The 115,343-nt window shown below is 33.3% G+C and carries 94 protein-coding genes and 2 tRNA genes (2 of these 96 running past the window's edge); 28 read left to right on the top strand and 68 right to left on the bottom strand.

The genetic code is table 11. The features are described 5' to 3' along the window. Positions 1-1,950 carry the 3' portion of a T9SS type B sorting domain-containing protein gene (locus tag QMG60_RS07940; protein ID WP_281867414.1) on the top strand. The gene continues 246 nt to the left of window position 1, outside the view, so 1,950 of the gene's 2,196 nt are visible here — the last part of the coding sequence; the start codon falls outside the window, past its left edge; the stop codon is at positions 1,948-1,950. A 111-nt stretch (positions 1,951-2,061) separates the two neighbouring features. Here QMG60_RS07940 and folK read toward each other — a convergent pair whose 3' ends face one another. After that, positions 2,062-3,195 (bottom strand): 2-amino-4-hydroxy-6-hydroxymethyldihydropteridine diphosphokinase, encoded by a 1,134-nt coding sequence (gene folK / locus QMG60_RS07935; protein ID WP_057117340.1) that lies wholly within the window; start codon positions 3,193-3,195, stop codon positions 2,062-2,064. 138 nt (positions 3,196-3,333) lie between these two features. Here folK and sppA point away from each other — a divergent pair, with 138 nt between their 5' ends. The 3 genes from sppA to QMG60_RS07920 all read left to right on the top strand — a co-directional run bounded on the left by sppA (position 3,334) and on the right by QMG60_RS07920 (position 8,819). Next, complete coding sequence (sppA, locus tag QMG60_RS07930; RefSeq protein ID WP_281867413.1) at positions 3,334-5,091, top strand: signal peptide peptidase SppA; 1,758 nt, start codon at positions 3,334-3,336, stop codon at positions 5,089-5,091. A 1-nt stretch (position 5,092) separates the two neighbouring features. Next, the gene (locus QMG60_RS07925) at positions 5,093-6,043 is read left to right on the top strand and encodes an alpha/beta fold hydrolase (RefSeq protein ID WP_281867412.1); all 951 of its coding nucleotides are present in this window, start codon (positions 5,093-5,095) and stop codon (positions 6,041-6,043) included. Positions 6,044-6,218: 175 nt separating this feature from the next. After that, positions 6,219-8,819: an AsmA-like C-terminal region-containing protein gene (locus tag QMG60_RS07920; protein ID WP_281867411.1), complete on the top strand. Its 2,601-nt coding sequence runs from the start codon at positions 6,219-6,221 to the stop codon at positions 8,817-8,819. A 45-nt stretch (positions 8,820-8,864) separates the two neighbouring features. On the opposite strand, the gene QMG60_RS07915 is transcribed toward QMG60_RS07920, so the two are convergent. Together QMG60_RS07915 and QMG60_RS07910 are read right to left on the bottom strand one after the other, a co-directional pair. Further along, positions 8,865-9,947 (bottom strand): glycosyltransferase family 9 protein, encoded by a 1,083-nt coding sequence (locus QMG60_RS07915; protein ID WP_057117347.1) that lies wholly within the window; start codon positions 9,945-9,947, stop codon positions 8,865-8,867. A 258-nt stretch (positions 9,948-10,205) separates the two neighbouring features. Beyond that, positions 10,206-11,000, bottom strand: coding sequence for a DUF2797 domain-containing protein (locus tag QMG60_RS07910; protein WP_281867410.1), 795 nt, complete (start codon positions 10,998-11,000; stop codon positions 10,206-10,208). A 241-nt stretch (positions 11,001-11,241) separates the two neighbouring features. On the opposite strand from QMG60_RS07910, the gene QMG60_RS07905 reads away from it, so the two are divergent. Both QMG60_RS07905 and QMG60_RS07900 read left to right on the top strand, forming a co-directional pair. After that, a complete protein-coding gene (locus QMG60_RS07905; protein WP_281867409.1) occupies positions 11,242-12,765 on the top strand; it encodes a GH3 auxin-responsive promoter family protein in 1,524 nt (507 codons plus the stop codon). Positions 12,766-12,791: 26 nt separating this feature from the next. Further along, a complete protein-coding gene (locus QMG60_RS07900) occupies positions 12,792-13,031 on the top strand; it encodes a hypothetical protein (RefSeq protein WP_057117353.1) in 240 nt (79 codons plus the stop codon). 83 nt (positions 13,032-13,114) lie between these two features. On the opposite strand, the gene serB is transcribed toward QMG60_RS07900, so the two are convergent. The 7 genes from serB to QMG60_RS07865 form a co-directional block, all read right to left on the bottom strand. Further along, positions 13,115-14,344: a phosphoserine phosphatase SerB gene (serB, locus tag QMG60_RS07895; RefSeq protein WP_134139388.1), complete on the bottom strand. Its 1,230-nt coding sequence runs from the start codon at positions 14,342-14,344 to the stop codon at positions 13,115-13,117. Between the two features lie 158 nt (positions 14,345-14,502). Continuing rightward, positions 14,503-14,937, bottom strand: a complete 435-nt coding sequence (locus tag QMG60_RS07890; protein WP_281867408.1) for a VOC family protein — start codon at positions 14,935-14,937, stop codon at positions 14,503-14,505. 122 nt (positions 14,938-15,059) lie between these two features. Next, the gene (locus tag QMG60_RS07885; RefSeq protein ID WP_057117672.1) at positions 15,060-15,497 is read right to left on the bottom strand and encodes an SRPBCC domain-containing protein; all 438 of its coding nucleotides are present in this window, start codon (positions 15,495-15,497) and stop codon (positions 15,060-15,062) included. 1 nt (position 15,498) lies between these two features. Continuing rightward, entirely contained in the window at positions 15,499-15,909 is a 411-nt protein-coding gene (locus QMG60_RS07880) for a VOC family protein (protein ID WP_281867407.1), read from the bottom strand. 126 nt (positions 15,910-16,035) lie between these two features. Beyond that, positions 16,036-16,440, bottom strand: coding sequence for an SRPBCC family protein (locus QMG60_RS07875; RefSeq protein WP_281867406.1), 405 nt, complete (start codon positions 16,438-16,440; stop codon positions 16,036-16,038). 22 nt (positions 16,441-16,462) lie between these two features. After that, positions 16,463-16,873 (bottom strand): SRPBCC domain-containing protein, encoded by a 411-nt coding sequence (locus QMG60_RS07870; protein WP_281867405.1) that lies wholly within the window; start codon positions 16,871-16,873, stop codon positions 16,463-16,465. Positions 16,874-16,875: 2 nt separating this feature from the next. Continuing rightward, positions 16,876-17,283 carry a VOC family protein gene (locus tag QMG60_RS07865; protein ID WP_281867404.1) on the bottom strand — a complete coding sequence of 136 codons (408 nt, stop codon included), beginning with the start codon at positions 17,281-17,283 and terminating at the stop codon, positions 16,876-16,878. 140 nt (positions 17,284-17,423) lie between these two features. On the opposite strand from QMG60_RS07865, the gene QMG60_RS07860 reads away from it, so the two are divergent. Beyond that, on the top strand, positions 17,424-18,389 hold the full coding sequence (locus tag QMG60_RS07860; RefSeq protein WP_057117365.1) for a helix-turn-helix domain-containing protein: 966 nt from the start codon (positions 17,424-17,426) through the stop codon (positions 18,387-18,389). 269 nt (positions 18,390-18,658) lie between these two features. Here QMG60_RS07860 and clpX read toward each other — a convergent pair whose 3' ends face one another. The 6 genes from clpX to QMG60_RS07830 all read right to left on the bottom strand — a co-directional run bounded on the left by clpX (position 18,659) and on the right by QMG60_RS07830 (position 24,314). After that, positions 18,659-19,891, bottom strand: coding sequence for an ATP-dependent Clp protease ATP-binding subunit ClpX (gene clpX, locus QMG60_RS07855; RefSeq protein ID WP_057117367.1), 1,233 nt, complete (start codon positions 19,889-19,891; stop codon positions 18,659-18,661). Between the two features lie 166 nt (positions 19,892-20,057). Continuing rightward, the gene (gene clpP / locus QMG60_RS07850) at positions 20,058-20,732 is read right to left on the bottom strand and encodes an ATP-dependent Clp endopeptidase proteolytic subunit ClpP (protein ID WP_057117369.1); all 675 of its coding nucleotides are present in this window, start codon (positions 20,730-20,732) and stop codon (positions 20,058-20,060) included. A 244-nt stretch (positions 20,733-20,976) separates the two neighbouring features. Next, positions 20,977-22,299 (bottom strand): trigger factor, encoded by a 1,323-nt coding sequence (locus tag QMG60_RS07845; RefSeq protein ID WP_057117371.1) that lies wholly within the window; start codon positions 22,297-22,299, stop codon positions 20,977-20,979. Positions 22,300-22,413: 114 nt separating this feature from the next. Further along, the gene (locus QMG60_RS07840; protein ID WP_057117373.1) at positions 22,414-22,758 is read right to left on the bottom strand and encodes a phage holin family protein; all 345 of its coding nucleotides are present in this window, start codon (positions 22,756-22,758) and stop codon (positions 22,414-22,416) included. Positions 22,759-22,811: 53 nt separating this feature from the next. Continuing rightward, positions 22,812-23,576 (bottom strand): alpha/beta fold hydrolase, encoded by a 765-nt coding sequence (locus QMG60_RS07835; protein ID WP_281867403.1) that lies wholly within the window; start codon positions 23,574-23,576, stop codon positions 22,812-22,814. A 24-nt stretch (positions 23,577-23,600) separates the two neighbouring features. Next, entirely contained in the window at positions 23,601-24,314 is a 714-nt protein-coding gene (locus tag QMG60_RS07830; RefSeq protein WP_281867402.1) for a pyridoxine 5'-phosphate synthase, read from the bottom strand. A gap of 115 nt (positions 24,315-24,429) precedes the next feature. Between QMG60_RS07830 and QMG60_RS07825 the strand changes: the two genes are divergently transcribed. The 8 genes from QMG60_RS07825 (at position 24,430) to murI (ending at position 32,884) form a co-directional block, all read left to right on the top strand. After that, positions 24,430-25,089, top strand: coding sequence for a CBS domain-containing protein (locus tag QMG60_RS07825; protein WP_057117382.1), 660 nt, complete (start codon positions 24,430-24,432; stop codon positions 25,087-25,089). Positions 25,090-25,187: 98 nt separating this feature from the next. Next, the gene (locus QMG60_RS07820) at positions 25,188-26,072 is read left to right on the top strand and encodes an NAD kinase (protein ID WP_057117384.1); all 885 of its coding nucleotides are present in this window, start codon (positions 25,188-25,190) and stop codon (positions 26,070-26,072) included. A 173-nt stretch (positions 26,073-26,245) separates the two neighbouring features. Beyond that, the gene (locus QMG60_RS07815; RefSeq protein WP_281867401.1) at positions 26,246-26,935 is read left to right on the top strand and encodes a DUF6089 family protein; all 690 of its coding nucleotides are present in this window, start codon (positions 26,246-26,248) and stop codon (positions 26,933-26,935) included. Positions 26,936-26,939: 4 nt separating this feature from the next. Next, a complete protein-coding gene (locus QMG60_RS07810; RefSeq protein WP_057117673.1) occupies positions 26,940-27,680 on the top strand; it encodes an isoprenyl transferase in 741 nt (246 codons plus the stop codon). Continuing rightward, positions 27,613-30,360: a POTRA domain-containing protein gene (locus tag QMG60_RS07805; protein ID WP_281867400.1), complete on the top strand. Its 2,748-nt coding sequence runs from the start codon at positions 27,613-27,615 to the stop codon at positions 30,358-30,360. Before QMG60_RS07810 ends, QMG60_RS07805 begins: the two co-directional genes overlap by 68 nt. Positions 30,361-30,402: 42 nt before the next feature. Next, positions 30,403-31,440: an OmpH family outer membrane protein gene (locus tag QMG60_RS07800; RefSeq protein ID WP_281867399.1), complete on the top strand. Its 1,038-nt coding sequence runs from the start codon at positions 30,403-30,405 to the stop codon at positions 31,438-31,440. A 15-nt stretch (positions 31,441-31,455) separates the two neighbouring features. Further along, the gene (locus tag QMG60_RS07795) at positions 31,456-31,959 is read left to right on the top strand and encodes an OmpH family outer membrane protein (protein ID WP_170830271.1); all 504 of its coding nucleotides are present in this window, start codon (positions 31,456-31,458) and stop codon (positions 31,957-31,959) included. A gap of 148 nt (positions 31,960-32,107) precedes the next feature. Continuing rightward, positions 32,108-32,884, top strand: a complete 777-nt coding sequence (gene murI / locus QMG60_RS07790) for a glutamate racemase (RefSeq protein ID WP_281867398.1) — start codon at positions 32,108-32,110, stop codon at positions 32,882-32,884. Between the two features lie 4 nt (positions 32,885-32,888). On the opposite strand, the gene QMG60_RS07785 is transcribed toward murI, so the two are convergent. Beyond that, complete coding sequence (locus tag QMG60_RS07785) at positions 32,889-34,124, bottom strand: aromatic hydrocarbon degradation protein (protein ID WP_281867397.1); 1,236 nt, start codon at positions 34,122-34,124, stop codon at positions 32,889-32,891. Beyond that, positions 34,125-35,450, bottom strand: coding sequence for a DUF4270 family protein (locus tag QMG60_RS07780; protein WP_057117396.1), 1,326 nt, complete (start codon positions 35,448-35,450; stop codon positions 34,125-34,127). A gap of 282 nt (positions 35,451-35,732) precedes the next feature. Here QMG60_RS07780 and QMG60_RS07775 point away from each other — a divergent pair, with 282 nt between their 5' ends. The 6 genes from QMG60_RS07775 to QMG60_RS07750 all read left to right on the top strand — a co-directional run bounded on the left by QMG60_RS07775 (position 35,733) and on the right by QMG60_RS07750 (position 40,524). Then, a complete protein-coding gene (locus QMG60_RS07775) occupies positions 35,733-36,524 on the top strand; it encodes a DUF6268 family outer membrane beta-barrel protein (RefSeq protein ID WP_281867396.1) in 792 nt (263 codons plus the stop codon). 15 nt (positions 36,525-36,539) lie between these two features. Then, positions 36,540-37,547 carry a kelch repeat-containing protein gene (locus tag QMG60_RS07770; protein ID WP_281867395.1) on the top strand — a complete coding sequence of 336 codons (1,008 nt, stop codon included), beginning with the start codon at positions 36,540-36,542 and terminating at the stop codon, positions 37,545-37,547. Then, positions 37,531-37,866 (top strand): DUF4907 domain-containing protein, encoded by a 336-nt coding sequence (locus QMG60_RS07765; protein ID WP_281867394.1) that lies wholly within the window; start codon positions 37,531-37,533, stop codon positions 37,864-37,866. Before QMG60_RS07770 ends, QMG60_RS07765 begins: the two co-directional genes overlap by 17 nt. 1 nt (position 37,867) lies before the next feature. Further along, positions 37,868-38,980, top strand: coding sequence for a sensor histidine kinase (locus QMG60_RS07760; RefSeq protein WP_281867393.1), 1,113 nt, complete (start codon positions 37,868-37,870; stop codon positions 38,978-38,980). Positions 38,981-38,990: 10 nt separating this feature from the next. Further along, the gene (locus QMG60_RS07755) at positions 38,991-39,701 is read left to right on the top strand and encodes an intradiol ring-cleavage dioxygenase (protein WP_281867392.1); all 711 of its coding nucleotides are present in this window, start codon (positions 38,991-38,993) and stop codon (positions 39,699-39,701) included. 106 nt (positions 39,702-39,807) lie between these two features. Then, the gene (locus tag QMG60_RS07750) at positions 39,808-40,524 is read left to right on the top strand and encodes a LytTR family DNA-binding domain-containing protein (protein WP_134139375.1); all 717 of its coding nucleotides are present in this window, start codon (positions 39,808-39,810) and stop codon (positions 40,522-40,524) included. Between the two features lie 87 nt (positions 40,525-40,611). Here the strand turns inward: QMG60_RS07750 and QMG60_RS07745 are convergent, their stop codons facing one another. Both QMG60_RS07745 and QMG60_RS07740 read right to left on the bottom strand, forming a co-directional pair. Next, positions 40,612-41,130, bottom strand: a complete 519-nt coding sequence (locus QMG60_RS07745; RefSeq protein WP_281867391.1) for a gamma carbonic anhydrase family protein — start codon at positions 41,128-41,130, stop codon at positions 40,612-40,614. 12 nt (positions 41,131-41,142) lie between these two features. Beyond that, a complete protein-coding gene (locus tag QMG60_RS07740; RefSeq protein WP_057117411.1) occupies positions 41,143-42,132 on the bottom strand; it encodes a type IX secretion system membrane protein PorP/SprF in 990 nt (329 codons plus the stop codon). Positions 42,133-42,275: 143 nt separating this feature from the next. Between QMG60_RS07740 and QMG60_RS07735 the strand changes: the two genes are divergently transcribed. Together QMG60_RS07735 and QMG60_RS07730 are read left to right on the top strand one after the other, a co-directional pair. Then, on the top strand, positions 42,276-43,175 hold the full coding sequence (locus QMG60_RS07735; protein ID WP_057117414.1) for a NifU N-terminal domain-containing protein: 900 nt from the start codon (positions 42,276-42,278) through the stop codon (positions 43,173-43,175). Positions 43,176-43,265: 90 nt separating this feature from the next. After that, the gene (locus QMG60_RS07730; RefSeq protein WP_134139374.1) at positions 43,266-44,081 is read left to right on the top strand and encodes a mechanosensitive ion channel domain-containing protein; all 816 of its coding nucleotides are present in this window, start codon (positions 43,266-43,268) and stop codon (positions 44,079-44,081) included. Between the two features lie 3 nt (positions 44,082-44,084). Here the strand turns inward: QMG60_RS07730 and tsaB are convergent, their stop codons facing one another. The 7 genes from tsaB to QMG60_RS07695 all read right to left on the bottom strand — a co-directional run bounded on the left by tsaB (position 44,085) and on the right by QMG60_RS07695 (position 51,923). Next, positions 44,085-44,759 carry a tRNA (adenosine(37)-N6)-threonylcarbamoyltransferase complex dimerization subunit type 1 TsaB gene (tsaB, locus tag QMG60_RS07725; protein ID WP_281867390.1) on the bottom strand — a complete coding sequence of 225 codons (675 nt, stop codon included), beginning with the start codon at positions 44,757-44,759 and terminating at the stop codon, positions 44,085-44,087. Positions 44,760-44,795: 36 nt separating this feature from the next. Then, positions 44,796-46,088, bottom strand: coding sequence for an efflux RND transporter periplasmic adaptor subunit (locus QMG60_RS07720; protein ID WP_281867389.1), 1,293 nt, complete (start codon positions 46,086-46,088; stop codon positions 44,796-44,798). 6 nt (positions 46,089-46,094) lie between these two features. Then, positions 46,095-47,477, bottom strand: coding sequence for a TolC family protein (locus QMG60_RS07715; RefSeq protein ID WP_134139371.1), 1,383 nt, complete (start codon positions 47,475-47,477; stop codon positions 46,095-46,097). An 86-nt stretch (positions 47,478-47,563) separates the two neighbouring features. Continuing rightward, complete coding sequence (locus tag QMG60_RS07710; RefSeq protein ID WP_281867388.1) at positions 47,564-48,679, bottom strand: efflux RND transporter periplasmic adaptor subunit; 1,116 nt, start codon at positions 48,677-48,679, stop codon at positions 47,564-47,566. 37 nt (positions 48,680-48,716) lie between these two features. After that, complete coding sequence (locus QMG60_RS07705) at positions 48,717-49,982, bottom strand: ABC transporter permease (protein ID WP_057117424.1); 1,266 nt, start codon at positions 49,980-49,982, stop codon at positions 48,717-48,719. A 2-nt stretch (positions 49,983-49,984) separates the two neighbouring features. Further along, complete coding sequence (locus tag QMG60_RS07700; protein WP_057117425.1) at positions 49,985-51,229, bottom strand: ABC transporter permease; 1,245 nt, start codon at positions 51,227-51,229, stop codon at positions 49,985-49,987. Next, on the bottom strand, positions 51,222-51,923 hold the full coding sequence (locus tag QMG60_RS07695) for an ABC transporter ATP-binding protein (protein ID WP_057117426.1): 702 nt from the start codon (positions 51,921-51,923) through the stop codon (positions 51,222-51,224). Before QMG60_RS07695 ends, QMG60_RS07700 begins: the two co-directional genes overlap by 8 nt. A 176-nt stretch (positions 51,924-52,099) precedes the next feature. Between QMG60_RS07695 and QMG60_RS07690 the strand changes: the two genes are divergently transcribed. Beyond that, entirely contained in the window at positions 52,100-53,506 is a 1,407-nt protein-coding gene (locus QMG60_RS07690) for a DUF4403 family protein (RefSeq protein WP_281867387.1), read from the top strand. Between the two features lie 16 nt (positions 53,507-53,522). On the opposite strand, the gene QMG60_RS07685 is transcribed toward QMG60_RS07690, so the two are convergent. From QMG60_RS07685 to QMG60_RS07540, 30 genes are all read right to left on the bottom strand, one after another. Beyond that, positions 53,523-53,786, bottom strand: a complete 264-nt coding sequence (locus tag QMG60_RS07685; protein ID WP_281867386.1) for a hypothetical protein — start codon at positions 53,784-53,786, stop codon at positions 53,523-53,525. Beyond that, entirely contained in the window at positions 53,776-54,360 is a 585-nt protein-coding gene (locus QMG60_RS07680) for a DUF420 domain-containing protein (protein WP_057117429.1), read from the bottom strand. Before QMG60_RS07680 ends, QMG60_RS07685 begins: the two co-directional genes overlap by 11 nt. A gap of 2 nt (positions 54,361-54,362) precedes the next feature. Next, a complete protein-coding gene (locus QMG60_RS07675) occupies positions 54,363-55,049 on the bottom strand; it encodes an SCO family protein (RefSeq protein ID WP_057117430.1) in 687 nt (228 codons plus the stop codon). 12 nt (positions 55,050-55,061) lie between these two features. After that, positions 55,062-55,703, bottom strand: a complete 642-nt coding sequence (locus tag QMG60_RS07670; protein ID WP_057117431.1) for a hypothetical protein — start codon at positions 55,701-55,703, stop codon at positions 55,062-55,064. 78 nt (positions 55,704-55,781) lie between these two features. Continuing rightward, positions 55,782-56,132 carry a cytochrome C oxidase subunit IV family protein gene (locus QMG60_RS07665; protein ID WP_057117432.1) on the bottom strand — a complete coding sequence of 117 codons (351 nt, stop codon included), beginning with the start codon at positions 56,130-56,132 and terminating at the stop codon, positions 55,782-55,784. 19 nt (positions 56,133-56,151) lie between these two features. Next, positions 56,152-57,138: a cytochrome c oxidase subunit 3 gene (locus QMG60_RS07660; RefSeq protein ID WP_057117433.1), complete on the bottom strand. Its 987-nt coding sequence runs from the start codon at positions 57,136-57,138 to the stop codon at positions 56,152-56,154. A gap of 42 nt (positions 57,139-57,180) precedes the next feature. Beyond that, positions 57,181-57,768 carry a cytochrome c oxidase subunit 3 gene (locus tag QMG60_RS07655; RefSeq protein WP_057117434.1) on the bottom strand — a complete coding sequence of 196 codons (588 nt, stop codon included), beginning with the start codon at positions 57,766-57,768 and terminating at the stop codon, positions 57,181-57,183. Positions 57,769-57,770: 2 nt separating this feature from the next. Next, on the bottom strand, positions 57,771-58,673 hold the full coding sequence (gene cyoE, locus QMG60_RS07650) for a heme o synthase (RefSeq protein ID WP_281867385.1): 903 nt from the start codon (positions 58,671-58,673) through the stop codon (positions 57,771-57,773). 156 nt (positions 58,674-58,829) lie between these two features. Further along, positions 58,830-60,950: an energy transducer TonB gene (locus QMG60_RS07645; protein ID WP_281867384.1), complete on the bottom strand. Its 2,121-nt coding sequence runs from the start codon at positions 60,948-60,950 to the stop codon at positions 58,830-58,832. Positions 60,951-60,969: 19 nt separating this feature from the next. Then, entirely contained in the window at positions 60,970-61,713 is a 744-nt protein-coding gene (gene deoC / locus QMG60_RS07640; RefSeq protein ID WP_281867928.1) for a deoxyribose-phosphate aldolase, read from the bottom strand. A 115-nt stretch (positions 61,714-61,828) separates the two neighbouring features. Then, positions 61,829-62,212 carry a VanZ family protein gene (locus QMG60_RS07635; RefSeq protein ID WP_057117437.1) on the bottom strand — a complete coding sequence of 128 codons (384 nt, stop codon included), beginning with the start codon at positions 62,210-62,212 and terminating at the stop codon, positions 61,829-61,831. After that, a complete protein-coding gene (gene gcvH, locus QMG60_RS07630; protein WP_057117438.1) occupies positions 62,205-62,585 on the bottom strand; it encodes a glycine cleavage system protein GcvH in 381 nt (126 codons plus the stop codon). Before gcvH ends, QMG60_RS07635 begins: the two co-directional genes overlap by 8 nt. 85 nt (positions 62,586-62,670) lie before the next feature. Further along, positions 62,671-69,936, bottom strand: a complete 7,266-nt coding sequence (gene sprA / locus QMG60_RS07625; RefSeq protein ID WP_281867383.1) for a cell surface protein SprA — start codon at positions 69,934-69,936, stop codon at positions 62,671-62,673. 24 nt (positions 69,937-69,960) lie between these two features. Beyond that, a complete protein-coding gene (gene ruvA, locus QMG60_RS07620; RefSeq protein WP_057117440.1) occupies positions 69,961-70,542 on the bottom strand; it encodes a Holliday junction branch migration protein RuvA in 582 nt (193 codons plus the stop codon). A 78-nt stretch (positions 70,543-70,620) separates the two neighbouring features. Continuing rightward, positions 70,621-72,912, bottom strand: a complete 2,292-nt coding sequence (locus tag QMG60_RS07615) for an NADP-dependent malic enzyme (RefSeq protein ID WP_057117441.1) — start codon at positions 72,910-72,912, stop codon at positions 70,621-70,623. Positions 72,913-73,067: 155 nt separating this feature from the next. Then, the gene (locus tag QMG60_RS07610) at positions 73,068-73,493 is read right to left on the bottom strand and encodes a CBS domain-containing protein (protein ID WP_057117442.1); all 426 of its coding nucleotides are present in this window, start codon (positions 73,491-73,493) and stop codon (positions 73,068-73,070) included. 937 nt (positions 73,494-74,430) lie between these two features. Further along, a complete protein-coding gene (locus QMG60_RS07605) occupies positions 74,431-76,440 on the bottom strand; it encodes an OmpA family protein (RefSeq protein ID WP_281867382.1) in 2,010 nt (669 codons plus the stop codon). A gap of 8 nt (positions 76,441-76,448) precedes the next feature. Beyond that, on the bottom strand, positions 76,449-77,360 hold the full coding sequence (locus QMG60_RS07600; RefSeq protein ID WP_057117444.1) for a type IX secretion system membrane protein PorP/SprF: 912 nt from the start codon (positions 77,358-77,360) through the stop codon (positions 76,449-76,451). Between the two features lie 48 nt (positions 77,361-77,408). Further along, positions 77,409-85,637, bottom strand: coding sequence for a gliding motility-associated C-terminal domain-containing protein (locus QMG60_RS07595; protein WP_281867381.1), 8,229 nt, complete (start codon positions 85,635-85,637; stop codon positions 77,409-77,411). Positions 85,638-86,136: 499 nt separating this feature from the next. Continuing rightward, on the bottom strand, positions 86,137-87,060 hold the full coding sequence (queG, locus tag QMG60_RS07590; protein WP_281867380.1) for a tRNA epoxyqueuosine(34) reductase QueG: 924 nt from the start codon (positions 87,058-87,060) through the stop codon (positions 86,137-86,139). Further along, the gene (locus QMG60_RS07585; RefSeq protein ID WP_281867379.1) at positions 87,060-88,406 is read right to left on the bottom strand and encodes a cytochrome P450; all 1,347 of its coding nucleotides are present in this window, start codon (positions 88,404-88,406) and stop codon (positions 87,060-87,062) included. The genes queG and QMG60_RS07585 overlap by 1 nt, the downstream gene beginning before the upstream one ends. A gap of 11 nt (positions 88,407-88,417) precedes the next feature. Further along, positions 88,418-89,440 (bottom strand): Holliday junction branch migration DNA helicase RuvB, encoded by a 1,023-nt coding sequence (ruvB, locus tag QMG60_RS07580; protein ID WP_134139356.1) that lies wholly within the window; start codon positions 89,438-89,440, stop codon positions 88,418-88,420. 112 nt (positions 89,441-89,552) lie between these two features. Beyond that, positions 89,553-91,355: a cbb3-type cytochrome c oxidase subunit I gene (locus tag QMG60_RS07575; RefSeq protein WP_281867378.1), complete on the bottom strand. Its 1,803-nt coding sequence runs from the start codon at positions 91,353-91,355 to the stop codon at positions 89,553-89,555. Between the two features lie 30 nt (positions 91,356-91,385). Beyond that, positions 91,386-92,579, bottom strand: coding sequence for a cytochrome c oxidase subunit II (locus QMG60_RS07570; protein WP_281867377.1), 1,194 nt, complete (start codon positions 92,577-92,579; stop codon positions 91,386-91,388). A gap of 19 nt (positions 92,580-92,598) precedes the next feature. Beyond that, positions 92,599-93,993, bottom strand: coding sequence for a quinol:cytochrome C oxidoreductase (locus tag QMG60_RS07565; protein ID WP_281867376.1), 1,395 nt, complete (start codon positions 93,991-93,993; stop codon positions 92,599-92,601). Positions 93,994-94,020: 27 nt separating this feature from the next. Next, positions 94,021-94,566 carry a cytochrome c gene (locus QMG60_RS07560; RefSeq protein ID WP_057117453.1) on the bottom strand — a complete coding sequence of 182 codons (546 nt, stop codon included), beginning with the start codon at positions 94,564-94,566 and terminating at the stop codon, positions 94,021-94,023. A gap of 8 nt (positions 94,567-94,574) precedes the next feature. Next, a complete protein-coding gene (locus tag QMG60_RS07555; RefSeq protein ID WP_057117454.1) occupies positions 94,575-95,099 on the bottom strand; it encodes a DUF3341 domain-containing protein in 525 nt (174 codons plus the stop codon). Next, positions 95,092-96,492 (bottom strand): NrfD/PsrC family molybdoenzyme membrane anchor subunit, encoded by a 1,401-nt coding sequence (nrfD, locus tag QMG60_RS07550; protein WP_012023712.1) that lies wholly within the window; start codon positions 96,490-96,492, stop codon positions 95,092-95,094. The genes QMG60_RS07555 and nrfD overlap by 8 nt, the downstream gene beginning before the upstream one ends. Before the next feature lie 34 nt (positions 96,493-96,526). After that, entirely contained in the window at positions 96,527-99,586 is a 3,060-nt protein-coding gene (locus QMG60_RS07545; protein WP_281867375.1) for a TAT-variant-translocated molybdopterin oxidoreductase, read from the bottom strand. A 32-nt stretch (positions 99,587-99,618) separates the two neighbouring features. Beyond that, on the bottom strand, positions 99,619-100,950 hold the full coding sequence (locus QMG60_RS07540; protein ID WP_134139352.1) for a c-type cytochrome: 1,332 nt from the start codon (positions 100,948-100,950) through the stop codon (positions 99,619-99,621). 220 nt (positions 100,951-101,170) lie between these two features. On the opposite strand from QMG60_RS07540, the gene QMG60_RS07535 reads away from it, so the two are divergent. Then, positions 101,171-101,560: an SPOR domain-containing protein gene (locus tag QMG60_RS07535; RefSeq protein ID WP_057117457.1), complete on the top strand. Its 390-nt coding sequence runs from the start codon at positions 101,171-101,173 to the stop codon at positions 101,558-101,560. Between the two features lie 192 nt (positions 101,561-101,752). On the opposite strand, the gene QMG60_RS07530 is transcribed toward QMG60_RS07535, so the two are convergent. The 4 genes from QMG60_RS07530 to rimP all read right to left on the bottom strand — a co-directional run bounded on the left by QMG60_RS07530 (position 101,753) and on the right by rimP (position 107,066). Then, positions 101,753-102,262, bottom strand: coding sequence for a DUF4920 domain-containing protein (locus tag QMG60_RS07530; RefSeq protein ID WP_281867374.1), 510 nt, complete (start codon positions 102,260-102,262; stop codon positions 101,753-101,755). 132 nt (positions 102,263-102,394) lie between these two features. Then, positions 102,395-105,271 carry a translation initiation factor IF-2 gene (gene infB / locus QMG60_RS07525; RefSeq protein ID WP_057117459.1) on the bottom strand — a complete coding sequence of 959 codons (2,877 nt, stop codon included), beginning with the start codon at positions 105,269-105,271 and terminating at the stop codon, positions 102,395-102,397. Between the two features lie 57 nt (positions 105,272-105,328). Next, positions 105,329-106,582, bottom strand: coding sequence for a transcription termination factor NusA (gene nusA, locus QMG60_RS07520; RefSeq protein WP_057117460.1), 1,254 nt, complete (start codon positions 106,580-106,582; stop codon positions 105,329-105,331). 19 nt (positions 106,583-106,601) lie between these two features. Then, positions 106,602-107,066: a ribosome assembly cofactor RimP gene (gene rimP / locus QMG60_RS07515; RefSeq protein ID WP_057117677.1), complete on the bottom strand. Its 465-nt coding sequence runs from the start codon at positions 107,064-107,066 to the stop codon at positions 106,602-106,604. 174 nt (positions 107,067-107,240) lie between these two features. Here rimP and QMG60_RS07510 point away from each other — a divergent pair, with 174 nt between their 5' ends. Beyond that, the gene (locus QMG60_RS07510) at positions 107,241-108,065 is read left to right on the top strand and encodes a universal stress protein (RefSeq protein WP_134139349.1); all 825 of its coding nucleotides are present in this window, start codon (positions 107,241-107,243) and stop codon (positions 108,063-108,065) included. Positions 108,066-108,160: 95 nt separating this feature from the next. Here the strand turns inward: QMG60_RS07510 and QMG60_RS07505 are convergent, their stop codons facing one another. From QMG60_RS07505 to QMG60_RS07495, 3 genes are all read right to left on the bottom strand, one after another. Continuing rightward, positions 108,161-108,343 (bottom strand): hypothetical protein, encoded by a 183-nt coding sequence (locus QMG60_RS07505; protein ID WP_281867373.1) that lies wholly within the window; start codon positions 108,341-108,343, stop codon positions 108,161-108,163. Positions 108,344-108,571: 228 nt separating this feature from the next. Continuing rightward, a tRNA-Gln gene (locus tag QMG60_RS07500) sits at positions 108,572-108,642 on the bottom strand. A 108-nt stretch (positions 108,643-108,750) separates the two neighbouring features. Next, positions 108,751-108,821: transfer RNA gene (locus QMG60_RS07495), tRNA-Gln, on the bottom strand. Between the two features lie 245 nt (positions 108,822-109,066). On the opposite strand from QMG60_RS07495, the gene QMG60_RS07490 reads away from it, so the two are divergent. Both QMG60_RS07490 and QMG60_RS07485 read left to right on the top strand, forming a co-directional pair. Next, complete coding sequence (locus QMG60_RS07490) at positions 109,067-112,348, top strand: DUF2723 domain-containing protein (RefSeq protein WP_281867372.1); 3,282 nt, start codon at positions 109,067-109,069, stop codon at positions 112,346-112,348. Positions 112,349-112,446: 98 nt separating this feature from the next. Further along, complete coding sequence (locus QMG60_RS07485; RefSeq protein WP_057117464.1) at positions 112,447-113,088, top strand: polysaccharide deacetylase family protein; 642 nt, start codon at positions 112,447-112,449, stop codon at positions 113,086-113,088. A gap of 21 nt (positions 113,089-113,109) precedes the next feature. On the opposite strand, the gene QMG60_RS07480 is transcribed toward QMG60_RS07485, so the two are convergent. The 4 genes from QMG60_RS07480 to QMG60_RS07465 form a co-directional block, all read right to left on the bottom strand. Continuing rightward, positions 113,110-113,412, bottom strand: a complete 303-nt coding sequence (locus QMG60_RS07480; protein ID WP_008466807.1) for a thioredoxin family protein — start codon at positions 113,410-113,412, stop codon at positions 113,110-113,112. A gap of 74 nt (positions 113,413-113,486) precedes the next feature. After that, the gene (locus tag QMG60_RS07475; RefSeq protein WP_281867371.1) at positions 113,487-114,722 is read right to left on the bottom strand and encodes a metallophosphoesterase; all 1,236 of its coding nucleotides are present in this window, start codon (positions 114,720-114,722) and stop codon (positions 113,487-113,489) included. 162 nt (positions 114,723-114,884) lie between these two features. Next, a complete protein-coding gene (locus QMG60_RS07470) occupies positions 114,885-115,076 on the bottom strand; it encodes a hypothetical protein (RefSeq protein WP_281867370.1) in 192 nt (63 codons plus the stop codon). 102 nt (positions 115,077-115,178) lie between these two features. Then, positions 115,179-115,343, bottom strand: the 3' portion of a protein-coding gene (locus QMG60_RS07465) for a HAMP domain-containing sensor histidine kinase (RefSeq protein WP_281867369.1). It continues 1,164 nt past the right edge of the window; the window shows 165 of its 1,329 coding nt (coding positions 1,165-1,329); its start codon lies beyond the right edge, outside the window; its stop codon occupies positions 115,179-115,181.

The following is a 115,343-nucleotide window of genomic DNA, read 5'->3' as shown; positions in this document are numbered from 1 at the left end:
ATCAATCATGATCCAGCAGAAAACGGAACACAGGTACTTTATATACAGATTTCATCAGGATATTCCAGCGGACTTGATCGCTTAGAATTAGCTAATCCTGCATCACATCCAAATATTATAACGAGCTGGGACACAACTTCAGGAAAATTACAATTATCTGGATTAACCTCTTCCACTATAATTCCGTATGCTGATTTTGTTGCTGCAGTAAAAGATGTTGTATTCACCAATTCGTCTGCAACGGCATCTGGAACAAGAACTTTTTCTATTACAATCGGTCAAGCTAATTATCTTCCTTCTACAGAACATTACTATTTATTTATTCCAAATGTAGGCGTTACATGGACAAACGCAAGAGATTTAGCCGCTGCCAGTACATATTACGGTCTTCAAGGATATTTAGCTACAGTTTTATCTGCCGATGAGGCTAAATTAATTGGCGAACAGGCTTCTGGAACTGGATGGATTGGCGGAAGCGATGCGGAAACAGAAGGTGTCTGGAAATGGGTTACCGGCCCTGAAGCTGGAACTATTTTTTGGAACGGAAATGCAAACGGTTCGACTCCAAATTTTGCTTTCTGGAATACGAGAGAACCTAATCAGCAGGGAGATGAAGATTATGCACATATTACACAGCCAGGAGTTGGAATAAGAGGCTCTTGGAACGATTTATCAAACACAGGATCATTGACTCCCGGCGATAATTATCAGCCAAAAGGATATGTTGTAGAATACGGCGGAATGCCAGGCGAAGCTCCACTGGAAATTGCAGCAAGTACAAAAATTACAATTCCCGTTGCAACGCCAGCAGCAAATCCGGGTCCAGTTTGTGATTCGGGAACTTTTACATTTACTGCAACGGCATCAAGTGGAGCGACTATTGGATGGTATGATGCCGCTACGGGAGGAAATTTATTAGGAACCGGAACTTCTTACACCACTCCCTCAATAAGTACAACTACAACTTATTATGTTGATGCGGGCTGCGAATCGAATAGAAAATCTGTAACTGCTACAGTAAATGCCACTCCAGCAACCCCAATTGCCGAACAAAATACATATACTAATTGCGGACCTGGATCTGTAACTATTAAAGCAACTTCAAATATTGGAAGCATCAACTGGTTTACAGCTTCTACAGGAGGAAATAGTGTTTTTTCGGGAAATAATTTCGTAACTCCTGTAATTTCTTCCAACACGACTTATTATGCTGAGTCTTCTAATAACGGCTGTATTAACTCCACCCGAATTCCTGTAGACATTGTAATTTATGCACCGCCTGCAGTAACTGATGAAACTTTACCTCTGTGCCAGCTTCAAACTATAACACTAGACGCGGGGATTTCTGGAATGAATTATCAATGGTCAAATGGAGCAACAACTCAAACTACTACCATTAATTCTGGAGGAACTTATACTGTTGATGTTACTAGTCCAGCTCCTGAGAATTGCACAAGCAGAAAAACTATAGTGGTTGAAGAGCATAAAGTTCCACAAATTGATCGTATCGATGTTGAAGGAACAAGAGCGATTATCTATCCTGTTAAAGCCGAAAATTATTTTGAATATTCTCTGGATGGAATTAATTATCAAGATTCCACCATTTTTTATAATGTTCCTGGCGGGCTTCAAACGGCTTATGCGCGAGAAAAGAGCGGATGCGGACAAGTTACCAAACAATTTGTAGTTCTTGTTTTTCCTCCATTTTTCACTCCAAACAACGACACTTTCAATGATGTATGGGAGGTAACTGGAATGGAAAATTATCCGCAGGCAGAAGTCACTATTTTTGACCGATACGGAAAATTAGTTGCACAATTAAGCAGATCAAAAATGGGCTGGGACGGCAATTTAAACCAAATTCCGCTTCCTGCTTCTGATTATTGGTACGCTTTAAAAATTGATGATACTAAGCCGATTTTAAGAGGGCATTTTACTTTAAAAAGATGATTTAATTAGATAATGTGTCAATTTGAGAATTAGAAAATGTGCCAATTTGAAAATTAGATAATTTAAAAACACAAAAGAATTATCTAATTGACTAATTATCTAATTACCACATTAGCGTAACTTCTTCTTGATTTCATCTAAGATAAAAACGTAGTCTTCGTGTTTTTTTACAAAATCACGATCTGAAACGTCGATTATTAAAACATTCAAGTCGGTTTGCGATTTTATGTATTCTAAGTATCCGTTGTTGATTTTATCTAAATAGGATGCTTCGATGTTCTGTTCGTAATTACGGCCGCGTTTCTTGATATTTTGAAGCAGACGTTCTGTATTCTGATATAAATAAACGTACAGATCTGGTTTCGGCATTTCTTTGTAAATGATATCGAACAAATTTCTGTACAAACGATATTCATCTTCTGCAAGCGTAATTTTAGCAAATATCAGCGATTTAAAAATATGATAATCAGCTACAATAAAATCTTTGAACAAATCAAACTGCGCCAAATCATCTGATAACTGTTGATAACGATCAGCCAAAAAAGACATTTCTAAAGGAAAAGCATATCTATTTTGATCTTTGTAAAACTTTGGAAGAAACGGATTATCTGCGAATCTTTCTAAAACGGTTTTAGCATTAAAATCTTCTGCAATCTTATGCACCAAAGTTGTTTTTCCTGCACCAATATTTCCTTCAAAAGAAATATAATTAAATTGATTTAAAGGAATTTCATCGAGCGGGTTTTTCAAATCCTGAACAATAGTACAAACACTTTCGTCTGGAGTAACAGCAATTAGTTCTGTTATAGTTTTCTGCAAAATAGGATGTTTCCAATTTAGCTTCAAATCCTGCATCGGAAGCAAAACAAAATTCCTATTTTGCATCAGCGGATGCGGAATTTTTAGTTTCTCTGAATCAATAATTTCATTATCATAAACAATTAAATCAACATCAATAATTCTGGATTGATAACCTTTTTGATTCAAGCGAATTCTTCCCAGCTCTTTTTCGACCTTCAAAACTTGATTTAGTATTTTTTGAGCAGAAGAATTGGTATGCAAAAGAAGTGCACAATTATAAAATGCATCACTCTCAAAACCCCATGCAGGAGTTTCGTAAAGTTTTGAAACCTGAATGACAGTACCTACTTTTTGATGGATTAAATCAATACATTTTTGGATGTTTTCTAGTCTGCTGCCTTGGTTGCTGCCTATCGATAAAACGACTTGATGCTGTAATTTCATAATTAATGCAAATTAACTAAAACTATTTTAGAATTAACCAATATATTTGTGAAACGACGTCTTAGATTTTATCATAATTTTAGATGTCTAATTTGTAACATTTTGCCCTTTTTCTCTACTTATTAAAAAAATATACATATGAAGTTTTTAGGAAATGTACTTGCTACCGTAATTGGTATTTTTGTATTTATTATGCTCTTCTTTTTTGGAGTAATTTTTATTGTCACACTTTTTGGCGGAGACGACAAGGTTTCTGTTAAATCTGATTCGGTTATTGAATTTAATTTAAAGGAAATCAAAGATGACTATGCTGGGAAGTATAAAGATCCTTGGGTAACTGCTTTTTCTGATAAAAAAGGTATTGGTTTAACTGATGTGATTAATGCAATCGAAGCGGCTAAAACAGATGATAATATTAAAGGAATCTCTATTTTAAATGACGAATCTTCGTTGGGTCTTGCTCAATACAAAGATTTAAGAAATGCTCTTGAAAGTTTTAAAAAATCAGGAAAATTTGTTTGGGCTTATGCCAATACATATTCGCAGAAAGAATATTATTTAACTTCTGTAGCTAATACAATATATATAAATCCAGTTGGTGATTTAGATTTTAAAGGACTTTCTTCTGAAGTAATGTTCTTCAAAGATTTTCAAGAAAAATCAGGAATTCACATGGAAGTGATCCGTCATGGAAAATATAAAAGTGCTGTTGAACCTTTTTTACAAAATAGTATGAGTGATGCCAACAGAGAACAGATTACTGCGCTTTTAAACTCAATTTGGGCTACTGTTTCTGCCGATATTTCAAAAAGTAGAAATATTCCGCTGCCAAAATTAAATGAAATTGCCAACGGACTTTTAGCAAGAACTCCTGAAATGGCAAAGCAGCAACATTTGGTAGACGTAATTGCTTATGAAGATGTGTATCACGATGCCATTAGAAAAGCATTGAAAGTAGATAAAGATGAAGATTACAATAAAATTTCGATTTTAGATTATACTCAAAATAATGCTACAACTGCCCTAGCTAATAATGCAACTGATCAAATTGCAATTATTTATGCTCAAGGTGAAATTGGAAGCGGCGAAGGAGATGTAAATACTATTGGAGAAGGTTCGATGCGTCGTTCTTTGCAGGAAGCAAGAAAAAATGACGACGTAAAAGCGATCGTTCTTAGAATTGACAGCCCAGGAGGAAGCGCCCTGACTTCTGATTTAATCTGGAGAGAAATTGAGGTTACTAAAAAAGTAAAACCAGTCGTGGTTTCTATGGGGAATTATGCTGCTTCTGGCGGCTATTACATTGCCTGCAACGCCAATAAAATATTTGCAGAAAACAATACAATTACAGGATCAATTGGTGTTTTTGGAGTACTTCCAAACTTCAGTCCTTTGGCTAATAAATTAGGAATCAATTCAGAACAAGTAAAAACTCATGAAAACGCAGCAAATTACAGTCCGTTTTTGCCAGTTGATGAGAAGTTCAAGGCTTTTACCTTAGAAGGAGTCGAAAAAATTTACAACACTTTTGTAACGCGTGTAGCGAACGGACGTAAGATGTCTTTCGATCAAGTTGATGCTATTGCGCAAGGCCGAGTGTGGTCAGGAACAGAAGCTTTAAAATTAGGTTTAGTAGATAAAATTGGAGGATTGAATGCTGCAATTGCCGAAGCTGCTAAGATTGCCAAAATAAAAAAATACAGCACTCAGAATTATCCTGAATACGAAAAGACTTTTAACGATTTACTTTCTACTATGCCTTTTGCTAAATCGAAAGAAGCTTTCATTAAAGAAGAAATTGGAGAAGAAAATTATCTTCTTATCGAACAGGTAAAGAAATTTCAAAAACAAAAAGGAATACAAGCATTAATGCCTTACGGAATCAATATTTATTAATATGAATAAGATAATCCTTTTTTTAACGGTTTTGTTTTGGAGCGTTTTAAATGCGCAGAACAAAAAAGAAATTACTTTTAAAGAAACTCCAGCAGTCTTAAAAATAAATACCAATCAAATTTTTGGTACGCTGACTACGCCAGATCTAACAAAAAAATATCCAGTCGCTTTGATTATTGCAGGATCTGGACCAACAGATCGAAATGGGAACAATGCAATGATGAAGAACAATTCTTTAAAAATGCTTGCAGAGGCGCTGGCTAAAAATGGAATTGCATCTTTAAGATTTGATAAAAGAGGAATTGGCGAAAGCAAAGCAGCCGGCGGATTATCTGAAAGCAGCTTGGTTTTCGAAAATTATATAGACGACGCTAAAAGCTGGATTAATTATTTAAAACAAGATAAACGTTTCTCTAAAATAGTAGTAATTGGGCATAGCGAAGGATCATTAATAGGAATGATTGCGTGCGCCAAAGCAGATAAGTTTGTTTCGATTGCGGGTGCAGGTGATTCTGCAGATAAAATTATCAAAACGCAGATTGGTTCAAGATCTATGAAACAGCTTAACGATATGACTTTTCCTATAATCGACAGTTTAAAAAACGGATTTACAGTAAAAAAAGTTGATCCGATGGTGGTTTCACTTTTCCGACCAAGTATTCAGCCTTATCTCATTTCTTGGTTCAAATACAATCCTCAGACAGAAATAAAGAAAGTTACTATTCCAATTTTAATTCTGCAAGGAGACAATGACATCCAAGTTACTGTGAAAGATGCCGAAAATTTATCTGAAGCCAATAAGAATGCTGAAATGGTTATAATTGACAAAATGAATCACGTTTTAAAAATCATTGACGGCGATAAAGACGCCAATTTAGCGAGTTATAATAATGAAACACTTCCTATATCTGAAACGCTGGTCGATAAGATTGTTTCATTTATTCAGAAATAATGAAATAAAGAATATTAAAAATCCGTTTGAACTAATTTCAATCGGATTTTTTTTATTTAACAAACAAAAGTAAAATTCTTACATTTTTAAGAAAACTTTATCTCCGCACTCTGCTAAAAAAAACTATTTTTGCAGGAGTCGATTTTTAAGATGTTAAACCCTCAAATCTATTTATATGCTAAAGAAAGTTTTAAAAATAAGTGCCATAGTCATTGTGGTATTTGTTGCCGCATTATTTGCCATTCCGTATTTCTTTAAAGATCAAATTAAAGCCAAAATTGCCGAGGCCATTAACGAAAGTGTTGATGCCAAAGTAAGTTTTAAAGATGCTGATTTAAGTTTATTCAAAAATTTCCCAAACGCAACAGTCGGAATTGAGAAACTTGTGATTATTAACAAAGCTCCTTTTGAAGGCGATACATTAGTTTCTTTAGGCGAGTTAAATTTAAAAATGAGTATCAAAGAACTTTTCAAAGGAAAAGAAGAACCGTTAAGCATTCAGGGAATTAGTTCTACAAACGGATTAGTAAATATAATCTTCAATAAAGATGGTGTTGGAAACTTTGATATCGCATTAAAAGATAAAAAAGAAGACAAAAAAAGTGAAGAAAGCAAACCGCTTTCTTTAAAAATTCAAAATTATAAAATCGAGAATTTCACTTTTAGATATATCGATCAAGGTTCAAAAATCAAGATGGTTATTGACAGTTTGAATCATGAAGGAACTGGAAATTTTACCAATTCAAAATTAGATTTGGATACAAAAACTACTGCAAAAGTTTCATTGGACATGGATAAAATGAATTACATGAAAAATGTCAAACTTACTTTAGACGCAGTTCTTGGAATTGATTTAGAAAAAAGCAAATATACTTTTAAAGAGAATAAAGCTTTAATCAATCAATTACCTTTGGAATTTGACGGATTCATTCAAATGGCTGAAAATAAACAGATTTACGATTTGAAATTTAAAACACCTACTTCATCATTTACCAACTTCTTAGGGTTAATCCCTTCAGCTTATGCTTCGAGTTTAGACGGCGTAAAAACTACTGGAGATTTTACCGTAAATGGTTTTGCAAAAGGTGAATTAACAGAAACAACGGTTCCTAAATTTAATATTGAAATCGCATCTAATAATGCTTCTTTCCAATATCCAAACCTTCCAAAATCAGTTCAAAATATTGTAATTGATACTAAAATCATTAACGAAACTGGAATTCTAAACGATACTTATGTGAATTTAGACAAGTTATCTTTCAGAATTGATCAGGATGTTTTTAACGCTAAAGCAAATATTAAAAACATAACCGTAAATCCGATTGTTGATGCGGCTTTAAAGGGAACAATCAATTTGGCGAACCTTTCGAAAGCATATCCAATTAAAATGGATAAACCTTTGGCTGGAATTTTAAAAGCTGACGTTACAACTAATTTTGACATGGCTTCTGTTGAAAAAAGCCAGTATCAAAACATAAAAAATGCTGGAACAATGAGTTTATCTGGATTTAAATATACAGATGAAAACAATAAATCTATGAACATCAGTACGGCATTGGTAGAATTCAATCCGAGCAAAATTAACTTAAAACAGTTTAATGCGACAACTGGAAAAAGTGATATTGCTATCAACGGAGTGTTGGAGAATTTCTACGGTTTTATGTTTAAAAAACAAGAACTTAGAGGAAACTTCAACATGAGCTCGAATCAATTGGCTGTTGATGATTTTATGACTTCTGGCGAACCTGCAAAAACAGAGACTAAAACTCCGGCAAAACCAGCTGAAGCAATGAAGATTCCTGCTTTTTTAAATTGTACTTTAAATGCAAAAGCTACAACTGTTTTATACGACAATTTAAAACTAAAAGATGTTTCTGGAAAGTTACTTATCAAAGATGAAAAAGCAACTTTAGAAAACTTTAAAACTTCTATTTTTGGCGGAACAATTGGTCTTAATGGTGCTGTTTCTACAAAAGAAAAGGTTCCAACTTTTGATATGAATTTAGGATTTAATCAAGTTGATATTGCACAGACTTTTACGCAATTGGACATGATGAAAAAAATTGCCCCAATAGCTGGAATTATTAATGGAAAATTAAATTCGACTATTAAACTGAATGGAAATTTAGATGCGAAAGAATTAACGCCAGATTTAAAATCGATTTCAGGAGACTTAATCGGTCAATTGCTTTCGACTACCGTAAATGCTAAAAACTCAACTTTACTTAATGCCTTAAGTTCAAATGTTAAGTTTATTGATTTAAACAAAGTTAATTTAAATGATATTAAAGCAGCTCTGACTTTTGAAAACGGAAGAGTAAACGTAAAACCATTTGATATTAAATATCAAGATATTAAAGCTACAGTTGGAGGAACTCACGGTTTTGACCAAACTATGAATTACACCATTAAGTTTGATGTTCCTGCTAAATATTTAGGAACAGAAGCCAACAATTTAATTGCAAAATTGTCTCCTGCAGATGCCGCAAAACTGGATAATATTCCAATTAATGCTTCTTTGACTGGAAACTTTTCGAATCCTAAAATCAGTACAGATATGAAAACTGCCGTAAGTAGTTTGACTACCCAACTGGTTAATCAGCAGAAAGATAAATTGACTCAAAAAGGAACTTCGGCTCTTACTGATTTAATCAACAAAAACACAAAAGCTAAAGATACAACGCAGGCTGCAAAAACAGAAAAAGAACAGAAAACACAAGAGGTTACCAAAAAAGCAAGTGATTTGCTGAATGGTCTTTTCAAAAAGAAAAACTAATCTCAGTATACTAATAAAAAGGCCAATCAAATGATTGGCCTTTTTTTATACTGCTTTAGGATATACTTTTAATTTCCCGTTATCTAAAATTGAATTGATAATTTGGAAATATTCTAAAGGCATACATTTTCTAGTATCCACTCCTACACTTCCACTATCATAAGGGGCGTATTTTTTTAATTCTGAAACTGAGAACAATCCAACAGTTGGAGTTTGAGCAGCACTTGCTAAATGCATAATACCGCTGTCTGCACCAATAAACAAATCTACATTTGCCAATACAGATCCCATTTCGCGAATATCTTTACTATAATAAGTTGGCGCTTGGAACCCAATTTGCGAAACATTTTCAACTGGCAATATTTCAATAATATTATAATTGCTGTATTCTTCTTTAAGTTTAGAATAAAAGTTTTCCCACCATTCTCCTGAATAGCATTTAGCTCCCGTTGCATAAGTAAAGATACAGATTGTTCGTTTTGACGGATCTGGAGTTATAAGATCTAAAATTTTCTTTCCGTTATCAAGTTCTGCATCAGTAAGTTTAAGATCCAAAGATGCTACTATTTTATTGCTTTTAGGCAATCCTAATTTTGTTAAATAAGTCCTGAAATTATAAACCGGGTATTTAGCAATATGGTCATAATCCGTTTTTGACTCTGTTAATTCACCGTCTAAATCTCCATAAAATTTATACTTTGCTCTTGAAAATCGTACAGCCAATCTGCCAGAAGAAGAATTTTGATCGACATTTATAGCCATATCATAAGGTTCGCTCTTAATAGAAATCCAAACCTTCATATACTCAACTAAACTTTTAAAAGGTTTTTTGGGTAAATGAATTGTTTTGTTAACTGCCTGATAATTTTCAAAAACAATTGGTGCTAATGTACCTTTTACAAACAAATCAATTTTACAATTCGGGAAAGTTTCTGCTACTTCTTGAACCAGCGGCGTAATTAATAAAAGATTGCCCAGTCTGCCATTTGGTCTGCAAATTAAAACGCGTTTAATTTCAGCTTTATCAACCAAAACAATATCACGTTCCGTTTTTGGTTTTCCAATGTTTTTAGTCAGACCACGCATCACGCCTCTTCTAAAATTGTTTATTTTGCTTAAAGTACTCATTTATTATTTATAATTAAAGAATTAAATAATTTCGATTTAATTTTAAAAAAAAGCCTTAGATAGAACAAACTTCAAATCTAGGCTTTTTTTTGTTTCTAAAATTAATTTCTTTGAATAAGTAATTATTACAAAATTGTAATCAAATTTATCAAAATTCACATCACCTATTCTTAAAAATTCTAAAAATACAATGATTATGATAATTGATGAAAATTATTATACGGGTGCTGAATAAGGATAGACAAACAGGAAATAATGCTAGACGTCTATACTTACAACATAGCCTTCGGAACCACGAACATTAAAAACAGTTCCGTTTTCAAAAATTAAATATTGTCCTTTTATTCCAACTAATTTTCCTTGAAACGAAGGCATTTTATCCAGATTTAAGCTATTTACTTTTGCAGGATAAATCAAAACAGGATATTGTAAATCGTACAAATCATCTTTTTGAGAATAAAAATAATCTTTAACCTCAGCTGGAATTAAACTTTCAATTTTCACTTTTTCTGCAATTAAATCAAAAGTTTCGGTAGAATTTTGAAGCATTTTTCTCCAATTGGTTTTGTCCGTGTAATGGTTTTTTAAAGCAACCTCTGTAATTCCTGCTAGATATCTATTTGGAACCTCAACAACTGCAATTGCCTGAGATGCACCTTGATCGATCCAACGAGTTGGGACTTGAGTTTTACGAGTTACTCCTACCTTTATTTCGCAAGCAGCGGCTAAATACACGATATGCGGCTGTAATTGTGCTTTTGATTCATAATCTAAATCACGGTCTGCAATTCCTAAATGTGCTGTACTTAATTCTGGTCTCATAATCCAGTCACCAACTGCCGGACTAGAATAAAAACAGTCGTAACAAAAACCTTGACGGTAAATTTTCTTCTTTTTACTGCAATTTAAACACTGGTAGCCCAAAAAGCTAATTTCGATTTCTTTATCCAATAATTGATTAACATTTAGAAAACTGTCTTCGAAGACCAAATAATATTGAATTGGACTTCCAAGTTCGGTTTGCATTTTTGTCAGGACACCTTGATATTGCATTCGTATTTTTATTTATATTGCTATTTTGGAATTATCAAAAGAATTGGACATTTTAGTGTTAAAATTCGACCTACTAATTAGAATCTTTGCTAGAAATCGGGTTGTTTTTTACAAAAAAATACTATTTTTGATATGAAGACAAAGTTACTATTTGTCTCTCGATATTCAAATTTTAAGTTTTTTGTTTTTACATCACCTGTAAAATTTAAAACCTAAAATCAGTAATCTAAAAAACAAATTCATGCCTCTATCTATAATCAATTCGTTTGCATCATGGGTCCTTAAACAACGGATTCACCAAATAGAACTTTTTTTAAAATACCCAAATGAAGTTCAAGAAGAACTATTGCACAACTTATTGACGGCATCTGAAAATACTGTTATTGGAAAACAATATGAATTTTCGACAATAAAATCTTATCAAACTTTTGCAGAAAGAGTTCCTATTGCAAGTTATGAGGAATTACAGCCTTTAATTGAACGTACACGTCAGGGTGAACAAGGCGTTTTCTGGGAAACTCCAATTAAATGGTTTGCCAAATCGAGCGGTACTACAAACGCAAAAAGTAAATTTATTCCTGTAAGTAATGAAGCACTAGAAGATTGCCACTACAAAGGCAGTAAAGATCTTTTATGCCTGTATTTGAATAACAATGAAGATTCTGAACTTTTTTTAGGAAAAAGTCTTCGCTTAGGCGGAAGTTCTCAGATTTACGAAAACAACAACACCTTCTTTGGCGATTTGTCTGCAATTTTAATTGAGAACATGCCAATTTGGGCTGAATTCAGCAGTACACCAAGCAGTAAAACTTCGTTAATGAGTGAATGGGAAACAAAAATCGCTGCAATTATTAATGAAACCAAAAATGAAAATGTTACCAGTTTTGCGGGAGTTCCTTCCTGGATGTTGGTTTTAATGAATAAGGTTTTAGAAAATACTGGTAAACAAAGTTTATTAGAGCTTTGGCCAAATCTTGAAGTTTATTTTCACGGCGGAGTGAGTTTCTCTCCCTATAAAGAACAATACAAAAAATTGCTACCTAGCAAAGATTTTAGATATTACGAAATTTACAATGCCTCTGAAGGCTTTTTTGCGATTCAGGATTTGAACAATTCGAGTGATTTATTATTGATGCTTGATTACGGGATTTTCTATGAATTTATTCCGATGGACACTTTTGGAACTTCGAATCAAAAAGTAATTCGTTTGGTCGATGTCGAATTGAATAAAAACTATGCTATTGTAATTACTACAAATTCTGGTTTGTGGCGTTACTTAATTGGCGATACAGTTCGTTTTACATCATTAAATCCATATCGTATAAGAGTTACTGGAAGAACGAAACATCATATTAATGTTTTTGGTGAAGAATTAATGGTTGAAAATACCGATCAAGCCATTGCAAAAGCCTGCCAGATTACACAAACCGAAGTGATTGATTATACTGTTGCTCCTATTTTTATGCAGGACAAAGAAAAAGGCGCACACGAATGGATGATTGAATTTAAGAAAAGACCTGCTGATGTTGGCCTTTTCCAAAAAGTCCTAGACGAAACTTTACAAACTTTAAATTCAGATTACGAAGCTAAACGCTACAATAATATGACTTTAAACCCTTTAGTAATTAATGTAGCTCGTGAAAATCTATTTTATGATTGGCTGAAGGAAAGAGACAAATTAGGCGGACAGCATAAAATTCCAAGACTTTCGAACCAAAGAGATTATTTGGAGCAGTTGAAGGAGATGCAGTCTATTAAAGTTTAATTTTCCAATTAAAATCTTCAACTAAAATGAAAAAGAATTTTAACGAAATGACTAGTGAAGAATTAGTCAAAACACAAAAATCTTTAAAAACAGTAACTTACCTATTTGGTGTAGTATTACTTTTTTTGTTTGGACTTAACATTTTTCTTGTAGCGAATAAAGGTTTTAGCGCTTCAAACGTTATTCCGATTGCATTGCTTCCTATTTTTATTTTGAATATGAATACTTTAAAAGAAATTAAAAAAGAGTTAGAAGCTCGAAAGTAATTTTTCTTTATTGTCAGGCTGAGCGGAGTCGAAGCCATTTTCTATATAAAATCTTGCAACTTCGCTCAGAGTAACAATTCGAATTACATCATATCAATATATCTGTCGTGGTAACCTAAAAGATATAAAACTCCATCAAGACCTAAACTTGAAATTGAAGTTGAAGCGCTTTCTTTTACTTTTGGTTTGGCGTGGAAAGCAATTCCCAGACCCGCTAAATTTAGCATTGGTAAATCGTTTGCTCCGTCTCCAACTGCGATGGTTTGATTAATGTGAATTCCTTCTTTCTCAGCAATTGCTTTTAAGAATTCTGCTTTTTTCTGACCGTCTACAATATCACCTATATATTTACCCGTAAGTTTTCCGTCTTTTATTTCTAACTGATTGGCGTGAACATAATCTATTCCTAATTCTTTTTGCAGGTATTCTCCGAAATAGGTGAATCCCCCAGAAAGTATTGCAGTTTTATAACCGTAATATTTTAAGGCTTTCATCAAACGATGTGCTCCTTGTGTTATTGGTAAATTAATGGCAACATTTTGCAGCACTTCTTCGCTTAAACCCTCAAGTAAAGCCATACGCTGCTTGAAACTTTCGTTAAAATCAATCTCTCCATTCATAGCCGATTCTGTAATAGCTCTTACTTGATCTCCTACTCCATTAAGTTCTGCAAGCTCGTCGATTACTTCTGTTTGAATAAGCGTTGAGTCCATATCGAAGCATACTAAACGGCGGTTTCTTCTATAGATATTATCTTCTTGAAAAGAAATGTCAACATTAAGTGTTCTGGAAATTTCCATAAAACTTGCCGTCATAATAATTTTGTTTACGATTTCGCCTGTTACAGACAATTGAATACAAGAACGCGGATACTCTTCTTTTTCAACAATAGAAGTTCTTCCTGTTAATCGAATGATAGAATCGATATTCAGGTTTTGATCTGACATTATTTTGGTCACTGCTGCCAATTGTGAAGCGGCCAGTTTTTCGCCCAAAATATTGATGATATATCGCTGTTTAGATTGTGATTTTACCCACTTTTCGTAATCTTCAATAGAAATCGGAATAAATTTCACTTTAATTTCTAGTTCATAGGCTTTAAACAAAAGATCTTTTAAAACTGGCGCAGAAGAAGACCCTGCTTCAATCTCGAATAAAATTCCAAGTGACAGCGTATCATGAATATCAGCTTGTCCAATATCTAAAATATTAGCATCGTACGCAGCCAATACAGCTGTTAAACCTGCTGTAACTCCAATTTTATCGTGCCCTGAAACTTTTAATAAAATTATCTCTTTATCTTCTATCGCCATTTTTCCTATTATTGATTTTGAAGCGACAAAAATCGACAATCTATGCTTTATAAAAAAGAATAATCTTTGTTTTTTTGAAAAGAAAAAGCACATTTTCATGTGCTTTTTGGAGTAATTTAACAATTATGTTCCGCTATTAAAATAACATAACTTTTTAATTATTTATTCGGCTGATTTTCATCAAAATTTACCATCCAGTTCACACCGAATTTATCTTTGAACATTCCAAAATATGCACCCCAGAAGGTTTTGTTCATAGGCATTTCTACTTTTCCTCCTGCCGAAAGTCCGTTAAAAATTCTATCTGCTTCTTCTGTGCTTTCTACATTAATCGAAATGGAGAAATTATCACCAAAACCAACATCCCCATATCTTGGATGACTGTCACTTCCCATTAAAATCGTATTCCCAATTGGGAGTGAAACGTGCATAATTCTATTTAGAGCTTCCTCAGAGAGTTGCTCGCCTTCTTCTGCTGGTGCGTCTTTATATTTTCCGATGTACGGAAATTCGCCGCCGAAAACTGATTTATAAAATAGAAATGCTTCTTCGCAAGTTCCATTAAACATTAAATAAGGATTTATTGCTGCCATGATGTTTTTTTATTAATTGTTGATTGTTGATTGTTAATTATAAATTGTTAATGTCTTTTTTACTAATCTTTTAGTTATAGATACACTCTTTACTCTTTACTCTTTAATCTTTTCTCTCTTACTTATTCCTCAGACAATTCTTTAATTCGATCCAATGCTTTTGGAAAAGTACCTTTAAAATAGTCTATATGCTTTTCGGTTACATCAACTTCTACCTCAAGATCAACTGCATCTCCGTTTTGAGTTAATCTATAGGTTTCCATTGAACCGCTCCATTCATTTGTTTCTTCATTGAGAGGTAATTCCTTAAAATCTTTCAGTTCTCCCAAATGCTTAAAAGCCATATATTCATTTGGGATTTTTTTCTCGATTATACTATTCATTCCTCCACCATCAGGCCCAAGAAAGTGTATTTTTCCACCTTCGTTCCAATCACTTACTGCATACGACCCTTCATAAAAAACTCCGGTCCATTTTCTGTAAGTTTCGTCTTCCCATAAGACTTTCCAAATCTTTTCTTTAGAAGCCTTGATACTGATATTAAATTTTAATTTTTCCATCTTAATTTGGTAATTTACTAAAGTCCATAAATAAAACATTCCAACGATGACCATCTAAATCGGCAAAACCACAGCCGTACATCCAACCTTGACTTTCTGCAGGAGGAGCAAAAACAGTTCCGCCAGCTTCTTTTACTTTTTCTGCTAATTCATCAACTTCTTCTCTGCTTTCAGCATCAATCGAAATCAATACTTCCGAGCTCGATTTAGTATCGGTAATACTGTTTTGAGAAAAGCTGGAAAAAAGCATTTCTTCAAAAAGCATTACAACAAAATGTCCTTCACCTACAACCATGCACGTCGAACTTGGCGTATCATGCTGTTCATTAAACGAAAAACCAATTTTCCAGAAAAAATCTTTCGCTTTTGCTACATCCTTTACAGGAAGATTCAACCATATTTGTTTTGTCATTTTTTTGTTTTTTTTGGTTAGATATTGTGATAGTAAGTAATGTGTAAGCCTCTGAAGTTCTGAACCTTTGAACCTTTTAGCCTTTAAGCCTTTGAATCTTTGAGCCTTTGAACCTAAAGAAAAAAATTATTTTTTTTCTACGTAATTTTTAAAATTATCCAAAATTGCCTGCCAGCCTGCGCGCCGCATTTCTTCTGGATTTTGCGTTTCTGGATCAAAACTTTCAACAATTTCGACTCCGTCTGCCGTTTCTGCAAACTTAATTTCAACCTTTCTTCCATCTGCCATAACATATTCGAGTGCACTTTTTGGTTTAACCAAAGTAAATTCACCTTCAAAATCGAAACTCATGCTTCCATCTTTTGCTGCCATAGTCGATTTAAATTTTCCTCCTTCTCTTAAATCAGATTCTGCATACGGTGTGTGCCAGTCTGGAGATGCAAAACTCCAATTCTTAACATGTTCTGGCGTATTCCATAAATCCCAAACTTTGTCTAAAGATGCATTAACGGTATTTTTGATTGTTATCATGATTTTTATTTTATAAATTGATTTATCGTTTAAAATTCTCCACGTAGCTTTTAAAATTTTGAATGATAGCCGTACAAAATTTTTCTTCCATATCTGCAGATTCGATTGTTGTCGGCTCAAATGTTTCAGTAATTTTTACTTGATTGTCTTGAATTTCAAAATGAACACTTGCCGTTCTATTATCATAAAGCTTATATTCTATTAATGAAAATTTATCAATTTTCGTGTATATACCTTCAAAATCAAAACCATCACTGCCGTCCTTTAGAGCCATAGTAAATTTAAATTTACTTCCTTCTGTTACATTATTTTCTACAAAAGGCGTATGCCAATCTGGAGAAGCATTATTCCAATTCATAATATGCTCAGGCAATGTCCACAGCTCCCAAACTTTTTCTATCGGCGCGTTAATTATAGCTTCTACTGAAATCATAATTAATTATTTGGTATCTGGCTTTCGTCCATAAAGAACACTTCCCAGTGATGCCCATCTAGATCCAGAAAAGTTCTTTGGTACATCCACTCATAATCATGCTCTTTATTGTAATCAGTTCCGCCGGCTTTAACTGCTTTTTCCATTATTTCATTCACTCTTTCGCGTGTTTCAACAGAAATAGAAATAAGGACTTCGCTGGTTGTAGCGGTATCACAAATTTGCTTATTGGTAAATGTTTTATAAAAGTCCTCAACCAAAAGCATCACATTTATATTTTCACCAACAATTAAACAAGTTCCCTTTTCATTTGTAAACCTAGAATCGAATGAAAAGCCTAAATCCTTAAAAAAGGATACTGAACGATTTAAATCTTTTACAGCAAGATTTAAGAATATCTTTGTTTTCATCTTTATAAAATTACGAATTAATTAAAACAAATGTAAAATTTTAAGATTAGTTAAAAATGCCAATAAAAGTCATTTTTAGGGGCATTTAAGACAAAATGATTATTTTTGTTTGAAGTTACATTTCAAAAACAATAAAAACCATGAGCAAGAAATTAGGATTAATCGTACCTCACGACTACAAATTATTAAGTATTGCAGCGATATTAGAAGTATTTGAAACTACTAACAAACTCAGTTCAGGAAACGAAAAACCATTTGAAATCATGATTTTTCAATCGAAAGAACAAAATGATGAGGGAAATTTGTTTGGATATGTATCTAACGTAATTGAAACGTCTAATATTATTTTGGATCTGATTTTAATTCCCGCTTTTACAACTGACAATATGAGTGAAATGATTAAGAAGAATAAAAATTTCATTCCTTGGCTGCAAAAACAACATCAAGCTGGAGCCGAATTGGCCAGTTTTTGTACTGGAGCATTTTTGTTTGCGGCTTCTGGTTTGTTAAACGAAAAACTGGCTACCACACATGTTGACGCCTGCAGTGCTTTTACAAAAGCTTTTCCAATGGTGAAATTAAAACCCGAAGAAACTCTAACTGCTGATGGAAGTTTGTATACCAGCGGCGGCTCTACCTCAACTTTTCATTTATTAATTCTTTTAGTTCAAAAATTCTGCGGCAACGAAATGGCTGTCAATATTGCTAAAATCTTTTCTATCGATTTAAACAGATATAAACAAAGTTATTTCAGCACTTTTAGACCCAATCATTTGCACAATGATACTTTGGTGGCGATGTTGCAGCAAAAAATTGAAAGCCAATATCATACAATAGAAAAACTGGAAGAAATTACCAAAGACATTCCAACAAGTGCCAGAAACATGACACGTCGCTTTAAGCAGGTAACCGGAATTCCGCCAATAGAATATCTTCAGAATATAAGAGTCGAAAGTTCAAAAAAATACTTAGAGCAAACTCAGCTTTCCATTTCAGAAATCATCGAAAAAACAGGTTACAATGACCCAAAAGCTTTTAGAAAAGTGTTCTATAAAATGGTCGGTATGAAACCAATTGAATATAGAGAGAAATTTAGGGTGCAGTAGTTTTTTTTTAGCAGCAGAAAATTTTGTTTTCAAAAGAACTTTAGGTCCTGCTCTACACTATATCTTTTGCTCTGAACCCCAGAGCAAAAGGATGCCGTTTCGATCAGGGCTAAAATTCAACTTTTTGTTTTCAGAAGAAAAAAATCTTTAAAATTTATTCCATACAACAAACAAAAAGTTTTTGAAAATCATAAAAAAACCTGCTCATTGAGCAGGTTAAAAAAAAACTTTGTCAAAGTTTAAAACTTTGACAAAGTGATATTCAAGATTTAAGAAGCAATTTCCATGCGCTTCAATAAATTTTTACTTAATGTATGTTCTGCATATTCTTTGTCAATTGTCAGACTAGTGTCATCTGAAGTTGGCAATTCGTACATAGCATCAGTTAGGATAGCTTCACATAAAGAACGAAGCCCACGTGCACCTAATTTATATTCTAATGCTTTATCCACAATAAAATCTAAAGCCTCGTTTGTAATAGTAAACTCAACATCATCCATCAAGAATAATTTTTGATATTGTTTTATTAATGCATTTTTAGGCTGTGTCAAAATAGCACGAAGTGTTTCTTTATCCAAAGGATCCATATGTGTTAAAACTGGCAGACGACCAATAATCTCTGGAATTAATCCAAAATCTTTAATGTCTTTTGGAATAATGTATTGCAGTAAATTGTCTTTATCAATATTGTCTACATTTTTAGAAGTGGAATAACCAACTGCCTGACGGTTTAAACGTTTAGAAATAATACGTTCTACTCCATCAAAAGCTCCTCCTGCAATAAACAATATATTTTGAGTATTTACCTCAACAAATTTTTGGTCTGGGTGTTTACGACCTCCTTTTGGCGGTACGTTTACAACAGTTCCTTCTAATAATTTTAATAATGCTTGTTGAACTCCCTCACCAGAAACGTCACGTGTTATTGATGGATTATCGCTCTTACGGGCAATTTTATCAATTTCATCAATAAAAACAATTCCTCTTTCTGCTTTAGCTACATCATAATCAGCAGCTTGAAGTAAACGGGTTAAGATACTTTCAACATCTTCTCCAACATAACCAGCTTCTGTTAATACTGTTGCATCAACAATAGCCAAAGGAACATCTAACATTTTTGCAATTGTTTTTGCAACTAATGTTTTTCCAGTTCCGGTTTGACCCACCATAATGATGTTACTTTTTTCAATCTCTACTTCGTCGTCTAATTGCTGCTGCATTAAACGCTTGTAGTGATTGTAAACCGCAACTGACATTACTTTTTTAGTTTGATCCTGACCAATAACATATTGATCTAAGAAAGCCCTAATTTCTTTTGGCTTCTTTAAAATTAAATCTCCAACAAGTTTTGCGCTTCCACTAGACTTTAATTCTTCTAATACAATTCCGTGTGCCTGCTCAATACACTTATCACAAATATGTGCATTGATTCCAGCAATCAATAAATTAGTTTCTGGCTTCTTTCTTCCACAAAACGAACATTCTAATACTACTTTAGCCATTCTTTTTTAGTTACTAAGCTGCAAAGTTACTAAGTTTCTGAGACTTTCAACGAAAACCTCAAAAACTTAGTAACTTCTTAACTTTTATTTTTTGTTTCAAGTTTTATTTTGTTTCAAGTTTCAAGTTAACCATAGCAGCTTGAAACCAGAAACTTGAAACTAAGTTTTATCCTCTTCTCAAAACTTCATCAATCATTCCGTACTCTTTTGCTTCGTCAGCTTTCATCCAGTAATCACGCTCACTGTCTTTATGCACTTTATCAAAAGTTTGTCCTGAATGTTGTGAAATAATATGATATAATTCATCTTTTAATTTCAACATCTCACGTAAGTTGATTTCCATATCTGTCGCAACACCTTGTGCTCCTCCAGACGGCTGGTGAATCATAACGCGTGAATGTGGCAGAGCCGAACGTTTTCCTGCAGCTCCTGCACATAATAAAACTGCTCCCATAGAAGCTGCCATTCCTGTACAAATTGTAGCTACATCTGGTTTAATGTACTGCATTGTGTCATAGATTCCAAGACCTGCATAAACACTTCCTCCAGGAGAGTTTAAGTAAATTTGAATATCTTTTGAAGCATCGGCACTTTCTAAAAATAATAATTGAGCCTGAACAATGTTAGCAATCTGGTCATCGATACCAGTTCCTAAAAAAATAATTCTGTCCATCATTAATCTTGAAAATACATCTAATTGAGAAACATTCAACTGACGTTCTTCAATAATATATGGAGTCATATTAGTTGGAGTCATCGCCGCAACGATTTTATCGTAATACATTGCATTTACTCCTTGGTGCTTTGTAGCAAATTTTTTGAATTCTTTACCGTAGTTCATATGTATTTTGTTCTAAGTTTTACGTTTATTTGGTGTATACATTTTTATTCCCTGCAAAGGTCATACCCTTTTATAAAGAATGTCATTATGTCTTCTTTTTTTTAAGTTTCAAATGGTATGAGATGTTATCCCGAAGCTTCGGGACTAAGTTTTTTTTAAAATCTGGAATATCACATACAGCCGAAACAAAAAAAGCGTCAAAAGAAAAATCTCTTGACGCTCAAATATAATTATTTTTCAGAAATTATTCTCCGTAAGAAGCAGCAATAAATTCTTCGTAAGTAACTTCTTTTGTTGTTGGATTTGCTTTCTCTTTGAATAAATCTAACAATTTAGCAGCTACAACTTGCTCAGAAAGTCTTTTCACTTCTTCTTGGTTAGATAAAACTCTAGCCACGATTCCTTGAACTTCTTCTTCAGTTGGGTTAGTTTGTCCAAATTGAGCCATTTGTTGTCTGATTGCGTTTGATGTAAACTCTTTCAAATCTTCAAATGTAATTTGGATATTACTTTGAGCCATTGCTTTTCCTTCGATTAATTGGAAACGTAAACCTTTTTCAGATCTTGCGTATTCAACTTCAGCCTCTTCTGCAGAAAGTTTTTTCTCTCCAACAGTTTGCAACCATTTTTTAAGGAATTCTGCTGGTAAATCAAATTTTGTGTTTTCGATCAAGAAATCTTGAACGTCTAACAATAATTTTTGATCTGCTTGCTGCGCGAATTGAGCTTCAGCATCTTCTTTGATTTTAGCTTTTAAATCTTCTAAAGAAGCTACTTTTCCTTCCCCAAAAAGTTTATCAAATAATTCTTGGTTTAATTCTGCCAATTCTGATCCGTTGATAGCTTCGATTGTAAAGTTTACTTCGATATCTAAACCATGAACATCATCATGAGATACTTTTAAGTAATCCATTAATTGGTGATCGTCTTCGAATAAACCTTTTGTGCTTACTGTAACAACATCTCCAACTTTTTTACCGATGAATTTATCTCCAGCCTCCTTGTTGAAAGTAGATACAGAAATTGTAGTTGTATTGTTGATTCCTTTTTCTTCGTTTGTGAAAGTTCCAGTTAAATCTGAATCAGCTTCAACTTTATCTTGAGGAATTGCTTTACCGAATTGTTTTTGAATACGCTCTACTTGTCCGTCGATTAATTTATCGTCAGCAGTAACAATATATTTTACGATATTATTTTTAGCTTCTAAATCAATTTCGAAGTTAGGCACTAAACCAATTTCGAATTCAAAAGTTAATTCTTCAGCATCCCAGTCAAGGTTTTCGTTTACTTTTGGAAGAGGAGTTCCTAAAAGATTTAATCTTTCAGATTGAATATAACGCTCTAAAGCTAAATCAACTACTTTTTTAACTTCTTCTTGTTTAATACCTTTTCCGTATTGTTTTTCAACAAGATCTTTAGGAACTTGTCCTTTTCTAAATCCTTTTACTTGCGCCAAAGGCAATTTTTCGTTGATTCTTTTTGCCACTTGACCTTTATAATCCATATGAACCACGTTCATTACAATTGTCTCGTTAACAGCGTCTATTGCTACTCTTTTAATATCCATCTTCTTCTTTAATTTACATAATAAAATTGGGTTGCAAAATTATAAAATTTTTGCAACCCAACCAAGTTTTTAATCTATTGTATTTGAAGCAGTTTTAATCTGCTCGATTTGTTTTTATTTATCGTCTCCTAATATTTTATAGGTAATAGATTGCAGAATAGACAAAATAACACTAAAAATCAATGCTGTCCAGAAGGAATCGACTGCAAAGCCTCCAACAATATTAGTACACAGCAAAATAATTATAGCATTGATTACCAGCAAAAACAAACCTAAAGTCACAAATGTAACTGGTAAAGTCAAAATGACTAAAATTGGTTTTATAAAAACATTCAGTAATCCCAACACTACTGCAACAATTACAGCTGTCCCAAAACTTGCAACGTGTACACCAGTCAAAAGATTAGACAACAATAAAACTAAGGCAGCGGTAACAAGGAGTCTAAGTAATAATTTCATAGTTATTCAGGTTTAAAATTTATTTAAAAGTAATAATTTTTTATCAAAAGAGATTATTCTTTCAAAAACTCCGTTGTCAATTCAAAAAACATTTTAGGATTTTCAGCATGAAGCCAATGTCCTGCGTTTGGAATAGTTTCTAATTTTAAATTTGGAAAATGCAAACGAATCGAATCCATATCAGTATCTTGAATATAACCTGAATTTCCTCCGCGAATAAACAATGTCGGTTTATCAAAAACCAAATTATCTGGAAGCGGTTTTCCAATTGCATCTAGGTTATTATTAAAAGCTTCCAAATTAAATCGGAAAGCCAATTGTCCAGGTTCTTTCCAATATAAATTTTTTAGTAGAAACTGTCGTGTTCCAAAATCAGTAATATATTGTGATAAAGTTGCCTCTACATCATTTCGGCTTGGTTTTACAGAAAAATCTATTGCATTTAATCCTGCCAAAATATCCTGATGATGCTGTTTATAAAATTTCGGACCTATATCTGCTACAATTAATTTGTCTACAATTTCTGGATGTGTTGTCGAAAAAAGCATCGCAACCTTTCCACCCATTGAATGCCCCAGAATATCAATTCTGCTTAAATTATTGGCTTGACAATATTCATATACATCTTGAACCATTGCGTCGTAACTCCATTCATCTGAATGAAAACTGCGTCCGTGGTTTCTTAAATCCAAAATATGAACTTGAAATCCAGCTTCTACATATTGTCCCGCCAAAGTTTTCCAATTATCAGACATTCCTAGAAACCCGTGCATGATAATAAATGGTTTTCCTTCGCCTTCTATTTTTGAGTAAAGCATATTTATATTTTTTATTCTGAAGAATTATTTCAATTTATTCAAATACATATTCACTACATTATCCAAACCAAGATAAAGTGCTTCTGAAATCAAAGCGTGACCTATAGAAACTTCTAATAAGCCTGGAATATTTTCTTTAAAAAATTTGATATTATCTAAACTCAAATCATGTCCAGCGTTGATTCCTAAACCTAATTCGTTTGCCAATTCGGCAGCTTTAGCGTATGGTTCAATTCCTTTTTCGTTTCCTAAACTATATTGGTGTGCAAAAGATTCTGTATACAATTCAATTCTGTCGGTACCTGTTTTTTTAGCGCCTTCAATCATTTCCAGAATCGGATCAACAAAAATCGAAGTTCTAATTCCGTTTCTCTGAAACTCTCCAATAACCTCTGTTAAATATTCTTGATTTTTGATGGTATCCCAGCCTGCAGATGATGTTATTGCTCCAATTGCATCTGGAACTAAGGTTACCTGATCCGGTTTGCATTCTAAAACCAAATCAATAAAATTATGCTGTGGATTTCCTTCAATATTATATTCTGTAGTAACAACTGCTTTTAAATCGCGTGCATCCTGATAACGAATATGACGCTCATCTGGACGTGGATGAATCGTGATTCCCTGTCCTCCAAAACGCTGAATATCTACAGCAACTTTTAATAAATCAGGAACATTTCCGCCTCTTGCATTTCGAAGCGTTGCAATTTTATTGATATTTACACTTAACTTTGTCATATAAATAGATAATTAATTCTAGTAACACTATATTTGTTACGACAAAAATACAAAGTAAAACGCAGCAGTTTTCGGTATTTTTTGATTATTTTGCATCAAATATCTTCAATGATTTATGACAGAAATTACAAACTATATCACAAATGATTTCAGAGCGATTGATAGTCAGGAAACGATAGCCTCGATCCAGGACTTTTTTATCGATGTAAATTTTTCTCATTTTCCCATTTTAGAAGATGGGGTTTTTATTGGAAGCATCTCTTCTGAGGATGTAGAAACATTTGACACCGATAAAAAAGCAATTGACTACAAATATACTTTAGAACGTTTTTTTGCCAGAAAATCGATGATCTGGCTAGATGTTCTGGAAGTTTTTGCTAAAAACCATACCAATATTCTTCCAATTCTTGATGAAAATAATGCTTATATAGGTTATTATGAAATGGAAGATATAATGAAGTTTTTTCAGGAAACTCCATTTTTAAAAGAGCCAGGAGCGATTATTATTGTTCAAAAAGGTCTTTTAGATTATTCTATGAGCGAAGTAATGCAGATTGTAGAAAGCAATAATGGTAAGGTTTTAGGTTCTTTTGTATCTGAAGCTGATCTGGAAAATGTTCAAATTACAGTAAAAATTGGTTTAGGAGCGATAAATGAAATTATTCAGACCTATAGAAGATATGGCTATGAGATTATTTCAGAACATCAGGAAGACACCTATATTAATAGCTTGAAAGAACGTTCTGATTATTTAGACAAATACCTTAATATATAAATTATTAATGTGGCAATGAGAAAATTAGTTAATTAGATAATTTTCACAGCTGCAAATTATCTGATTGACACATTGACAAATTACCTAATTTAACTCGAATGAAAATAGCCATTTACGGACAATATTATCAAAATAGTACTGAACCTATTATAAAAGACATTTTCTCTTTTTTCAATTCCAACAATGTTGAAATGGTAATTGAAGAAAATTTTCTGAAAATGCTTTATGAAAAGCAGCTGATAAAAAAAGAATATAAAACTTTTTCGCCAAGCACTGCTTTAGATAATAGTTTTGAAATGCTGATTAGTATTGGCGGTGATGGAACAATTTTGAGAGCAGCTGCTTTTGTTCGAAATTCAGGCGTTCCTTTATTAGGTATAAATGCAGGAAGATTAGGATTTCTTGCTAAAGTTCAAAAAGAAAATATTGATAGTTTGTTACAGTTCGTTATTGATCAAAATTACACCACTTCTGAAAGAACTCTATTAGGATTAACTTCTGAGCCAAAGAATGATGCCTTCGAAGAACTTAATTTTGCAATGAATGAAGTTACAGTGAGTAGAAAAGATACTACTTCGATGATAACTGTTGAAACTTATTTGAATAACGAATATTTAAATTCTTATTGGGCAGATGGATTAATCATCTCTACTCCTACCGGCTCTACTGGATATTCTTTAAGCTGCGGCGGTCCCATCTTAACACCAGATGTAAAAAGCTTGGTAATAACACCTATTGCGCCTCATAATTTAACTGCCAGACCACTTGTTATTCCAGATGACACAGAAATCACACTGCGGGTAACAGGAAGAGAAGACCAATATTTGGTTTCTTTAGATTCGAGAATTTCTTCAGTGAAAAATGAATCAATTTTAAAAATAAAAAAAACAGATTATAAAATAAAAATGGTTGAAATACCAGGCGAAACGTTCTTAAAAACCTTAAGAAATAAATTGCTCTGGGGAGAAGATAAAAGAAATTAAACTCTTTTCTGATTCTTCACTATACGATAATACCACATTTTCTCGTTCTGCATGTAGTGAATCATCATTAAATGACTCAAAATCATAATGTAAATTGAAAAAGGAGCACATTTAACCAAAGGAACTTTGATTCGTATTGATAATTATTATATTTGCACGCAATTTTGAATTAAATGAAGAAAATTTTTAATTTATTGTTATGTTTTTTCCCCTTTATTACACTTAATGCTCAAATCAATGAGATAGGTGTTTTTTTTGGCGGAAGTAACTTTGTAGGTGACGTTGGAAAAACAACTTATATCGCCCCAGAAAAACCAGCTTTTGGTGTTCTTTATAAATGGAACAGAAGCCCAAGGCATTCCTGGAGATTTTCATATACACAATCAAGTGTAATTGGAAATGACTTCAAATCTGAAGAAACAGGTAGAAATCAAAGAGGATATCGTTTTGAAAACAATATTAAAGAACTTTCTGCAGGACTTGAGTTTAATTTTTTCGATTTTAATCTTCATGATTATCATACAAAGATTACTCCTTATGTATTTACAGGTCTAAATTTCTTTATCTTCGACAACTTATATCGATATAATACAAGCCCAAACACAATTTATTCTGATAATTCAAACTCTTTTGCTATACCTATTATATTAGGTGTAAAATCGAACATAACGCCGCATCTTGTTTTAGGAGTTGAAGCTGGAGCACGTTATACTTTTACAGACAACATTGACGGAAGCAATCCTAAAACAAACAATCCAAATATTTTAAAGTTTGGAAATTTAAATAATAATGACTGGTATGTTTTTTCAGGTATCACCTTAACGTATACCTTTGGACAAAAACCTTGCTATTGCGCAGAATAATAAAATGAATTTAATAGAATCAATAGATCACACAAACTTACCTAAACACCTTGCCATTATTATGGACGGTAACGGACGCTGGGCAAAACAACAAGGTTTCATGCGCGCGTTTGGACATGAAAATGGTACAAAATCAGTAAAAGAAATAATCAAGACCTCAGCTAAGCTGGGAATTGAATATTTAACTCTATACGCCTTCTCAACTGAAAACTGGAACCGACCAAAACTTGAGGTTCAAGCTTTGATGAAAATATTGATCAATTCATTAAAAAAAGAGCTCGTTACGCTTCAAGAAAACAATATTAGACTCAATGCAATTGGAAATCTTGACAAATTACCAAAAACAGCCCAAAAAGAACTTTTGGATGTTATAGAAAAGACAAAAAACAATTCTCGATTAACACTTACTCTTGCCTTAAGCTACGGATCTAGAGAGGAGCTTGTAAATGCTGTAAAGGCAATTAGTGATAAAGTTAAAAATAATATAATTTCAATAGACACTATTGACGATTCAATTATAAATGAGCATCTTTACACGCAAAATTTACCAGACGTAGATTTATTAATACGAACAAGTGGAGAACATAGAATAAGTAATTTTTTGCTGTGGCAGATCGCTTACGCAGAATTGTATTTTACTAATGTCTTGTGGCCAGACTTTAAAGACCAAGATTTATATGAGGCTATTATTAGTTATCAAAAAAGAGAACGTAGATTTGGAAAGACCAGTGAACAAATTAAATAATTTTTTAGTGTTGCAAAAAAAAATACAAATAGTCCTTACCCTATTACTTTTGGGTAGTTTTTCACAAATTAAAGCACAAGAAAGAGTTCCTTTTGATCAAGGAAAAAAATATATTCTGGCCAAAGTTTCCGTTGTTGGTAAAATAAGCTTCAATGAACAGACTGTAGTAACATTTTCAGGCCTTCAAAAAGGACAGGAAATTACTGTACCTGGAGAAGAAATTAGTAGTGCAATTAAAAAATTAGGTAAACTAGGCCTTTTTGATGAAATTGCTTTCTACGTCAATAAAGTAGAAAATGATAGTATTTATCTAGATTTAAATATTATTGAACTTCCTAAATTAAACGAAGTTAAATTCGTTGGAGTTAAGAAAAGTAAAGTAGAAGGTTTAATTAAGGACAATAACTTGACAAAAAACAAAATTGTCAACGAAAACTTAATTACTACAACTAAAAACTATATTGAAAACAAATACAAAAAAGAAGGTTATTATAATACAAAAGTTACTATAACAAATACTCCAGACACTATTAACGGACATCAGGTTAATATGCTTGTCAGGATAGATAAAGGAGATAAAGTAAAAATCAGCAGTATTGATTTCATTGGAAACAAACAGCTTACAAGCAATCAATTGCGTGCTGCAATGAAAGATACGAAACAGAAAAACTTCATTCGTGTTTTTAAAGCTTCTAAATTTATTCCAGAAAAATATAAAACTGACTTAGAAAAAGTAATTGCTTCTTATAAGGAGAAAGGATACCGTGATGCACGTATCATTTACGATTCTGTTAAATACAACAAACAGAAAAATACACTTGCTATTAAAATTAATGTAGAAGAAGGAAATAAATATTACTTCGGAAATATTAAATTCTTAGGTAATACAGTATATTCAGATCAGCTTTTAAACCGTTACTTAGGGATTAAAAAAGGAGAAACTTACAACGGAGTTTTATTAGAAAAAAGAATTGCCGATAAGACAAAACCTGATGCAGAAGATATTACCAATTTATACCAAAACAACGGTTACTTATTCTCAAACATCAATGCTGTAGAGGTAAAAACGGTTAACGATACAATCGATTTTGAAATTAGAGTTACAGAAGGTCCAATTGCCTATTTCAACAAAATTACAGTTGTTGGAAACGACAAAACAAATGACCACGTAATTTACCGTGAGTTAAGAACAAAACCAGGTGAAAAATATAGTAAAGAACAACTTGTAAGAACTATTCGTGAGATCGGACAATTAGGTTTCTTTGATCCTGAGGCAATTGATCCTAAGTTTAAAAACGTAGATGCCGGAGCAGGAACTGTTGACATTGAATACCATGTTGTAGAAAAAGGATCTAGCCAGGTTGAACTTCAAGGAGGTTACGGCGGTGGAGGTTTCATCGGAACATTGGGACTTTCGTTTAATAACTTCTCTGCTAGAAAATTATTTGACAAAGAAGCTTATAAGCCTTTGCCAATGGGAGATGGACAAAAAGTAGCGCTTCGTTTACAAGGAAGTACTTATTTCCAAACGTACAGTTTATCGTTCTCAGAACCTTGGTTTGGAGGAAAGAAACCTGTACAATTTAGTTCTTCTATCTCTTATAGTAAGCAATTTCTTAACAATTATATTACCCGAACTGTTGATCGTGGCAAAAGTTTTAATATTTTTACACTCCAAGTTGGTTTAGCTAAACGATTAACTGTGCCAGATGACTACTTTGTATTATCACAGTCTGTAAGTTATCAGCATTATGATTTGAACAATTATAATACAGGATTATTTACTTTTGGTAACGGTGCATCAAGAAACTTAGCATATACGATTGGACTTTCAAGAAGTAATAAAGGTGTGAACCCAATATTCCCTACTTATGGTTCAGAGTTTAGCATTTCGGCGAAAGTAACACCTCCATATTCATTATTTAATGGAATTGATTATGGAAATTTAAAAAATGAAAAAGAATATAAAACACAGTATACTGGAACATCTGGAAGTGGTGTAGACGGAAAACCGCTTAACAATGGCGATTATGTTAAAACAGAAACTGTAAACGGACAAACTGGTTATGTAAGTGTTGGTTCAGACTTTGGAAGTGCTGATACTGATGTTGCAAAAGTCGATCAGAGAAAATACAATTGGTTAGAATACTATAAAGTTAAATTTAAAGGAGACTGGTATACTAAAGTATATGGAAAGTTAGTATTAAGAACCTTAACAGAATTTGGTTTCTTAGGAGCTTATAATCAAGAAAGAGGTGTAATTCCTTTTGAGCGTTTTTACTTAGGAGGAGATGGTATGGCCAACTACTCAATGGATGGTAGAGAGACTATTCAGTTGAGAGGTTATCCAAACAACTCTTTAACTCCAGTAAATGCTAGCGGAGATGCAATTGGAGCAACTATTTATAACAAGTTCTCTATGGAGTTACGTTACCCAATTACATTAAAAGCATCAGCTTCTATTTATGCTTTAACATTCTTAGAGGCAGGTTCATCATATCCAACGTTCAAAGATTACAACCCATTTGATTTAAATCGTTCTGCTGGTGCTGGTTTACGTGTATTCATGCCTGCATTTGGATTATTAGGTATTGACTTTGGTTACGGATTTGATGCTCTTCCTGGACAAACAAAAGCTAATGGATGGGAAACTCACTTTATCATTGGACAACAATTTTAGAGAAATAACGTTTGGTTAAAAATCATCAAATAAAGTTATGTTATGAGAAAACAATTTTTATTTATATTTTTAGCCTTGATTGTAGCAAATACAAGTCAGGCACAAGGTAAGACGACTAGGATAGGCTACATCGACATGGAATATATTTTAGAAAATGTTTCCGATTACAAAGAAGCCAAATCACAATTAGAGTTAAAAGCTCAAAAGTGGAAACAGGAAGTTGAGGCTAAAAAATTAAATATTAATACCCTAAAGGAAAGTTTAAAAGCAGAAAAAGCTTTACTTACTAAAGAATTAATAGAAGAAAGAGAAACTGAAATTAAGTTTCAAGAACAAGAAATGATGGATTATCAGCAGAAACAGTTTGGAGCTGATGGTAATTTAATGCGTCAGAAAGCTGCTTTGGCAAAGCCAATTCAGGATCAGGTTTTTACTGCTGTTCAAGATATTGCAGAAGCTAAAAATTATGATTTTATTTTTGACAAATCATCAGATCTTACAATGCTTTTCAGTAATAAAAGATTTGACATCAGTGATCAAGTTTTAAGGGTTTTAAATCGTACTGAAAAACGTGAGCAGCTGACGAAAAAACAATTGAAAGAGCAGGAAGCTAAAGAGAATCTTGAAAATGCAATAGATGAAAATCCAGCAATGGCCGATCGTCAAAAAGCTCTTGACGAGAAAAAAGCAGCAAGAGAAAAATTAATTCAAGATAGAAAATTAGAACAAGAAGCTAAGAAAAAAGAATACGAAGACAGAAGAAATGCCATAGCTGCTGAGAGAGAAGCTAAAAAAAATGGCACGGTTTCTGGAACAGCTAAAACAACAACAGCAACAGAGGCAGCAAAAACAAACACAAGAGCTAAACCTGCCGCTACGAGTGGTGCACCTGGTACAAATGGTACTGAGCAAACACCAACCGCTGAACCAACGATGACTAAAGCAGAAGAAAGACAGATGCTTTACGAACAGCGTAAAAAAGAATTGGAAGAGAAAAGAAAGAAAATTTTAGAGGAAAGAGAAGCGGCTAAAAAAGCAAAAGAAGCCGAAACACAAAAAACAAATACGACCAATAATTAATTAATATTTTTAAAAATGATGAAACAAATCAAAACTTTACTAATTGCTGCAATTCTTATTTTAGGAGCAAGTAACACAATGAACGCACAAGCGAAGGTAGCTCATGTTGATGTAAGCGAGATCATGTCGAAAATGCCTGCTATGCTAGACGCTCAAAATCAACTGCAAAAATTAAGTGGAACATATGATGCTGAATACAAAAAGATGGTTGATGAATATCAAGTAAAAATCAAAAAGTATGAGGCAGAAGCTGCTACAGTAACTGATGCTGTTAACGGTGAGCGTTCTAAAGAAGTTCAAGATATGCAAAAAAGAATTGTTGATTACAGAGACAATGCACAAAAAGAACTACAACAAAAAGAAACTGATATCGTAAAACCTTTAATGGAAAAAGTTAGAGCTTCTATCCAAAAAGTTGGAAAAGCTAAAGGTTTCCAATACGTTTTAGACGGTTCTACTTTATTATTAGCTGATGGTCCAAACATCACTGCTGACGTTAAAAAAGATTTAGGATTCTAAGAAATTCGAACTCGTATAATCAAACTGCTCAATTGTATAATTTGAGCAGTTTTTTTTTACAAAAAATTAAAACTAATCTCTCGTATAATTTCTAGATTTGAATTAACTTAGAGTAATAAATTTTATCAAAAAATATTAAATTTGCTTTATGATAAACAACAATCCTATAGGCGTTTTTGATTCTGGCATTGGCGGAACTTCCATTTGGAGCGCCATTCATGATCTGCTTCCAAACGAAAAAACGATATATCTGGCTGACAGCAAAAACGCACCTTACGGTCAAAAAAGCAAAGATGAAATAGTTGATTTAAGTAAAAAAAATGTAGAGTTTTTACTAGAGAATAATTGTAAACTAATTGTTGTTGCCTGCAATACCGCTACGACAAATGCCATATTTGAACTCCGCGCAGACTACGATGTTCCGTTTGTTGGAATCGAACCTGCAATTAAGCCCGCAGCAAACAATTCTCAGACTCAGGTAATTGGAATTCTTGCCACTAAAGGAACTTTAAACAGTGAGCTGTTTAATAAAACTGCCGAAATGTTTCAAAATACCAAAATAATTGAACAAGTTGGTTATGGCCTTGTTCAACTTATTGAAGATGGAAATTTATACTCGCCAGAAATGACACAACTGCTGGAATCGTACTTAAAACCTATGATTGAAGCTAATATTGATTATCTGGTTTTAGGGTGCAGTCATTATCCTTATTTGATTCCTCAGATCAAAAAAATTCTCCCAGACCATATTAAAATTATTGATTCGGGAGAAGCTGTTGCCAGACAAACTAAAAATTTACTTCGAGATAAAGTAGGCTTTTCAGATATGATACAAAATGATCCTGTATTTTATGTCAATTCTGACCCTAAAGTTCTTGAGTCAATTTTAGAATATAAATATCCAGTAATAAGAAAAGACTTTTAATCTATTATTCAATTTTTCGCTTGACGAACCAAATTCCGTCCAGCGATAAATTAAGTGATATTTTATGGTAATTTTCTTTTATGAGATCATCTGCTATTCTTCCTTTTTGTCCATACGAATATGACACATTCAAAGATGAAAAAGTATTATCTATTGGAAGATTAATTCCTACAGAAAATGATGCATTCTTTACACGTTGTGAATCAACTTCAAGATAACCCGTGTCATAATTTATTCCGGCAGCATATCCTACTCTATCCCAATATTTTCGGGCATTCTTTTTAGAACTATAGGTAAAACCAAGTGCAAAACGATCTTGGTTTAAAAAGTCGCCATATAAGTCAGATTGCTTTGTATCGCCCCATAAACTTTTTTCGTAATCTAACGTCAGATTCAAATTATTCTTAAATCGTTTACTCACTCCAAAGCCTATTTCTAAAGGCATATAATAATCATCTGTATCTGAAGCTTGGTCAGTTTGTATAGAAGATTGAACTTCATCTGCAATACTTGTTACAGACTGTATTTTAGAAGCTTTTACTCTTGTCGGAACTTTAAATGTTGTACCAACCGTAAAAGTCGAATCTATTTTATATTGAGCCCCAAGTGTAGCCCGAACGCCACTATAATTTGTCTTTTTATTTATTGTTGTAATTGAATTTGAAATTAAAAAAGAACGTTCATCAACTGTATTTCCAAAAAGTACTGTTGCAGTTGCTCCTAATGTCAATTTCTTTCCAAATTTATATCCGTATGAAAAATCCAAATTATTTAAACCGCCCGATCCTTGTGCCGTTACATAGTAATATTCTTGGCTGTCGGCTATTGGCAGTTTCAAATTTGAAATTTTAAATACTGAGCTAGAATACGGACGCATTGATACACTAAATCCAGAATTTTTTGTAACTGGAAAAGCAAAAGCCAAATGAGAAAACTGAAAGTTATTTCGTTTCTCTGAGCGTGAACCGCTTTGATATGTTGTTGCAATAGCTTTTCCTCCAATATCAAATAAAAAATGATTTTGATACATAAATCCAAGCGAAGCCGGATTTAGATTATTGATAAAAGTATCTGAAGGCAAAGCAATTCCAGATGAACCAATTGAAGACAGATAACCAAAATCTGAATCATATAAACTTCCAACACCATATAATGAGTATGGCGAACTTGAAATGCTTTGTGAAAACGAACTCAGCGACATCAAAATGAAGCAGCTCCATAAAACAATTTTATTTTTCATTTAGTATGAGATATAATAAATTTTCAGCTGAATTTTATTGTTCAAATGCTTTTGATCGCCTAGAACTATTCTATTAACAGACTGGGCAATTCCTGGTAAAGTCAGTATGAGAGAGGATCTCGAATCTGATTGCTTGAGCATTTCTTTCTGGAGAAAATTTCCAACTGAAATTGAATACCCAACATTTTCGTTAAACTCATCACTCTTCTTATTCAATTTTCCATAAACAGAAGTTCCGGCTGAGTTGACCAATGTGCCGCTTATTCTATTTAAATTATCGCCAACATAAACAGTCAACGAATCTGCCAGAGGATATTTTTCAGAATAAGAATTGTTTACTGGTTTCAAAATTAATTCTGCATCTACAATTGCTCCATTTACAGCAATATTTTTAAACTGCTTTATATTTGGAAAATCGACTCGGCAGGCTACACCTGTTCCAGATTGAATAAATCCTTGATTACTAGTGAGCGTGCTAGATAACTTACTACTGGAAATGGGGAGATTTTGCAGTATAGTTCCCGTTTTATTGAGCGAAATAGAGTTAAATTGTTTCGTAGCATCCAGAATTGTAAAATCAATTATAAAAGGCGTCTCACTATCTGTTTGGTATTTAGAATAGTACAATCGGACTTTACTGGACGAAACACTAAATCCGATTACATTTGAAGAGGTAGAATTTTCTGGGACTAAAACAAGTCCTTTCAAATATTCTGTAAAACTATCAAAATCTGTAACCTCCCTTTTCTTTATTTTTTGAAAAAGAGCTTCTCCAAACTCTTTACTCATTTGAATATTTATAGAATCTTTTTCTTTTGGTCTTGGCTTAAAAGATATTGTCCCTAAACTTTCGGGACTGTAAGTCAAAGTCGAATTATTATAGAAATTGTTATCTTCTGTGTTAGGTTTGACTTTTTGAGTTAATCGATGAATATTAAAAGTCTGTACTCTGGTGGTATCTCCATAATAATAACGATCATATTTAAGAATCATCGAAATTGAATCGAAAACATAATTTACAGATTCTGTATCTGATCCTACACTAGATAAAGCATAAACACTTGTAGAAAGCTGAAAATAACTATCTGATTTCACTTTTCCAAAAATTGGATCGTCATAGTTTCCTATCAGAATTCTAGAGCGGTTTGAAGTTGCAAGGGAGTCGAAATTTATAGTTGACATGTCGACTGTAACCGTATCAATCATAATTACTTTATTACTTAAAGCCAAATAATCTGATCCAACCGTAAACTCCCCCGTGTCAGTATCTGTACCACATGAAAATATGGTTAGTACAAAAAGCAGTATCAATATAAACTTGTGCATAATATATTTTTTGAGCAAATATAAAATGCAGGGTTTGGTGATACACTATAACATATACTACTGTGCATTTTTAAGCTACAAATCACTCAAAACGATCTACAATACCAATTGCACTCTCAAAATTTAATTCGACCATAAAAAGAACGATTTTGTCTATCAAAACACGGCGTACATATATCTTCTTTTTTTTAAGACCGTCATCCACCTAATTTTGAGCCAATAAAATAAATAATGAAAGTACGGTTTTTAATGTGTTCTCTTTTTTTGATTTCTTTTTTAGGAATGAAAGCCCAAGAACATTTTGGTGTTTCTATGAATATCAAAACGGAGCCCACAAAAAAGATAAATTTTAATGAAACAGATATTGCAGTTTTTTATCAAAAAAAAATTGGAACTCAAAACACTATTACTAACACAGTAGAATACTCGAATTTGAAAGTGAATTACGAATTCAATCCTTATAATTTCAATGCTGATCAGGATAAATTCAATCAAATTCAAAACAAATTTGAATATTCTTATGAGATGTCAGAAAAAACAAACTGGCAGATTTCTATAATTCCGACAGCAAATTTTCAGGGAAATTTAGATTTCTCAGATCTTACTGTTTTAGGAAATCTGGAAATTAACCAAAAAATCAGTTCAAGACTAAATGTAATACTGGGAGCTGGTCGGACATCAATATTTGGTGCACCAAAATTTACTCCAATTATTGCTTTTGATTATAAAATGAATGAGAAAACTAACTTTCGAATTGGGTTTCCAGATTCAAAGTTTTCCTATTCAAATAATGAACGAAACAAGTTTAGTCTGACGAACAGTTTTAATGGAAACTTCTATCATTTGGATGTTTCTGCTGATAAAGATAGTAATGCCGAAAAAGCAGTTTTATCACAAATGACATCGGCTTTTGAGTACGAAAGGAATGTCACCAAAAATTGGTTTTTAAATTTTAAAGCGGGTTATGATTTTAATAAAAAATACAACTTATTAAACAATAACGATCATAAAGTTTATGACTACAATACTGGAAATGGTTACGTTTTAGGAGTCGGGATCAAATACAAACAATAAATAATTAAATAAACTATGATTAATCTAAAAAAAGGAATTTTATTCACAGCGCTTTTCTCAGGCCTCTTTTTTATAAGTTGCAGCAATGACAATGATGATGACGATTTAATGGGAAACTGGATTAAAAAATCAGCCTTCGACGGCCCTGCAAGATCTAGTGCAACAAGTTTTGTTATTGGAGATTTTGCTTACGTAGCCGGAGGTTATACTGGCGATGTTTATTTAAAAGATTTATGGGCTTATAACTCAACTGGAGATTATTGGGAGCAGAAGGCTGACTTTGCAGGCGTAGGCAGAAGCTCTGCATCTAGTTTTGCATTAAACGAAAAAGGATATGTTGGTCTTGGTTATGATGGAACAAATAAACTGAAAGATTTTTATCAATATGATCCTTCTAGCAACAGCTGGACACAAAAAACAGATTTTGCAGGAACGGCTCGTTATGCAGCAGTAGGTTTTCAGGCCGGCGGTAAAGCTTATTTTGGTACTGGTTATGATGGAAATTATTTAAAAGATTTTTATCAATATGATGATCAAGCCAATACTTGGACACTTGTAAATGGCTTTAGCGGAAACAAAAGACGTAATGCCACAGTTTTTGTAATTGCAGATAAAGCGTACTTAGCAACTGGTGTCAATAACGGAGTTTACCAAGAAGATTTTTGGGAGTTTGATCCTTCAACAGATGTTTGGACTAGAAAAAGAGATATTGATAAAGATACAGATGATAATGACAGCTACAACGACGATTATGCAATTGTACGTTCTAATGCATCAAGTTTCTCTATGAATGGATTAGGATATGTTGTAGGTGGTGAAAACGTAAAAACAATTTGGGAATACAACCCGACAACCGACTTATGGGTAGAAAGAACTCCAATGGAAGGCGCTACAAGAACTGATGCAGTTGGTTTTGCAATTAACAATCGCGGGTTTTATATGTTAGGAAGAATTGGTTCTACTTATTTTGATGATGCTTGGGAATTTAGACCATTGGAAGAACAAAATGATGACGATAATTAATATCAAAAAATTCTTCTGGAATATCATCCAGAAGAATTTACTATTTATTGCATTTCTCTTATTTTTTGCTGCCTGCGCTAAAAAAGAAGTTCTGACATCTAGTGCTTTTAAAACAAATTCGGGATGGGGCTATACCATTTCATACAAAGAAAAGATTTTGATTAAGCAGTCAATTATTCCTGCAATTAGTGAGAATAAAAGTTTTAAAACAGAAGATGATGCTTTGAAAGTTGCTGATCTTGTAAAACAAAAACTCAAAGAAAACTTATCCCCAACGGTAACCAAAAAAGATTTAATTTTATTAAAAATAAAATTGTAAAATGCAGCTAGATACCATTAAAAATACAGGCTATAACAAAATCTTGTTTCATTGTGTAATATGGATTTTCTTTATTTTAACTTCCTTAATACAGTTTTATGAAAGTCCGTTTAAGATCAATAATGACTTCTATGTGCAATGGATAACCGGGATTGTATTGTTTTATCTGAACTATTTTTACTTGGTTCCAATTTATCTTTTACAAAAAAAATATTGGTTTTATTTTATAGTTGCTTTTGGCCTTATCGCCGCTTTTATGATTATTAGGATAAATTATTTTATTCCTGAATTTAGACATTTAAGACCCGAAAATGTAATGCCTGCCAGAATGATTCCTGAAGGTCCGCATTTTTTCCCGAAAGGCAGAATGACGCATAGAATTGAAATGAGACAGCCACTTTTTTTTAAGATTGGTCCATCATTTTTCTATATTTTAATTATAACGATCAGCGCTATTATTAGAACATTAACCGAATTCTATAATAATCAGCAAAATAAACTTATTGCAGAAACACATAGAACAAATACAGAATTAATATACCTGCGCAAACAAACCAATCCGCACTTTTTATTCAATTCGTTAAATAGTATTTATTCTTTGGCACACAAAAAATCTGATTTGGTCCCTGATGCCATCGTGACCTTGTCTGAACTTATGCGCTATATGCTGTATGAGACAGACAATAAAACGGTGGCTTTAGAAAAAGAGGTTAACTATATTCAGAATTACATTGAACTGCAAAAACTCAGATTAAACAACATTGAAGACATTGTAATTAATGTTCATGGCAATACTAGGAATAAATTTATTGAGCCATTGTTATTGATTTCTTTTGTCGAAAATGCTTTTAAATACGGAACCGATTATAAAGGTGCAGCCCACGTAAAAATTAAAATTTTGATTACTGATAATAATCTTGATTTTTGGATTGAAAATACCATCGAAAATTATGTAAAAGATCCTGAAAATTCAGGAATTGGATTGGTGAACATTCAAAACCGTCTCGATTTATTGTACCCTAACGCGCACGAACTAACCATTACTCAGGATAATGAATATTACCGAGTTCATTTGAATCTAAAATTAGATGAAATTAAAACCGCAATAGATTAAACAACTGATTATGGACAGAAAAAAATTCATTCGAAATGGTATTTTAGGCATTGCTTCATTAGCAACAGCTTCAAAATTATTAGAATCATGCTCCAAAAGTGACAATGATGAAACCAACTCAGGTAATTCTGGAGATGGAAGCTGTACTGTTTCACCTTCAGAGACAAAAGGCCCTTTTCCCATCAAAACGCCAAGCCAGCTGGTTTTAGAAAATATTAAATCTGATCGTGTTGGAGTTGCTCTGCTGATTAATTTAAAGATTGAAAACCAAAAGAACAATTGCGAACCTCTGTCGGGAGTTTTAGTAGATGTCTGGCATTGTGATAAAGACGGAAATTATTCTGAATATGGAGGAACATCTATGCAGCAGACAGATTATACTTCTGTACATTTTTTAAGAGGAAGACAAACTTCTGATACCAACGGAAATGTTTCTTTTATTTCGATTTATCCTGGCTGGTATCAAGGAAGGGCGCCGCATGTACATGTTGAAGTTTTATCGAGCACTGGCAGTTCTTTATTAGTAACTCAAATTGCTTTTCCAGAAAACGTTTCAAGTCAGGTATATTCTAGCAGTAATTATGCTGCACACGGACAGGCCGATACCGCAAATACAAAAGATAATGTTTTTGCTGATAGTTTATCTAATGACTTGGCAACTATAACCGGCAATTTAACAGACGGTTACACTCTTACTAAAACGATAACTGTTAACGCTTAATTGTGATCTCTTAACCAGTATTTTATGAAAACTTTAAAACTTAATCTACTGGTTTCAAATTACTTTTGAATGCCAAAACAAATTGTAAAAATTTAATCCAGAACAAATGAAATGTGTAATTATTGATGACGAACCTTTAGCTGTAGAACTACTGCAGGATTTTGTTAAAAAAGTGGACTCACTTGAATTAGTAAATTCGTTCAACAATGCGATTGATGCCGTTTCATTTATTAATCAAAATAATGTTGATTTGGTATTTTTGGATATTCAGATGCCGCATTTTTCTGGAATTGACTTTTTAAATACAATCGAAAAAAAGCCTTTGGTTATTTTTACAACTGCATACTCAGATTATGCTGTAGAAGGATTTAATCTTGGTGCGGTCGATTATTTGGTAAAACCAATCCCTTTTCATCGATTTTTAAAAGCGGTAGTAAGAGCACAGCAGGTTTTACAGCCGGCAACAGCAATTCAAGCAATTTCGGAAAATACAACTGCTCCAGAAATCGAACAAGATTTTATGTTTGTACGCGCGGAGTACGAAAATGTAAAACTAAATTTTGCTGATATTCTTTTTATTGAAGGTTTGAAAGATTATGTCAAAATTTACACTACAGATAATAAATTCATTTTGACTTTAATCAGCTTGATTAAATTAGAAAATTTACTTTCTAATAAGGGTTTTGCACGAATTCACCGATCGTATATTATCAATATAAAACATGTGAAATCTATTCAAAAAAATAAGGTATTAATAAGCGATAAACGTATTCCTATCAGCGAAAGCTATAAAAATACTTTCTTCGAAAAAATCAACCTCTAAGTTTTTTAAATCCCAAAAAAGAAAATTCCAAATTCCAAGGTTTGATTCTTTTGGAATTTGGAATTTTATATTGATTTTTTTTTAAGCCTAATCTTCGTTTTTAAACCAGCTTGAATACATGACATAATTATTTGAAATGCGTTCGATTTCACCTGCAAAATTAGACTGATCTATGTCTTTTACTTTTTTGGCGGGAACGCCTGCATAAATACTTCCAGAAGTTACAACCGTATTTTGTGTAACCACGGCTCCAGCAGCAATGATTGAGTTACTTTCTATAACACAATTATCCATTACAATAGCGCCCATTCCAATCAAAACATTATCATGAATAGTACAGCCGTGTACGATAGCATTATGCCCTATCGAAACATTATCTCCAATTATTGTTGGATGTTTTTGATAGGTGCAGTGAATAATTGCGCCATCTTGAATGTTTACTTTATTGCCAATTTTAATAAAATGAACATCTCCTCGAACAACAGCATTAAACCAGACACTGCAAGAATCGCCAAAAGTAACATCGCCTACAATAGTCGCATTTTCAGCAACATAACAATCCTCTGGAATCAAAGGTGATTTTCCGTTTACAGATTTAATCAGCATAAAAAATAAAATTTAGTTAATTGCAGGACAGTTACAATCGTAACGTGCTTTTTTACAAAATAAATTAATTCCTAAAGTAATTTGATGATAACCACCAGTATCAAATTTTACATCTCCCATCACTTGAGAATAAGTGTATGCAAACATAAAATTCTTAAAATTTACACCTACAATTGGTGTTATAAATTGTAATTTTTGAGAAGAAACTCCGCTTCCTGAAAGATATTGAGCTCCATCAAAACCTCTTCTATAAGAAAGAGCCGCCCAAAGACTTCCAAAATCCATATTTTTGTAAGCTTTAAGGTTTATGTCTAGTGTTTTCTCTTTGGTTTGGTCAAAAAATTGAAAAAGAATAGACGGTTCCCAGGTAATATTATCATTTTTACCAAAAACATATCCTACACTCAATAAAAACTTTCTAAGGTTATCACTTTCATAGTCAGTATATAATTCTCGTCTTGTTTCTAGTAAACCCTGCACGGTTGCATGTGCATAAAAGTCCATAAAATTATAAGAAGCTCCAATATCAAGATTAAAATAAGAGTCTTTTTGAATCGAACCAAAAACGATCGGATCAAAAGTTCCTCCAAATTTCGTTTCATCTAATTGATTCTGTATCAAACCTCCGCTAATTCCAAAAGACAACTGATTTAGATCAATTTCATCTCTTGAAAACATAATATGATGTGCATAAGTTAATTTTACCCCTTTCTGTGAATGATATCCGTTTTTATCATTAAAAACAATAATACCAGCCCCAGAGCGCTCGCCTACTCTTCCGTTAAAACTTAATGTTTGTAAAGATGGCGCATCTTCTTGCCCAAACCATTGTTTTCTAGCAGTTAATCTAATTTTTGCACAATTAGCGGCACCAGCCATTGACGGGTGAATTAAATAATAATTATCAGACAAATAGTCAGAATAAACAGGTATTCCTTCCTGAGAAAAAGAATAAAATGAAGTAATAAGAAAAACTAATAAAACCTTGATTTTTAATTTCATAAAGGCAATTTTGTATCTATATAATTTTCACTCCTGCAATTTAATACGATTTCTTTGAAAAGAGTCTTAATTATTTTATTAAAAAATCAAATATAGCTATTAGTAGAAAATAACTTTAGTAAATTTGCAAAAAATATAATACCATGACAAAAATCACCATAAAAGAAACTCAAAATCCTACTATATTAAAGTTTGAATTTGAAGATTTCATTACTCAAAATCAAAACTTTGAGTTTAAAAACATCGACGAGGCTCAGGCTTCTCCACTTGCTCAGCAGTTATTCTATTTACCATTCGTAAAGACAGTATATATTTCTGGAAATTTTATTGCTATCGAAAGATATAGTATTGTAGATTGGGATGACGTTAAAGATGCTGTTGCTGAACAAATTAGTTCTTTTGTTGAGAATGGAGGAGTTATCATTAAAGTTGATGAAACTAAAACAAAAAAACAACCCATAACGGTTTACGGAGAAACTACTCCAAATCCTTCTGCACTAAAATTCGTAGTAAGCAGAATGCTGACTCGTAATGCTGTAGAATATAAAAATATCGATCAAACTGCTTCTTCTCCATTAGCTCAGGAATTGTTTAAATTTCCGTATGTAAAAGAAATTTTTATTGATGAGAATTATATTTCTGTTACAAAATACGAGATTAACGACTGGTCTGAAATTACTTTAGAACTTAGAACTTTCATTAAACAGTTTATCGAAAATGGCGGAACTGTTTTAGACGAAAGTTTAATTCAAACTACAACAAAAAATGAAGTAACAAAAGATGAAGCGTTTGACAAACTAGACGTTACTTCTCAACAAATTATTAATATTCTAGAAGAATATGTAAAACCTGCAGTGGCTGCTGACGGTGGAAATATTGCTTTTGAATCTTATAATGAAGATGATAAAACGGTAAAAGTGCTTTTACAAGGTGCTTGCAGCGGTTGTCCATCATCAACATTTACCTTAAAAAGCGGTATCGAAAATATGCTGAAAAGCATGTTGAACGATGAAGCTATAAAGGTTGAAGCTGTTAATGCTTAATGCCTTTTTTCTTATATAAGAATTTCAATTATATTTGCAGCACAAACCTACCTTCTCTACTTTTGAGAAGGTTTTTTTTATATTAAAATCATGAACGAAGTTACTTCAGACCAAGTTAGTACTTACATCACGAGATTTATTAACATCTTAGTTGATTATTCTCCTAAATTAATTTCTGCATTTCTAATTCTATTTGTTGGTTTATATGCCATCAGACTAATAAACAGATTGATTAGAAAAATAATGGTGAAGAGAAATCTTGACCCAACTTTAACAAAATTTCTAGCAGATATTTTATTATGGGCACTTAGAATTCTTTTATTTGTCACTTTTATTTCAAAACTTGGAATCGAAACTTCTTCTTTTGTTGCGATTTTAGGAGCAATGGGACTTGCTGTTGGTTTGTCTTTACAAGGATCGCTTTCGAATTTTGCAGGAGGAATGCTTATTATTGTTTTTAAACCTTTTAAAGTTGGCGATACAATTGAGGCACAAGGTGTTATTGCTACTGTTGAAGAAATTCAAATTTTTGTAACAAAAATGATTACTGGAACTAATCAGACCGTTTTTGTACCAAATGGTGCATTATCAAACGGAACGATCATTAATTATTCAATGCAGGCTGAAAGAAAAGCGGACTTGACATTTTCAGTTTCTTATGACTCGGATATCAAAAAAGCGAAAGATATTCTTTTAGAGGTTTTACTATCAAATCCGAAGGTTCTTAAAAATCCTGCGCCAGAAGTTTTTGTAAAAAACCTATCTGCCAGTTCTGTTGATTTTGCAGTTCGCCCTTGGGCAGCAAAGGCAGACTTTGGCTCGGTAGTTTCAGATACTTTAGAGAATTGCAAAATTGCATTGGATGAAGCAGGAATATCTGTTCAGCCCTTTACGATTCAAAAATAATTATTATTGCTTTTTTGACGGGGCAGTAATCATAAAATCTTTTAAATAATAAGGTTCAAAATAAGCGACATCTACAGTGTCGCTTTTTTGATATTTATCAAAACTGATTTTACTCATAGCTTGTGCCGAAGGATATTTGATATTTTCTAAGAACACAAAATTTTCTTTGGTCAAAACGGCTTTGCATTTATCGGCACAATCGCCGACAAAGTAAAGCTTATCTGTATATTCTTGAAATGAATTTTCGTCAATTATTTCGGCTTTAATAGCTCTTTCGATACTCAAATCTGTATTGAATACGGCGCTGTAAACTTCCATACGGCGTGCATCTAACATCGGAATAATTTTTCCATCTGTAACTTCTGCCTGAGAAGCCAAAGTTTTAAGTGTATCGATAGCGATTAAAGGTATATTTAAAGCATAACACAACCCTTTTGCAGCAGAAACACCAATTCTTAATCCTGTATAAGATCCTGGACCTTGGCTGACTGCAATTGCATTTAAATCCTGAACAGAAATGCCTGCTTTTGCAATTACTTCTTCAATAAAAACATGAAGTTTTTCGGCATGCGAATATCCTTCATCTGCAAGTTCGCTGCAAACAATGGTTTTCCCATCTTTAGCAACAGATACAGAACAATTTTTAGTAGCCGTTTCGATGTTGAGAATAAAAGACAAAGTATTATATTTTAAAATTAGTATTGAATTGTATTGTTATTTCTTAGAACCTTCAGCTTTCTTAAGTTTTACCTTATCTCCAGAATTAAGATCTTTAGAGACTGTTGTATATGGTCCCGTAATTACAACATCACCTGGTTTTAAGCCAGACATTACTTCAATATTAGTATCATCTTGAATTCCTGTTTTAATGATTCTAATTTTAGCTTTATCACCAACTTTTACAAAAACACATTCGAATTTTTTATCGCTTTTTGGAGCTGCTTTTTTATCAGCATTAGGATCTTCAACCGTAAAATCTTTTACAGCCGCAGTATCCGATTTTACTACAACAGAACTAATTGGCACTGCCAAAACGTTTGTTTTTGTAGTTGTAATGATATCAACAGTCGCTGTCATTCCAGGTCTAAAAGGAGAATAAGTACTTGGTTTTCCTTCTAACAAATCTTGATACGATTGTTTTAAAATACGAACTTTAACCTTAAAATTAGTTACCTGATCAGAAGTTAGAGTTGTACTTGCAGAATTAGAAATACTAGTTACAATTCCTTTAAACTTCTTTTTCAAATAAGCATCAACTTCAACGTTTGCTTCGTCTCCAATTTTAATTTTTACAATATCATTTTCGTTTACGTCAACTTCAACTTCCATATTATTAAGGTTAGCAACACGCAAAAGTTCCGTTCCAGCCATTTGCTGCGTTCCTAAAACTCTTTCTCCTAATTCTACGTTTAGAACAGAAATTGTTCCGTCTGCAGGAGAGTAGATAGTTGTACGTCCTAAATTGTCTCTCGCTTCACTTACAGAAGCCGAAGCACTTTGAACACTGTAATATGAATTTTGCTTTGTCGCTTTCGCCACTTCAAATGAAGCTATAGCTTTATCCCAATCAGATCTTGAGATTACACCTTTGTCGTACAAGGTTTTATTACGTTCATAATTAGCTTTTGCTTCTTTAAAACTAGCCTCAGATTGTGTTAAACCAGCTTTAGAACCTGACAAGTTAGATACCGAACGGTTGTAACTAGAGGTATATAAATCTGGGTTAATTTTAACCAGCAAATCTCCTTTTTTAACAACCTGACCTTCTTTTACGTTAAGTAAAATAATTTCCCCAGATACTTCTGGAGAAATCTTCACTTCAATTTCTGGTTGAATTTTACCTGTTGCCGAAACTGTTTCAACAATTGTTGAAGCTGTTACTTTTGATATTTCTACTTCTTTTCCTTCATCCTTATTTCCTATAACTCCCGATTTCGAAAGACCGATTAAAATTGCAATAAGTACTACTGCACCACCTACTAAGAAATAAATTGTTTTTTTTGACATAATAAATTATTTTGTAATAATGGGAACGATTGGAATTCCGAAATAAAATTCAAGTATTTTAATTTTGAACATGTAATCATATTTTGTTCTGATAACATCAGACTGTGCATTTGTCAACAATGTTTGAGCTTGAGTAAAATCAAATGAATTCATCAAACCTACATCGTATTTTTCTTTTGCATAATTGTAAGCTTGCTGTCTTGCTTCTAAAGTTACAGTAGACGCTTCGTAAGTATTTAGGGCTGCTTTTGCATCTGTAAAAGCAGTATAAACGTTACGTTGCAAATCTAAACTTTTTTGTTCTAAATCTATTTTAGATTTTTCTAAACTTACTTTGTTTCTTTCCACATTGTTCTTAACTGACCATCCATTAAAAATTGGAACATTTAATTGTAATCCAAAATTATGTCCTTTATTATCACTAAACTGTTGGAATATCGGATCTGGTCCTACTGTATAGGGTTGGTCGTTTGCGTCAAATTTAACTTGATCGCTGTAACTTGCTCTTGTATTAAAACCATAAAAACCACTAAGTGTTGGCTGATAAGCTCCCTTTGCTATAGCAACATTTTTTTCAGCAATCTCAAGATTTGTTTGTGCCAGCTTAACTTCTGTTCTTATATCCTTTGCTTTGTTATAAATTTCAACTGGAGTTTGACCAAGAATATTATTCTCATCTTGTAGATTTGTATTATCTATTACGTCAAAATCGGCAAATTCTTTCAATTGTAAAAGCTGAGCTAAGCTTAATTTTGAAATCAATAAATTATTTTCTGAAATAGCAATATTTTGTTTATCTGTGGCTACAGTTGCTTTTAAATCAAACAAATCTCCGCGAGGAATTGTTCCTGCATTTACCATTTCCTCAGAACGAGCAAAACGCTTTTCGTCAATTGATAATTGTTCTTTTTTAACTTTTAAATCTTCTTTATTTGATAAAATCTGTAAGAAAGCACTAGCTACATTCAGAGAAATATCTTCCTGCATCTTCAACAATTGATATTTTGATGCGATAATAGATAACTTCGCTCTTCTATAAGTATTTTGATTTTGGAGACCTTTGTAGATATCAACTCCAGCATTTAGACCAACTGAAGAATACTGAGTAGTTTGATTACGTAAGATACCAGTTGTAACATCCTGATTCAGACCAATATTCCATGAGTGAGATGCATTACCATTAACAGATGGAAGATAATTTCCTAACGCACCTTTTTTATCGATATCAGCATTTTTTACGTCTAATTCAGATAATTTTATCGTAATATTATTTTCTAATGCGTATCTCACACATTCTTCCAATGTCCATTGCTTTGATTGCGCGTGTCCAGCTAATCCAAAACCGAATAACATTGCAAAAACCAGACTATTAATTTTATTTATTTTCATATATTTTAAATGAAAGCGCAGTAAATGAAACTACGCAAATTTAACATTTTTTAAAACCAAAAAGATCCTCAAAACTTCAAATTAAATTATTTTTTTTCTGCGTCATTAATCAGTCCTTGATTCCAGATTTTTATTTTATCTGTACTCTTTACACCGCTTTTAACTTGAACGTAGATACCGTCGCTTACCCCAAGAACCAAATCTCTTCTTTGAAATTTCTGTGGCGCAGTTTCGATCTCAACATAAGGTTTTTGTGTTTTTTTGTCAAATTGAACTAGTGATTCTTTTATTGCCAGAATTTTATCTGCTTTCTCTAAAATAATTGAAGCATTTGCACTCAAACCAGCTCTAATAAAAGTGTCATCTCTATTAACCATTTGAGCTTTAATTTCAAATTGAATTGCTCCATTTTCTGTAACACCTTTTGGCGCAATATAGTTTAGAACTGCATCAAATTTTTTGTTTTCAATGGCACCAATTGTAATCTCAATAGGCATTTTTTCTTTGATTTTACCTACTTCAGATTCGTCAATTTTTCCAATAAAAATCATTCTTCCAACGTCAGCAACGCTGGCAATTGTAGTTCCTTCATTAAAATTATTACTTTCAATAACTTGATTTCCAACTTTTACAGGAACGTCTAAAACCATTCCGTTAACTGTAGAGCGAATTAAAGTATTGGCATAACTTCCTAAAGAAGATGTTGTTCCTGTTTTAACAATATCTAAGCTTTGTTTTGCTGCCAGATAAGTTTGTTTTGCCTGATTGTAAGCTACTTGAGCAGCATCAAAATCATTTGCAGAGATTACATCTTTTTCAAATAATGTTTTTTGCCTTTTATAAAGTCGTTCTTGATTATCCAAAGCAATTTTAGCAGTCTGCACTTGATTTTGTGTACTGCTTACGTTAGAAACGTTTGCCACAACTCTAATTTTTGCAATCATATCTCCAGCTTTGATTTTCTCACCCGCTTTGATATACACCTGCTCAATAATACCCGAGATATTTGGCTTGATTAACACCTCTTCATCAGGTTGAATATTACCAGTTGCAATTGTATTTTTTACAATCGTTTTAATTTCTGGTTTCTCCGTTTTAAACACAATTGGCGACTCTTGGTTTTTAGCATACAAATAGTAAAGTGCGCCAAAAAAAACGATCGCAATAAATATTAAAATGGTTATAGTTACTCCTTTTTTCATTTGTTCTTGGTTTAATCGATTTATTTTGATTGATAATTTATTCTGTTCTTAAAGCATCTACAGGTTTAACATTGATCGCAGTCTGTGCTGGAATAAATCCCGCGAGCAAACCTGATCCAACTAATATTAATAAGGCAACAAATACAACTCCTAAGTCAACACTTGGATTGGCAAACATAGTATTATCGCTTGGAGGCATCGAATCCAGTGCTAAATTTAACAGTGCTATAATTCCGGTTGCGACGGCAATTCCCAGCATTCCAGAAATTATAGTTAGAAAAATAGATTCTGATAATATTTGCGAGCGAATGGCTGCGGGCGTTGCTCCCAAAGCTCTTCTTATTCCTATTTCTTTTGTACGTTCTTTAACTACAATAAGCATAATATTTGAAATTCCGATTACACCAGAAATCAAAACTAATGTTCCTACAAAATATGCAATTACTTTTAAAATATTAAACAAACTTTGCACCTTATTAAATTGTTCGTATAAATCGAAATTTCCAACCGCTCTATCATCTGTTGGATTTATAGAATGCAAAGATTTTATAATCTCTAAAATTTTAGGTTTTAAATCGGTTATAGAAGTTTCGTCTTTTGCTGTAAGCGCCATCCATCCCACTTTGTCTCCGTAATTAAAAGCCTGCTGAAAAGTTGTAAAAGGAATAAAAATATTCTTTTGCTCCTGCTCTGCGTTTCCTCCTTGCTGTTTAGATTTGTAAACTCCAACAACCATAAAATTAATCCCATTAATCTTAATATAAGTCCCAACAGCTTCTTCTTCTTTTCCGTAAAGTTCGCTGATAACACCTTTACCAATAACGGCAATTTTTCTTTTCTCCTGAATATCCTGCTGATTGACAAAACGTCCTTTAATAATATCCATTGGCTGTTGTTTGATCAGCTCAGGATAATCTCCATATATTGTAAATGATGAAGTTTTTGTTCCTCTCACCACATTGTTTGTTCCGTTAAAATCTCCCAATTGATTACGAGGCGAAACATATAATAAATCTGGCAAAGCCGCTTTTAAAGCAGTAACATCGCTGTTTCTAAAATCGTATCTTCGTGTTTTTGGCAAACCTTTATAGGCCTTAGAGGTTGTCTGGCTCCACATAAACATGGTATTTGTGGCAATTCCATCAAATCCTTTTTTAATACCATTTTCCAGACCATTACCGGCAGCAAGTAAAATTACCAAAATAAATATTCCCCAAAAAACACCAAAAGCTGTCAGAATAGTTCTGAAAGGGTTGGCAGTTAAAGCCTGTAAAATCTCGTCCCAATTATCTTTTTTAAACATATCTATTCGTCTCTAAGTGCTACAATAGGCTTAATTTTAGCGGCTCTGTATGCAGGAAAAAATCCGGCAACTGCGCCAGCAAACACTAATAAAAACAGTGTTGTCAAAGCTACATTAAAATCAACTTCTGGATTTCTAAAATACTCACTCTGAACCATTGGCCCAACAAATTCAAGCAATAATAAACTTGCTAAAAGTCCAACAAATCCAGCGATTGTTGTAATAAAAATTGATTCGTGAAGTATCATTGTGATAATAGAAAATGGAGATGCTCCTAATGCTTTTCTAATTCCAATTTCTTTAGTTCTTTCCTTTACAATAATCAGCATGATATTACTAACTCCCACAACACCAGCTATTATTGTACAAATACCAACCCACCAAAAAAACAATCTGATATATAAATTCAAGTCGTAAAATTGTTTTGCATCTTTAACCGAATTATAAACCCCAACTCCGCTGTCGTCCTCAGGAGCCACCATGTTTTTACTTTTCAATAAGTCTTTTAAATCTTGTGTAAATTTTTCAGACTGAGCCAAAGCTTCATCATAATTATTTGTCTTTTTCAATGTAAAAAACAAATTACTGATTTTATCTCCACCGCCAAAGGTTCTCTGTACTGTTGATAATGGCAAATAAGCTCTAGTTTCTTCACGTTCTCCACCTGGATCAGTAAAAATTCCAACTACTTTGAAATTAATATTATTGATTAATATTTCTTCCCCAAGTGCTTCTTTATCTTTAAACAAGTCCGTTTTTACTTTCATTCCAATAACAGCAACCTTTTCATTATTCTGAAGGTCTTTGCTATTTATATATCGTCCTTGAACTATCGTTAGGTTTTCTATTCCGCCATAATCTGGATCAACACCTCTAAATTGGTAACTTCCAGATTCTTTTCCATAGCTAAAAGACTGTCCCCAATAATTATTGGTTGAAGCTCTTAAATCTAATTTATCTTCAAATTTCTGAACCGACTGATTATAATCGCTATTACGAAATTGAACTTGTCTGCCTGGATTCAACCCTTTGTATTCTTTGGTTGTTGTTCCCGACCAAACTTCTATAATTCCTGCGGCGTCACGCTCAAATTGTTTTTCAATTCCATTTTGAAGACCTTTTCCTGCACCAAGCAGAATAACCAAAATAAATATCCCGGAAGCCACAGAAATTCCGGTTAAGAATGTTCTTAATCGGTTTTTAGAAATGGCTTCAAATATTTCCTGCCAGCGTTCAATATTAAACATAAGACGAAGCTCTAACTTGTTCTACTTTTTTATCATCAATAATTAATCCGTCTTTTAGGACTACATTTCTTTTGCACATTGCGGCAATATCAGGTTCGTGTGTAACAATTAAAATCGTTTTTCCTTCGTCATTAATTCCCTGAATCAGTTCCATAACTTCATAAGAAGTTTTAGTATCAAGAGCTCCTGTTGGTTCATCCGCCAATAAAACTTTCGGATTTGAAGCTAATGCTCTTGCGATAGCCACACGTTGTTTCTGACCTCCAGAAAGTTCATTTGGTAAATGGTGAGAATGTGATCCTAAACCAACTTTCTCTAAATATTTCATTGCAATTTCATAACGCTCTTTCCTTTTAATTCCCTGATAATACAATGGCATAGCGACATTATCTAGCGCAGATTTGTAATTAATTAAGTTAAAAGATTGAAAAACAAATCCTAAAAATTTATTACGATATTTTGAAGCAATCGTTTCGTTTAATTTTTTTATAGGAGTTTTGTCTAAAATATAACTTCCAGAATCGGCTTCATCCAGAATCCCTAAAATATTAAGAAGAGTAGATTTACCCGAACCAGATGATCCCATGATCGCAACTAATTCTCCTTCTTCAATATTAAAATTAATCCCTTTTAATACATGTAATTCTGAACTTCCCATTTTATAGGATTTGTGTAAATCTTTAATTTCGATCATGGTATTGTTAAATTTTTGAGACAATAATAACGTTTTTATTAAGTAAATTATGATAATAAAAAGTTAATAATTTCGTTACCTTTTTGTATAAGACTTCAATCTGTAGTAATTGTTACACTTTTTTAATAAAATATGATTGTTTTCGTAATTTTGTTTCGATTTAAAAATTCACATTAATGAAGCTTTCTTCAATTATTCCAATGTTTATAGTACTTGCAATACTAACAAGCTGTTCTTCTACTCAAAAATTAGAAACATTAAAACCAGAACCAGACGACGCAAGTCCGTTAGTCTACGACAGCAGTCCTTCGTTTATCAATTTACCCATTACGATTAAACTTAGTGATATTGAAAATCAAACAAATGCTCTCTTAAACGGATTAATTTATGAAGACAATACTATCGAAGATGATGATATTGAAATGAAGATCTGGAAACAAGCTCCAATTAAAATTCAGAATGATCCATCAAATCCAGATAAGAGAATAAAAACAATCTTACCGCTTAAAGCTACCTTCAAGTATCGTATTGGCACCAAAAAGTTAGGTGTAGAATTATATGATGTTAGGGAATTTAATCTAAATGGAATTATAACATTGTCCAGCGAAGCTGCTCTAACAAATTGGAAACTTACCACCAAAACTGAATTCAAATCTCTTGACTGGAGCGAGAGTCCAACAATGAGCATTTTTGGTAAAAATATGCCGATTACGTATTTAATAAATCCCGCAATTTCTATTTTTAAAGATAAATTAGAAAAGAAAATAGATGAAGCTATTGAAAAATCAATGGATTTTAAACCGAATGTGCTTCAGGCAGTAGAAAAAATCTGCACGCCTTTTGAGATGAGTGACACTTACGAAAGCTGGCTGCGAATTGTTCCCATCGAAATTTATTCGACAAATGCCAAACTCAAAAATGATTCTTTCTTACTCGAAATGGGTATGAAATGTAATATGGAAACTATTGTCGGTAAACAGCCTGACTCTAAATTTAACGCCAGTAAAATTGTTCTAAAGCCTGTTGCTAAAATTCCAAATCAGATTTCTGCCAATATTGCTGCTATTTCAAGTTATGTTGATGCTTCAAAAATTATGACCAAGAATTTCGCTGGTCAGGAATTTGGTTCTGGCAGCAAAAAAGTAACGGTTAAAAATGTTACAATCTGGCATAAGGACGGCAAAATGGTAATTGCATTGGATGTTTTAGGCTCTATAAATGGAACGCTTTATTTAAATGGATTTCCACAATATAATCCACAAACCAAGGAAATTTATTTCGAAAAACTAGACTATGTATTAGACACCAAAAGCAGATTGATGAGAACTGCCAATTGGCTTGCACAAGGATACGTTTTACGAAAAATGGAAGAAAGCTGCAGATATTCTATTCAGCCTAATTTGGAAGAAGGTAAAAAAAGTATGGCAGGCTATTTAAAAAACTACTCTCCGATGCCTGGTGTATTTGTAAATGGAAAAATAGAAGATATACAGTTCGATAAAATTCAGCTTACCAATCAAGCCATTATTGCTTTTATAAAAATAAACGGAACTGTAAATGTTTCCGTTAACGGACTTAAATAAAAAAAGCAGTGTAAAATTACACTGCTTTTTGTTTTTTAGATTGATACATTCGATAAATCAAATATCCTATTATCATTACCAGTAAATACGGAATGGCCATTAAATAAACAATTCCGTCATTAACTGCTTCTGCTTTCTTAATATTAGAATCACCAGACAAAGCGGCGCGACACATGGCACACTGAGCATTTGCTGCAATTCCAATAAAGAAAATACAAATCGCAAATACAAAAGTTTGAAACTTGAATTTTCCTTTATGTATTTTATTTTTAGTTAGCATAATATGGTGAAATCATTAAAAAAACTATTACTCCAGTCACAGCAACATACAACCAAATTGGAAAAGTAATTTTAGCTATTTTTCTATGTCTGTCAAATCGCTGCGCCAATGCTCTTACATAAGTAATTAGTACAAGTGGGATAATTGCTATCGACAGTAAAATATGAGTGATCAAAATGATAAAATATAAGTATCGTATTGAACCTACCTTTGCACTTTCTGCCAAATCAAGAACTCCATCATGATTTAAATCACCAAATTTAGTCGAATCTGCTGTCATATGATAAGCCACATACATAACCAAAAACGCTACAGATAAGGCAATTGCAAAAGTCATTAATCGTTCGTGTAATTTCTGGTTTCCATTTTTTATTGCTAAAACGGCCCAAACCAAAACAATAGCTGTAACTCCATTAATTGTTGCATAGATGGGAGGCAGTACAGACAATGGCTCTACATTAAAACCAAAATCTTTTAGTTTTACTCCAAACAAAATTGCAACAACAACGGGAATTACAATTGAAACAGCAATAATTAATTTACTATATTTTTTCTCTAGATTATTATCTTCCATTTTTATTCTTCTAATAAAATTTTAATGTCTTGTTGAATATCACGAACTCCTTTTTTATCTAGACCATCATAATAAATAGTTGGATTTCCGTAGTTATCTTTTCTGCAACGAATATTACCATCTTTATCAATCAAGGCAAATAAACCAGAATGCTCAAATCCGCCGCTAACTTTATCATTTTCACCAGCATAAAGATTAAAACCTTTGTTTGATAAATCCATAATTACATTTCTATCTCCTGTCAAGAAATTCCAATTTGAAGATTTTACACCAAGCAGCTTAGCATGATCTTTTAAAACCTGCGGTGTATCATGTTTTGGATCAATTGTTATAGAAACAATTCCAAAATTAGGATTTCCAAAAAAAGCTTTTTCAATTTCCAGCATACTCATATTCATTTTTGGACAAATAGAAGGACATGTTGTAAAGAAGAATTCTAAAACGTATACTTTTCCTTTATAAGTATCATTTGAAATTTTGACATTATCTTGATTCGTCAATTCAAATTTTGGAGCTGGCCCAATTGTCAAAAGCTTTGCTTCTTTTGAAGATTTAGAACCAACATTATCTAAGCGATTTCCTTTTACGACTTCACCGTTTTTTACTCGATCTACAATTTTAGGAACTGCATAAATCCCAAAAATCAAAATGATAAAGGAGATTCCTATATATGATTTATTTTTGAACATTATAAATGAATTTTAAAGTTGCTTTGTGGCGTTATGATTCTTCTTTAAAGCGGCGCGGTATTCGTATAAGATAATTTTAAAATCATCCAGCATTTCATTGCTTAGTTCTGACGGATGAAAAGTATCATACCCTTCCTTATACTCGTCTTTATCTTTTCTTCCTCTTAAATTGCGTTCTTTATCAATGATATAAACATTTGAAGTTCCAAGATTCTGATTTAGTTTCTGTTTTAAATGAAGCTGATCATAGAATTTTTGAATTTCATCATTTGAAGCAAATACGAAATTCCAGTTTTTAACATCTGTAAAAGGAGATAAAGCGTCAATAATTTTCTGAGCTTCTTTTTCGGTACCAAGCGGACATAAAACTACAAACTGAAGATCTTCAAAACCATTATAACGTTTATAGATTTTTTCATTTAAGTTAAAATAATTCCCTCTATTATCTAATATATTTGAACCTGAAAAACCAAGTACAGTTATCTTTTTATCAAGAGAAACTTTTTTTCCGTTTAATGATTTCCAATTTCCGAAATCAGCAACTTTTGGTGTTATTACAGGAAGTGTTGTAAAACTATTTACCCCAGAAGCAAAAAATAAATAAGCTACAATTGGCAGGACAAAAAGTACAAAGAGAACTATATTTTTTTTCATTGTATTAACGGAAATTATTGAGGTACAAAAATAAAAAAATCCCGATGTTATCGGGACTCTTTTCGAATTAATATCATGTTAAAAATTCCATTTAATAGTAGAATCTTTAAAAACCCCATAAATATAATGTCCTTCTGTCAATAGAATAAACAATAAATATAAAACTAGGAAGATAACAGGAGAAACAACAGACCATCTAAGGCTGCTTTTTTCACCTTCCATGTGCATAAATGCCCATACAATATAATATGCTTTAAAAACTGTAAGGATATAGAAAATCCAGTTTAATAAATTCAATCCAACAAAATGAGTGAATTCTAATGATGCAGGTTTGTAGATACCTAATATAACTTCTACTGTAGTTACTACAGAAAGTAATGCGAAAACAAACCAGATTCTTTTTGTATTTGATACGTGCTCGTGTGACATAATGATTAAATTCTAAAAATTAAACTAGGTAGAAAACTGTAAATACAAATACCCAAACTAAATCTACGAAGTGCCAGTATAAACCAACTTTCTCTACCATTTCGTAGCTTCTTCTCTTCTCGTAAGTACCTAATAATACATTAAAGAAAATGATGATATTAATGATAACTCCTGAGAATACGTGGAATCCGTGGAAACCTGTAATAAAGAAGAAGAAATCAGCGAATAATTTATTACCATATTCGTTTCTAATCAAGTTAGCACCTTCTACAACATATTTAGCATTTGCTAAATGAGCTTCAGATTCTTCTCTTGATAAAACAGTCTTTTTCTTTTTATCAGTAAGTTTTTCTGTTCTAATTAAAATTTCTGGATGAGCTTTAAATCCTGCTTGAACTTCAGCAACTGTGTAAGTTGGAAGAGATTGTGCATCTTCCATAAACCAAGTTGAATGACTTCTTGTTAAAGCTTCTCTTTGTTCTGGCAATTTAACAGCAAAGTCAGCCAAAGCTACTCTTTTACCATCTTTATCCACAAATTGAAGTAAACTACCTCCAACTGTTTCAACTGCACCATATTCACCTTTAATGAAGTTTTTCCATTCCCAAGCTTGAGAACCAACGAAAATTAAACCTCCAATAATAGTTAAGAACATATAAATTGCAACTTTTGTCTTTTTCAATTGGTGACCTGCATCAACAGCTAATACCATTGTTACAGATGAAAAGATCAAAATAAAAGTCATTAAAGCTACATAATACATTGGAGCCGCAACACCATGCATAAATGGAAAGTGAGTAAACACTTCATCAGCCAAAGGCCAAGTTTCAATAAATTTAAATCTAGAAAAACCGTAAGCTCCTAGAAATCCAGAGAATGTTAAGGCATCTGATACGATAAAAAACCACATCATCATTTTTCCATAACTTGATCCTAGTGGCTGGATCTCATGACCGCCTCCCCAAGTTTTTTCGTCGTTGTTTGCAGTAGTAACTGTCGCTCCCATAAAAGATATTCGTTAAAAAGTTCCCAAATTTACGTTTTTTTCTTATTTAAAGAAAAATAAAAATAAAAATAAATATACCCATAATAAATCCAAAAAGTGCCAATACATCGCACCTAGTTCTATACCAAGAGTTTGAGTCGAATTGTATTTTTGTTTAAAATGATTATAAATTATAATTAAAAGTGAAATTAATCCGCCAGCCAAGTGTAACAAGTGCGTAACCGTTACAACATACAAGAAAGTTGTAGTAATTGAACTACCTTCTCCTGTAAAATAATATCCTTGTTCAACAATTTGTCCAAATCCTTGAAATTGTAACACTACAAATAAAATCCCTAACGCTAAAGTTCCCAAAAGCAATCCCGTAACAGCGCTTCTGTTGTCCTTTTGGATGGCTTTTTTAGCCAGATAAAAAGTAACACTACAAGCAATAATTACAGCTGTACTCCAATAAAACGCAGAAGGCAGCTCAAAATTCTTCAACCAGTCTGCTCTTGATTTACTTACTACAAATGCACTTGTTAATCCAGCAAACATCATGGTCATACTAACCATCGCAAAAAGAAGAATCAGTTTTGCTGATTTCGACTTTCTTACTTGTTCTTCATTTGTTGTCATTGTCATTTCCATAACTATCTTAAAAATTTATCTACTATATATACAATTTGTAAAAGCGAAATATAAGAAACACTTACCAGCATTAATGTTCTAGCTGCTTTGGCAGTTCTTAACTTGTACAAACGAACTGCATAAAAAAGCATCCAAATACCTAACAGAAAAACTAAAATTGCTGAGATTGGAGAAATAAATAATTGTCCTGTAAAACCTAAAACCGGCAGCAATGATGCTATTATAAGCCAAATTGTATATAAAATAATTTGTAATGCTGTTCCTTTGTCTTTTTTACCTGTTGGCAGCATAAAAATCCCTGCCTTCTCATAATCTTCATATAAAAACCATCCGATAGACCAAAAATGCGGAAACTGCCAGAAAAACTGAATTAGAAACAAAGTTCCTGCTTCGATGCCAAATTCTCCTGTCGCCGCTACCCAGCCCAGCATAAATGGAATTGCTCCTGGGAAAGCTCCAACAAAAACAGACAAAGAAGTAACCGTTTTTAATGGCGTATAGATACTTGTATACAAAAATATAGATATTGCAGCAAACATTGCCGACTTTGCATTTATCGTATAAAGAAGCGCAATTCCTAGAATCGTAAGCAGGCTTGCTACTAGCAAAGCTACTCTTGGAGACATTCTGCCTGAAGGAACTGGACGATTTTTAGTTCGATCCATCAACGAATCGATATCTTTTTCTATTACTTGATTAAAAGCATTTGATGCCCCAACCATGCAATATCCTCCAACTGCTAAAACAGCCAAAGTACTCCATTTAAATGGATGTTCAGAATCAACTCCTAACAAATATCCTGCAATAGAAGAAAATAAAACACTAATAGCCAATCCAGCCTTAGTAATCTCTTTAAAATCTAGAAATATTGATTTGATTGATAATGTATTTTTTGCAGCGTTCAATACCGTTGTTGTTTGTGTATTTTTTTGAGTGCTGCAAATGTACAAATTAGATTGTAGAATTTAGACCTATAAAAATAGATTTTTTTCAATAAAACCTTTACAAATTAAGAACTCGCCATACTTTAACACTATTATTTCGAAAAATCTTATTAAAAACTAGTAATCAAAATACCAATTGAAAATATCTGAACGCAAACCTATACTAAACCAAGTTGTACTTTGCTTAAATGTTGCAGCAGTTTCCTGCGTTGGGTCGAAATTTCGATAAATTAAACTTCCAAATAATTTCAAATTTGTCATCGGATTAATCAAATATCCGCCTTGAATATCCGCGATGAAAATACTTGTTTTATTTCCCTGCCCTACTTTTACACCTGTATTATAAGGACGGTTTTCATCATAGCTTTTATAAATATTGCCACCATAGTTATACGAGTCTTCAGCTGTGTCAAAATCTAAACCTCTTGTTCCCATCGTAAATTTAGCATCTCCAAACAAACGTCCTTTATGATAGCGGCCAATCACAATTAACTCTTTAAAGTTTCCTCCCCACTGGTGCCCAACGCTTTGATTATTGTGTCCGTAATTTGTAATAACTGCGCTATGAGAGTACACATATGGACGTACATGGTTAAATTCTACCTGAAACAATAAATCTTTTACATTAAATGCATTGAAATATTTTGCTCCAAGCTGGAATCCAAATTTATTTTTCCAGCTTTGATTCCCTGCTCCAACATCCGAAACAGAAAATTCATCAATCAAAAATTGAGAATATAAATTGATGTTATTATTCCATTTGTACTTACCTGTTATCCCTAAAAGCGCATTTCCGCTTCTAGATGAAGATCCAAATTCTACTGCACGATAAAAAATTATAGGGTTCACAAAATTAATATCAAAACCTCTGTTGTTGGTATTTGTCCAGACTACAGATTCAAAGAAACCTAAATTTAATCTATTTGAAACATTCCAGCTCAAATAATGGTTTGCCATGAATTTTGTAGCATATGTTCTATCTACCGTTACCTCTGGGCGAACATCTTTCATCCACATATAAGTATTGGTATACTTAATTTTCCAGAAATTGGTATTAATTTTAAAATAAGGATAAGGACTTGCTCCATCGCTTTCTAAAAGCGAACGATAACCATCTCCTATAAAATTTCGGCCATACCCCAATTGCAGATCAAAAATTTTGTTTGGTGTAAACGTAATATTGGCATCAGCCAAAGGAAAATCATAAGCATCTGTTTTGAATCTTTTTGCAATCCCAACTCCTGGAATTATCGCAGGATTTCCACCAGATGGCTTGATTGACTCTGCATAATCATTAAAATAACCTGCAAATCTCCCTTGACTTTCAAAAAATGTAGTTGTAAAATTGATCTGTTTTCCTAAACCTCCTCTAAAATTCAATGCTCTTGTATTTACATAAGTATATGATGCATCAAGATCTGAAGCTTTACCCATTTGCAAATCGACAATAGGGTTCAAAGAAAACCAGTAATCTTCTCCTTGAATCTGTACTAGATTTTCGTTCCACCATTTTCTTCCCAGCCAGGTTGAAACATTTTTCTGCAAAGACTCATTAACGGCTTTTAAGTTATAATACTTAGAAACCTCAGCATACGTATAAGGTTTAGAAGCCGTATGATTATTGCTTCCCACTTGGTTCATTGCCGCATCGAACTGAGCATAATAACTGTGAGAAAAAGGAATATTTAAATGACTTTCAAATTCTGGATTATTGTATTTTTTATATACAATGCTATCCAGCTCTGTCATTGGTTTTTCAATTGGCTTTAAAATTTCAGATGCCGCCAAAGCTTCAGCAGCAAGCTGCTCTGAACTTTTAAGCGGCAAATCGATAGAAATTGTATATTTAGAATAAGTAGCTTTTCCGTTGTAAGTTGACGGCTTTATTTTTGGAAATTTTTCAAATACTCGTTTTGCTTCTTGAGACAATTCATCATTTGCTGCTGATACATAAATTACTTTAAATTCTCCTTCTGCATTCACTTCAAAAAGTACTTTTACTGCACCTTTATAATTATTTTGCTTTAAGTTTTCTGGAACTTGAAAATTATTAAATACAAAATCCTGAACTTCTTTATAAAAACAATTTTCTAGTTTTTTACCTTCTAAGTTTTCGCAGTTAGGAAAAACAGGAAACATTTCTGCCGTAAAACCCGGTTGAACAGAAGCACCATTTTGCTGTGAAGAAACAATCAAAAATGAAAAAATTAAAACAAGGGATAAAAAAAACTTATTCACTTAAAATATAGGTATTTATTTAATATTGATTTGGGGAATTTTCTCCGTTTGAAATTGCTTTTGCCGCTGAAGTTCCTATGCGCTTAACTCCTAAATTGATCATTTCTGATGCTTCTTTATAAGATCGCACACCTCCAGCTGCTTTTACCGATAAAGGTGAAGCATTTTCAAGCATTATAATTATAGTTGGAATTGTCGCTCCATTAGGAGCATTGTTATCTGTTCTATAAAATCCTGTTGAAGATTTTACAAAAACTGAAGCAAAGTCTTCTTCTTGAAAATTTGAAACTACAACATTTTTTATCAAAGCCGATAGTTGAATAATTTCTTTATCTGTTAAAGCCGCAACTTCTATAATCCATTTTACAGTTTTGTTATTCGCTAGACCAATCTGGGTTCCAAATAAAATTTCTTGTTTTATTAAATCTATTTCCCCATTTTTAAAAGCTTCATAATTACAAACAAAATCCAGATCGTCGGCTCCATTTGCAATTGCTTCGTTTGCTTCTTTAATCTTAGTTTCAAGACTTGACTTCCCTTCTGGAAAATCAATTACAGTTCCTACTAACAAAACAGAATTGGCTTCTGAAATCATTTCTTTAGCCAGAGAAACATATTCTGGCCGAATCATAATTAATTTAAATCCTTCTTGAATAGCTTCTTGAATGGCCTTTTTAACCACAATTGTATTTTCTGCTTCAGAAAGACCAGCTTGCGATGCAGTTTTTAAATATGTGGAGTCTAAATATTGCTTTACATTTATCATGATCGAAGTTGCAGAAAACCAGCACAAAAGTACATTTTATATTGATAAAAAACAGCGTTTTAAAAGTTTGCTTTTCTTGTAGAAAAAAACCCACCGAAGTGGGTTTCTAATATTATATTTTATTGATTTGCTTTTTAAAGGCTATAGCAGAAAAAACTGCCGTGAACGCCCCAAGCGCATTTGCTAAAACATCTGCAACATCCGAAGCTCTGGTAACTGTAAGAGCAGCTTGCAGGATTTCGATTGTAATTCCAAAAAAAACAGAAAAAATAAACGAAATCAAATAAGCTTTATAATCGTCTGCTTCTTTTCCTTTTAATTCTTTTTTGAAAAACAAAATCCATGAAATTGTAAATCCAAAGTGGAAACAGAAATGTACAATTTTATCAAGACTTGGAATATTAACTGCTGGTAAATTACCCGAATCTGTCAAACAGAAATAAGCAATAATTCCAGAACAGACAATCGCCCAAAGTAATAATAACTGTTTAGGCACCGATTAATGTTTTATAAGCTTCATCAGATAATAAAGAATCAATCTCTGATGCATCAGCAATTTTAATTTTAATCATCCATCCTGCTCCATAAGGATCAGAATTTACAGTTTCAGGAGCACTTTCTAAGTCTTCATTAAAAGCAATGATTTCACCTGTTAATGGTAAAAATAAATCTGAAACTGTTTTTACAGCTTCAACAGTTCCAAAAACTTCATCTTTTGAAAGTGTCTGATCTAAAGTTTCTACCTCAACATACACGATATCCCCTAACTCTTTTTGTGCAAAATGAGTAATTCCTACAGTCGCAACATCTCCTTCGATGCTAACCCATTCGTGATCTTTTGTGTACTTTAAATTTGCTGGTATGCTCATAATAGTATGTTTGAAAATTGATAATTTAAAATTTAAGCCACAAATGTAATAATCTTCTAATGAAATTTAGTTTAGAAACTAAAAATTAATTTCCAAAATTATAACGAAGTGTGAAACCTGATCTGATGTTCGTTAAAGGAAATGAAGTCGAAATAACTGCTTTCGAGAACGAATGATCATAATAAAATATTGCTGTCAAGTTTTTACTGAAAGCATAATCAGCAGTCAACTTTAAGGTCCAAATATTTTGTCCCGCAGCCAGCTGATTATTATCGTAATCTAAATACCTAACTAAAGTTTCATTGTTTCTATATGAAAAATCAGCTTTGATATTAATATCACTTTTAATAATTCCAGTTGGATTATCTGCCAATCTTGAAGAGAAAATTACATCTTTAAAACGATATCCTAACCCAACAACATACTCTACTCCTTTAACTTCTGTCAACAAATTGTTGTCAAAACTCATCGATAAGGCTCGGTCTTTTTTAATTTCAGTTAATAAACGAAGTGAACTCTTCAGCTCAAAATCAACTCGAATAAGCGGACTAAACTGCTCTACCAAGTTAACATTCGACATAATTGTTTTATTAAAGAAATTCGAATTGACATCCTGCCCGTTAGGATTTTCTAAATAATCAAAGTTCGATCTAAACTGGCTGATTGTATATGAAGCTCTGTAATTATGCTGTAAAGAGAAACGTTTAAAATGATCTTTAAAATATTTATAACGCATCAAACCATTATACTTCACAGTCCAGTTCGGGATAGGGAAACTTCTAAAAATACTTGTCGAAGCATTTGAGGCATCACTTCCTGTATAAGCTGCTAAAAACGAAGGAAGCAAGACTGCCTGATTACTTTTACTAAATCCTATTGGATACCCATCATTTGACTGGATTAACTTTCTTTGACTATTATTTGGATTTGCAAGATTATCCAATGGAGCATTCGGATCTTCTGTTGGAAGAGTAGACGCATCATATCTAGGAATAACTGCTCCATAATGATCTTCCGCTAAACGATTTGCAATTATTAAACGATTATTTCTAAAATCATCAAATGCCGCAGACTGCGTTTCATTACTTGTTGAAAAAGCAGTTTTGATCAATACTGTTGAAATAGAAAACATTCCGTATGTATATGGCGACAAAGGCTTATAATACAATCCTCCAATTGAATCTCTAACCGTATATTGTTCGGACGAGTTTTCAGAATACGCACGATCCATATTTAAATCAATTTTCAAATCAGGAAACAAATCAACATTTGCTGTAATTTTCAAAAGTTTATTACTTACCTGAGTATAATTTTGATTAAAATTTTGATAATTGGTCAACCATCCATTTTTGGCCGCTTCGTAACGTATGTCATCCTGACTACCAAATACGAATCCTAATGATGGTTTTGATGTACCAAAGAAACCTACTCCTGGTATATATCCTGGCAAAACAGTACCGCTGTTTTTAGTATAATTAATTTGAATGTTCTTAACACTTGTCAAAACTCCAATTAAACCGTCGTAGAAAGGACTTCTACTTACTGTTGGCTTCGCAGTGTTTACAATTTTTTCACCTGGCTTAGGTGGCGCTGTTGGTTTTGTTTTCGCAGCTGTTTTAGAACCTGGCGTTAGACCTAAATACTTATACAACGTGTTCATATTTAATGTTGTAGTTAAAGTATTTGAATTAGCATTTTGGATTGTATTTCCTAAATCCCACAGAGTTGTCGATCCATCTGGATTTTCTTCTTCATATTGCGAAAATGCTGTTGAAGCTCTTTGCCAATTATAATCGGCAGTATAAGAATAAGTTGCTTTTACGAAACTGAAAATTGGAATTTTATTAATTGGTATATCATAATTTAAAACCAATTGCTGCAAATGCTGATTTGGCGTACCAATATCAAAATAATCGTCCCAAATATTAAAGTCTTCTTTTGGCGAATTATCGTCATTCAAAAAGTTCCTAACAATATTATTCGATGCAGCAGTATAATTTAATTTTAATGATTTTGTCAGATTGAATCCAAAACCATATTGATAATTGAATGCAAAATTTCTTCTGTAAAGCGGATCAAGACCAATACCTTCTACATCAACTTGTCGATATTGCTGGCGATTACTTTGTCTAATAATATTTGTATTAAAAGAGATATTTGAAGGAAGATAATTAAAATTGAAATCACTCAATAGTTTCCAATATTCACTTGTTTTCATGAATTTGGTCTGCTTGAACGGAACCACTTCTTTCGGCTGGAATGTATACGCATAATTCACGGCTGTGTTCGATTGCTCATCTTCATAATCTTCTACTTCATAATCATGTCTTTCTACCTGATTATAAGATTGGGAGAATGTAAAGTTTTCTACATCATAAACATGAGGTTTCTGCTCTTGGGCTCTGTCTTTTCGTACTCCAATAAAGTTAATACTCTTACGCTTAGTATAATCTACTGCACGTGTTCTAATATTATCTTTTTCTGCTGGATCTGTTGTTTTCGCAATTAACTGTTTCAGTTTAATATCCTGATTAAAGGGATCGTATTCTGGTGTAATAACTTCTTCTCCAATTGCATAATTGAACGGAAGATTAATTCCCCATTTCTTAGGCAGTAATTTTCCTAAATTTAAGTTTGTTACTATGTTATATTGTTGGATATCTTCACGATCTCTTTCATTAGCCCCCTCTTCAAGAGAACCAAAACCAATGGTACTCTTTTTTCCTGATGCTGATAATGTCATCAAATCGGCCATATTGGTATCGACATTTAACAAGGCTGCCATACCGCCTTTGTTTTCCAAATCAGACATACGAAGCTCGTTAAACCAAACTTCTCCATTAATGTTTTTATGATCTGCAGCACTTTTTACTCCGACCATTAAATTTCGAACTAAACCAAAATTCGGATTTCCTTTTATACCTAAAGTCAATTTACCGTCTTGGTCACCTCCTTCTATAGATGGATCTCTATCTGGATAGTAAATACCATTTACATCTCTTCTTGGGTCATTAGGATCAATCTTCATTGCCAATATTTTCATTCTGGTCAGCAAAGACAAAGCCACGTCAATATTATTTTCTTCCAGCCAAACCAAATCTGGACTTATCTCACATGATCCTCCAGTATTTGTTACTTTTAATGGAATTTCAATCTGATAAAAGTTTTGCGTAAAGTCATTACCAAAACGAATAAATCCAATCATTTCATTATCTAAAAGCTGGCTATCATTTGGAAGTGATTCCGCATGAATGAACATTTTCAACTTTTTGTATTGACGCATATCAACACTTACATTTTTGAAAACTGCTCTAGAATCTTGATATTCTAATCCTGAACCTCCAATTCTTAATGCTAAAGACTGCTCATTTTGGTTAATGATTGTATTGTTGTTATATGCTTGTTCTCTTTGAACTCCTGGCGGAATAACATAATTTACTGGGCATTTAGTCCCATTTTCCTGAATATTAACTGCCGCAACATCAAACTCAGTTCCGTCGTTTTCTGGATTTGTATCATTAGCATCTAATGTTCCTGTGTATCTTCTCCATTCTCCTCTAACTAAATCTAATGCTCCAAAACGAACCGTCATTTGATCATTAAATCCAGTCATAAACATACGCATGAAACGAATCGATCTAAAATCTGTAATATTTCCAATAGTATTTTGTGGCTGCGAAACTGGGATTTTAAATTGAATCCATCTTGCATTTGTTGTGCTTCCGTTTGGAAGTTCAACATTTTTTACTTCTCTAATGTCTGTAATATAATTTTGTCCAATCTGCATTCCTGGTCTTAAATCAATACTGTATTCATAATACGCATTGATTGTACTCATTGTATTATCACGGTTGATATCTTCAACGTCTGGAAGAGTTGTAGAACCACGATTCGGATCATCTACACTTACTGCAGAGTTCCCCTCAGTTCCATTATATTTTTTATAGCGATTTAAAACGCCGCCATCTGTATTTAAATAATAGGTGTAATCATCTGCTGCTGGATCACTTTCACCAGCGTAATTATTATAAATAGAAGCTTCTTTTGAATTCGGAAGTCCATCTAAACCAACATCTTGATTTCTACGATTATCCGGATTGGTGTCAAAAGCATAAATTAACGATTGTGATGCAGGCACATCTCCCCAAAGTGGCTGCGGATTTACCATTACCTGATCTGGTCCTAATCCGTTTTCATATTGTTTTCTGCCGTCTTTTAAAACGTCTTCTGAAACTTCTCCTAAGTTGAAATAAATTTTACCTGTATTGGTCGGCTGTGATTCTCCTGTTCCAACATATGGATCCAGTACCCAAAACTGAATATATTCGACATTTCCCTGCTCAAAATTGGTTGAATTCAGCGCACGCATAATTCCTCCAAAATTGGTCGAAGGACTACTTGCCCCAAAATTTGGATTGTTATTGTAAGGCCCTCTATCTGATGGATAATACGTTAAATCTAAAGTATTAACTACTTGAATTTGTCCTTGAGCAATATCTGTATTCGGATAAAGCTCTCTACTATAGATTCTTCTTGTTGAATTTAAAGACAAATCGTCATTGGAAATTCCCGAAGGTTTTGATGCATAAAAGACTGGATCGATGGTATACCATGCTAGCTTTGCACGTTTGAAACCATAATCTAACGTATTAGAACTTGCATTAAATGTATTATCATTTATTGAACCAATATATGGAGTCGAAGATAAACTCCATGCATATGCAGATCTCATATCAATAGTTGTCTGAGAACCTTCAAAATCATCTATATAAATAGTTGCCTCACCTTCAAAATCACTGGCTTTTGGTGCATCTGGTTTTAAAAATGCAACTTCTCCACGAATGGAAAGATTAGAAGGAACATCGGTATCAACGTTTGGAAGCTTATTGGCTAATCTAGTTAAAAATGGAACTTCTGTAGAGTAATTTCCGTTAAAACCAAAAATAGTATTGTTTACAGATTCCTGTCCGTAGCTTGATTTTTGAGTAAAAGGACGCTCTGTCATCTTTAAAAAGGTTGCCCCTAAAACAAAATTTTCAGACATTTTACGTTCGATATTAAATCCCATAAATCTTCTGGTCTGCTGTCCAAAAATTGAATTATTTTCTAAGGAAACTTCAATTGGTGTATTGGAAGCTTGAAGAGAAGGATCTAAAATCTGCACTCTTCCTAATTGATAATCAACACTATAATCAATACCTTCAACCAAAACCCTTCCTGCCGCAGTTACTACAACAGAACCTTGTGGAACGTTGAATGCTCCAATTGGAATACCATTACTTCCCGAAGATTTGTATTTTCCTCTTAATAAAAATTTGTTTTTATCACTATCCTGTAACGCACCAGCTTGTGTACTTCTGTACATATTTCTGAATACATATTTTTGCTGATTTGGGTTATAGGTAGTTGGATCATTATAATTTTCTCCAGATCCTGTATTTTGTAATTTTCTAAACAAAAGTTCTCCAAAAGGTTCTTTGGTTGTAAAAATAATACGAGCATTTTGAACATCTACTGTTATTCCTGGAACATAATCAAAAAAACCATCTCCACCCTTTTGTGGGTCATTGGTAGAATTTAACTGATCTAAGTTAAATACATTCAGTAAAGGAGTTTTAGTAATATAATAATTATTTGGATCAGGATTTACAGGATCATCATCTGGAAAAAGAGTCCCTGGAACTGGTGTTATATAATTTATTGGTGATGGATCTGTGTAAAGAATGTTTAGCCTGAAATCTTCTTGCTTGATTTGATACGCCTGTGGAATTTGATAAACGTTTTTCATCATCAAGTTCCAAACTGGATTATTAACATTAGTCAAACTGCTTTTCAGCATTTTTAAAACCAAACTCTGCGTTACAATGGCTTGATTAGCGTTATTGTTTCCTGTAACTACAGTTGCATCTACACCATCGCTTCCGAATTCTCCAACTTGATATACTTTTCCTCCAACAGTATACTCAAAGGCAACGGCTAAAATTTCGTCATTGGCCAGACGCTGCTGCAAAGAGATATAACCTAATTGTGGATTAAAAGTATATTCGTTTGTTGTTAACTTTCTAGCATTTTCTAAAACAGAATAATCGGTACCTTCGCTTACATTTGCATTGTTAAATCCAGAACCAGCAGTAACAATCTCCCTAATATTAGAATTTAAATAACTTCCTCCTTGCCCGATTGTTGCAGGATTGTATTTATTATTCGTATTGTCTGTTGGAGAATCTATAGGATTATTAAAAAATCCTGCCGAATTGGTAATCACTACAACTTCATTGTCTGGCACGCCGCTAACTTGACCTTCACCTAAATCTTGAAGCGCAATAATATTTCTTAAGTTATTATTGTTTGTCGTTACTCTATTCTGTTTATTGGTAACCCATACTTCTAGTCTTGTAATTTGAACACGGCTGTCAATAAATGGATAATTTCTTAGAGATGAATCGTATTTATTTCTAAAGTATTGTGACAAGAAGAAATGTCGGTCATTATCGTAATCTAATGCGAACAAATCAAAGTTTTGAACTGTTCCTCCACCTTCTGCGACTATACTTTTGGTTTGAGACTTCTGTTCTGAGAAAACTCCGGTAATAGTTGTTTTACCAAATTGTGCTTTTACTTTTGCTCCAAATAAACTCTGTGCACCTCGAATAAGTGTGCTATTAAGAGGCATGCTGACGTTACCAACTTCTACACTTTGTATTATATCATCTTCTGATGGAGTATACGCGAGTTTAAATAAGTTTTGAAAGGCAAAAGTTGACTGCGTATCGTAATTGGCATTTACCTCAAGACGAGTTCCTATTTTACCCATTAAACTCATACTGATTCTTTGATCAAAATCAAAAGTCAGGCTGGATCTGTTTCTTGGCGAAAATGAAGGATTGTCTTGTTTGGTATAACGCAAACCTAGATCCATTTCGACTGATCCTGTGGGCTTTACATCAATGGTATTACTTCCAAAAATACTTTCGAACAAACTGGAATTGATATAATATCTTGGAAGTAAATCTTTTTTTGCGGCTTCGCTTCCTGTTTTTTTACCATCAATAGCATCTGATTTTTTTCTAAAGTAATCTCTTCTAGATTCTTTTAGAACTAAATCTTCGTATTCTTTTGGAGTTAAAATTAAAGGGTAATTGATTGAGAAACCATCAACAGAATTGGTATAAATATAACGATCTGTAATTGGATCGTATCTATAAGCTGATAGTATACTTGGTGGATCTGCAATTTCAATTTTACCAACTGAAAACTGAGTTTTAGTTGTATCTTGAGTTGCCGGGGTGACCTGCGCACGCAAAACATTACCGCAGAGTAAGACCAGCAACAAAATACAAATTTTACGCATAGAATTCTTTTATATAAAATGAATTTATAAGCTTTTTAAAGCTTTTTTGATGATTGTTTCTACTGTAGCTTCTGGATCTTCTTTAACGATCTTTTCTACTACTTTTTCAGACGCTTTACGAACAAAACCTAAAACTTCCAAAGCAGATAACGCTTCATCTCTATTTGTATTGTTTTGAACTACTGAAACTTCATCCAAATCGTACAACTTTAACACTTTTTCCTTTAAATCAAGTATAACCCTTTGTGCTGTTTTGTTCCCAATCCCTTTTATAGATTGAATTACGCCTACATCTCCTGATGCAATCGCATTTATAATTTGTTTTGGTTCTATTGACGAAAGCATAGTTCTCGCAATTCCTGCACCGATTCCTGAAACAGAAAGCAGCATTCTAAAAATTTCGCGTTCCGATTTCTCTGCAAAACCATATAAAGTATGCGCATCTTCTTTTATTTGAAGATGCGTATACAATTTTATATTTTCAGAATTTGGTATTAAAGAAAAGGTATGCAGTGATATATTCACCTGATAACCAACTCCTCCACAATCAATTACAACTTCTGTAGGATTTTTTTCTACTAATCTTCCCTGCAAATGTGCTATCATAAATATACTTTATTAGTATCAAATATAATAAAAATGCCATAAAATTACGACAAAGTTATTCAATCCTTGTTAGAACGTTTATTGTGAGATTTTATTCTTTTTGTTTTCTTTTTCCTGTGCATCAATCACAGCGATTGCAGCCATGTTTACCATTTCTTCTACGCTTGCCCCTAATTGGAAAATGTGAACTGGTTTACCCATACCCATCATAATTGGTCCGATTGAATTCACTTTATACAATTCTTTCAACAATTTATAAGTGATATTTGCTGACTCTAGATTAGGGAAAATCAATGTATTTACTTTTTTACCAGCTAATTTAGAGAATGGGAATTTCTCCTGCAACATTTCTGGATTTAAAGCAAAATCTGCCTGAATTTCTCCATCAACGATCATTTCAGGATGATTTTTATGTAAGTAAGCAACTGCTTCTCTAACTTTTGACGCGCTTGCGCTAGATGAAGAACCAAAGTTTGAGAATGAAACCATTGCAATAACAGGCTCAATACCAAACATTTTTGCTGTTTTAGAAGTCATAATTGCAATGTTAATCAAATCTTGTGCAGATGGATTAATGTTGATTGCAGTGTCTGATAAAAACATTGGCCCGCGAGAAGTAAGCATCATGTTTGCTGTTGCAATTAGAGAGGCATTATGTGCTTTTTCTATTAATTGCATCATTGGTTTTACAACAGAAGGATAGCTTCTAGAATATCCAGTAACTAAAGCATCTGCTTCACCTTCATTAACCATCATGGCTGCAAAATAGTTTCTTTCGCGCATGAATTTCTCCGCATCTAATTTTGAAACACCTCTGCGCCCTCTTGTTTCCCAAAACGAATTTGCAAATTTATTACGTCTTACTTCTTCTTCATCTGTCTTAGGATCAATGATTTCTAGATCAGCATCAAAACCTAATTCTGCTTTCAATTCTAAAATCACTTCTTTGTTTCCTAATAAAATTGGGAATCCAATTCCGTCTTCGTAAACAATTTGTGCTGCTTTTAATACATTTAACTGATCTGCTTCAGCAAAAACAATTCTTTTAGGATCTAATTTTGCACGATTTGTAATCAATCGCACCATTTTATTATCATTACCCATACGCTCACGAAGATTGTCTTCATAAGCTGCCCAGTCTGTGATAGGATTTTTTGCTACACCAGATTCCATTGCTGCTTTTGCAACTGCAGGCGCTACAACTGTAATCAATCGAGGATCAAATGGTTTTGGAATGATATATTCTTGTCCGAAACCTAATTTGGTTGCACCGTACGCTACGTTAACCTGCTCTGGAACTGGTTCTTTTGCTAAAATAGCCAACGCTTTTACGGCAGCCATTTTCATTTCTTCGTTAATTTTTGTCGCTCTTACGTCTAGTGCGCCTCTAAAAATGTAAGGAAAACCTAAAACGTTATTTACCTGATTAGGAAAATCTGAACGTCCTGTCGCCATAATAACGTCTTTACGCGTTTCTACAGCTAAATTATAATCGATTTCCGGATTCGGATTTGCCATTGCAAAAACGATCGGGCTTTTTGCCATTGTTAGTAACATTTCTGGCGAAAGAATATCTCCAGAAGATAATCCGATGAAAACATCAGCATCTTTTACTGCATCTGCCAAAGAAATTTTTGGTCCGTCGACAGCATATTTTAATTGTAAATCTGAAAGTGCAGGATTGTCTTTTGTTAAAAGTCCTTTACTGTTGAACATTAAAACATTCTCTACTTTCACGCCTAATAAAACGTATAAATCAGTACAAGCAATTGCCGCAGATCCTGCTCCAGAAACTACTACTTTTACATCTTCTGCTTTTTTTCCTGCTAATTCAAGTGCATTGATTAAAGCTGCTGAAGATATAATTGCTGTTCCGTGCTGGTCATCGTGCATTACCGGAATATTTAATTCTTCTACCAGTCTTCTTTCGATTTCAAAAGATTCTGGCGCTTTAATATCTTCAAGATTAATACCTCCAAAAGTTGGAGCAATATTTTTTACGGTTTGAATAAATTCTTCAACATTTTCGGTGCCGATTTCGATATCAAAAACATCAATATCAGAGAATATTTTGAATAACAAACCTTTCCCTTCCATTACAGGTTTTCCTGCTTCAGGGCCTATATTTCCTAGTCCTAAAACAGCTGTACCGTTTGAGATTACGGCTACTAAATTTCCTTTTGCTGTATATTTATAAACGTCATCAATGTTTTCTGCAATTGCTAAACATGGTTCTGCAACTCCCGGCGAATAAGCCAGTGATAAGTCTCTTTGGGTTGCATATTTTTTTGTTGGAACTACCTGAATTTTTCCTGGAGTCGGCTCTGAATGGTACAGTAACGCTTCTCTTCTTTTACTCTCTTTGTTCATTATTTTTAGCTTTTATTCTAGCTTACAAAGATATAAGTCTTGTTTTAAAATGGCGTATTTTTAGCATTTTCTTTTCTTAAAATCCATTTTGATAAATAAAAAAAGTCCAATAGAAATTGGACTCCTTTTAAATTTTTATTGTTTTTAAGTGTGCTTTATTGAGAAATATAAGAATTCAAATGATTAATGGTGTCTTTTTGAATTTCTATAATTGCCTTAACAACATCGCTTATTGAGATTATTCCGACTACTACTCCATCTTCTAAAACAGGCAGGTGTCGGATTCTTTTTTCGCTCATAAGTTCCATACAATCTTCAAGATTATCTGAAAGTTTTACTGTAAAAACATTACTTTCCATAATCTCATGAACAAAAGTTTCTTTAGAAGATTTATCTTTTAGAACAATTTTACGGGCATAATCTCTTTCAGATAAGATTCCTTTTAAATTATTATCGTCAATAATTAAAATTGCTCCGATATTTTTTTCTCCCATTACTTTTAAGGCTTCATAAACCGTTAAATTCGAAATAACGGAATAGACATTTCTTCCTTTTGCTTTAAGTATTTGATCTACAGTCATAATGAAAAATTTTTAGGTTTATAAAGTTAAAACAAAAACAAACACGATTTGCAACGAAATCGATTTTTTAAAAACATAAGCAATTCATTTTAAACATAATACATCAAAATTTAGATTTTCAAAATTATCCACTAAAGAAAGAAACTTTTTACAATTCTTTTTTGAATAAAATTTGATTTTTTAACGTTTAGGATTCACATTATATAAATAGTAATCAAATGTCCCGATGGGACAAAATGCATGGCGATATTTTGGGATTCTACCAATCATTAACTCCTAACGGAGTTATTTTGCAGAATTAAATATTATGAATTAGCAACTCATTAGAAGTTATGGCATGATACAAGAGTGATTATAATCATCGTAATATTATATCTGGATGTTTAAAAGAACATTTAATCCTCAGGGATTAAATCAATACCATTAAAAATATTGAACAGCAACTCCGTTAGGAGTTATGGATTGGTAGAAAAAATAATGATAATCATCACAATATTATCTTTTAGGGATATATGAAAGCACATTAAAAATAAATCAGAGACTCCGCTAGAACTTATGGGTTGGTAGAAAAAATAATGATAATCATCCCAATATTATCTTTTAGGGATATATGAAAGCACATTAAAAATAAATCAGAGACTCCGCTAGAACCTATGGATTGGTAGAAAAAAAAATTGTAACCATCAAAATATTATTCCTCAGGTGTTATATCAGTACCATTAAAAATATAGAAGAGCAACTCCGCTAGGAGTTATGGGTTGGTAGAAAAATAATGATGATAATATCAATATTATCCCGTAGGGATATCTGGAAAAACATTAAAAGTATAACCATGCCAAAATTCAGAGCATTTTTTTACAAAAAACCCTTTTCTAAAATTTAGAAAAGGGTTCTATGATTGGAATTTGGAATTTAAAAAATTGAAAATTTCCTTTTTTTAAATCGCTATAATAATAAACTCACTTCTTCTATTTTGCATATGTTGTTTTTCGGTGCACTTAACTCCGTCTGCACATTTGTTTACTAATTGTGTTTCTCCATAACCTTTGGCAGATAAACGTTCTTCGCTTATTCCTTTTTGTACCAGCCAGTTTTTTGTCGATTGCGCTCTTTTTTCAGAAAGAATCTGATTGCTTTCTGATGACGAACGGCTGTCGGTGTGTGAACGAATATCTAGTTTCATTTTTGGATATTCATTTAAAAGATTTACCACTTTCATTAATTGTGGTTCTGATGTCTTTTTGATTGTTGCTTTGCCCAAATCAAAAAAGTTCATTGGCAGATTTAATAGTTTTGCCAAATCTGCTCCCACTTTTATCGATCCTAATTTTACTGGACTTATTGCAACTTTTTTGATTTCTATTTTTTTCGCAGCAAGAGGAACAAACACTTTGTTTAATGCAATCATTAATGTTGTTTCTGCGTCTTTTTGGATATTTACAGAAACTTCTTTTGCGTTGTAATCTGTTTTGGCTGTTCTAATAGTATATTTTCTGCCGCATTTTACAGCAGGAAAAATGTAATTTCCTTTTTCATCTGTAACGATTGTTCCAACTGGATCAAACTTATCGTTAAATAAAGTAAGAGAAGTATTGGCCAGCAGTTCATTAGATTCTGCATCTGTAACTGTTCCTGTTAAGTTTTGCTCACAGATTAATCTTCTAGTTTCTGTAAATCGATAAATATCATCTAACCCTTGACCGCTGTCTCTATTGGAAGAGAAAAATCCGTTTCTAATTTTACTGTCAATGCTAAAAGCGAAATCGTCTTGTTTACTGTTTACAGGTTCCCCAACATTTAAAACTTCATCAAAAGTTCCGTTTGCTTTTATTCTAACAGCAAAAATATCAAGTCCGCCTAAACCTGGGCGTCCGTCAGATGCAAAATACAATTCGTTGTCTCCAGAAATAAAAGGAAAAGTTTCTCTACCTTCGGTATTAATTGAAGGTCCTAAGTTTTCTGGTGTCCCAAATGTACCGCCTTCATTAATAGTTACTTTATAAATATCCGACTGGCCAAACGTTCCTGGCATATCAGACGCGAAATACAATACTTTTTCGTCTACACTTAACGCTGGATGTGCAGTACTGTATTGGTCGCTGTTAAACGGAAGTTCTTTTATGTTTTTCCATTCTTCGTCAATCCATTCTGCTTTGTACAATTTTAAAAGCGTTACATTTTTATCGTTGCTTCTTCTCTTGCCATCAGTAAAGTTATTTCGGGTAAAATACATTGTACGACCATCTTTTGTGAAAATCGGACTTGACTCATTGAATTTGTCTTTTTTTCTTTTTATTAAAAGTTCAGGTCTTCCAACACTTCCGTCAGGCATTAAAACAGCCGAATATAATCTTGAGAAAGATCTATTTGTCCATTGAAAATTAGTCTTAACCACTCCGCCTGTATCGCGCGCCGAAGTAAAAATTATTTTGTTATTATAAGTAGTGCTTCCGTAATCTGAAAAATGAGAATTAACTCCCGCATCTCCAATTTCAAATCGACCTGAATTTTCTTTTATTTCCTCTAAATAATTTTTATCATTTCGAATTAAATCGGCTCTCTTTTCTAAAACCGCTTTTTCATTAAATTTCTGTAGAATTTCATCCGATTTACGGTAGTTTCCAGCTGATTTTAAAGATTGTGCATAACGGTATAAATATTCAGATTCTTGGTCTGGGTTTATCATAAATAATTGTTCATACCATTTTAAGGCACTTTTTAATTCTCCATTAAAATAATATGAGTTTGCCAGACGCTGAATTAATCCTTCGTTATTAGTTTCTGTGGTTACTAAGTTTTCGTATACTTTTATTGCATCTGCGTAAGCATATTCACTGTACTTTTTATCTGCATATTTTACATTCATATTTGTGAATGGATTTTGTGCATTCACATTTAAGAAAAAGCCTGACAGCAAAAAGATCAAAATTAATTTGTTTACTTTCATAGGTATCATTAAAAGAATCTTGGAGATATCATTTTATTATAATTATTGAAGAATTCGAATCTTAGGAAAATCTCATGAGATCCAGAATTGTATTTTCTAAGTCTTGTAGTTTCATGATCGTAACCATAACCTACGTACATTCCTTTTGTAACTTGAAATCCAGCCATTGCACTAACTGATGCACTCCAACGGTATGCAAGCCCAAGAACGAATTTATCATTAAACATAAAATTCCCCGAAACATCTACCTGCAAAGGTGCTCCTTCTACCATTTTGGTCATTAAAGCTGGTTTGAATTTGATATACTCTAAACGATCCAGATTAAAGACATAACCGGCTATTAAATAATAATTGATTTTTTCTTTGAAAATAGCGGTGTCGTCAGAATTATAGCGATTTGTTTCTATAAAATTAGGAACAGATAATCCAATATATGCTCGATCTGAATGATAGTAAATTCCAGCTCCTACATTTGGACTAAATCTGTTTTTTAAGTTTTGAAATTGTGGATCATCCTGATCTTCCATACTTAATTTATTGACATCAAGATTAAAAAGATTTGCTGTTCCTTTTATCCCGAAAGACAAGTTCCAAGTTTCTGAAGTTGGTATTGTATAAGATAAATCTGCTGATAAAGTGTTTTCGACAGTTGGTCCGATTTTATCATTTACTAAGGAAACTCCAAGTCCTAAATCGCTGTTACTTAAAGGTGTATTTACAGAAAATGTGCTTGTTTCCGGCGCGCCATCTAAACCAACCCATTGCGTACGATACAATCCAAAAACGCTTAAAGCTCCTCTTGAACCTGCGTAAGCTGGATTGACTTCGATTGTATTATACATGTATTGAGTATACTGCGCATCTTGCTGCGCATTAGACACAATCGAAAAAAACATAAAAATTAAAATTAATTTTTTCATTTATTAAGTTTTAAAACGGCTCAGCTAGAACTAAGCCGTCATCTATTTTTATTTGTTAATGTATAAGTAACCTGATTCTTCGTGCGGGTTTTTAGCACTGTCTTTGTATTTCAAAATATAGAAATAGGTTCCTACAGGCAGACCGTCTGTTTGTTTAATCGTAGAACGTCCGTTAGAATATCCTAAAAAGACTCTGTCTGTATTATTATATTGATCTATACTGAAAACCAATACTCCCCAACGGTTGTAAATTTCAACAGTATTATCTGGATAACATTCTATGCCTCTAATAAAGAATCTTGCATTCTTTTCGTCTCCATTTGGAGAGAAAGCTTTAAATACTTTAATTGCACATCCATTTAAATCTAATACCGTAGGATTGTCGCCATTGTTGCTAGAATCATCTGATTTGTCTTCAACAACTACACCTCTACTACTTTTACCTTGTGCAATTGCCTGATTACTAACACTGCCCAGATTAATGTCTTCTTGAGTTATTTTGTAAACTGCAGTGAAATTAGTTTCATTAGATTCGTTTACATTTAGATCAATTGGCTGGCCAGAAACTACTACTCCAGTTAATGGATCTGTTATTGTAATACCAATAAGCGGTACATTTCCTGTATTGGTTACTGTAAACTTGTACGTGATTGTTTCGCCTGCATTAGCATAACCGCTCTTATCTTCATCATTGAATACTGCGGTTTTGATAACTGCTATTGCTGGAACTTCAACAAAAACATTCATTACTGCTGTTGAACAATTTAAAGGATCTGCTTTTTCGCAAACCTGATACGTCAATGGATAATTTCCTCCTGGTGTATTTGGTTTAACATTTACAGTTCCGTCTGCATTCCATTCAAAATAGGCATTCGTTGTTAAAGGTTTTACCACAACATCTGCAGGATTGATCGGTTGTCCGTTTATTAAATCATTATCTAAAACATTTACAAATTCTAGAGAACCATTAATTCCGTCTACACTAATATTATTATCATTCCCTAAAGTAATTTCGTTTGATGCTGGAGAAGCAGGATCAAGCGTATTCAATACTGTAATTTTAATTGTTGCCTGACTACAATTTGATGTATTTGCAGCTTCACAGATTTGATAAGTCAATTCGTAAACTCCATTTGGTGTGTTTGCAGTAATGTTGATTGATCCGTCTGTATTTAGTGTTAGATTTGGATTTGCAACAACAGTTGATAAAATAACATCTGAAGGATTTGGATTCACCCCATTTACAAAATCATTTGCAAAAATATTAAGTGATGCATTCATTCCTTTTTTCACATCAATTGGTCCTGCCTCATCATTATTTGCTTTGATTGAGAATGTCGGACGAGCGTTACAACCAGAAGTTGCTGCTGGATAAGCTACAGAAACCGTTACGGTTGGGTTTAATGAAAATTCCAATTTTACTCCATTTCTCGTAAGCTCAAAACCATCTGCACCTTCTGTCCATTGTCCGTTATTTAAAATCCATCCCGGCCAATCTACTCCATTTCCACTACCGTCAACTATAGCGCCTGGCCAAATAATATTTCCGCTTAATGGTAAGTTTGTTTGAGTAGCTACAACATTATTTGCGCTGTCGATCCATTTAACTGTCAATAGATTCGCTGTTGTAAAATTATCTGGTGTAACTGTATAATTTACATAAGGAACATTGTTTGAACAGTAGCTGTTTGCAGATACTGTCATTTTTGGTTCTGTTACAGTTACTTTTACAACATTAGAACTACAATTTGAAGGATTTAATTTCTCACAAATAGTATATGGCAATTCATAATCTCCTGCTGGCGCATTAGGCGCAAGGATAACATTTCCGTTTGCATCTATTGTTAAATATCCTTTTGGATCTGTTCCTGGAGTAAGATTTACATCTGACGGTATTAGAGCATTTCCGTTTTTAGTATCGTTTGTAAAGACATTTATTAATGTTTGTGAAACATTAACTCCAACCGCTGATGGTACAAGATCTTCATTTGCTACAAGATCTCCTCCGGTAACCGTTACAACTGAAATTACTGAATCACAGTTTGTCGGATTAGTATTTTCGCAGATACGGTATTCTACATTATAATTTCCTGCCGGCGTGTTTGGCGCAACAGTAATAGTATGATCTGGATTTAATGTAAATCCTGACGGAAGTGTTCCAATAATTTCAAAACTAACTTCTCCTAAAGCTGTTCCAACAACTGCTGGATTTCCGTTTAGTTTATCATTAGCAGTTAATGAAATTGTTGTTCCTCCGATATTTCCATTAATTGAAGTTACAGGATCTGCAACTGCTTCAATTTTTGGTGCAGTTACTGTTACCGTTACTGTGTTTGATTTACAATTTGAAGGATTTAATTTCTCGCAGATTGTATACTCTAATTCATAATTTCCCGCTGGTGCATTAGCTCCTAAAGACAATGTTCCGTCTGGATTCAATATTAAATATCCTTTTGGATCTGGTTTTGAAACAGTAAGATTTACATCTGAAGGATCTAATTTTTGTCCGTTTTTAGTATCATTATCTAAAACATTTACATTCAATGTCTGATTTGTATTTGACCCGATAACCGACGGTACAGTGTCTGGATTGGCTACAAGATCGCCTGATGTAACCGTTACAACTGAAATTACTGAATCACAGTTTGTCGGATTAGTATTTTCGCAGATACGGTATTCTACATTATAATTTCCTGCCGGCGTGTTTGGCGCAACAGTAATAGTATGATCTGGATTTAATGTAAATCCTGACGGAAGTGTTCCAATAATTTCAAAACTAACTTCTCCTAAAGCTGTTCCAACAACTGCTGGATTTCCGTTTAGTTTATCATTAGCAGTTAATGAAATTGTTGTTCCTCCGATATTTCCATTAATTGAAGTTACAGGATCTGCAACTGCTTCAATTTTTGGTGCAGTTACTGTTACCGTTACTGTGTTTGATTTACAATTTGAAGGATTTAATTTCTCGCAGATTGTATACTCTAATTCATAATTTCCCGCTGGTGCATTAGCTCCTAAAGACAATGTTCCGTCTGGATTCAATATTAAATATCCTTTTGGATCTGGTTTTGAAACAGTAAGATTTACATCTGAAGGATCTAATTTTTGTCCGTTTTTAGTATCATTATCTAAAACATTTACATTCAATGTCTGATTTGTATTTGACCCGATAACCGACGGTACAGTGTCTGGATTGGCTACAAGATCGCCTGATGTAACCGTTACAACTGAAATTACTGAATCACAGTTTGTCGGATTAGTATTTTCGCAGATACGGTATTCTACATTATAATTTCCTGCCGGCGTGTTTGGCGCAACAGTAATAGTATGATCTGGATTTAATGTAAATCCTGACGGAAGTGTTCCAATAATTTCAAAACTAACTTCTCCTGAAGCTGTTCCCACAACTGCTGGATTTCCGTTTAGTTTATCATTAGCAGTTAATGAAATTGTTGTTCCTCCGATATTTCCATTAATTGAAGTTACAGGATCTGCAACTGCTTCAATTTTTGGTGCAGTTGCTGTTACCGTTACTGTGTTTGATTTACAATTTGAAGGATTTAATTTCTCGCAGATTGTATATTCTAATTCATAATCTCCCGCTGGTGCATTAGCTCCTAAAGTCAATGTTCCGTCTGGATTCAATACTAAATATCCTTTTGGATCTGGTTTTGAAACAGTCAGATTTACATCTGAAGGATCTAATTTTTGTCCGTTTTTAGTATCATTATCTAAAACATTTACATTTACTGTTTGATTTGTATTTGACCCGACAACTGACGATACAGTATCTGGATTGGCTACAAGATCGCCTGATGTAACTGGCACAACTATAGTCACAGAATCACAGTTTGCAGGTACAGCGCCAACTTCACATATTACATATTCTACATTGTAATCTCCTTTTGGAGTCGATGGACTTACTGTAATAGTTCCGTTTGAATTTAACGTTAATCCTGTTGGTAAAGTGCCAACAATATTTATACTAACTTCACCAGGATTAGTTCCAATTACAACTGGATTGCCATTTAAGGTATCATTTGCTGTTAATACAACCGTTGTTCCTCCAATATTTCCATTAATTGGTGTAATTGTATCTACAACTGCTTTTATTTTATTGTCTACTACAACCGTCGCTGCTGCTGTTTTACAGTTCGCTGTATTTTTTTCGCAGATTTCATAAGTAATGCTGTATGACCCGCTTGGTGTATCTGCCGAAAGAGTAACTTCTCCGTCTGCATCAACACTCAATACTCCGTCAGTTTTTGGTGTTACTGATGTATTTGCTGCTGTAACTGCTAAACCGTTTAATGTATCGTTGGTTTTTACATTTCCAATATTTACTGCAGATGATCCAGATGTTTTTGTTCCGAATGAATCTGCATTGGCGACTAAACCATTTACAACATCAACCGTAGCTGCTGCTGTTTTACAGTTCGCTGTATTTTTTTCGCAGATTTCATAAGTAATACTGTATGACCCGCTTGGCGCATCTGCCGAAAGAGTAACTTCTCCGTCTGCATCAACACTCAATACTCCGTCAGTTTTTGGTGTTACTGATGTATTTGCTGCTGTAACCGCTAAACCGTTTAATGTATCGTTGGTTTTTACATTTCCAATATTTACTGCAGATAATCCAGATGTTTTTGTTCCGAATGAATCTGCATTGGCACATAAGATTGAATTAATAGCAAAACTTACATTTCCAGAAGAACATCCGTTAATTGATGCAGAAATTGTATAGCTTCCTGTAGGTGCTGTAATTGTACCTGCGTTATTGATAACTCCTGTTGATGGGGTTATTATATAATTATACGTTGAATCATAATTGTTAATAGTAAAACTTCCTGTAAAAGTCGAACATGTCGGTTGAGTGATACTGCTCAATATTGGCGTAGATGGTGTTGCAGTTACAATTACACTTACAGCAGTTCGTGCACTTTCACATGTGTTAGTTGCTTGGCTTACATAATAAGTTCTTGTTGTTAAAATATCTGTTGAAGCTAATGAACTACCCCCTGTTAATTGAGTATACCATTTTAAATTACTTCCAGTAGTAACTATTAAATCGTTTATTGTTTTATTATCAGCTGAACAAAATAATTGTGCTGAAGCTGTTGGAGCAGCTGGTGTTGGATTTATTGTGACATCTACCGAGGTTCTTGAACTCTCACATCCACTTGCAGAAGTCTGGCTTACATAATAAGTTCTGGTTGTTAAAATGTCTGTTGAAGCTAATGCATTACCTCCTGTTAATTGAGTATACCATTTTAAATTACTTCCAGTAGTAACCGTTAAATCGTTTACTGTTTTATTATCAGCTGAACAAAATGATTGTACTGAAGCTGTTGGAGCAACTGGTGTTGGATTTATTGTGACATCTACCGAGGTTCTTGAACTCTCACATCCACTTGCAGAAGTCTGGCTTACATAATAAGTTCTGGTTGTTAAAATGTCTGTTGAAGCTAATGCACTACCTCCTGTTAATTGAGTATACCATTTTAAATTACTTCCATTAGTAACCGTTAAATCGTTTACTGTTTTATTATCAGCTGAACAAAATGATTGTGCTGAAGCTGTTGGAGCAATCGGTGTTGGACTTACCGTAATAGTTCTCGTAGAGGTAACGTCAGAACAACCTCCTGTTCCAGTTACTTTATATGTTATTGTTGCTGTACCTGAGGAAACTCCAGTTACCAATCCTGTTGATGAGTTTACTGTAGCAATTGAAGTATTATCACTTGTCCATGCTCCTCCTGTATCACCACTTGATGAAAAAGTTGATGTTCCGCCAATACAGATATTTTGTGTTCCTGATAAAGTTCCAGCATTTGGTGCTGTCGTTACCGTAATTGTTCTTGTAGAAACTGCATCTGAACAACCTCCTGTTCCAGTTACTTTATATGTTATTGTTGCTGTACCTGAGGAAACTCCAGTTACCAATCCTGTTGATGAGTTTACTGTAGCAATTGAAGTATTATTACTTGTCCATACTCCTCCTGTATTGCCATTTGATGTAAAGTTTGATGTTCCAGCTGTACAAATATTCTGTACCCCAGACAAAACTCCTGAATTTGGAGGAGTTGCAACGGTTACTACTACTGACTTTATAACAGAACATCCAAAAGAATTGGTAGCTTTTATATAATAAGTACCTGCTGTCGCTGCAGTTGGAGTTGCATAAGCAGCTGTTGCTGCCGAATTAGTCCAATAAGTAAAAGTCAAATTTGATGAACTTCCCGCTGTAACAGTTGATGAAGTTAAATCTACTGTTGAAGGAGAACAGACAGATGCTGGATTATTAATTGTAAGTGTTGGCAATGGATTTGGCGTAGTTGAAACACTTGCTGAGTTATTTGCAGCATTACTATCTGTTGTTGTAGATGGTAATGATGCTGTATTTGTATAAACGCCAGAGGCATTAACTTTTGCAATTATTTTTAATGTTTCTGTAGCACCTCCATTTACATCTCCTATGCTCCAAACACCAGTTGTAGCGTTATAATTTCCTGTTGTTTGAGTTGAACTTACGAATGTATAACCTGTTGGCAATAGATCATTTACTGAAACTCCGGTAGAATTATTCCCTCCTAAATTACTCAACTTCACAGTAAATTCTACATTAGAACCTACGCATGGTGTTGCATTATCAACGGTTTTGGCAATACCTAAATCCGTACATAAAGTAACTGAAACAGGTTTAGATTGTGTTTGAGCTCCACAGGTTAAAGTCGAAGCAACTGAATATGAACCTGTTTTAGTAGCTGTATAGGTATCTGAATTTGCACCTGCAATCGCTACTCCATTTAAGTACCACTGATAAGGAGATAATCCTGTTTGTGTTTTTAATAATGCTGAATTATTTGTACAACCACCACCAGAAATATAATTAAAAGTTGGATCTTCAGGCTGAACTGCAAAATTTGAGAAAAAACCTGCCATTGTAAATCCTCCTCCTTGCTGCACTATTGAAACTGTTAATTTTGCGTCACTTGATAAAGAAAGAACATCTGGGCTTCCTATTTGAGTATCTTCAAAGTTAATTAAGTACCAGCCAGTATTTCCTAATTGACGGCGAGCCGAAATTCCAGATTTTGTTTCTATATCTTGTCCGTTTACATATACTTTTGAAGAAGCATCCTTTAAAAGGACATATCCAAAGTATGGTAAAGAACCTACTCCATAATTTCTAAATTTTGCCGTCTCAATAAAATTAGATCCTCCACATTGAGATACTGGAGCAATCGTGTAAACATCTACCTCACAATCTCTTGCCGTACCCGAGTATACGGCAACAGTATTTGTTGCGAAAACTCTAGATGCAGAAAAATTAGTTTTAGAAATACCATTTCCGAATGTAAAAAAATCACCCGCATTCAACAAAGTTTTTTCAATCGTCCCTGTCAATACTCCTGTTGCAGAAAATGTATCAACTGTTACTTTTGTATTTGCTTTTGTTGCAACAACAGTTGTTTGTTCTGCTGTATCATTTCCTTTACCTCTTTGAATAAAATACTCTGTACCCAGAACTGCTTCTGGAGGAATTTGGTTATAAGCCCCATCACCACAACCATCTGGCGTGTCAATAGCAGCAGAAGTATTCATAACAGTAGGATTTGAAGATTCAACTAAAGTTCCTATTGGTGCCGTAAATAAATAACTTTGACCAGCATTTAAAGTAATCAACGTACTATTGAATTTTACTGACGTACCATTGGTAATAGCCATAATACTATAAATAGGGCGTTGATCGCCATAACCACCAAAATTCCCAAGAGATCCATCTCGATAATATCCAATTCTATATCGAATACCTATTCCTGCATCTCCAAAACTTGTTAATGCGGCGTTTCCCTTGATATCTTTATCGCTTCCTTCACCGCCTAAAGCATCAGAAGCAATATTTCTTAAATTTATAGATATCGGTTTACTTCCCGTTACTATTAAACCAGCAGCATTTATAACTGTATTTAATTTTAATGCAGGTGCATCTTTAGGTAAACCTGCAAATCTATAAACTGCTGGAGACCCTTTACTAGCAGTTAAAGAATTTGTGATTAAAGTACCGTCACTTTTTAATATTTCAATTGTAACCGGAGTTGTAGAATTTGTTGCAATAACAATTTCATTAGCTTTACTAAAGTATTGCCAAGGAGCCGGTGCAATGTAATGCTTAGTGTAAAACTGAGCCGAAGCATTGTAAGTGCAGATTAATAAAAAAACAATAAGAAAGATGTGCCTAGAAAATCTAGACAAGTTAAAAGTAAAGTTACGCATAGAAAACTTGAGTTTGTGGAACAGAAATATTAAGCACTAAAAAATTGATGATTGATTTTAGTGTGTATGTGAAATACGAAAAAAAGGAATAAATGGATTTTGCAAATGCAATAAAAGTCTCATAAAGACCTCTAAATAAATAATGTAGCGTTTGGACCATAGTCATGATAGGTTCAATACAAAATTGTTTTTTTAGTTTGTAAAGTAGTTTTGGAGCGACGAAAGTATATATAAGGAAGAGATTGCAACGACAATTGTCGACAAAGTGCAGGTAAACTCGTCAAACAACAATATTTAACAATTGTTGAAGTCTATTTTAAAGTAAAAATGTAAAGATTTGATAATGAACAGATCAAAATTTCTTAAAGAATTATGATTAAATTAAATTCCTACAGAATTTATTGACAAAAACACATATTTTCGTAAGAAACAAAATGAAAGCAAGGTAGATTCAGGAGATTTAAATACACTGAATATCAATATATTAGTCAAAAAAAGTTTATTCTAAAAATTTAATATTACGTTTTAATCCGTCAAATTTTGTTCTTTTAATTGAAGAGTTTTTAAAAACAAGTTTAAATGTTTCTTCTGTTATTTCAATCCAATCTTTTTTGGTAAAAGAAATTAGATCTGGATTTGGATTGAACAAAGGTTCAGAGTGAGGTTTAGAAAAACGATTCCATGGACAAACATCTTGGCAGGTATCACAGCCAAACATCCATTCATCAAATTTTCCTTTCATTTCATAAGGAATATTTTCTTTCAATTCGATGGTGTAATAAGAAATACATTTACTTCCATCAACAACATAAGGTGCTACAATTGCCTGAGTCGGGCAGGCGTCTATGCAGGCTGTACAAGATCCACAGTGATCTGTTACTGCATGGTCATATTCCAATTCTAAATCTATAATTAATTCCGCTATAAAATAAAAAGAACCGACTTTTTGAGTAATTAAATTACTATTTTTTCCAATCCATCCTAAGCCGCTTTTTGCTGCCCAAGCTTTATCCAAAACTGGTGCGGAGTCAACAAAAGCACGTCCAGATACTTCTCCAATATTTTCTTGGATAGAGTGTAGAAATTCTTTTAGTTTATCTTTAATTACAAAATGATAATCCTGTCCATACGCATATTTTGAAATCTTAAAACTTTCATCATTCTGCAAAGATTCTGGATAGTAATTAAGTAAAAGGGAAACAACACTTTTTCCATCCTCAACCAGTAAAGTTGGATCCAAACGTTTATCAAAATGGTTTTCCATATAAGCCATTTTCCCGTTATGGTTATTATTAAGCCATTTTTCAAGCCGAGGTGCTTCTTCTTCTAAAAATCCTGCTTTCGATATTCCGCAAGAAAGAAAGCCGAGTCTTTTAGCTTCGGCTTTTATAAAATTCGAATATTTCTCTTTAGAATTAATCATTATCTTTTAGAAAAAGTAACTTCTATTCCAACAGGTTTTAATGTAATTAACGGATTAAAGTTCACAGTACTTCCAGCAGAAATAACTTTGTACTTTTTAACTATATAAGAAATAGCAAGACACATTTCATAAATGGCAAAACCAGCTCCAATACACATTCTTGGTCCAGCACCAAAAGGATAGAAATATTGCATAGATTGCTTTCTTTGTTCTCCTAAAAATCGATCTGGATTAAAAGCATGTGGATTTTCCCAATATTTTGGATTTCTATGTAATTCATAAAAAGAAACACCAATCAAAGTGTCTTTTTTAATATTAAACCCTGCTAATGTATCGTCTTCTACATTTTGGCGATCTGTTATCCATGCAGGTGGATACAATCTCATAGACTCATTTAAAACCGCATTAGTGTAGGTCATTCTTTGAAGCTGCTCCACAACATCATCCGTCTCAGATTCAATTTTCGTGATTTCATCGAATACTTTTTGCTGTACTTCCTGATTATTTCCTAATAAGTGTAATGTAAAAGTTAAAGCATTTGCAGTTGTCTCATGTCCAGCTATAAATAAAATTTTTATTTCATCTATTAATTGCTTTACAGACATTCCCTCACCAGTATCTTCATAACGGGTTTCAAGAAGCATATTAAGTAAATCATTTACCTCAGTTCTTGAGTTGGTCCTCTCCTCAATAATCTCTTGAATTATGCTATTATTCTCTTCGGCTAGTGCAAGATGTTTTTTAACTTGACCGCTAACAGAAAACCACCAAGCTTTATGAGGAAGCCTAATTTCTTTAATTAAAAAATTTTGAACTTCTTCAATAATAAATTTAATACGATTTAATTTTTCTTCTGGTATCGAAAACTGAAATAATGATTTAGCAACAACATTAAATGCCAATTCACTCATTATTGGAAAAAGATCAACCTTTTTGTTTTCAACAAGTCCATCTAACTCCGAAATAATAGTCAATCTCATATTTTCAACCAGCTGATTCATTTTTTGTTTATGAAAAGCAGGCTGGATAAGTCTTCTTTGTTTTAACCAAAAATCGCCATCAACAGTCAAAAGCCCCTTTCCTAAATATTTAGAAAGATAAACAGATTGAAACTTAGACTTATGATAGTTTTTTTGATTCTTCTGTAATATGTATTGCGCTACCTCATTATCCCTTGATAAGATAATATGACGTGAACTTCCAATTTTTATAGAAAAAGAATCACCAAAATTTCTAAAGTATTTTTGATGATACGGTATAGGATTTCTTCGAACTCCTTCTGCATCCAAGAAAAATCTAAAAATAGAAAGCTTAGGCGGATAATTGTATTTTTTACTGATAGACATGTCTATATGAATTAAAACAATCCACCTTGAATGTTTGTATTTATCTTTCCTAAATGTTTATAGGCCTTATCTGTAACTTCTCTACCACGAGGAGTTCGCATAATAAATCCTTCTTGAATCAAAAAAGGTTCATAAACTTCTTCAATAGTTTCGCTACTTTCACTAACCGCCGTTGCTAAAGTTGAAAGTCCTACTGGTCCTCCTTTAAATTTATTAATAATTGTAAGCAAGATTTTATTATCCATTTCATCCAAACCATGAGCATCAACATTCAATGCTTTTAAAGCATAGCGAGCGATCTCTAAATCTATAGTACCGTTACCTTTTATTTGTGCGAAATCACGAACTCTTCTAAGTAAAGCATTTGCAATACGAGGAGTTCCTCTACTACGACCAGCTATTTCAATCGCAGCATCAAGGGCAATTGGCATTTTTAATATAGAAGCACTTCTTTCAACAATTGTCGTTAAAAGTTCTGTAGTATAATATTGTAAACGTGAAGAAATTCCAAAACGAGCACGCATTGGGGCCGTTAACAAACCTGATCTTGTGGTAGCTCCAATAAGTGTGAAAGGATTCAAATTGATTTGAACAGTTCTCGCATTCGGACCTGATTCAATCATGATATCAATCTTAAAATCCTCCATTGCCGAATATAAGTATTCTTCAACAACTGGACTTAGACGATGAATCTCATCAATAAATAAAACATCTCTTTCGTCGAGATTTGTCAACAAACCAGCTAAATCACCAGGCTTATCGAGAACAGGTCCCGAAGTAATTTTAATGCCAACTTCTAACTCATTGGCTAGGATATTGGCAAGTGTTGTTTTTCCTAAACCTGGAGGCCCATGAAATAAAGCATGATCAAGAGCTTCACCTCTTTGATTTGCTGCAGCAACAAATACTTTCAAATTTTCCAAAACTTGATCTTGTCCTGCAAAATCATCAAATGACAGCGGACGCAATCTTTTTTCAAGATCTAATTCTTCTGGGTTATATCCTTTCGTAGTAGGATCTAGATTTTCATTCATCCTACAAAGATATAGAAACTAATTAGTTTTGTAAAATAGTAAAACTGAACGTTCAAAACTTTAACTAAACAAAAAAGGCTGTCATCTCTGACAGCCTTTAATTATTTTATTTCTAGTGGTGTAAAACTTCTTCACCTTCTTTCATTGGTACATTTTGAGGTACAAAATCTACATCATGATTTGGGTTACTGTAGTCATACGGCCAACGGTATACGTGAGGAATTTCTCCTGGCCAGTTTCCGTGGATATGCTCAACTGGAGTTGTCCACTCTAAAGTTGTAGATCTCCAAGGGTTTTGAACTGCTTTCTTACCGTAGAAAATACTACTAAAGAAGTTGTATAAGAATACTAATTGGAACGCACCTCCTACAAGAGCAAATGTTGTAATCAAAACATTTACATTTTGTAAATCATCAAATAATGGGAAGTTTGTGTTCGTATAATAACGTCTTGGTAAACCAGCTAATCCAATAAAGTGCATTGGGAAGAAAACTCCATAAGCACAAACCGCAGTTACCCAGAAGTGAATATAACCTAAATTTTTATTTAGCATTCTTCCGTACATTTTAGGGAACCAGTGGTAAATACCAGCAAACATTCCATAAAGTGCAGAGATACCCATTACTAAGTGAAAGTGAGCAATTAAAAAGTAAGTATCGTGAACGTTAATGTCTAAAGTACTATCTCCTAAAATGATTCCAGTTAAACCTCCAGTGATGAAAGTAGAAACCATTCCAATTGAGAATAACATAGCAGGGTTGAATTGTAAATTACCTTTCCATAAAGTTGTAATCCAGTTAAATGCTTTTACAGCAGATGGAATTGCAATCAATAAAGTTGTAAAAGTAAATACAGATCCTAAGAAAGGATTCATACCTGAAATAAACATATGGTGACCCCAAACGATAGTAGATAAGAATGCAATAGCAAGAACTGACATAATCATCGCTCTATATCCGAAAATTGGTTTACGAGAGTTCGTAGCCATAATTTCAGAAACAAGACCCATTGCAGGTAAAATTACAATGTAAACCTCAGGGTGACCTAAGAACCAGAATAAGTGTTCAAACAATACTGGAGAACCTCCTTGATAATGTAAAACCTCTCCTGCAATATAGATATCTGATAAGAAGAATGAAGTACCAAAACTTCTATCAAAAATCAATAATAAAGCTGCAGATAACAATACTGGGAAAGAAATAACACCAATAATAGCTGTTACGAAAAATGTCCAGATTGTAAGTGGAAGTCTAGTCATAGACATTCCTTTTGTTCTTAAATTGATAACTGTTACAATGTAGTTTAATGATCCCATTAATGAAGATGCAATAAAGATAGCCATTGAAACTAACCATAAAGTCATACCTGTACCAGATCCTGGAATTGCTTGTGGTAAAGCACTTAATGGAGGGTAAATTGTCCAACCTGCAGAAGCTGGTCCAGCCTCAACAAATAAAGAACATAACATTACTACAGCAGATATGAAAAACAACCAGTATGAAATCATATTCATGAACCCAGAAGCCATATCTCTTGCACCAATTTGAAGCGGAATAAGTAAATTACTAAAAGTTCCACTCAAACCAGCCGTCAGTACAAAGAATACCATGATGGTACCGTGGATTGTAACTAAAGCTAAATAAATATCATTTGCCATTACACCATCAGGTGCAAATTTATCTCCTAATAAAACATTAAATATCTTAAAAGACTCCTCTGGCCATGCCAATTGCATTCTGAAAAGCAGGGACATTGCAATACCAATTACTCCCATAACAATACCAGTAATCAAGTATTGCTTAGCAATCATTTTGTGATCAATACTAAAGATATATTTAGTAATGAACGTGTCTTTATGATGATGTTCGTGCTCGTGATCGTGTCCGTGATCGTGATCGTGCGCTTCTGCTGACATATATGTGTACTTTAAATTTTCTTAATAATATTATTTCATCGCAACTTTAGCTACAGCCGCTTTAACTGTATCAACAACTGCTTTAACAGTATCGATTACTTTTGCAGCAGTGTCTGTAGTTGGTGCAGCTCCTTCAGCAGCTGGTTTCTCAGCAGCCGCAGCCGCTTTGATATCCTGAGCTAAAGTAGTTTTCTCACTTAACCATTTCTTGTAGTCTTCTGGAGTATCTACAACAACTTTCATTTGCATGTTATAATGTGAAGCTCCACAAATTTTATTACATAATAATAAATAATCAAATGTATAAGGATCTAATGCTGTTCCTCCCTTTGCAACTAAATCAACGCTTTTTTCAGCTCTAAGCTTATTAATATGTGCAACCTTTTCAACCATAAATGGCAACTCTCTGTATTCAGCAGTAGTATAAGTTGGAACAAAAGCAAATTCAGTAACCATACCAGGAACACAGTTCATTTGTGCTCTAAAGTGAGGAAAGTAAGCTGAGTGTAGAACGTCTTGAGAACGCATTTTAAAATGCACTTTTTTTCCTTTTGGGATATGTAATTCAGAAACTACAATATCATCTTGAGAATTTTTATCAGACATATCTACTCCTAAAGTATTTACACCTTCGATTAATCTCACGTTAGCTTTTCCTAAAGTATTATCAGCACCTGCATATCTTGCAGTCCATTTAAACTGTTGAGCATATAATTCAATCTCTATAACATCTTCATCTTTATCAACAAACATGATATTGTTCCAAGCATACAATCCATAAAGAATTAAACAAGCTAAAACAACAGAAGGAATAATACTCCAAATTGCCTCTAATTTATTACTATCAGCAAAAAACAATGCTTTTTTCTCTTTATTCCCTTTGTATTTGAAAGAAAACCAATATAATAAACCTTGAGTAATAACTTGAACAGTAAAAATTAAAACCCAAGTAATATTCATTAAATTATCTACTAAAAGTCCATGCTCTGATGCAGGAGTATGAAGTGCTAAATTACCCCATTTTAGTAAACCATAAATAGTAAATATATAGATGAACGCTAAAAAGCCAAACAAAATATATCCCTGAATGTTATTATCATTATCTGATGCAACTTGAGAATCGTCCGAAGATGCTCCTACTTGAGTAAGATCAAATATCTTGGTCAATTGCCATAATGCAACTGCTAATAAAACTAAAACTATAATTACCAACAAACTTGTCATCTGTTTACTTCTTTAAATATTAATAATGAAAATGTTTACTTTCTTCAATGAAAGGATTTCTTTTTGCAAGCAAAGGAGATTTAGTTAATGCAGTAAATACAACAAATATAAATAAACCTAAGAAGAAAAGAATAGATGCAATTTCAGGAACTCCAATAAACCATTTGTCTCCTACTGTACCAGGCATAATCATATTAAAGAAATCAACATAATGACCTAATAATATTACAACACCAGCCATAACAACAACCCAGTTAAGGCGTTTAAAGTCAGTATTAATTAATATTAATAATGGGAAAACAAAGTTCATAACAACCGCCCCAAAGAATGGAAGGTTATATAATTGAATTCTTGTTACGAAATAAGTTACCTCTTCTGGAATATTAGCATACCAAATTAACATAAATTGAGAGAACCATAAATAAGTCCAGAATACACTAATACCAAACATAAATTTAGCTAAATCGTGAATATGACTAGTATTTACATACTCTAAGTATCCTTTAGATTTTAAGTATATAGTCACTAAAGCAATCGAAGTAATTCCACTTACGAAGAACGAAGCAAATACGTACCATCCAAACAAAGTACTAAACCAGTGTGGATCGAAAGACATAATCCAATCCCAAGACATAATAGATTCAGAAACAATAAAGAATACTAAGAATCCAGCAGAAGCTTTGAAATTCTTTTTGTAGTAAAGATCATCGTTTGCCTCATCTTGTGCTAAACAGTTTTTTCTAGAAAAATGACGGTAGATGTTCCACCCTAATAAAAAGATGAAAGCTCTTGCTATCCAGAAAGGAAAGTTTAAATATCCTGACTTACCTGCAATAATAGCATCATAATTTGGACTATTAGGATCTGTTACACCTTCACCTAACCATACAAAAATATGGTTGAAATGTAATCCACATAAAACTAAAATTATAAAAAAGATAATTGAACCAGCTGGTAAATAAGCTGTTATACCTTGCATTACTCTAAATAAAACTGGAGACCAACCTGCCTGAGCAACTTGTTGAATAGCATAAAAAGCTAAAACTCCCATAGAAAGCAGTAAAAAGAAAATACAAGCTACATATACTGCAGACCAAGGTTTGTTTTGTAATTGGTGCAATACGTGCTCTAAATGTTTCTCGTGTTCATTATCACCAGAAACTTCAGCGTGCTCAGCACCTTTGTGAGTGTCATGTGCAGCTTCAGCAGCAGCATGATGACCTTCTCCTTTATGAGATGCCTCCGCTTTTTCTTCATGTGCAGCACCATGAGAACCATGTTCTTCTGCAGCTAGTATTTTTTCAACTTCTTGAATATCTTTTGGCGCACTTAAAAAACCATACCCAATTCCTAATAAACCAACGGCCATTAAGATGATAGAAAAAGTTTTTAATTTACTTGAAAATGTATACATATCTATTACGATCAGTTTGTTCAACAATTATAATTGGCTTTTTAGTTTCAGAACATAGTCAGCAACTAACCAACGTTCGTGAGCACTTAATTGATTTGCATGTGAACCCATTGCATTTAAACCATAAGTCTCAACATGAAAGATACTTCCTTCAGTGATTTCTCTGTCTTTATAGCTAGGTACTCCAAGAAATTTTTCTCTCTCAACCAATTTACCTTTACCATTACCAGTAGCGCCATGGCAGCTGATACAGTAAATCTCGAAAAGCTCTTTACCTTTTCCAGAATTTCTTTCAATAGAATCCAAAGGAGATTTTAAATTAGCTTTTGCCAATTCGTAACCAGCAGTTGAATTTTCATATTCATAAGGCTCAAAACCTCTATTAATAGTTCCTGCAACAGGAAGCTGTCCTTCTTTTCCTCCTTTAAATATTTTTGCTTCTGTATATGGCTCATAAGCTACAGATTCATACATATTAGGGAAATACTGATAGTTCGGTGCCGAATTATTGTGGCAAGATGAAACTAAAATAGTTATACCAACTAAAAGTGTTATTTTATATATCCTTTTCATAGCTACAATTAATTCTTTTCTATTACTTTAACTTCAACCGCACCCGTTCCTTCAAAGAAAGAAACCAATTCAGCTTCGTTATTATTTACAGCAACTTCCATTAAGAAATGGTCATCTGTTGTTCTAACATCTGGATTTTCAGCTTCTTTAAAAGGCCATAATCTACTTCTCATATAAAAAGTAATTACCATTAAGTGAGCTGCGAAGAATACAGTCATCTCAAACATAATTGGCACAAAAGAAGGCATGTTTTGTATAAAACTAAAACTTGGTTTACCTCCAATATCTTGCGGCCAGTCATGAATCATGATATAGCTCATCATAGTTGTTGCAACAGAAATACCAACACATCCGTATAAAAAAGCACATATTGCTAATCTCGTTGGTGCTAATCCCATAGCTTTATCCAATCCGTGAACTGGGAATGGAGTAAAAACCTCTTCAATATGATGATGAGCAGCTCTAGTTTTCTTTACTGCATCCATCAAAATGTCATCGTCATTATAAATGGCGTATATAACTTTATTACTCATGATGTGAATCTTTATTTGCTCTTTCTCTAATGTAATTATCTCCTGTTCCTTTCAAAATTGTTTTAACCTCTGCCTGAGCAATTACAGGAAAAGTTCTTGAATACAATAAAAACAATACGAAGAAGAAACCAATTGTTCCAATGAAAATTCCAATATCAACAAATGTTGGTGAGAACATTGTCCAAGAAGATGGAAGGTAATCTCTATGTAAAGAAGTAACAATAATTACGAATCTTTCGAACCACATTCCGATATTTACTACAATCGAAATAATGAATGAGAACATGATACTAGTTCTTAATTTTTTAAACCACATGAACTGAGGAGAGAACACGTTACAAGTCATCATCGACCAATATGCCCACCAGTAAGGTCCAGTAGCTCTATTTAAAAATGCATATTGCTCATACTCTACTCCTGAATACCAAGCTACAAATAACTCAGTAATATAAGCAACCCCAACAATAGAACCAGTAATCATAATAATGATATTCATCAATTCAATATGTTGTAATGTAATGTATGCTTCAAGATTAGAAACTTTTCTCATAACGATCAACAATGTATTAACCATTGCGAATCCTGAGAATACCGCTCCCGCAACGAAGTAAGGAGGGAAAATTGTTGTATGCCATCCAGGAATTACAGAAGTAGCAAAGTCCATAGATACAATCGTGTGTACAGAAAGTACAAGAGGAGTAGCCAAACCAGCTAATACTAAAGATACTTCTTCAAAACGCTGCCAGTCTTTTGCTCTACCACTCCATCCAAAACTTAAGATAGAATAAACTCTTTTATTAAATGGAGTTATAGCTCTATCACGAAGCATTGCAAAGTCAGGTAACAAACCAGTCCACCAGAAAACTAATGATACTGAAAGATACGTTGAAATCGCAAATACGTCCCAAAGTAATGGTGAGTTAAAGTTTACCCATAGAGATCCAAATTGATTTGGAATAGGTAAAACCCAGTATGCTAACCATGGACGTCCCATGTGAATAATTGGAAATAGACCTGCTTGTACTACCGAGAAGATAGTCATCGCTTCTGCAGAACGGTTAATAGCCATTCTCCAACGTTGACGGAAAAGTAATAATACCGCAGAAATTAATGTTCCGGCGTGACCAATACCTACCCACCAAACGAAGTTAGTGATATCCCAAGCCCAACCAACTGTTTTATTTAATCCCCATGTTCCGATACCGGTAGATACGGTGTAAATTATACAACCTAACCCCCAAAGGAAGGCTACTAATGCGATTGTAAATACAATCCACCATTGTTTATTTGCAGGTCCTTCAACAGGCGCTGCCACATCTACAGTTACATCGTGATATGATTTATCACCTATAACTAAAGGTTTTCTAATGGGTGCTTCGTAATGAGACGACATAATCCTTTATATTGTTTCTTAATTAATAATTTTTCTAAGTATTTCTAACTTTAACATGATAGAAAACATTTGGTTTTGTACCCACATGCTCTAATAAGTGATATGCTCTTTCGCTTTCAGCAAGTTTAGCAACTTCACTTTCTTTATCATTAACGTCTCCAAAAATCATAGCTCCAGAAGAACAAGCAGCAGAACAAGCAACAGCATTGTTAAACTCATCTTTTGCAACTACTCTTCCTTCGCGTTTTGCTTGAAGAATTACAGCTTGAGTACTTTGGATACAGAAAGAACATTTTTCCATAACACCACGAGAACGAACGTTTACGTCTGGATTTAATACCATACGACCTAAATCGTCATTCATATGATAATCGAATTCACTATTCTTGTTATATAAGAACCAGTTGAAACGACGTACTTTATAAGGACAGTTGTTTGCACAATAACGAGTACCAACACATCTGTTGTAAGCCATATGATTTTGACCTTGACGACCATGAGATGTAGCAGCCACAGGACAAACTGTCTCACACGGTGCGTGGTTACAGTGCTGACACATTACTGGCTGGAATGCTACTTGAGGATTATCCCCAGGTTTTTCCATCTCATTAAATGTAGATAATGAACTAGATAAACCAGCAATTCCTTCTTTTCTTTCGTTATCGCCTTCAAAAGTGCTTTCAGAAGAATAATATCTATCGATACGCAACCAGTGCATATCACGGCTTCTTCTAACTTCCGCTTTTCCTACAACAGGAACGTTGTTCTCAGCGTGACAAGCAATAACACAAGCACCACATCCAGTACAAGCGTTTAAGTCAATTGAAAGATTAAAATGATGACCAGTTGTACGGTCAAATGATTCCCAAAGGTCTACTGTTGTAGCCTCTACTTCTTGGTGATCTAAAGATACCATTGGTTTTTCATTCCAATGTTCTGCATCTTTAGTATTAAATACTTCTAAGGAAGTTTCTTTAATAATATCTCCTCTACCCATTAAAGTTTTTTGACCTTGAACACAAGCAAACTCATGTTCTCCACCAGCTTTAACGATAGATACAGATTGAACTCCATTAAATCCTTTATATAAAGCGTAAGCATTAATACCTACTTGCATTTCTTCTTTTAGAGATGCTTTACGTCCGTAACCAACAGCTAAACCAATAGTTCCAACTGCTTGACCTGGCTGAACGATAACTGGAACATTTTCCAATTTAACTCCGTCAGCTGTCGTAATAGTAGCATAACTACCATTTAAACCTCCGTTTGCAACAATTTCATTTGACAAACCGATTTTCTTAGCATCAGCATTTGAAACAGTAACATAGTTATCCCAAGAAACTCTTGTGATTGGATCTGGAAATTCTTGCAACCAAGGGTTATTTGCATGTTGTCCATCACCCATACCCGTTTTAGTATACAATACTAACTCAAAGTCTCCAGCTGATTTAGATCTTGCAACAGCACTTGCAGCAGCAGTAGCATCAATTGCACCACCGGCCAAAGCAGTAGCACCAACTACATAAACACCATCATGCAATACTTTATTCCAAGATGACCCAGCAGTAAACACTCCTGAATTTGCTTTTATATAATCATAAAAAGTACCCGCAGTACCATTTAATGATAATAATACGTCTTGAAATTGTTTTGTATTAAAGATAGGACGAATAGTAGGTTGAGTCAAACTATAAGTTCCTTTTGTCAATTCAACATCACCCCAAGACTCTAAATAATGAGGAGCCGGTGCAGCAACTGTAACAATTGACGCAGTTTCATCTTCTTTTAATGCAAAAGCAACAGAAGTTTTAACTTTTTTCAATCCAGATACGAAAGCAGCAGAATCAGCTAATGTATAAACTGGATTAACTCCGCTCATAATTAAAGTATGAACACTTCCAGCGTTCAAATCTTTAATTAACTGTGCAACAACTGCATTAGAACCTTTTCTAATTTGTCTTGCTCCAGCTGTAGTGAAAGCTTCACTAGCCAATGCTTGATTAATAGCTAATACTAATAATTGAGCATTTTTATCTTCAATTCCAGATACTAAAACTCCTTTTGGTCCAGCAGCTTTAAGTTGCTGAGCAGCTTTTACTACTTCAGCTTTAACTTTTTCATCTAAAGCCACAGGAACAGAAGCACCTGCAATAATATTATAAATTTGAACTAAAGCTTGTTTTTGAACAGCTGTAGTCATTGGAACACGCTTATCTGCAGCAGCTCCAGATAATGTCATATTTGATTCAAACTGAAAGTGACGAGACATTTTTCCGTTTTGAGGAATACGTCCTTGTGCATATCCAGTGTCATATCCACCACCTTGCCAGTCTCCTAAGAAATCAGCACCAACAGATACAATTAAAGAAGATTTTGAAAAATCGTAATCTACTAAAGCTCTCTCACCAAATACAGATTCAAAGGCATCTAAAGCTTCAGATGAAGAAACTGCATCATAGACAACATGCTTCGCATTAGGATTTTTAGCAATAAACTCAGCAATTAATTTTTCTGTAGATGGACTTGCTAAAGTATTAGTTAACAATACAACTTGACCACCTTTAGCTTTTGCATCAGCTAAGCTAGATTTGATTCTTAGATCAGCAGCAGACCAAGTAGAATCTTTTCCATCTACTTTAGGCTCTTTCAAACGACCGCTATCATACAACCCTAATATAGAAGCATGAATTCTAGCATTCGCAGAAAATTTAGCTCCTGCAATTTTATTGTTTTCAATTTTAATTGGACGACCCTCGCGAGTTTTCACCAAAAGATTAGCAAAATCAAAACCATCAAAAACTGTAGTTGCATAATAATCCGCAACACCAGGAATGATTTGCTCTGGTTGTAATACATAAGGGATAGACTTGTGAACAGGACCTTCGCAGGCAGCTAATGTAACAGCTGCAGTACTAAACCCTACGTACTTTAAAAAGTCACGACGTGAAGTCCCTGATGTAGATAAAGCATCAGCGTTACCCAAAAACTCATCAGTAGGAATTTCTTCAACAAACTCGTTATTTCTAAGCGCCTCAACAATAGAGCTATTTTCTAGCTCTTCAACACTTTTCCAGTATTTTTTGTTTGATGACATTGTATATATATATTAAAATCTTAATAAATCGATTAATAGTGGCATTTACCGCATTCTAAACCTCCCATTTGCGCTGCAGTTAATTTCTCTACACCGTATTTTTTAGAAAGTTCAGCATGAATCTTATCATAGTAAGCGTTACCTTCCATCTTAACATCAGTTTTTCTGTGGCAATCCACACACCATCCCATTGTTAATTTAGAGTATTGCTTCATGATTTCAAATTCTTGAACTGGTCCGTGACAAGTTTGACATTCAATTCCAGCAACAGAAACGTGTTGTGAGTGATTGAAGTAAACAAAATCAGGAAGATTATGAATACGAACCCATTTTACAGGTTGAGTTTTTCCAGTATAAGCCTGTTTAGTCTTATCCCATCCAACAGCATCATATAATTTTTGAATCTGCGCATCATAGAAAGCTTTACTGTACTCAGGAGTAGCAGTTGTTTCAGCAACCTCAGAAATATTTTTATGACAGTTCATACAAACATTCAATGAAGGAATTCCAGCTGTTTTACTTACACGAGAAGCAGAGTGGCAATATTTACAATTGATTTCGTTATCACCAGCGTGAATTTTGTGAGAATAGTGAATTGGCTGAATTGGCTCATAATTCTGATCTACACCTACTTGCATCAAGTATCCGTATACAAAATAACCACTTGCCAAAAGCAAAAAGATAGAAGTCACTAAAACCAAGAATTGATTTTTAACGAAAGCTTTCCAGATTGGAGTTCTAGCTTCTTTTGGAGCAACTTCAATACCATTTTTATTTGCAACTTTAGTTAAAACCTTGTTCACCATGAACAACATCACAACTAAAATAGCCATTACAAGAGCAAGAGCTCCTAAAATAATGTTATTTGAAATTCCACCGCCTTGAACATCAGTACCAGGAGGCGTTGCAGCCCCAGGAGCCTTTGCAGGCTCAGCTTTTACTTCAGAAGTATAGGCTATAATATTATCAATATCTCCTTCAGACAATTGAGGAAACGAAGTCATAACAGCTTTGTTATTTTCCTCAAAAAGTTTAACAGCAACAGGATCACCTGACTTAATCATGTCAGAACTGTTATGCACCCACTTGTAAATCCAAGCCATATCATGCTTAGCCGCTACCCCTCTTAAAGCAGGACCAGTTGATTTAGCATCTAATTTGTGACATGCAGCGCAATTTGCATTAAAAAGTTCCTTCCCTTTTACTGGATCACCGCCACCTGCAGCAGGAGCAGCAGCCGCAGCTTCAGGCGCCGCCGGAGCAGCAGCATCTTGAGCAAATGAAGTTAGGGAGAAAATTAACGTCAGCGATAAGCCAAACAGCAATTTTCTTGAGATCGAATTATGGTTACCCACCTTTTTCATATAGTATAAATAATTGTCTACTAATTTTTGGTATGATTTTTTCTGTATTAGATTCAGTAAAAACACACACCCTCTTTTAAAACTTGCACAAAAATACGACTTATGAACTATTCTCAAAACCTTAAAATACCCTTAAATATCAATTTATATCAATTCTAAATAATATTAAAATTTTACACTCAAACTTTAAATAGTATTTTTGCATAAAAACCATCACATTATGAGAATTTTAAGTCCTTCAAAAAGCCTTTTATTAACAATTACAACGATTGCTTTTGCGCATAACATTAACGCACAAGACCAAAATTTAACATTGAATCAAGATCCTAAATTTGAGCAATTGTTAAATGACAAACGTAAAATTAACACGTCAATAAATACAAACGATACTTATCGAATCCAAATCTTTAGCGGGAAAAGCGATGAAGCAAAAAAAACACTGTCGGATTTTAAAAGAGAAAATTCAAACATTGACGGAACAATTATATTTAGCACTCCAAATTATAAAGTAATTGTAGGAAACTTTAAAACCAGAATAGAAGCTGAAAGAAATTTAGCCGAAATTAAAAAAAGATATAAAAGCGTTTTTTTACTCAAACCTGGAAAATAAGACACTAAAAAAGCGAGATAAATATCTCGCTTTTTTTATATTCTCGATAGTGACTACAATTCATTAAACACAAGTAAAAACAATCATTTTAAAACAAAACCTTCTTTTTAATTATAGACTGAAGCAACATTGTCCAAACTTTCATTAAATCAGTTTTATATCAAAATTTTAATACTTGAATCGCAGCAACAATTAATTTACTACTTTAATTCCATTCGCTAAAAATCGTATTTCTTCTTTTGGTGACTTGATCGCATCTATTTCATCTTTTGTCTTTTTAGCATCCTTTGCATAATGTTTCAATTCTTCAACAGAAGTAACTTTTTTCTCAGCAACACCTTCTAAAACTACATTTTTACCTTTTAGTGCTGTAGGAACAAAAAAAGCATAATCTTTCATTTTAACAAAGAAAACAGATCCATCTTCAGTCTTAAGACTCAACCAACATCCTTTCTTTGGACAGACATCCGTCACTTCGCCTTTTACAGCTACATTTTCGATTTTGTTAGTAATCTTTAAATCTTTCTCTAATTTCTCAACCGAAACCGCCTTATTAACTGAACCATTTGAAACATCTGATCCATAGTAATCTCCAACTAATGCATTACCAGCAGGAGGCGCAGCTTTCTCTACAGCTTCCTGTGAAAAGCATAAAGAAGAAAAACTAATTAACAAAACAATTGTACATATTCTTAGTTTCATATTCAATAAGTTTTATAAAATTGATTCAACTAAATTACACATTTAATTCATAAAAAAATAAGCCAGCAATTAAACATAACCACAAAAAAAGTCCCAATTTGCATTGGGACTTTACATATAATTTATTGAATATTATTTCAATTTCTTTTTAATAGCTACTTCATGGTAAGCTTCAATTACATCGTTGATTTCAATGTCATTAAATCCTTTTATTTGAATACCACAATCATAACCTTTACTTACTTCTTTAACATCATCTTTGAATCGTTTTAAAGCAACTAATTCACCTGTATGAACTACAACTCCATCTCTAATAACTCTAATTTTAGAGCTTCTCAAGATTTTACCATCTGTTACCATACAACCTGCAATTGAACCTACTTTAGAAATTTTGAAAATCTCACGGATTTCCGCAGTTCCTAAAACTTCTTCTTTCATCTCTGGTGCTAACATTCCTTCCATTGCATCTTTCAAGTCATCGATAGCAGCATAAATAATAGAATAATAACGGATATCGATTTCTTCCTTATCAGCAAGCTGTCTAGCATTTCCTGCAGGACGAACGTTAAATCCAATAATAATTGCATCAGATGCAGAAGCTAAGTTAACGTCAGTTTCTGTAATTGCACCAACACCTTTATGAATGATATTAATTTGAACTTCTTCTGTAGAAAGTTTAGAGAACGAATCTGATAATGCTTCAACAGATCCATCAACGTCTCCTTTAAGGATAACATTTAATTCTTTAAACTGACCAAGAGCAATACGACGACCAATTTCATCAAGTGTAATATGTCTTTGTGTACGTACAGATTGTTCACGCATTAATTGAGAACGTTTAGATGCAATTTGTTTTGCTTCTTTTTCATCTTCAAATACATTGAACTTATCTCCTGCAGTAGCAGCTCCATCCAAACCTAAAACAGAAACTGGTGTTGAAGGTCCTGCTTGTAAAACAGTATGCCCTCTTTCATCATGCATCGCTTTAACTTTACCATGATGTTTTCCAGCCAACATGTAATCTCCAATTTTCAAAGTTCCGTGTTGAACTAAAATTGTAGAAACATATCCTTTTCCTTTATCTAAGAAAGCTTCAACTACAGTTCCCTGAGCCGCTTTATTTGGATTCGATTTTAAATCTAAGATTTCAGCTTCTAATAAAACTTTTTCAAGTAATTCTTTTACTCCTAATCCTGTTTTTGCAGAAATATCATGAGATTGGATTTTTCCTCCCCAGTCTTCAACAAGTAAATTCATACCTGCCAATCTTTCTTTAATTTTATCAGGGTTAGCATTTGGCTTATCCACTTTGTTGATCGCAAATATAATTGGCACATTAGCCGCTTGAGCGTGGCTGATTGCCTCTTTAGTTTGCGGCATGATATCATCATCCGCAGCAATTACAATAATAGCGATATCTGTAACTTGAGCTCCACGTGCACGCATTGCGGTAAACGCCTCGTGACCAGGAGTATCTAAGAAAGCTATTTTTTGTCCATTATCTAAAGTAACTCCATATGCTCCAATGTGCTGTGTAATACCTCCAGATTCACCCGCGATAACATTTTCTTTACGAATATAATCCAGTAAAGATGTTTTACCATGGTCAACGTGACCCATTACTGTAACAATTGGCGCTCTTGTTACTAAATCTTCTTCTTTATCTTCTACAACTTCAATCGCTTCTTCGATATCTACTGTAATAAATTCTACATCGTAACCAAACTCATCTGCAACGATAGTTAATGTTTCAGCATCTAAACGCTGATTCATGGTTACCATGATTCCAAGAGACATACAAGTTCCAATTACTTTTGTAATCGGCACATCCATCATGATTGCAATTTCACCTACAGTAACAAATTCGGTAACCTTAATAGTTTTACTTCCTTCGTCAAGTGCTCTCTGCTCATCATCAGATTTCTGACGGTGTGTTTCTCTCTTGTCTCTTCTATATTTTGCCGCTTTAGATTTTCCTCCTTTACCTTGAAGTTTTTCAAGAGTTTCTCTAATTTGGTTTTTTACTTCTTCTTCTGTTGGCTCAACTTTAGCTACAATCGCAGGACGATTTCCTTTTACGAAACCAGGTCTAGCACTTCTGTTAGCATTAAAACCTCCACCATTATTATTTGGCGTAATTTTATTTGGATTTGGAGTTCCAGGTGCGTTATTACCCGTTGCAGGTTTTGGCGCTCCAGGAGTTCCAGGTTTAGGAGCAATTCTTTTACGCTTATTTTTATTTGCGTTATTACCACCAGCCCCAGGAGTACCTGGTTTATTCTGAGCCGCTTTAGGATCTTCTTTCTTTTTCTTAGGCTTATTAAATTGAGACAAGTCAATTGTCTGCCCTGTAAGAGTTGTTCCTGAAAGCTTTTGATATTGAGTAGTGATCGTTTCCTCTGAAGTTGCTGGATCAGTCGATACGATTGGCTCCTGCGCAGCTTTAGATTCTGATTTCACTTCTTTTTTCTCAGTAATAATAGGTTTTTCAACCTTTTTTGTTTCCGAAACCGGCTGTGATACTACTGGTTCAGATTTTACAGTTTCATTTTGAACTGGTTTTTCTGACTGCACAGGTGTAACAACTGCTTTTGGTTCTTCAACCTTAGTTGTTTCTTCAGAAGGAGTAATTGCAGGTTTTTTTGGATTCAAGTCGATTTTACCAACTTGTACAGGTCCTGAAACAACAGCTCTAGCTTTTATTATTTCTTGCTGTTTTTGACGCTCTTCTTCTTGTCTGCGTTTGTCTTCAATTTCTTTTTCACGTTCTACACGCAATGCTTCTTTCTCTTTTCTTTTCTCTTCTCCAACCTCTTTTGAAGCCTCCTTATTCCCCTTATCGCCCGCAAATTGACTTTGAAGGATATTAAATTCACTATCAGAAATTTTTGCATTAGGATTTGCATCAATAGCAATTCCCTTATCTTTTAGATAATCTACAGCTCTTTCTAACGAAATATTTAATTCCCTTAAAACCTTATTTATTCTTATTACTCTCTCTTCAGACATATAACCTTTTTATTATTACCTTTTTCGTTGTGTTGTTAGAGCAGAATCAGCTATCTCTTAGCTGTCAAACTCTTCTTTTAGTATTTTCATAACATCTAGAATTGTTTCCTCTTCTAAATCTGTTCTTCTTACTAAATCTTCTACTTCATGTTTCAAGATACTTTTTGCAGTATCTAAACCTATTTTAGCAAACTCTTCAATTACCCATTCTTCGATTTCATCTGAAAATTCTGTTAATTCAACATCATCCTCATCTGCAACAGTACCGGCAACATCTCCTTCACGAATAACATCTAATTCATAACCAGTTAATTGACCAGCTAATTTGATATTGTGACCACCTCTACCAATTGCTTTAGAAACCTCTTCTAATTTCAAGAATACTTCAGCTCTTTTGTTATCTTCATCAATTTTGATAGAAGAAACTTTTGCAGGGCTTAATGCTCTTGTAATAAACAATTGAATGTTGTTTGTATAATTGATTACATCAATATTTTCATTTCCTAATTCACGAACAATTCCATGAATACGAGAACCTTTCATTCCCACACAAGCACCTACTGGATCAATTCTATCATCATAAGAATCAACAGCTACTTTTGCTTTTTCTCCAGGAATACGAACTACATTTTTCACTGTAATTAAACCGTCGAAAACTTCTGGAATTTCTTGTTCAAATAATTTTTCTAAGAACTTTTCTGAAGTTCTAGACATAATAATTTGAGGTTTATTTCCTTTTAATTCAACGCTTTCAATAATACCGCGAACATTATCTCCTTTACGGAAAAAGTCAGATGGAATTTGTTTTTCTTTTGGAAGAACAATTTCATTTCCTTCGTCATCAACCAAAATAACTACTCTAGGACGTACGTGATGTACTTCTGCTGTATAAATATCACCGATAATATCTTTAAATTGTTTGTAAAGATTTGTATTATCGTGCTCATGAATTTTAGATATTAGATTTTGGCGAAGCGCTAAGATAGCTCTTCTTCCTAAATCAATCAATTTTACTTCTTCAGAAACCTCTTCTCCAATTTCAAAATCCGCTTCAATTTTTCTTGCTTCAGTCAATGTAATCTCCTCATTTTCAAAATCAAGATCCTCATCGGCAACAATTACTCTTCTTCTCCAAATTTCCATATCTCCTTTATCAGGATTTATAATGATATCGAAATTTTCATCTGAACCGTATTTTTTCTTTAATGCATTTCTAAATACGTCCTCTAAAATTGCCATAAGCGTTACACGATCAATAAGTTTATTATCTTTAAACTCTGAGAATGAATCGATTAATGCTAAATTTTCCATGCGAATTTTTTAATTAAAATTAAAATGTTACCGTAACAACTGCCTCTTTAATTTCTGTATAAGGTATTTGTTGCTCTTTTTGAACTGTTTCTTTTCCTTTTCCTACTTTTTTCGGTTCTCTTGCTTTCCAAGACAAAATTATAAAAACATCATTAGCTTCTATCAATTCTGCCTCGATTTTTTCAGTATTTGTAGTAACAATCAGCGTTCTACCAATATTTTTCTTGTATTGTCTTATTAATTTTAAAGGCGACCCTACTCCAACTGATGCTACTTCAAGCGAAAAATCCTGCTCTTCACGATCCAGATTATTCTCTATTGCACGACTAATATCGATGCAATCTTGCAGTGCCACTCCATTATCACCGTCTAAACCAACACTAATTTTAAAAGAATCCGAAACTGCCAAATCAATCAAAAAGATAGATGGTTTTTCCAGAAGAGCTTCCGTAATTAATCCGTTTACTTTTTCTTTAAATGTCATAATTTTATAAAAAGAGGGGACATTTAGTCCCCTCATTATTTAGATTTTAATAAATAACAGTGCAAATATAGTGATTTTTTTATAAATCAAATAAATTGATTGCTCTAAAAATATTTCTTATCTTTATATAAGCATTAAAATACTGAATTATTCATACAATTAATCCTCAAAACTATGAAACGAATTTTAGTACCTACCGATTTTTCAGAACATGCAGAAGACGCTTTAAAAGTCGCCGCGCAAATTGCTAAAAGAAACAATTCCGAGATCATTATTTTACATATGCTCGAATTACCACATCAAGCAAACGATGCCATTCTGGGCGGAATCAGCATTCCCGAAAGCATGCTTTTTATGAAAAAAGCCAACGAAATGCTGGACGAAGTTTCTGCAAGGCCTTATCTGGACGGATTAGAGGTTACCGAAATCGTAAAAATGGACAAACCAATACACGGTATCATTCAAATCAGCAAAGATCATGATGTAGATTTAATCGTAATGGGCTCACACGGTTCTTCTGGTGTCGAAGAATTATTAATTGGATCTAATACTGAAAAGGTTGTTCGAAATTCAGAAATACCCGTTCTAGTCATCAAGGAAAATATTTCGAATTTTAATGCTACTAACATTGTTTTCGCTTCTGATTTTTCAGAAGAAGCAAAAAAACCTTTTGAAAAACTTTTAAATTTTGCAAAATTCTTTGACTCAAAAATACACCTTGTAAACATATGCACTCCTAACAGCTTTAAACCTACACACGTTGCCGAGAAAGCCATTAATGAATTTGTAGATCAGTTTAGCATCACCAATTACACAGCTCAAACCTACAATGACACCAATATTGAAAAAGGAATTATTAATTTCTCTAACAAAATAAATGCCGACATAATAGGAATGTGCACTCATGGAAGAACTGGTTTTGCACACTTTTTTAACGGAAGCATAAGCGAGGGATTAGTCAATCACGCTGTAAAACCTGTAATTACCTTAAAGATTTAAATAATAATCACAACTTAAAAAGCTTCTCAAATGAGAAGCTTTTTTTTTACAACAAATTAAGAATTAAAGACTTGTAACACAATCTTCAATACATATTACAACCCTAACAACCTACGTATCTCTTCTACAGTAATACCAAGATACGCCGCAGCCGCATCGAGATTACCACCTAAAAAGTCTACTATTTTTACCACATCATCAACCCAGCCTCCCCCTTGCACTAATTTCATCTCAGAAGAATCTAACTCTGTAAAATTCAATTTTTTTAAATTGTCCATAATTTCAATCAATTAAATTATTAAATCAGTTAAGAACAAAAAAACACTGCAGTATTTTTTTTTGCAATATCAAATAATATATAAAATACTAATATACAGATAGATAAAAATAATTTCTTAATCAAAAAATAACATTTAACCTGATTAAAAACCTGATTTTACAAGTATGAAAACCTGAATTAAAATTTACAGCATAAAAAAAGCCTCTCATTTCTGAGAGGCTTTATGTTGGTCTACTAGGACTCGAACCTAGAAAGACTGCACCAAAAACAGTTGTGTTACCATTACACCATAGACCAGCAGTGCTGTTAAGCGGGTGCAAAATTAGAACTTTATTTAGTTTATGCAAATTTTTAAGGTATTTTTTTTTGCATAAAAAAAGCCTCTCATTTCTGAGAGGCTTTATGTTGGTCTACTAGGACTCGAACCTAGAAAGACTGCACCAAAAACAGTTGTGTTACCATTACACCATAGACCAGCAGTGCTGTTAAGCGAGTGCAAATTTAAGGCTTTATTTAGTTTGTGCAAACTTTTCGAGCAAAAAAAATGATTTTTTTTGCTTTTTTTAATTTAAAAACCCCCTATAACTACAGAAACACTTAATATACAATGCATTACTTTTTGGAGATAGTTTTGTAGAATTTTTTGTTAATGCTCGTTTCTTTACACAAAAAAACATTTTCTTTGTAGGATAGAAAACATTCAAATTTTTAACACCTAAATATGGCACAATTCAATTTCAATAAATGGAATACAATTATTGGTTGGTTTGCATTTGCAATCGCTTTAATTACTTACACTTTAACAGTTGAACCTACAATGAGCTTTTGGGATTGCGGAGAATATATCGCTACCGCTGCCAAACTTGAAGTAGGCCACCCACCGGGAGCTCCTCTTTTTCAAATGATGGGTGCATTTTTTGCAATGTTTGCGATTGATGCCCAGCATGTAGCTCTAATGGTTAACATGATGTCTGTTTTTTCTAGCGCTTTCACTATATTATTTATGTTTTGGTCTTCATCTATGATCTTAAAAAAGATTGTAGCTCGTTTTGCCGAGATTGATCAAAATAATTCGATTGTTATTTTGGGAAGCTCTTTTGTTGGAGCTTTAGCTTATACTTTTTCCGACAGTTTTTGGTTTAATGCAGTAGAAGCCGAGGTTTATGCTATGGCATCTTTATTAATTGCATTGCTTTTTTGGCTTGGCTTACGCTGGGAACAAGACATGGACAAACCAAAAGGAAATAAATGGCTTTTAATTATTTCTTTAGTTGTCGGACTTTCGTTTGGAGTTCACTTTATGGCTCTTCTAACTATTCCTTCTATCGGATTTTTATACTATTTCAAACATTACGAAAAAGTTACTATTAAGAACTTTCTAATTGCCAATGTTGTTGTTATTGGAATCTTATTATTTATTTTCAAATTACTTCTTCCATTAACCATGGCTTTTTTCGGAAAAACCGAAATCTTTATGGTAAACAGCATGGGACTTCCTTTTAATTCAGGAACCATATTTGTAGCGTTGTTATTTATCGCTTTCTTTTATTTTGGATTAAAATTTACCAAACAAAAAGGCTTAATATTTTACAACACTATAATATTATGTATTTTATTCATCCTGATTGGTTTCTCTACTTGGATGATGCTTCCTGTTCGTGCGAATGCTAATACGGTTATCAATGAAAACAAACCTTCAGATGCTATTGAGGTTTTAGCGTATTATAATCGTGAACAATATGGTGTAAATCCTTTGTTTTATGGGCCTCAGTATACTGAAGTTTTTTCTGGACTTGATGCTAAAACACCTTATTTAGATAAAAAACCTAACTACGAAAGAGATTATAAAACTGGTAAATATATTATTACTAATAACTATAAAAACGCAGAGCAAAATTCTGATGACAATCAGAAAACAATTCTGCCTAGAATGTGGAGTACAGATACCCCTCACATTCAAAATTATATCAACTTTACAAATCCTCCGAAATTCAAAATCAACCCTAATTATGATTATGAAGAGGATTTAGCTAAATACGGAATTGACCCAAGCCAGTTAAGCGAAGATGAATATAATAAAGCTACTGCTCAATTACGCAATGAAGTTGAAAAAACTGTTTCTGAATTTAGACATGCTTACGCTCAAAAACAAATTGATAACGAAGGTTATGTTAAATTCCTGCAAAGCTACAAGGACTATTTAATTATTGAAAAACCAACTACAGCAGACAATTTTGGTTTTATGTTCGAATACCAATTTGGATATATGTACTGGAGATATTTGATGTGGAATTTTGTTGGACGTCAAAATGATGTTCAAGGTAAGTATGATAATTTAGACGGAAACTGGATCAGTGGTATTAAACCTTTAGATTCTATTCATTTAGGATCACAGGACAATTTACCTTCAGACGTATTAAACAATAAAGGACGTAATGTATATTATTTCCTTCCATTTATCTTAGGTTTAATTGGTTTAATGTACCACGCAAATAAAGATCTAAAAAGCTTTTATGTTCTTTTGGCTTTATTCTTATTTACAGGAATTGCATTAAAAATATATTTGAACGAAAGACCTTTTGAACCTCGCGAAAGAGATTATGCTCTTGTTGGCTCCTTCTATGTCTTTGCGATCTGGATTGGTTTTGGTGTTTATTCACTCTATGAAAGTATTCAAAAATATCTGGCTCCCAAAATTGCAGGACCAGTTATTATTGCAGGAAGCTTACTGGCTGCTCCTATTTTAATGGCTGCTCAAAACTGGGACGATCATGACAGATCTAACAGATATACAGCTTTAGCAATGGCAAAGGCTTATTTAAGTTCTTGCGATAAAGATGCTATTTTATTTACTATTGGAGACAACGACACATTCCCGCTTTGGTACGCACAGGAGATTGAGCATTTCAGGACAGATGTAAAAATCGTAAATACAAGTTTATTTATGACTGATTGGTACATCGATCAAATGAAAGCCAAATCGTATGAATCTAATGCGCTTCCTATTTCTTTTACCCATGATCAATATGTAGGAGACAAACTGGATTATGTTGCTTATATTCAAAAAATTGACACTCGCTGGAATCTTAATGACTTTATAGATTTTATCAAAAATCCTAAATCAACTGTTGGTTTACAAAATGGACAAACAATTCATTTCTACCCAACTAACAAAATTAGAGTGAACGTTGATAAAAATACCATCATCAAAAACAAAGTGGTTAATCCTAAATACAATGATTCTATTGTTCCTTATTTAGACATTAATATTAAGGGAGGCGCTTTATACAAAAACCGATTAATGATGCTCGATATCTTAGCTAATAACAATTGGAAAAGACCGATTTATTTTAGCGGAGGTGCTTTTGATGATGAAGATTATTTATGGTTAAAAGATTATCTGCAGTTAGACGGAATGGTTTACAAATTGGTTCCTATAAAAAATACTCCTTCTAAAGATGGAGGTCCATTAGATATGGGACAAATAGATGCAGATAAAATGTATGATATTGTAATGAAATGGGATTGGGGTAACAGCGAAAGCGAAAAAATTTACCATGACCCTGAAACAAGAAGAAACAGTATTACTTATCGCACGAATCTTTCAAGATTGATGAACCAGCTTATTGAAGAGGGTAAAATTGACAAAGCTAAAAAAGTCATTAATTTAGCTATAACCAAAATGCCTTTAGACAAATTTGGCTATTATTCTTTAGTTGAACCTTTTGCCGATGGTTATTATAAAGTTGGCGAAACTGCAAAAGCACAAGATCTTTTAAACAAATTGGTTCAAAAATACAAAGAGGATTTAAACTATTACAGTACCTTAACTCCTTCTGACCAAACTGATTTAGCAGTAGATATTATTACAGATATTGAACGTTACAGAAGTTTACTGCATGTTATGCAGGACAATAAAGACACTGCTTTTTACAACAAACATAAAACGACATTTAATACTTATGTAAATGTTTTTGAACGTTTTGGACGCGAAAAAGAATAGATAATATACGAAAATCTTAACAATTAAAAAAATGCAGCGCTGTTTGATAAATAGCGCTGCATTTTTTAATTTTACGTACAATGTAAATTCAATTCAAGATGAGCTTTTATTGGGTAAAAACAAATTCATTTATAAAAAGGGTATTTTCTAAATATTGCTGGGACATTCCTAACAATGAAAAGAAAATATACCTAACTTTTGATGACGGCCCTACTCCAGAAATTACTGACTGGGTTTTATCTGAATTAAAAAAATTTGATGCAAAAGCTACTTTTTTCTGCATTGGAAAAAACATTAAAGCCAATCTAGCTTTATTTGAAAAGCTAATTACAGATGGTCATTCTATTGGAAACCACACCATGAATCATGTTAATGGATGGAAAATTCATACCAATGAATATATTGAAAATGTAAAAAACTGCGCAGAGGTTTTAGACGAACAAGAAAAAACTCCTAATCGTTTGCTGTTTCGTCCTCCTTACGGAAAAATCAAAAAAGCGCAATCGAAAGTGCTAAGAAAATTAGGCTATAAAATAGTAATGTGGGATGTTTTGAGCGCTGACTTTGATCAAAGCATCACTCCTGAAAAATGCCTTGAAAACGTAACAAAAAACGTAAAATCTGGCAGTGTGATTGTTTTCCATGACAGTATTAAAGCTTCTCCAAATTTAAGATTTGCTTTACCGCGAACACTTCATTTTTTAAAGGAAAACGGGTATAAATTTGACATTATTCACTAAGACAACATCAAAAAGAAAGTTTTAGACGTTAAATTGTTCTTGAACAATTCCGATTATAGTATTCGCATCAAGCTCTCCAGACTGTCTCCAAATCATTTGTCCCTCCTTATAAATCATTAAGGTTGGAAGTCCTTTAATACGAAGTGCTTCTGCTAATTCCTGATTTTTATCTACATCAATTTTAATCACTTTAGCTTTATCACCAAGCGCTGCAGCAACATCCTTAATCACAGGATGCATAGAAACAGAAGATTCATTCCAATCGGTGTAAAAATCAATTAACACTGGAACTTGAGCATTTATTAGTTCTCCAAATTTTGACATAAAACCAAAAATTTTAAGTTTTTTAAATCTATAAAAAGAAATAAATATAATACAAATTTAGCATTTTTAACGAATTAAGCGACATTACGGCCTTTTTTTAGTTCAATAACTGTTATTTCGGGCATAATACCAACTCGTCCTGGATAGGCATGAAAACCAAATCCACGGTTAACATAAACGTATCTTCCAACATTTTCGTACAAGCCTGCCCATTGTTTATAAATATATTGTGCCAGACTCCATTTAAAATATCCTGGAATTTCAATTCCGAACTGCATACCATGTGTATGTCCAGCAAGAGTCAGGTGAAAGTTCTTTGGATGATTTTTAATTTCAGCCTCCCAATGACTTGGATCATGGCTCATTAAAACTTTAAAATCATCTTGATTGACACCATCCGAAGCTTTATTAAGATCTCCAGCTTTTTTAAAATTTACGCCCCAGTTTTCTACACCAATAAGAGCAATTTTATCCTCTCCTTTTTGAATATAAGTATGTTCGTTTAGTAAAAGTTTAAAACCGATTTGATCGTATAATTTTTTAATCTGCTGAAAATTTTCGTCTTTTTCTTTTTCAGAAGGCCATGTCACATATTCACCGTAATCATGATTTCCTAATACCGAAAACTTTCCATATTTATAATCTTTAATACGGTTAAAAGTCTCCAGCCAAGGATGCATTTCTTTTGCATGTGTATTTACAATATCTCCCGTAAATAAAATCATATCTGATTCCTGTGCATTGATCAAATCAATAGCATAATTTATTTTTTCTGGATTATCGAAGCTTCCGCTGTGAACATCTGAAATCTGAATGATTTTAAAACCATCAAAAGCATCTGGAAGATCTGGAAAAAATATTGTTTGTTTAAAAACTTTGAAATTATATTTACCTTCAAAAATTCCATAAATCAAAGACAAAAAAGGAACTGCCGCAAGACCTAAAGCAATTTGACTCACAAATTTTCTACGATCTGGCATCATCTCTTTTCTTGGAGTATTGTAAATGAAGTAATTCAATATACTTGCTCCTATTCTAAAAATATCCTCTCCAAACATTACCAATGTCAGCACAATCTTTGGCACATAGACCAAGAGCATTAAACCCATAGTAAACATGGTCTGCTTGGTTTGCCCAACAGATCGATCAAACTGTGTGAAAGAATAAATGATAAAAATTAAAAGCAGTAAGCTTATAACTTGGTAACTTACTAAAGCCCATCTAACTTTAATTAAAGTTCGAAAAGCCTGATACGAATAAAACTCAATAAATAAGAAAAGAGCGCATAGAATTACAAAACGAAAAATCATTTGTTATAGTTTTAAGCAAAGTAACAAAGAATGGAAATTTTATAGCTTTTTATTATAAAAAATTTAACGCTATTAAAAAATAAAAAAGCTGAAAGATGGCTCTTTCAGCTTTAATCTACCAACCTTTTAAAACTATTTTAGTCTACGACAATTAGTGCCGTTTTATTTTGCTTTTGGTGCTTCTGCTTTTGTATTTTCAGCTTTTTTCTCACCTTTTGCTTTTTTGTGTGCTTTTTTATCTTGTTTAGGAGCTTTTGCTTCTTTTGTTTGAGTTGCTGGCGCTGGAGTTGTTTGAGCGTTTACCATTGAAAATGTTCCTAATACTGCTACTGCTAAAATTGCTAATTTTTTCATGATCTGATTTTTTTTGATTATTATTTCATTATTTATAAGTCAAAGATATAATCGTAAAATGAAGACAAAATGAAGATAAAGTCTTACAACAAATTTTAACTTTTAATTAGCTTTTTCAAATAATAACGTAAAAACAGTTCCTTGGTTTAAAATAGATTCAACCTTGATTTGAACACGGTGAAAAGAAGCAATACTTTGAGCAATTGGAAGTCCTAACCCTTGTCCTTCTTGATCTGAGCTGATTCGTGCAAATCTGCTGAATATTTT

It is taken from the genome of Flavobacterium sp. GSB-24 (assembly GCF_027924665.1).
Classification (GTDB): Bacteria; Bacteroidota; Bacteroidia; order Flavobacteriales; family Flavobacteriaceae; genus Flavobacterium.
The sequence above is the reverse complement of the archived record's forward strand: the minus strand, read 5'-3'. Positions and strand labels throughout refer to the sequence as shown.

Coding starts and splice junctions, on each gene's coding strand:
- QMG60_RS07555 (WP_057117454.1), bottom strand. CDS start 95,099: ATGAGTAATAAAGTTATATACGCCATTTATAATGACGATGACATTTTG.
- QMG60_RS07675 (WP_057117430.1), bottom strand. CDS start 55,049: ATGTTCAAAAATAAATCATATATAGGAATCTCCTTTATCATTTTGATT.
- QMG60_RS07610 (WP_057117442.1), bottom strand. CDS start 73,493: ATGACTGTAGATCAAATACTTAAAGCAAAAGGAAGAAATGTCTATTCC.
- rimP (WP_057117677.1), bottom strand. CDS start 107,066: ATGACATTTAAAGAAAAAGTAAACGGATTAATTACGGAAGCTCTTCTG.
- QMG60_RS07700 (WP_057117425.1), bottom strand. CDS start 51,229: ATGTTTAATATTGAACGCTGGCAGGAAATATTTGAAGCCATTTCTAAA.
- QMG60_RS07595 (WP_281867381.1), bottom strand. CDS start 85,637: ATGCGTAACTTTACTTTTAACTTGTCTAGATTTTCTAGGCACATCTTT.
- QMG60_RS07505 (WP_281867373.1), bottom strand. CDS start 108,343: ATGGACAATTTAAAAAAATTGAATTTTACAGAGTTAGATTCTTCTGAG.
- QMG60_RS07815 (WP_281867401.1), top strand. CDS start 26,246: ATGAAGAAAATTTTTAATTTATTGTTATGTTTTTTCCCCTTTATTACA.
- QMG60_RS07545 (WP_281867375.1), bottom strand. CDS start 99,586: ATGTCATCAAACAAAAAATACTGGAAAAGTGTTGAAGAGCTAGAAAAT.
- QMG60_RS07785 (WP_281867397.1), bottom strand. CDS start 34,124: ATGAAAAATAAAATTGTTTTATGGAGCTGCTTCATTTTGATGTCGCTG.
- QMG60_RS07925 (WP_281867412.1), top strand. CDS start 5,093: ATGAATAAGATAATCCTTTTTTTAACGGTTTTGTTTTGGAGCGTTTTA.
- QMG60_RS07560 (WP_057117453.1), bottom strand. CDS start 94,566: ATGAAAAGGATATATAAAATAACACTTTTAGTTGGTATAACTATTTTA.
- ruvA (WP_057117440.1), bottom strand. CDS start 70,542: ATGATAGCACATTTGCAGGGAAGATTAGTAGAAAAAAATCCTACAGAA.
- sprA (WP_281867383.1), bottom strand. CDS start 69,936: ATGCGTAAAATTTGTATTTTGTTGCTGGTCTTACTCTGCGGTAATGTT.
- QMG60_RS07765 (WP_281867394.1), top strand. CDS start 37,531: ATGATGACGATAATTAATATCAAAAAATTCTTCTGGAATATCATCCAG.
- QMG60_RS07670 (WP_057117431.1), bottom strand. CDS start 55,703: ATGAAAAAAAATATAGTTCTCTTTGTACTTTTTGTCCTGCCAATTGTA.
- QMG60_RS07565 (WP_281867376.1), bottom strand. CDS start 93,993: ATGTATACATTTTCAAGTAAATTAAAAACTTTTTCTATCATCTTAATG.
- QMG60_RS07540 (WP_134139352.1), bottom strand. CDS start 100,950: ATGAAAAAGGTGGGTAACCATAATTCGATCTCAAGAAAATTGCTGTTT.
- QMG60_RS07530 (WP_281867374.1), bottom strand. CDS start 102,262: ATGAAACTAAGAATATGTACAATTGTTTTGTTAATTAGTTTTTCTTCT.
- QMG60_RS07745 (WP_281867391.1), bottom strand. CDS start 41,130: ATGCTGATTAAATCTGTAAACGGAAAATCACCTTTGATTCCAGAGGAT.
- QMG60_RS07900 (WP_057117353.1), top strand. CDS start 12,792: ATGAAAAAGAATTTTAACGAAATGACTAGTGAAGAATTAGTCAAAACA.
- QMG60_RS07585 (WP_281867379.1), bottom strand. CDS start 88,406: ATGTCTATCAGTAAAAAATACAATTATCCGCCTAAGCTTTCTATTTTT.
- QMG60_RS07835 (WP_281867403.1), bottom strand. CDS start 23,576: ATGCTTTACTCAAAAATAGAAGGCGAAGGAAAACCATTTATTATCATG.
- QMG60_RS07470 (WP_281867370.1), bottom strand. CDS start 115,076: ATGAAAAAATTAGCAATTTTAGCAGTAGCAGTATTAGGAACATTTTCA.
- QMG60_RS07710 (WP_281867388.1), bottom strand. CDS start 48,679: ATGAAAAAAGGAGTAACTATAACCATTTTAATATTTATTGCGATCGTT.
- QMG60_RS07885 (WP_057117672.1), bottom strand. CDS start 15,497: ATGGAAAAATTAAAATTTAATATCAGTATCAAGGCTTCTAAAGAAAAG.
- QMG60_RS07810 (WP_057117673.1), top strand. CDS start 26,940: ATGAATTTAATAGAATCAATAGATCACACAAACTTACCTAAACACCTT.
- QMG60_RS07720 (WP_281867389.1), bottom strand. CDS start 46,088: ATGTCAAAAAAAACAATTTATTTCTTAGTAGGTGGTGCAGTAGTACTT.
- QMG60_RS07910 (WP_281867410.1), bottom strand. CDS start 11,000: ATGCAATATCAAGGTGTCCTGACAAAAATGCAAACCGAACTTGGAAGT.
- queG (WP_281867380.1), bottom strand. CDS start 87,060: ATGATTAATTCTAAAGAGAAATATTCGAATTTTATAAAAGCCGAAGCT.
- QMG60_RS07865 (WP_281867404.1), bottom strand. CDS start 17,283: ATGAAAACAAAGATATTCTTAAATCTTGCTGTAAAAGATTTAAATCGT.
- QMG60_RS07485 (WP_057117464.1), top strand. CDS start 112,447: ATGAGCTTTTATTGGGTAAAAACAAATTCATTTATAAAAAGGGTATTT.
- murI (WP_281867398.1), top strand. CDS start 32,108: ATGATAAACAACAATCCTATAGGCGTTTTTGATTCTGGCATTGGCGGA.
- QMG60_RS07780 (WP_057117396.1), bottom strand. CDS start 35,450: ATGCACAAGTTTATATTGATACTGCTTTTTGTACTAACCATATTTTCA.
- QMG60_RS07690 (WP_281867387.1), top strand. CDS start 52,100: ATGAAGCTTTCTTCAATTATTCCAATGTTTATAGTACTTGCAATACTA.
- QMG60_RS07740 (WP_057117411.1), bottom strand. CDS start 42,132: ATGAAATTAAAAATCAAGGTTTTATTAGTTTTTCTTATTACTTCATTT.
- QMG60_RS07750 (WP_134139375.1), top strand. CDS start 39,808: ATGAAATGTGTAATTATTGATGACGAACCTTTAGCTGTAGAACTACTG.
- QMG60_RS07660 (WP_057117433.1), bottom strand. CDS start 57,138: ATGGGAGCGACAGTTACTACTGCAAACAACGACGAAAAAACTTGGGGA.
- QMG60_RS07840 (WP_057117373.1), bottom strand. CDS start 22,758: ATGAAATTATTACTTAGACTCCTTGTTACCGCTGCCTTAGTTTTATTG.
- clpP (WP_057117369.1), bottom strand. CDS start 20,732: ATGAACTACGGTAAAGAATTCAAAAAATTTGCTACAAAGCACCAAGGA.
- QMG60_RS07775 (WP_281867396.1), top strand. CDS start 35,733: ATGAAAGCCCAAGAACATTTTGGTGTTTCTATGAATATCAAAACGGAG.
- sppA (WP_281867413.1), top strand. CDS start 3,334: ATGAAGTTTTTAGGAAATGTACTTGCTACCGTAATTGGTATTTTTGTA.
- QMG60_RS07655 (WP_057117434.1), bottom strand. CDS start 57,768: ATGGAAATGACAATGACAACAAATGAAGAACAAGTAAGAAAGTCGAAA.
- ruvB (WP_134139356.1), bottom strand. CDS start 89,440: ATGAATGAAAATCTAGATCCTACTACGAAAGGATATAACCCAGAAGAA.
- infB (WP_057117459.1), bottom strand. CDS start 105,271: ATGTCTGAAGAGAGAGTAATAAGAATAAATAAGGTTTTAAGGGAATTA.
- QMG60_RS07615 (WP_057117441.1), bottom strand. CDS start 72,912: ATGAACAAAGAGAGTAAAAGAAGAGAAGCGTTACTGTACCATTCAGAG.
- QMG60_RS07480 (WP_008466807.1), bottom strand. CDS start 113,412: ATGTCAAAATTTGGAGAACTAATAAATGCTCAAGTTCCAGTGTTAATT.
- QMG60_RS07875 (WP_281867406.1), bottom strand. CDS start 16,440: ATGATAACAATCAAAAATACCGTTAATGCATCTTTAGACAAAGTTTGG.
- QMG60_RS07805 (WP_281867400.1), top strand. CDS start 27,613: ATGAGGCTATTATTAGTTATCAAAAAAGAGAACGTAGATTTGGAAAGA.
- clpX (WP_057117367.1), bottom strand. CDS start 19,891: ATGGCTAAAGTAGTATTAGAATGTTCGTTTTGTGGAAGAAAGAAGCCA.
- QMG60_RS07820 (WP_057117384.1), top strand. CDS start 25,188: ATGAAAATAGCCATTTACGGACAATATTATCAAAATAGTACTGAACCT.
- QMG60_RS07760 (WP_281867393.1), top strand. CDS start 37,868: ATGCAGCTAGATACCATTAAAAATACAGGCTATAACAAAATCTTGTTT.
- gcvH (WP_057117438.1), bottom strand. CDS start 62,585: ATGAGCATACCAGCAAATTTAAAGTACACAAAAGATCACGAATGGGTT.
- QMG60_RS07825 (WP_057117382.1), top strand. CDS start 24,430: ATGACAGAAATTACAAACTATATCACAAATGATTTCAGAGCGATTGAT.
- QMG60_RS07605 (WP_281867382.1), bottom strand. CDS start 76,440: ATGAAAGTAAACAAATTAATTTTGATCTTTTTGCTGTCAGGCTTTTTC.
- QMG60_RS07795 (WP_170830271.1), top strand. CDS start 31,456: ATGATGAAACAAATCAAAACTTTACTAATTGCTGCAATTCTTATTTTA.
- QMG60_RS07685 (WP_281867386.1), bottom strand. CDS start 53,786: ATGCTAACTAAAAATAAAATACATAAAGGAAAATTCAAGTTTCAAACT.
- QMG60_RS07665 (WP_057117432.1), bottom strand. CDS start 56,132: ATGTCACACGAGCACGTATCAAATACAAAAAGAATCTGGTTTGTTTTC.
- QMG60_RS07695 (WP_057117426.1), bottom strand. CDS start 51,923: ATGATCGAAATTAAAGATTTACACAAATCCTATAAAATGGGAAGTTCA.
- QMG60_RS07880 (WP_281867407.1), bottom strand. CDS start 15,909: ATGACAAAACAAATATGGTTGAATCTTCCTGTAAAGGATGTAGCAAAA.
- QMG60_RS07730 (WP_134139374.1), top strand. CDS start 43,266: ATGAACGAAGTTACTTCAGACCAAGTTAGTACTTACATCACGAGATTT.
- QMG60_RS07735 (WP_057117414.1), top strand. CDS start 42,276: ATGACAAAAATCACCATAAAAGAAACTCAAAATCCTACTATATTAAAG.
- QMG60_RS07510 (WP_134139349.1), top strand. CDS start 107,241: ATGAAACGAATTTTAGTACCTACCGATTTTTCAGAACATGCAGAAGAC.
- QMG60_RS07600 (WP_057117444.1), bottom strand. CDS start 77,360: ATGAAAAAATTAATTTTAATTTTTATGTTTTTTTCGATTGTGTCTAAT.
- QMG60_RS07905 (WP_281867409.1), top strand. CDS start 11,242: ATGCCTCTATCTATAATCAATTCGTTTGCATCATGGGTCCTTAAACAA.
- QMG60_RS07715 (WP_134139371.1), bottom strand. CDS start 47,477: ATGAAAATAAATAAAATTAATAGTCTGGTTTTTGCAATGTTATTCGGT.
- serB (WP_134139388.1), bottom strand. CDS start 14,344: ATGGCGATAGAAGATAAAGAGATAATTTTATTAAAAGTTTCAGGGCAC.
- QMG60_RS07920 (WP_281867411.1), top strand. CDS start 6,219: ATGCTAAAGAAAGTTTTAAAAATAAGTGCCATAGTCATTGTGGTATTT.
- QMG60_RS07870 (WP_281867405.1), bottom strand. CDS start 16,873: ATGATTTCAGTAGAAGCTATAATTAACGCGCCGATAGAAAAAGTTTGG.
- nrfD (WP_012023712.1), bottom strand. CDS start 96,492: ATGTCGTCTCATTACGAAGCACCCATTAGAAAACCTTTAGTTATAGGT.
- QMG60_RS07845 (WP_057117371.1), bottom strand. CDS start 22,299: ATGGATATTAAAAGAGTAGCAATAGACGCTGTTAACGAGACAATTGTA.
- QMG60_RS07575 (WP_281867378.1), bottom strand. CDS start 91,355: ATGTCAGCAGAAGCGCACGATCACGATCACGGACACGATCACGAGCAC.
- folK (WP_057117340.1), bottom strand. CDS start 3,195: ATGAAATTACAGCATCAAGTCGTTTTATCGATAGGCAGCAACCAAGGC.
- QMG60_RS07830 (WP_281867402.1), bottom strand. CDS start 24,314: ATGACAAAGTTAAGTGTAAATATCAATAAAATTGCAACGCTTCGAAAT.
- QMG60_RS07770 (WP_281867395.1), top strand. CDS start 36,540: ATGATTAATCTAAAAAAAGGAATTTTATTCACAGCGCTTTTCTCAGGC.
- QMG60_RS07755 (WP_281867392.1), top strand. CDS start 38,991: ATGGACAGAAAAAAATTCATTCGAAATGGTATTTTAGGCATTGCTTCA.
- QMG60_RS07860 (WP_057117365.1), top strand. CDS start 17,424: ATGAGCAAGAAATTAGGATTAATCGTACCTCACGACTACAAATTATTA.
- QMG60_RS07680 (WP_057117429.1), bottom strand. CDS start 54,360: ATGGAAGATAATAATCTAGAGAAAAAATATAGTAAATTAATTATTGCT.
- QMG60_RS07915 (WP_057117347.1), bottom strand. CDS start 9,947: ATGAGTACTTTAAGCAAAATAAACAATTTTAGAAGAGGCGTGATGCGT.
- QMG60_RS07475 (WP_281867371.1), bottom strand. CDS start 114,722: ATGATTTTTCGTTTTGTAATTCTATGCGCTCTTTTCTTATTTATTGAG.
- QMG60_RS07800 (WP_281867399.1), top strand. CDS start 30,403: ATGAGAAAACAATTTTTATTTATATTTTTAGCCTTGATTGTAGCAAAT.
- nusA (WP_057117460.1), bottom strand. CDS start 106,582: ATGGAAAATTTAGCATTAATCGATTCATTCTCAGAGTTTAAAGATAAT.
- QMG60_RS07535 (WP_057117457.1), top strand. CDS start 101,171: ATGAGAATTTTAAGTCCTTCAAAAAGCCTTTTATTAACAATTACAACG.
- QMG60_RS07570 (WP_281867377.1), bottom strand. CDS start 92,579: ATGACAAGTTTGTTGGTAATTATAGTTTTAGTTTTATTAGCAGTTGCA.
- QMG60_RS07890 (WP_281867408.1), bottom strand. CDS start 14,937: ATGGCAGCAATAAATCCTTATTTAATGTTTAATGGAACTTGCGAAGAA.
- QMG60_RS07705 (WP_057117424.1), bottom strand. CDS start 49,982: ATGTTTAAAAAAGATAATTGGGACGAGATTTTACAGGCTTTAACTGCC.
- QMG60_RS07490 (WP_281867372.1), top strand. CDS start 109,067: ATGGCACAATTCAATTTCAATAAATGGAATACAATTATTGGTTGGTTT.